The 81128-nt window shown below is 70.8% G+C and carries 77 protein-coding genes, 2 tRNA genes and 1 pseudogene (1 of these 80 running past the window's edge); 36 read left to right on the forward strand and 44 right to left on the reverse strand.

All coding sequences use genetic code 11. The features are described from left to right. The 5 genes from H0524_RS03050 to argS form a co-directional block, all read right to left on the reverse strand. On the reverse strand, positions 1-1472 hold the 5' end (the start) of the coding sequence (locus H0524_RS03050; RefSeq protein ID WP_180197291.1) for an efflux RND transporter permease subunit. It extends 1843 nt beyond the left edge of the window; only the first 1472 of its 3315 coding nucleotides appear in the window; its start codon is at positions 1470-1472; its stop codon lies off the left edge, out of view. Positions 1473-1635: 163 nt separating this feature from the next. Further along, positions 1636-2685: a threonine synthase gene (gene thrC, locus H0524_RS03055; RefSeq protein WP_180197292.1), complete on the reverse strand. Its 1050-nt coding sequence runs from the start codon at positions 2683-2685 to the stop codon at positions 1636-1638. A 30-nt stretch (positions 2686-2715) separates the two neighbouring features. Beyond that, positions 2716-4029, reverse strand: coding sequence for a homoserine dehydrogenase (locus H0524_RS03060; RefSeq protein ID WP_180197598.1), 1314 nt, complete (start codon positions 4027-4029; stop codon positions 2716-2718). 8 nt (positions 4030-4037) lie between these two features. Beyond that, on the reverse strand, positions 4038-5450 hold the full coding sequence (gene lysA / locus H0524_RS03065; protein ID WP_180197293.1) for a diaminopimelate decarboxylase: 1413 nt from the start codon (positions 5448-5450) through the stop codon (positions 4038-4040). Between the two features lie 54 nt (positions 5451-5504). Beyond that, complete coding sequence (gene argS, locus H0524_RS03070; RefSeq protein WP_180197294.1) at positions 5505-7169, reverse strand: arginine--tRNA ligase; 1665 nt, start codon at positions 7167-7169, stop codon at positions 5505-5507. Positions 7170-7269: 100 nt separating this feature from the next. Between argS and H0524_RS03075 the strand changes: the two genes are divergently transcribed. The 4 genes from H0524_RS03075 to H0524_RS03090 all read left to right on the forward strand — a co-directional run bounded on the left by H0524_RS03075 (position 7270) and on the right by H0524_RS03090 (position 9830). Beyond that, positions 7270-8091 carry a DUF3105 domain-containing protein gene (locus H0524_RS03075; RefSeq protein ID WP_180197295.1) on the forward strand — a complete coding sequence of 274 codons (822 nt, stop codon included), beginning with the start codon at positions 7270-7272 and terminating at the stop codon, positions 8089-8091. A gap of 13 nt (positions 8092-8104) precedes the next feature. Further along, entirely contained in the window at positions 8105-8770 is a 666-nt protein-coding gene (locus H0524_RS03080; protein ID WP_180197296.1) for a DUF305 domain-containing protein, read from the forward strand. A 200-nt stretch (positions 8771-8970) separates the two neighbouring features. After that, complete coding sequence (locus tag H0524_RS03085; protein ID WP_033774180.1) at positions 8971-9663, forward strand: winged helix-turn-helix domain-containing protein; 693 nt, start codon at positions 8971-8973, stop codon at positions 9661-9663. Between the two features lie 95 nt (positions 9664-9758). Further along, positions 9759-9830: transfer RNA gene (locus H0524_RS03090), tRNA-Arg, on the forward strand. A 205-nt stretch (positions 9831-10035) separates the two neighbouring features. Here the strand turns inward: H0524_RS03090 and H0524_RS03095 are convergent. Further along, positions 10036-10467 carry a hypothetical protein gene (locus H0524_RS03095; protein WP_255435757.1) on the reverse strand — a complete coding sequence of 144 codons (432 nt, stop codon included), beginning with the start codon at positions 10465-10467 and terminating at the stop codon, positions 10036-10038. 225 nt (positions 10468-10692) lie between these two features. On the opposite strand from H0524_RS03095, the gene H0524_RS24425 reads away from it, so the two are divergent. Then, positions 10693-11274: a hypothetical protein gene (locus tag H0524_RS24425; RefSeq protein WP_255435758.1), complete on the forward strand. Its 582-nt coding sequence runs from the start codon at positions 10693-10695 to the stop codon at positions 11272-11274. Positions 11275-11522: 248 nt separating this feature from the next. Then, positions 11523-12509 (forward strand): serine hydrolase, encoded by a 987-nt coding sequence (locus H0524_RS03105; RefSeq protein WP_180197297.1) that lies wholly within the window; start codon positions 11523-11525, stop codon positions 12507-12509. 67 nt (positions 12510-12576) lie between these two features. Here the strand turns inward: H0524_RS03105 and H0524_RS03110 are convergent, their stop codons facing one another. Then, positions 12577-13539 carry a YafY family protein gene (locus H0524_RS03110; RefSeq protein WP_180197298.1) on the reverse strand — a complete coding sequence of 321 codons (963 nt, stop codon included), beginning with the start codon at positions 13537-13539 and terminating at the stop codon, positions 12577-12579. 77 nt (positions 13540-13616) lie between these two features. Here H0524_RS03110 and H0524_RS03115 point away from each other — a divergent pair, with 77 nt between their 5' ends. Both H0524_RS03115 and H0524_RS03120 read left to right on the forward strand, forming a co-directional pair. Continuing rightward, positions 13617-14351, forward strand: coding sequence for an alpha/beta fold hydrolase (locus H0524_RS03115; RefSeq protein ID WP_180197299.1), 735 nt, complete (start codon positions 13617-13619; stop codon positions 14349-14351). Positions 14352-14510: 159 nt separating this feature from the next. Continuing rightward, the gene (locus tag H0524_RS03120) at positions 14511-15398 is read left to right on the forward strand and encodes a polysaccharide deacetylase (RefSeq protein ID WP_180197300.1); all 888 of its coding nucleotides are present in this window, start codon (positions 14511-14513) and stop codon (positions 15396-15398) included. Positions 15399-15471: 73 nt separating this feature from the next. Here H0524_RS03120 and H0524_RS03125 read toward each other — a convergent pair whose 3' ends face one another. Further along, positions 15472-16182 (reverse strand): hypothetical protein, encoded by a 711-nt coding sequence (locus H0524_RS03125; RefSeq protein ID WP_180197600.1) that lies wholly within the window; start codon positions 16180-16182, stop codon positions 15472-15474. Positions 16183-16350: 168 nt separating this feature from the next. Between H0524_RS03125 and H0524_RS03130 the strand changes: the two genes are divergently transcribed. Further along, positions 16351-16899, forward strand: coding sequence for a TetR/AcrR family transcriptional regulator (locus H0524_RS03130; protein ID WP_180197301.1), 549 nt, complete (start codon positions 16351-16353; stop codon positions 16897-16899). A 30-nt stretch (positions 16900-16929) separates the two neighbouring features. Further along, entirely contained in the window at positions 16930-19128 is a 2199-nt protein-coding gene (locus H0524_RS03135) for an MMPL family transporter (RefSeq protein WP_180197302.1), read from the forward strand. A gap of 95 nt (positions 19129-19223) precedes the next feature. Here H0524_RS03135 and H0524_RS03140 read toward each other — a convergent pair whose 3' ends face one another. The 3 genes from H0524_RS03140 to H0524_RS03150 form a co-directional block, all read right to left on the reverse strand. Further along, a complete protein-coding gene (locus H0524_RS03140; protein ID WP_180197303.1) occupies positions 19224-20480 on the reverse strand; it encodes an erythromycin esterase family protein in 1257 nt (418 codons plus the stop codon). A gap of 40 nt (positions 20481-20520) precedes the next feature. Continuing rightward, entirely contained in the window at positions 20521-21315 is a 795-nt protein-coding gene (erm, locus tag H0524_RS03145; RefSeq protein WP_180197304.1) for an ErmE/ErmH/ErmO/ErmR family 23S rRNA (adenine(2058)-N(6))-methyltransferase, read from the reverse strand. A 298-nt stretch (positions 21316-21613) separates the two neighbouring features. Beyond that, positions 21614-22519 carry a Gfo/Idh/MocA family protein gene (locus H0524_RS03150; protein ID WP_180197305.1) on the reverse strand — a complete coding sequence of 302 codons (906 nt, stop codon included), beginning with the start codon at positions 22517-22519 and terminating at the stop codon, positions 21614-21616. A gap of 105 nt (positions 22520-22624) precedes the next feature. Here H0524_RS03150 and H0524_RS03155 point away from each other — a divergent pair, with 105 nt between their 5' ends. Together H0524_RS03155 and H0524_RS03160 are read left to right on the forward strand one after the other, a co-directional pair. Continuing rightward, entirely contained in the window at positions 22625-23041 is a 417-nt protein-coding gene (locus H0524_RS03155) for a hypothetical protein (protein WP_180197306.1), read from the forward strand. After that, a complete protein-coding gene (locus tag H0524_RS03160) occupies positions 23034-23588 on the forward strand; it encodes a hypothetical protein (RefSeq protein ID WP_180197307.1) in 555 nt (184 codons plus the stop codon). Before H0524_RS03155 ends, H0524_RS03160 begins: the two co-directional genes overlap by 8 nt. Here H0524_RS03160 and fabG read toward each other — a convergent pair. Continuing rightward, on the reverse strand, positions 23561-24316 hold the full coding sequence (gene fabG / locus H0524_RS03165; protein ID WP_018726017.1) for a 3-oxoacyl-ACP reductase FabG: 756 nt from the start codon (positions 24314-24316) through the stop codon (positions 23561-23563). The genes H0524_RS03160 and fabG overlap by 28 nt on opposite strands. A 184-nt stretch (positions 24317-24500) precedes the next feature. After that, positions 24501-25955, reverse strand: coding sequence for a carbohydrate-binding protein (locus tag H0524_RS03170; RefSeq protein ID WP_026322473.1), 1455 nt, complete (start codon positions 25953-25955; stop codon positions 24501-24503). A gap of 139 nt (positions 25956-26094) precedes the next feature. Between H0524_RS03170 and H0524_RS03175 the strand changes: the two genes are divergently transcribed. The 3 genes from H0524_RS03175 (at position 26095) to rocD (ending at position 29712) form a co-directional block, all read left to right on the forward strand. Further along, positions 26095-27465: an FAD-dependent oxidoreductase gene (locus H0524_RS03175; protein WP_180197308.1), complete on the forward strand. Its 1371-nt coding sequence runs from the start codon at positions 26095-26097 to the stop codon at positions 27463-27465. Positions 27466-27687: 222 nt separating this feature from the next. Next, positions 27688-28497 (forward strand): dimethylargininase, encoded by an 810-nt coding sequence (gene ddaH, locus H0524_RS03180; protein WP_180197601.1) that lies wholly within the window; start codon positions 27688-27690, stop codon positions 28495-28497. Continuing rightward, the gene (gene rocD / locus H0524_RS03185) at positions 28498-29712 is read left to right on the forward strand and encodes an ornithine--oxo-acid transaminase (RefSeq protein ID WP_180197309.1); all 1215 of its coding nucleotides are present in this window, start codon (positions 28498-28500) and stop codon (positions 29710-29712) included. A gap of 58 nt (positions 29713-29770) precedes the next feature. On the opposite strand, the gene H0524_RS03190 is transcribed toward rocD, so the two are convergent. The 8 genes and pseudogenes from H0524_RS03190 to H0524_RS03225 all read right to left on the reverse strand — a co-directional run bounded on the left by H0524_RS03190 (position 29771) and on the right by H0524_RS03225 (position 38901). Beyond that, the gene (locus H0524_RS03190; protein ID WP_180197310.1) at positions 29771-30922 is read right to left on the reverse strand and encodes an FHA domain-containing protein; all 1152 of its coding nucleotides are present in this window, start codon (positions 30920-30922) and stop codon (positions 29771-29773) included. A 131-nt stretch (positions 30923-31053) separates the two neighbouring features. Then, entirely contained in the window at positions 31054-32097 is a 1044-nt protein-coding gene (locus tag H0524_RS03195; RefSeq protein ID WP_180197311.1) for an acyl-CoA desaturase, read from the reverse strand. 181 nt (positions 32098-32278) lie between these two features. Next, positions 32279-32593: pseudogene (gene cutA / locus H0524_RS03200) on the reverse strand (divalent-cation tolerance protein CutA); the annotation flags it as partial. Between the two features lie 89 nt (positions 32594-32682). After that, entirely contained in the window at positions 32683-33513 is an 831-nt protein-coding gene (locus H0524_RS03205; protein WP_026322475.1) for a patatin-like phospholipase family protein, read from the reverse strand. 84 nt (positions 33514-33597) lie between these two features. Beyond that, positions 33598-34740, reverse strand: coding sequence for a glycosyltransferase family 4 protein (locus H0524_RS03210; RefSeq protein ID WP_180197312.1), 1143 nt, complete (start codon positions 34738-34740; stop codon positions 33598-33600). A gap of 276 nt (positions 34741-35016) precedes the next feature. After that, positions 35017-36594, reverse strand: a complete 1578-nt coding sequence (locus H0524_RS03215) for a trypsin-like peptidase domain-containing protein (RefSeq protein WP_180197313.1) — start codon at positions 36592-36594, stop codon at positions 35017-35019. Positions 36595-36655: 61 nt separating this feature from the next. Then, positions 36656-38203, reverse strand: coding sequence for a cell wall metabolism sensor histidine kinase WalK (locus tag H0524_RS03220; protein WP_180197314.1), 1548 nt, complete (start codon positions 38201-38203; stop codon positions 36656-36658). Beyond that, positions 38200-38901, reverse strand: a complete 702-nt coding sequence (locus tag H0524_RS03225; RefSeq protein ID WP_018216830.1) for a response regulator transcription factor — start codon at positions 38899-38901, stop codon at positions 38200-38202. Before H0524_RS03225 ends, H0524_RS03220 begins: the two co-directional genes overlap by 4 nt. A gap of 101 nt (positions 38902-39002) precedes the next feature. Between H0524_RS03225 and H0524_RS03230 the strand changes: the two genes are divergently transcribed. The 7 genes from H0524_RS03230 (at position 39003) to H0524_RS03260 (ending at position 49233) form a co-directional block, all read left to right on the forward strand. Further along, positions 39003-39749, forward strand: a complete 747-nt coding sequence (locus tag H0524_RS03230) for a hypothetical protein (RefSeq protein WP_180197315.1) — start codon at positions 39003-39005, stop codon at positions 39747-39749. Between the two features lie 97 nt (positions 39750-39846). Beyond that, entirely contained in the window at positions 39847-40782 is a 936-nt protein-coding gene (locus tag H0524_RS03235) for an ATP-binding cassette domain-containing protein (RefSeq protein WP_180197316.1), read from the forward strand. Further along, entirely contained in the window at positions 40779-41603 is an 825-nt protein-coding gene (locus tag H0524_RS03240) for an ABC transporter permease subunit (RefSeq protein WP_180197317.1), read from the forward strand. Before H0524_RS03235 ends, H0524_RS03240 begins: the two co-directional genes overlap by 4 nt. Before the next feature lie 268 nt (positions 41604-41871). Beyond that, a complete protein-coding gene (locus H0524_RS03245; RefSeq protein WP_180197318.1) occupies positions 41872-45618 on the forward strand; it encodes a multifunctional oxoglutarate decarboxylase/oxoglutarate dehydrogenase thiamine pyrophosphate-binding subunit/dihydrolipoyllysine-residue succinyltransferase subunit in 3747 nt (1248 codons plus the stop codon). Between the two features lie 77 nt (positions 45619-45695). Beyond that, positions 45696-45875: a DUF6104 family protein gene (locus H0524_RS03250; RefSeq protein WP_033661887.1), complete on the forward strand. Its 180-nt coding sequence runs from the start codon at positions 45696-45698 to the stop codon at positions 45873-45875. Between the two features lie 170 nt (positions 45876-46045). Then, the gene (gene pta / locus H0524_RS03255) at positions 46046-48121 is read left to right on the forward strand and encodes a phosphate acetyltransferase (RefSeq protein ID WP_180197319.1); all 2076 of its coding nucleotides are present in this window, start codon (positions 46046-46048) and stop codon (positions 48119-48121) included. Further along, positions 48118-49233, forward strand: a complete 1116-nt coding sequence (locus tag H0524_RS03260) for an acetate/propionate family kinase (protein WP_180197320.1) — start codon at positions 48118-48120, stop codon at positions 49231-49233. The genes pta and H0524_RS03260 overlap by 4 nt, the downstream gene beginning before the upstream one ends. 6 nt (positions 49234-49239) lie before the next feature. On the opposite strand, the gene H0524_RS03265 is transcribed toward H0524_RS03260, so the two are convergent. The 3 genes from H0524_RS03265 to H0524_RS03275 all read right to left on the reverse strand — a co-directional run bounded on the left by H0524_RS03265 (position 49240) and on the right by H0524_RS03275 (position 52085). Beyond that, on the reverse strand, positions 49240-50202 hold the full coding sequence (locus H0524_RS03265) for a zinc-binding dehydrogenase (RefSeq protein WP_180197321.1): 963 nt from the start codon (positions 50200-50202) through the stop codon (positions 49240-49242). 163 nt (positions 50203-50365) lie between these two features. Beyond that, positions 50366-51541 (reverse strand): NADP-dependent malic enzyme, encoded by a 1176-nt coding sequence (locus tag H0524_RS03270; RefSeq protein WP_180197322.1) that lies wholly within the window; start codon positions 51539-51541, stop codon positions 50366-50368. A 142-nt stretch (positions 51542-51683) separates the two neighbouring features. Beyond that, a complete protein-coding gene (locus H0524_RS03275) occupies positions 51684-52085 on the reverse strand; it encodes a S24/S26 family peptidase (RefSeq protein ID WP_180197323.1) in 402 nt (133 codons plus the stop codon). A 24-nt stretch (positions 52086-52109) separates the two neighbouring features. On the opposite strand from H0524_RS03275, the gene sodN reads away from it, so the two are divergent. Together sodN and H0524_RS03285 are read left to right on the forward strand one after the other, a co-directional pair. Then, positions 52110-52514, forward strand: a complete 405-nt coding sequence (sodN, locus tag H0524_RS03280; protein WP_180197324.1) for a superoxide dismutase, Ni — start codon at positions 52110-52112, stop codon at positions 52512-52514. Positions 52515-52651: 137 nt separating this feature from the next. Next, entirely contained in the window at positions 52652-53053 is a 402-nt protein-coding gene (locus tag H0524_RS03285) for an anti-sigma regulatory factor (RefSeq protein ID WP_180197325.1), read from the forward strand. 56 nt (positions 53054-53109) lie between these two features. On the opposite strand, the gene H0524_RS03290 is transcribed toward H0524_RS03285, so the two are convergent. Further along, positions 53110-53499, reverse strand: coding sequence for a hypothetical protein (locus tag H0524_RS03290; RefSeq protein ID WP_180197326.1), 390 nt, complete (start codon positions 53497-53499; stop codon positions 53110-53112). A gap of 42 nt (positions 53500-53541) precedes the next feature. Between H0524_RS03290 and H0524_RS03295 the strand changes: the two genes are divergently transcribed. Further along, on the forward strand, positions 53542-54492 hold the full coding sequence (locus H0524_RS03295) for a diacylglycerol kinase family protein (protein WP_180197327.1): 951 nt from the start codon (positions 53542-53544) through the stop codon (positions 54490-54492). A gap of 424 nt (positions 54493-54916) precedes the next feature. Continuing rightward, entirely contained in the window at positions 54917-55174 is a 258-nt protein-coding gene (locus H0524_RS03300; protein ID WP_180197602.1) for a WhiB family transcriptional regulator, read from the forward strand. Between the two features lie 127 nt (positions 55175-55301). On the opposite strand, the gene H0524_RS03305 is transcribed toward H0524_RS03300, so the two are convergent. From H0524_RS03305 to H0524_RS03320, 4 genes are read right to left on the reverse strand one after another with little or no spacing between them, the layout of a single operon-like run. Continuing rightward, on the reverse strand, positions 55302-56063 hold the full coding sequence (locus H0524_RS03305) for a sirohydrochlorin chelatase (RefSeq protein WP_180197328.1): 762 nt from the start codon (positions 56061-56063) through the stop codon (positions 55302-55304). Next, on the reverse strand, positions 56045-56800 hold the full coding sequence (locus H0524_RS03310; protein ID WP_180197329.1) for a phosphoadenylyl-sulfate reductase: 756 nt from the start codon (positions 56798-56800) through the stop codon (positions 56045-56047). Before H0524_RS03310 ends, H0524_RS03305 begins: the two co-directional genes overlap by 19 nt. Next, positions 56797-56955 carry a hypothetical protein gene (locus tag H0524_RS03315; RefSeq protein WP_018222782.1) on the reverse strand — a complete coding sequence of 53 codons (159 nt, stop codon included), beginning with the start codon at positions 56953-56955 and terminating at the stop codon, positions 56797-56799. The genes H0524_RS03310 and H0524_RS03315 overlap by 4 nt, the downstream gene beginning before the upstream one ends. Beyond that, positions 56952-58676: a nitrite/sulfite reductase gene (locus H0524_RS03320; RefSeq protein ID WP_304610795.1), complete on the reverse strand. Its 1725-nt coding sequence runs from the start codon at positions 58674-58676 to the stop codon at positions 56952-56954. The genes H0524_RS03315 and H0524_RS03320 overlap by 4 nt, the downstream gene beginning before the upstream one ends. A 322-nt stretch (positions 58677-58998) precedes the next feature. Here H0524_RS03320 and H0524_RS03325 point away from each other — a divergent pair, with 322 nt between their 5' ends. Beyond that, positions 58999-60447 (forward strand): glycosyltransferase family 39 protein, encoded by a 1449-nt coding sequence (locus H0524_RS03325; protein WP_180197331.1) that lies wholly within the window; start codon positions 58999-59001, stop codon positions 60445-60447. A 22-nt stretch (positions 60448-60469) separates the two neighbouring features. Here H0524_RS03325 and H0524_RS03330 read toward each other — a convergent pair whose 3' ends face one another. Next, a complete protein-coding gene (locus H0524_RS03330; RefSeq protein ID WP_180197332.1) occupies positions 60470-61996 on the reverse strand; it encodes a sensor histidine kinase in 1527 nt (508 codons plus the stop codon). Positions 61997-62021: 25 nt separating this feature from the next. After that, a complete protein-coding gene (locus H0524_RS03335; protein WP_180197603.1) occupies positions 62022-63053 on the reverse strand; it encodes an SIS domain-containing protein in 1032 nt (343 codons plus the stop codon). A gap of 185 nt (positions 63054-63238) precedes the next feature. On the opposite strand from H0524_RS03335, the gene H0524_RS03340 reads away from it, so the two are divergent. After that, a complete protein-coding gene (locus H0524_RS03340) occupies positions 63239-65053 on the forward strand; it encodes a tetratricopeptide repeat protein (RefSeq protein WP_180197333.1) in 1815 nt (604 codons plus the stop codon). Positions 65054-65074: 21 nt separating this feature from the next. Here H0524_RS03340 and H0524_RS03345 read toward each other — a convergent pair whose 3' ends face one another. After that, positions 65075-66652, reverse strand: a complete 1578-nt coding sequence (locus tag H0524_RS03345; RefSeq protein ID WP_180197334.1) for an MDR family MFS transporter — start codon at positions 66650-66652, stop codon at positions 65075-65077. 109 nt (positions 66653-66761) lie between these two features. Between H0524_RS03345 and H0524_RS03350 the strand changes: the two genes are divergently transcribed. Next, a complete protein-coding gene (locus H0524_RS03350; protein ID WP_375371986.1) occupies positions 66762-67346 on the forward strand; it encodes a TetR/AcrR family transcriptional regulator in 585 nt (194 codons plus the stop codon). A 12-nt stretch (positions 67347-67358) separates the two neighbouring features. Here the strand turns inward: H0524_RS03350 and H0524_RS03355 are convergent, their stop codons facing one another. Both H0524_RS03355 and H0524_RS03360 read right to left on the reverse strand, forming a co-directional pair. Continuing rightward, entirely contained in the window at positions 67359-67862 is a 504-nt protein-coding gene (locus H0524_RS03355) for a GNAT family N-acetyltransferase (RefSeq protein ID WP_180197336.1), read from the reverse strand. After that, a complete protein-coding gene (locus H0524_RS03360) occupies positions 67859-68080 on the reverse strand; it encodes a biotin/lipoyl-binding carrier protein (protein WP_018216856.1) in 222 nt (73 codons plus the stop codon). The genes H0524_RS03355 and H0524_RS03360 overlap by 4 nt, the downstream gene beginning before the upstream one ends. A gap of 254 nt (positions 68081-68334) precedes the next feature. Here H0524_RS03360 and H0524_RS25545 point away from each other — a divergent pair, with 254 nt between their 5' ends. After that, a complete protein-coding gene (locus H0524_RS25545; protein WP_372492465.1) occupies positions 68335-68409 on the forward strand; it encodes a 50S ribosomal protein bL37 in 75 nt (24 codons plus the stop codon). 94 nt (positions 68410-68503) lie between these two features. On the opposite strand, the gene rsrA is transcribed toward H0524_RS25545, so the two are convergent. The 5 genes from rsrA to H0524_RS03385 form a co-directional block, all read right to left on the reverse strand. After that, the gene (gene rsrA, locus H0524_RS03365; protein WP_018726056.1) at positions 68504-68791 is read right to left on the reverse strand and encodes a mycothiol system anti-sigma-R factor; all 288 of its coding nucleotides are present in this window, start codon (positions 68789-68791) and stop codon (positions 68504-68506) included. 1 nt (position 68792) lies between these two features. Further along, positions 68793-69599 (reverse strand): sigma-70 family RNA polymerase sigma factor, encoded by an 807-nt coding sequence (locus H0524_RS03370; protein WP_180197337.1) that lies wholly within the window; start codon positions 69597-69599, stop codon positions 68793-68795. 207 nt (positions 69600-69806) lie between these two features. After that, positions 69807-70475, reverse strand: a complete 669-nt coding sequence (locus H0524_RS03375) for an alpha/beta family hydrolase (RefSeq protein WP_180197604.1) — start codon at positions 70473-70475, stop codon at positions 69807-69809. Positions 70476-70528: 53 nt separating this feature from the next. Beyond that, complete coding sequence (locus tag H0524_RS03380; RefSeq protein WP_026322483.1) at positions 70529-70918, reverse strand: WhiB family transcriptional regulator; 390 nt, start codon at positions 70916-70918, stop codon at positions 70529-70531. A 189-nt stretch (positions 70919-71107) separates the two neighbouring features. Next, positions 71108-71827: an SOS response-associated peptidase gene (locus H0524_RS03385; RefSeq protein WP_180197338.1), complete on the reverse strand. Its 720-nt coding sequence runs from the start codon at positions 71825-71827 to the stop codon at positions 71108-71110. A gap of 104 nt (positions 71828-71931) precedes the next feature. Here H0524_RS03385 and aroA point away from each other — a divergent pair, with 104 nt between their 5' ends. The 4 genes from aroA to H0524_RS03405 are packed head-to-tail and all read left to right on the forward strand — an operon-like array spanning position 71932 to position 76154. Beyond that, positions 71932-73233 (forward strand): 3-phosphoshikimate 1-carboxyvinyltransferase, encoded by a 1302-nt coding sequence (gene aroA, locus H0524_RS03390; RefSeq protein ID WP_180197339.1) that lies wholly within the window; start codon positions 71932-71934, stop codon positions 73231-73233. Continuing rightward, a complete protein-coding gene (gene rsgA, locus H0524_RS03395) occupies positions 73203-74327 on the forward strand; it encodes a ribosome small subunit-dependent GTPase A (RefSeq protein ID WP_218941313.1) in 1125 nt (374 codons plus the stop codon). Before aroA ends, rsgA begins: the two co-directional genes overlap by 31 nt. 25 nt (positions 74328-74352) lie before the next feature. Next, entirely contained in the window at positions 74353-75171 is an 819-nt protein-coding gene (hisN, locus tag H0524_RS03400) for a histidinol-phosphatase (protein ID WP_180197340.1), read from the forward strand. A gap of 59 nt (positions 75172-75230) precedes the next feature. Further along, positions 75231-76154, forward strand: coding sequence for a hypothetical protein (locus tag H0524_RS03405; RefSeq protein ID WP_180197606.1), 924 nt, complete (start codon positions 75231-75233; stop codon positions 76152-76154). Here the strand turns inward: H0524_RS03405 and H0524_RS03410 are convergent. After that, positions 76109-77311 carry a glycosyltransferase gene (locus H0524_RS03410; protein ID WP_180197341.1) on the reverse strand — a complete coding sequence of 401 codons (1203 nt, stop codon included), beginning with the start codon at positions 77309-77311 and terminating at the stop codon, positions 76109-76111. The two genes, H0524_RS03405 and H0524_RS03410, sit on opposite strands and share 46 nt — an antisense overlap. A 184-nt stretch (positions 77312-77495) precedes the next feature. Here H0524_RS03410 and H0524_RS03415 point away from each other — a divergent pair, with 184 nt between their 5' ends. Continuing rightward, positions 77496-78068, forward strand: a complete 573-nt coding sequence (locus H0524_RS03415) for a DUF5709 domain-containing protein (protein WP_180197342.1) — start codon at positions 77496-77498, stop codon at positions 78066-78068. 93 nt (positions 78069-78161) lie between these two features. After that, entirely contained in the window at positions 78162-78617 is a 456-nt protein-coding gene (locus tag H0524_RS03420; RefSeq protein WP_180197343.1) for an ATP-binding protein, read from the forward strand. 17 nt (positions 78618-78634) lie between these two features. Here H0524_RS03420 and H0524_RS03425 read toward each other — a convergent pair whose 3' ends face one another. From H0524_RS03425 to H0524_RS03440, 4 genes are all read right to left on the reverse strand, one after another. Next, positions 78635-79573, reverse strand: coding sequence for a ribose-phosphate pyrophosphokinase (locus H0524_RS03425; protein WP_180197344.1), 939 nt, complete (start codon positions 79571-79573; stop codon positions 78635-78637). A gap of 22 nt (positions 79574-79595) precedes the next feature. Continuing rightward, positions 79596-80429 (reverse strand): phosphoribosylaminoimidazolesuccinocarboxamide synthase, encoded by an 834-nt coding sequence (locus H0524_RS03430; RefSeq protein WP_180197345.1) that lies wholly within the window; start codon positions 80427-80429, stop codon positions 79596-79598. A gap of 133 nt (positions 80430-80562) precedes the next feature. Further along, positions 80563-80805 (reverse strand): hypothetical protein, encoded by a 243-nt coding sequence (locus H0524_RS03435; protein WP_180197346.1) that lies wholly within the window; start codon positions 80803-80805, stop codon positions 80563-80565. A gap of 76 nt (positions 80806-80881) precedes the next feature. Next, positions 80882-80955: transfer RNA gene (locus H0524_RS03440), tRNA-Met, on the reverse strand. Positions 80956-81128: the final 173 nt, after the last annotated feature.

Genomic DNA, 81128 nt, shown 5'->3' on the forward strand with positions numbered 1-81128 from the left:
GTCCGACCGGCCGGCTGGAGGAACCAGTACGCCAGCACCGGAATGAGGGTCAGTGACACCAGCAGGGAGGCGAGCAGCGCCACCGTGACGGTGATCGCGAATGGCGCGAAGAGCTGCCCGATGAATCCGCCGACCAGCGCGATCGGGGCGAATACGGCGACCGTGGTGAGGGTGGAGGCGGTCACCGCACCGGCCACCTCACGGACCGCGGTCCGGATGGCCTCCTGCTTGGACTCGCCGTACTCAAGATGCCGTTTGATGTTCTCCAGCACCACGATCGAGTCGTCGACGACGCGGCCGACGGCGATAGTCAACGCCCCGAGGGTGAGCAGATTGAGCGAGTAGTCACCGATCCAGAGCGCAATCAGCGCGACCAACACCGACAACGGGATGGAGACCGCGGTAACGACGGTGGAGCGCACCGAGAGCAGGAAGACCAGGATCACCAGGGCGGCCATCACGAGACCGATCAGCCCCTTGGTGGCGAGACCCTTGATCGACTTTTCGACGAAGGGGGCCTGGTCGAAGACGACGGTCAACTCGGCGCCGGCGGCGGTGCGCAGCTCCGCGAGCCGGTCCCGGATCTCCTGGGAGATCTGCACCGCGTTCCCGTCCGGCGTCGCGGTCACGGCGATACCCAGGCTGTCCTGGCCGTTGGTACGCGTGATCGCGGTGACCGGCGTGAGCCGCTCCTCGACCGTCGCCACGTCGCCGAGGCGCACCGGGTCAGCCGGCGCCACGGTGAGGATGACGTCGCGCAGCTCGTCGAGGGTGCCCAGCGGGGTGCCGACCTGCACCGGGAGCGTCCGTTGGCCGTCGACAACCGCGCCGGCCGGGATAGCGACGCCGTTGGCCTGCAGCGCCCCGGCGAAGGCGTCGGGCCGAATCCCAGCCTGCGTGAGCTTCTCCACATCTGCGGTAATCGCCAGCACCTCGTCGCGGGTGCCCGTCAGGTCGACCGCACGGACACCCTCGATCGCGGCCAGTTCCGGCAGGACCGTACTGCGCAGCTGCTCGCCGAGCGCACGCTGGTCGGCCCCGCCGGAGGCGGCGAGCACCACCGCCGGCAGGTCATCCGTGCCGCCGGCGATGACCTGCGGCTCAACCCCGTCCGGCAGCCCGGGCACCCGGTTGACCGCGCTCTGCAGCTGGTTTACCGCATCGTCCACGTCGGTACCGAACTCGTACTCAACCTGGATGGTCGCCGACCCCTCGCGCGAGGTCGAGGTGATCTTCTCCAGCCCGGTGACGCCCTGCAGGCTGTTCTCAATCGGCACGGTTACCTGCGACTCAACAGCCTCCGGACCGGCGCCGGGATGGGCCGCCACGATGAAGGCGGCCGGGAACTCCAGCGACGGTAGGAGTTGCTGCTTCAGCGACGGTACGGCGAACGCTCCGAACACCGTGGTGACCACCGCGACAAGGGCAATCAGCCCTCTATTGGCGAGACTGAATCTGGCGAGCAGCGACATCGGCTGGGCTCACTCCTGATGCGGGAATTGGGTGCGGGTGAGTCGAGTGTCCCGTACTGGTTCGGCACCGGTGCGACGGGGTTCACCAGTTTCGGCCCGCGAGTTCACTCGGCAACGCCCGCCGGCTCGTTCGCCGGCACCGCGGACGAGCCCGTCCCGGCCCTCAGGCCAGATCGAGCGAACGGGCCGCGGCCAGCGGGTCATTGGCGATGGTCACCGGCGCGGGGGCGGTCGAGATCGCCCACTCCGGGTCTTTCAGGCCATGACCGGTGACCGTGCAGACGACCGTGGAACCCGGCGGCACCGTACCCGCGGCGGCCTGCTGGAGCAGTCCCGCGACACTCGCGGCGCTGCCCAACTCGACGAAGACCCCGACATCGCGAGCGAGCAGCCGGTACGCGGTCAGGATCTCCCGGTCGGTGACCGCGGCGATCAGACCGCCCGAGGCATCCCGAGCATCCAGTGCTCTCGGCCAGCTCGCCGGATTGCCGATCCGGATTGCGGTGGCGATCGTGGCCGGTTCGCGCACCGCCTGGCCGGTGACGATCGGCGCCGCACCAGCGGCCTGGAAACCGTACAGTTTCGGGGTCCGGGTGATATTTCCGGCGGCCTGTTCCTCCGAGTAGCCGAGCCAGTAGGCGGAGATGTTCCCGGCGTTGCCGACCGGCATGCAGTGAATGTCTGGTGCCGCGCCAAGCGCCTCGACGATCTCGAAGGCGGCGGTCTTCTGGCCGTGTAGCCGGTCGATGTTCACCGAGTTCACCAGCGCGACCGGATAGTCCTGAGCGAGCTTGGCGGCCAACGACAGGCAGTCGTCGAAGTTGCCACTGACCTGGAGCAGTCGGGCACCGTGCACCAACGCCTGGGCGAGCTTGCCCAGCGCGATCTTTCCCTGTGGCACCAGCACCGCGCAGGTCAGGCCGGCTCGCGCCGCGTAGGCCGCGGCCGAGGCGCTGGTGTTACCGGTCGAGGCGCAGATAATCACCTTGTTGTCGGCCTCGACCGCCTTGGAGACCGCGACGGTCATTCCCCGGTCCTTGAAGGAGCCGGTCGGGTTGGCACCCTCGACCTTCAGAAAGACCTCGCACCCGGTCCGCGCCGACAGCACCGGTGCCGGCAGCAGTGGGGTGTTCCCCTCGTGCAGGGTGACGACCGGGGTGGTTGCCGTGACCGGCAGCCGCTCACGGTACGCGTCGATAAGACCCCGCCACATGTCGTCTCCTCCGCCTCCACCCGGACCGGGCTATGCGCTTCCCTCGACCCGCAGCACGCTGGCCACCGACCGGACCGCGTCCAGCCCGCGCAACGCCTGGACCGTCGCGGCGAGTGCGGCGTCCGGCGCGACATGGGTGACGATGACCAGGTCGGCATCCTCGTCCCGGCCGGCCACGCCGCTGCCCGCAGCGCCCTGCCGCACGGTGGCGATCGACACACCGTGCTCCGCGAACACGCCCGCCACCGCCGCCAGCACGCCGGGGCGGTCGGTCACGTCGAGGCTGATGTGGTACCGGGTCAGTGCCTCCCCCATCGGCCGTACCGCCAGGTCGGCGTAGGCGGACTCACTGGCCGCCCGGACCCCGGCGAGCCGGTTGCGGGAGACCGCCACCACGTCACCGAGCACCGCACTGGCGGTCGGCGCCCCGCCCGCACCCGGCCCGTAGAACATCAGCTGCCCCGCCGCCTCGGCCTCCACGAACACCGCGTTGAAGGCGTCACCCACGCTGGCGAGGGGATGGGAGAGCGGAATCATCGCCGGATGCACCCGTACGCTGACGGTCTCCCCGCCATCCGCGGCGGTGCCCCGGGCCGCGATGCAGAGCAGTTTGATGGTGCAGCCCATCGCCTTGGCACTGGCGACATCGGCGGCGGTGACCTCGGTGATGCCCTCCCGGTGCACATCCGCCGCACCGACCCGGGTGTGGAATGCCAGGGAGGCGAGGATCGCCGCCTTGGCCGCCGCGTCGAAACCCTCCACGTCGGCCGTCGGGTCAGCCTCGGCGTACCCCAGATCGGTCGCCTCGGCCAACGCCTCGGCGAAGCCGGCGCCGGTGGCGCCCATGGCGGAGAGGATGAAGTTGGTGGTGCCGTTCACGATGCCGGTCACCTGGGTGACCCGGTCCCCGTGCAGCGACTCCCGCAGCGGGCGCAGCAGGGGAATCGCGCCGGCCACCGCCGCCTCGTAGTAGAGGTCGCCCCCACCCTGCGCCGCCGCGTCGTGCAGCGTCCCGCCGTCCTCGGCGAGCAGCGCCTTGTTCGCGGTTACCACGCTCTTACCCGCCCGCAGCGCCTCCACCAGCCAACTCCGCGCCGGTTCGATGCCGCCGACGCACTCGACCACCACGTCGATGTCGTCCCGTTTGACCAGGTCGAACGGGTCAGCGGTGAAGACGGCCGGATCGACCGGCAGCTCCCCCCGGTCCCGGCCGATCCGCCGTACGGCGATGCCGGCGATCTCCAGCGGGGCACCGATCCGGGCGGCGAGATCGGCGGACTGCGAGTGCAGCAGCCGAACCACCTCGCTGCCGACCGTGCCACAGCCGAGCAGCGCCACGCGCACAGGTGATGTCATCCCACATCCAAAGCGAGCAGGTCCTCTTCGGTCTCCCGGCGGACGATCAGGCGAGCCCGACCGTCGCGCACCGCGACCACCGGGGGGCGCGGCACGTGGTTGTAGTTGCTGGCCATGCTCCGGCAGTACGCACCCGTGCCGGGCACGGCGACAAGATCTCCGGGCTGCACGTCTGCGGGCAGGAATTCATCCTTCACCACAATGTCCCCGGACTCACAGTGCTTTCCCACAACGCGGGCAAGCACCGGCTCGGCGACGCTCGCCCGGGACGCCAGGGTCGCCGAGTACGACGCGTCGTAGAGCGCGGCTCGGATGTTGTCGCTCATGCCGCCGTCAACACTCACAAAGCAACGACGCCCATCCGTCGCGTCGCCACCGGTTCCGACCGGCACCGACTTGACCGTGCCCACCTCGTAGAGCGTGAACATGGCCGGGCCGACGATCGCCCGGCCCGGCTCGATCGACAGGTGCGGCACCGCCAGCCGCTCGGCGGCACACTCCCCGTCAACGATTTTGCGTAGCCGCTTCGCCAGGTCGGCCGGCGTGGCCGGGTCGTCCTGCGAGGTGTACGCGATGCCGAAACCGCCGCCCAGGTCCAGCTCCGGCAACTGCACCCCCCGCGCGTCGCGGATCTGCGCCTGGAGCGCCAGCACCCGGCGGGCGGAGACCTCGAACCCGCTCGCATCGAAGATCTGCGACCCGATGTGCGAGTGCAGACCGCGCAGCTCCAGCACGTCCTCGTCGAGGATGCGCAGTGCGGCGGCGATCGCCGCGCCGTCCGCCAGCGAGAAGCCGAACTTCTGGTCCTCGTGCGCGGTGGCGATGAACTCGTGGGTGTGCGCCTCCACGCCGACGGTGACCCGCACCAGCACCCGCGGGCGGACGCCCCGCGCGCGGGCCAACGCGGTGAGCCGGTCGATCTCGTGGGATGAGTCGACGATGATCCGCCCCACCCCGACCTCCAACGCCCGGCTCAACTCGGCGGTCGACTTGTTGTTGCCGTGGAAGCCGATCCGCTCCGCCGGCATCCCGGCCGCCAGCGCGGTAGCCAACTCACCACCGCTGCACACGTCCAGGTACAGGCCCTCCTCGGCGACCATTCGGGCGACCGCCCGGCAGAGGAACGCCTTACCGGCGTAGTAGACATCCTCGGTCGGGAAAGCGGCACGGAAATCCCGGCAGCGGCTCCGCAGGTCCTCCTCGTCCAGGAGATACACCGCGGTGCCGAACTCGGCCGCGAGCTCCCGCACCGAGCAGCCCGCGATGGCGAGCGCACCATCCGCCGCCCGGCTGACGGTGCGCGGCCACAGCCCGGGCAGCAGGGCATTGACGTCCCGTGGGGCACGCAGCCACGCCGTCCCCTGGCTGCCGATCTCCCCATGCAGGGCACCGGCCTCGTGTGCACGCATTACCTATCGCTTCCCGACTGCGGGGCTCGCAAGCTCACTCCTCGCGCTCGCATGTCACATCCGCTCCGGGGCTGCGACGCCGAGCAACCGCAGGCCGTTGGCGATGACCACGCGGGTGGCGTCGTTGAGCCAGAGCCGGGCGCGGTGCAGGTCGGTGATCTCCTCGTCGCCCCGGGGCAGCACCCGGCAGTTGTCATAGAAACGGTGGTACGCCCCGGCCAGGTCCTCCAGGTACCGGGCGATCCGGTGCGGCTCCCGTAGCTCGGCGGCGGTGGCCACCACGGCGGGGAACTCGGCCAGCGCCTTCAACAGCTCGTTTTCCTTGTCATGGTCGAGCAGCTCGGGGTGGAAGTCCGCCGAGCCACCCCGGGCCAGCCCGACCTCCGCCGCATTGCGCCCGACATTCGCCGTACGCGCCGCCACGTACTGCACGTAGTAGACCGGGTTGTCGCGGCTGGCCCGGGTCCACAGCTCGATGTCGATGTCGATCGGGGAGTCGGTGGAGTAGCGCGCCAGGGCGTACCGGGCGGCGTCCACACCAACTGCGTCGACCAGGTCCTCCAGGCTCACCACGGTGCCGGCCCGCTTACTCATCCGCACCGGGGCCCCGTCGCGGACCAGGTTGACCATCTGCCCGATGAGGATCTCCAGGTTGCGGCTCGGGTCGTCGCCGAAGCAGGCGACCATCGCCTTCATCCGACCCAGGTAGCCGTGGTGATCCGCGCCGAGCATCAGCACGACCCGCTCGAAGCCGCGCTCCCGCTTGTCCAGGTAGTAGGCGCAGTCCGCGGCGAAGTACGTCCACTCGCCGTCGGACTTGCGCAGCACCCGGTCCTTGTCGTCGCCGAAGTCGGTGGTGCGCAGCCAGGTGGCGCCATCGGCTTCGAAGATGTGGCCCTGCTGCCGGAGCCGCGCCAGGGCGAGCTCCAATTCGCCCCGGTCGTGCAGGTCCTTCTCGTTGAAGTAGGTGTCGAACTCCACGCCGAAGTCACGCAGCGACGACTTGATCTCAGCGAACATCAGCTCGACGCCCTCGACCCGGAACACCTCCTGGGCGGCGGCGTCGTCGAGCGCCAGCACATCCGGCCGCCGGGACTGGACCTGCTGCGCGATCTCCGCGAGGTACGCGCCGGCGTACCCGTCCTCCGGCGCCGGCTCCCCCTTCGCAGCGGCCAGCAGGGAGCGGGCGAACCGGTCGATCTGCGAACCGGCGTCGTTGAAGTAGTACTCGGTGCCGACCGCGGCCCCGGTGGCGCGCAGCAACCGGCTCAACGCGTCACCGACCGCCGCCCACCGGACGCCGCCGATGTGCACCGGGCCGGTCGGATTGGCCGACACGAACTCGAGGTTGATCGACTGACCGGCGAGCCGGCCGCTGCGGCCGTACTCCGCGCCGGTCTCGACGATCACCTGGGCCAGCTGGCCCGCGGCGGCCGCGTCGAGGCGGATGTTCAGGAAGCCCGGACCGGCGATCTCCACCGACTTGACCCCCACGGCCCGGCCGAGCTGCTCGGCCAGCGCGGCGGCGAGCTCCCGCGGCGGGACCCCCACCTTCTTACTGAGCTGCAGGGCCAGCGTCGAGGCGTAGTCCCCGTGCTCGACGTTGCGGGGTCGCTCCACCGCGGTCTGCTCCGGGAGCGTGGAGCGGTCCAGGCCCCGCTCGGTGAAGACGGCGTGGGCTGCGGTGAGGACGACCTCGGCGAGTTCTGCGGGAGTCACCGAACCATGCTATCGGGGGTAGACTCAGTCCCCGCGGCGGCGACCCAGCATGTGACCCCGGCCCGCCACATCCCCCGACCGACCGACCTGACGAGGCACGATGAGCATCAGCACCCCGGGCGGCCCGGAGCGCCGCCCGACCGTTGCCAGCACCACGAAGAAGTCAGCCGGGGGCAGGCCGGCCAGCGGCAAGCCCGGATCCGGCAAGCCAGCGGGGGGCAGACCGGGGTCCGGTAAACCAGTGGGCAGCCAACGCGGCGGCAAGAAGCCACGCAAGCCGATCACTCCGGTCAAGGTAAGCCAGCAGCGCAACTGGGGGCCGATCGCCCTCTTCGTCGCCGTCGGCATACTCGCTGTCGCGATCGTCGGCTACGGCGGCTGGGCGGCATTCCAGGGCTCCAAGCCGTGGGACGAGCGGGCGAACGATATCGCCGACATCGTCAACTACCGCGAGCAGGACCCGGAACTGGTCGCGGGCGGCAACCACCAGCAGGGCTCGATCGAGTACTCCGTCCTACCCCCGGTCGCCGGCCCACACAACGACGCCTGGCAGAACTGCATGGGCGACATCTACGATGCCCCGATCGCCAGCGAGCACGCCGTGCACAGCCTGGAGCACGGCGCGGTGTGGATCACTTACCAACCTGACCTCGACGCCGGCCAGGTCGAGAAGCTGGCCGAGCGGGTACGCGGCAACGAGAAGCTCTTCCTCAGCCCGTACGACGGGCTGGACCAGCCGATCTCGCTCCAGGCCTGGGGCTACCAGCTCAAGGTCGACAACGCCGATGACGGTCGGATCGACGATTTCATCAAGACGCTGAGGGTCAATGCCTCCGTCGAGGGCCCCACCGCCCTCTGCGCCCAGGGCGTCACCGCCACCGGCACCACACCGCGGGACCTCGGCCCGCAGATGCCACAGTAATTAAGGAGCCGGGATGTCCGCCCGCACGACCCTCGAAGACAAGCCTGACGGGGCTCCGCCCGTCGACAGCGCCCGTCGACCCGCTGCCCAGTTCGGCACGGCGGTGGTGGCGATCGCCATCGTGATCGGCCTCCTGCTCGGCTACGCGGGCGGCCTACTCACCCCCGACCTCAGTCGACCGGGGGATACCTCCGCCGAGGCGGGCTTCGCGCGCGACATGACCACCCACCACGCCCAGGCGGTGGAGATGGGGTTGATCGCCTTCAAGCACGGCACGGACCGGGAGGTCCAGACGATCGGTAACGACATCGCCCTCGGCCAGCAGGGTGACATCGGCATCATGCAGGGCTGGCTGCGGTCCTGGGAGCTGGACCCGACCGGCTCGGAGCCCCGGATGGCGTGGCTGCCGGACGGCACCGAGATGATCCGCGACGGGCTGATGCCGGGGATGGCCACTGCGGAGCAGATGACCCAGCTCCGGGAGGCCCGGGGCACGGAGTTGGATGTCCTCTTCCTCGAGCTCATGATCACGCACCACATCGGTGGCATCCACATGGTTGACGCGCTGCTCGACCAGAGCGACGAGAAGGACGTGGTCCAGACCGCGCAGACGATGAAGAACACCCAGCAGACAGATCTGACCAACCTGCGCAACGCACTCGAGCGCATCAAGGGCTGACCGGGCGGACCGGGCCGTCCCGCGACCCGCACCACCACCGGGTGGTGCGGGTCGTTTGTCATGGTCAGAGAGGCACTCGGGCGACACTAGACGGTAAGTCCGATTCGAGAGGTTGCTCCCGCTTAGGGCGAATACATCTCAAAGAGAAGTTTCTCCGCACATATCGTGACCAGTTGTGATTCGGGCTCGTTGCGTAAGACGTGGGTGTTGCACTAAGAGACGCACGGCGTTCGGTCACCAGCTGGTGCCGGCGCCACACAATCGGCGGTGACGGGGCGGTGGCGGCCGTCCGTCGCGGAGTGCGGCAGAGCGAGCCAGGAGCGCTCAGCCGCGAACAGGAACTCGAGCTGATCGACACCTTGCGGGGCAGCTACCCCGACGCGTTCGGCTTGGAGGAGGGGCTCTGGACGCGACAGGGTCTGCACACCATCATCCAGAACCGGTTCGGGTTGCCGCTCGACCCCGGCGCCGTCGCGGCATACCTGCGGGCCTGGGGACTCGGCCCCCGGGAGCCACGCGAGCGTGCCTGCGGGCTCTGCGTCGGCGCGGTGGAGCGCTGGGTACGCACCGAGTACCCCGCGATCATCCGGGCCGCTCAGGAACACCTGGCCGACGTGCACTGGATCGGCCGGATCCGGCTCCGCGGCACGATGCCAGCGGCGGACATCATCTCCGCGGTCTCGTCTCGGGGACGGGTCCAATTCATGGTCACCACCCCGTCGGTGGACCCGCCGCTCCCCCGCGACTTCGTACTCCGACTCAGCGGAGCGGAGCAACGCACCGTCCACCTGATCGTGGACGGCTCGTGGCCCCGCAATGAGTGGCCACGTCGGCTACCCCGCCGCATCGCGCTACACCCGCTGCCCAGCTGCGGTCGCGCCGTCGCCGCGTGACCACCGGCCCGGCCGGATGCGGGCGGTTGGAGCGCATCCGTGCGTACCGATTCGGTGATCGCGGGAAGGGTTTGCTACTCTTCTCCGGTCGCTGAGCCCCCGTAGCTCAGGGGATAGAGCACCGCCCTCCGGAGGCGGGAGCGCAGGTTCGAATCCTGCCGGGGGCACGTAGAACATGGGAACGGGTTTGAGCGACAGGGGCGGACGCCAACGCGTCCGCCCCTTCTGTTTTGGTGTTCGGGCTGCCGCTGCCTCGAAACGACAGGGGCCTTGCCCGTGGCGTCGGCAGCACCGGGAGCTGAGGCACATGGCGGACCGGTTACCGTCTGTGAAACGCCCGGTCTGCGACAGCAGAGTAAGTCGCCAGAACGCCTACGGCAGGAACTCGCGGAAGTGCTCAGCCACCAAACTTGCCATGGTTTGAGCGTCACGGGATCCGTCGACTTCGATGCTGGGAATGTTCAGCCGCTTGGCGTTACGGACTGCGTCTTCGGCGATCAGCCGGTCGCGCGCGATCCGGTTCCGCTGGGCAAGTTGCGGGTCGCTCACGTTGAGCGGGAGGGCGCTGGCGCGTGTTAGCTCACGGAGCTGGTACCGCCGGAACTCCTCAGTGGGCACCGTGACGACCATGCGCTGGGTCGAGGACATGAGCGGCGCGACGAGTTCCGGACGAAGCCCCCACCCGTCAGCGATAATCGGGCGCGGCGACACGAGGGCGCGGAGGTCGTCCTGAACATACTCAAGCGTTCTACGAAGATCTTGAGAGCCTGATCGACGGCCTGCTCGACCGTCGATCGGATCCACATGTCCTCCGCGTCGGGCTCGGCGGAACTCTCGCCGCGGCGTAGTTGCTGAGCTTTCCGGCGGTCCAGATGGCCCCGAGCGTGCCGGCCGAGTTTCGTCGCCGAATCCGGAGGCGGTACCCGGGCGGTGGGTCGCAGGACTTGACGCGGCCCAGCCCACCGATTCGTCGGAGTGCAGGGGCAACGCGGCGTACGATGCCGCGCAAGGGCAGAGGGAGACATGCCGATGACGACCCAACAAACGCAGGGTCCCACGCCCGGCCACGCGCGTCGCCATGTGGGCGGTCTCCTTCTGGCTGCTGCTGTCGCCGTCGGTCTCGCGGTGGCCATCGGGGTGGTAACGGGCGACCCGGGGCCCGACCTGGGCCCGGTGCAGGCCGCATCCGTGGCGAACACCGATGCGGGGCCGGTCCGCTGTCCCGAGCAGTGGTACGAAACGGTACCGCCGTCCACCCCGTTCGCACCGGAGGTCATGGTCCCCACCGGGGCGACCGAGGTTCTGCTGTGCAGCTACCCCACGCTGGGGACAGAACCATGGAGCCTCGGCAGCACCAGGCGCAACACCAGCGACGTCACCGAGCTGACCGACTACGTCAACGGGCTGGCGATCTCATCCGAAGACGATGACGCCTGCCTGATGCACATCCCGTCTCTGCGGCGCAGCGTCGTGTTCGGCTACCCCGGACAGCGTGCGGTGACAATCCGTCTGGGCTGCCCCTTCTGGCGACGCGACGGCGGCACGTCCCGCTACGCCGGCGACCAGCGGAAGGTCCTCGCGTACTGGGGCCTGAGCTGGAACCAGCACTGAACACTTCCCGCGCCGACATGATCGCCCGCCGGGGCACCCGGAAAGCGGGGCCAGCGAGCTGCCACCTGGACGTCGACGTCGAGGCTCGGTGCCAGCGGGTGGCCGTCCCGCACGACTGACTCCTGGCTGCCGCAGTCAGCTGGGCGGGCCGGGCTGGATTTCCTCCCAACCGGGTCGCTCCAGAAGCGGAGGTTCCGCTATAACGAGCATGCTGTTCCGCTGGCCGACCTCGCCCCCTCGGAGTGTCCATGACGACGCAGTTGCGTGACCGTCTCGACCAGATACTCCAAGCTGGCCAGGTCGGCGGTCTGCACGCTGTCGCGGCGGTTCGCGGTGGTCAAACCGTGCTGGAGTACTACCGGGCCGGCGAAGATTTCGCCTGGGGCGACTCGCTGGGCGTCGTCGAGTTCGGGCCCGGGGTCCTGCACGACATCCGTTCTGTCACCAAAAGCGTGACCATCCTGTTGTACGGCATCGCGCTCGGCGAAGGACTGGTCCCGCCGCCAGCGGAGCCGCTCCTGCCGTGGTTCCCGCAGTACCCCGACCTGGCGGCAGACCCCCGGCGGGCCCGGCTCACCGTCGAGCACGCGCTGACAATGTCGTTGGGCATGGAGTGGCGCGAAGATCTCCCGTACGACAGCCCGGCCAACGCCGAGATCGCGATGGAGCTGGCGCCGGACCGATACCGGTACATCCTGGAGCGGCCGGTCGTCGAGCCACCCGGCACCGGATGGACCTACTGCGGCGGCGCCACGGCTCTGCTCGGCCGACTGATCGCCGACGGCACCGGGCAGTCGCTGCCGCAGTACGCGCAGGCCGTGCTGTTCGCGCCATTGGGCATCGACAGCTTCGAGTGGATGACCGGCGCGGACGGAGTGGCCTCCGCAGCGTCCGGGCTGCGACTCGCGCCGCAGGACCTGGCCCGGCTCGGTGAGCTGGTGCTGGCCGAGGGAGCGCGGGACGGTCAGCGGATCGTCCCCGCCGACTGGATCCGCACGATGCTCCAGCCGCGCCTGCACACCACCTGGGGCGGGCAGTACGGCTACCAGTGGTACATCGAATCCATCGAGGGCCATCGACTGGTGGCCGGCATGGGAAACGGCGGCCAGCGCCTGTTCGTCCTGCCCGAACTGGACCTCACCGTAGCCGTCACCGCCGGCAACTACGACGACCCCGACCAGTGGCGGACCCCGCTCACGGTGCTGGAACAGGTCATCCTTCCCGCGGTGGCTTGAGGCCCCACGACCGCCGGGCGATGCCGGCGGCAACACGACGCCGGTTGCGCCCGCCCGCTACGACAGCCTATTCGGCACCCCGGTCTGCGGCTGCCGTGAGCTGGTCAGCCAGGTCCCTCAGCGCCGGCCGCAACTCGTCGGGCCGGCGGATGGTGACGGGCCACTCCAGTGCGGCCAGCAGGCGGGCCATGCCGTCCAGGCGCTCGGCCCGCGCGTGCAACACGACACCGGCGGCATCCGCCGCAAGCGTCACGGCGGAGCGCGGCAGTCGGCGGGCGACCTCGTCCAGCGGTCCGTGGATGAGAACTTCGACGTCCCAGCGGTACGGAACACGAGCCAGCGCTGACGTCAGGTGGGTGACGGGGTCGAAGCCGTCCGGGACCGTGAAGGTTCGCGTACCAGTGGCAAGCGCAGCGATCCGGTCGATCCGGAAGGTTCTTGGGCTGTCGTACTGGTGGTCGCGTCCGACCACATACCAGCGGCCGCGATGGAAGACGACTCCGTACGGGTCGAGGTCGCGTTCGGTCTGCTCCTGTCGCCAGGACCGGTAGCTCATCCGGACGGCGGTGCGGGCGCGCGACGCCTGGGCCAGGGCCAGCAGCACACCCGTCTCGGGCGCCTGTGCGGTCACCGTGTTCGTCGTGAAGGAGAGGGTCTCCCGGATAGCGGCCAGCGGCTCCCGCAGGCCGCGCGGAAGAACCCGTTCGATCTTGGCCAGGGCACCCGAGTGCGCCGGCGTGGTCATGCTCATGCCCAGCCGCTCCGCGGCGAGCAGTCCCACGACAACGGCGAGGGCCTCGTCGTTGGTGAGGACCAGGGGCGGCATCCGATAGCCGCGGGCCAGGCAGTAGCCGCCGTGGCGGCCCCGTTCGGCCGCTACCGGGATCCCGAGATCGCGCAGGTGCGCGGCGTAGCGACGGACAGTGCGAACGTCGGTGCCGAGCCGGTCGGCCAGCTCCCGACCAGTAAGCCGCGGGTGCGACTGCAGGAGCTCCAGCAGGGTCAGGACACGGGTCAGTGGATGAGACATAGGTCACTTACCATATCCGGACGGAAGCTGTCCTGTATTGATCCTACTCTTACGACACCTCAAGTAAGGGAGATCACATGGCTACCTTCGTACTCGTTCCCGGCGCATGGCTCGGCGCATGGGCTTGGCAAGACACCGCCCAGGCGCTGGCTGGGCACGGGCACACGGCGCTTCCGCTGACGCTGACCGGTCTCGGCGAGTACGCCGGCCGGGGCACTCCGGCGACGAACCTGGAGACCCACATCGCCGACATAATCGACTTCGTCCAGCGAGGTGACCTGCACGACGTCACCCTGGTCGCCCACAGCTACGCCGGCGCTCCCGTCACCGGAGCAGCTGCACAACTCGATGCACGGCTTAAGCGGGTGGTGTACGTGGACAGCGCTCCGTTCGCCACCGGCATGTGCATGCTCGACCTCATGCCACCGGAGGCTGCCGACCAGTTGCGCCAGCAGGTCGCAGCGGATGGTGAGGGGTGGCGACTACCGATGCCCCCCTTTGCGGTCCTGGGGATGTCCAGCAGCCTCGACGGACTCGACCAGAACAAACGGGAGCTGCTGCGGGCCCGTGCCACCGCCCAACCATTCGGTACCTACGAGCAGCGGCTCGCCGGCCCGGCCGAACCCCGCCACGACGTCGACCGCGTCCTGGTCACGTGCAACGACTTCCGGGAGTTGTTGAACGCCGGGGTACCGGCCCTGGCGTCCCTGCACCAGCCGCCGTGGCGCCGGTTCGACCTGCACACGGGGCACTGGCCGATGTTGTCTGCCCCGGCTGAACTCGCCGGCGTCCTCGATCTGGCCGTCAGCTGACCGCGGAGCAATGGACGCACTCAGCCGGCGGCCCGCCGGGCACGAGCCCGTAGCGACGTGGGATCGGGCCAAAACACTCCACGCGGATGGAGCGCCGGGAAGAATCAAGGTCAAGAGCCTTGGTTACAAAGGGGAGGCGGACGGAAGGAACGGAACGTCATGCCGAAGGAAATTCTGTGCGCGTTCGGCGTCGATCTGGACGCGGTCGCGGGCTGGTTGGGTTCCTACGGTGGCGAGAACGCACCGGATGATATCTCCCGAGGTCTCTTTGCCGGTGAGGTCGCCGTACCGCGCATGCTAAAGCTGTTCCGGAAGTACGGCCTACGGAGCACGTGGTTTGTCCCCGGGCATTCCATCGAAACCTTCCCCGACCAGTGCCGACAACTGGTGGACGCCGGCCACGAGATGAGCATCCACGGTTACAGTCACGAGAACCCGTTGGCGATGAGCCGTACGCAGGAGGCCGCGGTCCTGGACCGGAGCATCGAGCTGGTCGAGGCCGTGAGCAAGCGGCACCCTACGGGATACGCCGCACCGTGGGGGGCACTCTCACCAGTCACGCATGAACTGTTGCTGGAACGAGGCATCAAGTACGACCGCACGTTCATGCACAACGACTTCCACCCCTACCGCCTTCGCGTCGGTGACACGTGGACCAAAATCGACTATTCCGCCCGGGCCAGCGAGTGGATGAAGCCGTTGGTACGCGGCACGGAAACTGATCTCATCGAGATCCCACCAAACTGGTATCTCGACGACCTACCGCCGATGATGTTCATCAAGGCCAACCCCAACAGCCATGGCTGGGTCAACCCGCGACACCTGGAGGAGATGTGGCGCGACCAGTTCGACTGGGTCTACCGGGAGCTGGACCATGCCATCTTCCCCATCAATCTCCACCCCGATGTCTCGGGGCATCCGCAGGTCCTGCTGATGCTCGAGCGGATTATCGACTACATCAACCAGCACGAGGGAATTCGATGGGTCACTTTCGATGAGATCGCCAACGACTTCGCGGTCCGCAATCCCCGCGACGGGAGCACGTGACACCTGCGGTGGGGAAACGGGGGTGCGGCATCCGGAAGGCACCGGACGTGCCTGCGGTCACCACGAACGGCATTCAGCCGGCGGCCCGCCGGGCACGGGCCCGGCGCTTCCCCTCCTGCATCGCCTGCACTCGAGCCACCGGGATGGTGCGCCCCTCGGCGATCAGGTCGGCCGGCAACCGTTGCGCCGGGGGCATCCCGTCCGCCCACGGGTCCGCCGCGGCGACCAGGGCGGGCGCGGTCTGAATCGTGAAATCGGCGGGCGTGACCGATGGCAGGAGGTCCCAGGGCACCGGGAACGACACCGGCACGCCGGGCCGTAGCCGCGGACTGTAGGCGGACACCACCGTCGCCCCACCAGCTCGGGTGGAGTCGATGAAGACCTTCCCACTCCGGTCCTCCCGGATGAAGGCGGTCGTCGCCAGGTCCGGTCGGTCGCCGCAGCGGGCGTACGAGATCTCGCGGCGCGACGCTGCCGCCCACACCCTCGTACGGGGAATCCAGTCCGGGGTGTACTTCGGCAGGTTCTTCTGCATGAACGGGGGCCGCCCGGGGCGTACCCGCATGACCGACAGCGGCCGTTCCCGCAGGTGCGGCAGGATTCGGTCGCGCACCACGTCCAGGTAGTTCACCAGGTCGCGCTTTGTCGCGCCCGCACCGTCGAACAGCGGCTGACTCAGGTTGGTCAGCGCGACCCCGTCCCGGGTCTCCTCGACCTTGCCCATCTGGTCACCCTGCCGACAGCCGAGGCGGTGGTCAACACACCAGGCCGCCAACGCGAACAAGTCGGCCAGCCACGGTCCGGCACCGGACGGCCACCGCCAGAGCATCGCCCAAAGTTCCCTCGACACGGCCAAACGGACCCACCTGGGTGTGGCGAACGCCACTGGATCCCCCATCAGTCGGCATCTGACCGATCGGTCAGGCATGCTGTTCGAGGAGGTGGGACCGACATGACACGGGCAGCGCCCGAGCGGCACGACGATATTCTCGCAGCGGCGGGGCGACGGTTTGCGCAATCCGGCTACCGGGGCACGTCGTTGCAGGACATCGCGGCAGACGTGGGCTGTTCGAAGGCGGCGGTGCTCTACCACTTCGCCGACAAGAGGGCCATTCTCGCCGAACTGGTAGCCGGGCCGATCGACCAGCTACGGGAGCTCGACGAGCGCATCGCCGCCGCGGGCAGCCCGGCGGAGGCGCAACGGGTCGCGGCCGAGGGCTACGTCGACCTGGCCGTCCAGTTCCGCCGCGAGACCGCGTTCCTCCGCGGTGAGTTCCCCGGCCTGTTCCAGCAACCCCCCTTCAGCCACCTACAACACATCCCGGATCGGCTCGTCCGCGCCTTTGCCGGACATTCCGACCGCCCGGCTGCCCGGGTCTCGGCGCTGGTGATCCTCGCCGGCATCGCCGAGACGTGCGGCGAATTCATCGATCTCCCCGAGGCGGAACTACGTCCGGCGCTGCTCGCGCTGGTCCGCCGGGCACTCGAACCGGTCAACTGACCCACCAATAACGACGGAGGACATCGACCCATGTCGACCCTGCTCTACCGGCTCGGCCGCGGCGCGATGCGCAGACGGCGCTTCGTCGCCGCGATCTGGCTAGTCGTGCTCGTCGGTCTCGGCCTGGCGGCCCTGAACCTACGCGGCCCGACGGCGAGCGACTTCAGCATGCCCGGCACCGAGTCGCAGCAGGCGCGGGATCTGCTCGATGAACAGTTCCCGGCGGCCAGCGGCGCCACCGGCACGATCGCGCTCAAAGCTCCACAGCCGGGCCTGCTCGGCACGCCGCAGGGCCAGGCGGTGGCCACCGAGGTCGCCCAGGAGGCCGCGACGCTGCCCGGCGTGCTCAGCGCGGTGGATCCACTCACGGCCCAGGCCATCAGCCCGGACGGCCAGTACGGGCTGATCCAGGTCCAGTTCGCCGAGGGCGCGGACAAGGTCACCGACGAGGAGCGGGAGGCGTACGAGCAGGTCGGCGCCGCGGCCAAGGCGCAGGGCTGGCAGGTGGCCCCCGGCGGTGAGGTGCTCAATGCCGAGCCGCAGGCCGGCTCCTCCGAGGTGATCGGCGTCGCCGTCGCGGCGATCGTCCTGGTCATCACCTTCGGCTCGCTGGTAGCGGCGGGAATGACCATGCTGAACGCGCTGATCGGGGTCGGCGTCGGCATGGCCGGTCTCTACGCGCTCAGCGGCACGGTCGAGTTGACCAGCACTGCCCCGATCCTCGCCCTGATGCTCGGTCTCGCGGTCGGCATCGACTACTCGCTCTTCATCACCTCCCGCTACCGACAGAACCTGCTCGAGGGGCTGCCGCCGGACGAGGCGGTCGGCCGGGCGGTCGGCACCGCCGGCTCGGCCGTGCTCTTCGCCGGCGCCACCGTGGTCATCGCGCTCTCCGGTCTGGCGGTGGTGAACATCCCGTTCCTGACCGTGATGGGTCTGGCCGCCGCCGGCACGGTCGTCGTCGCCGTGCTGGTCGCCCTCACCCTGCAGCCGGCGCTGCTCGGCTTCGCCGGCCGCCGGGTGCTCCGCCGCAAGCAACGGCACCAGTACCGGGCCACTCCGGCCGAGCCGAAGACGGACGCACCCGAGCCGGCCGAGGACCGCTCCACGTTCGGCTTCCGCTGGGCCCGGCTGGTCATCCGGTTCCGGGTGCCGGTGATCCTGGTCGCCCTGCTCGGGCTGGGCGCGCTCGCGCTGCCCACCTCCGACATGCGGCTGGCCCTCCCGGACCAGGGGACCGCACCGGTCGGCTCACCGGCCCGGGTCTCCAACGACCTGATCAGCGAGGGCTTCGGACCGGGCTTCACCGGTCGACTGGCGATCGTGGTGGCCGGGGACAGCCCGCAGGCGACGGCGGCAGCCGTACCCCAGGTCGCGGCCCTGGTTCAGGACACCAACAACGTCCTGGCCGTGACGCCACCGCAGCTGAGTCCGGACGGGCGGACCGCCCTGCTCGCGGTGATCCCGGAGACCGGGCCCACCGACCCGGCGACCGAGCAGGTGGTGGACGACATCCGCGGCTCGGTCGGCGGCATCCAGGGCGCCGACGTGCTGCTCACCGGGGTAACCGCGATCGGTATCGACGTCTCGGAGAAGCTCACCGACGCCCTGCCGATCTATCTACTCCTGGTCGTCGGGCTGTCGATCGTGCTGTTGATGCTGGTGTTCCGCTCGCTGCTGGTGCCGGTGAAGGCCGCGCTGGGCTTCCTGCTGACCGTGGCGGCCACCTTCGGACTCACCGTCGCGGTCTTCCAGCAGGGCCACCTCGCCGACCTGGTCGGTCTGGACACACCGGGGCCGCTGATCAGCTTCCTGCCGATCCTGCTCATCGGTATCCTCTTCGGACTGGCGATGGACTACGAGGTCTTCCTCGTCTCCCGGATGCGGGAGGACTTCGTCCACGGCGACACCGCCCGGCAGGCCACCATCAACGGGATGGGGCACGGTGCCCGGGTGGTCACCGCGGCCGCGCTCATCATGATCTCCGTCTTCGGTGGCTTCATCTTCATGGAGGACCCGGTCATCAAGTCGATGGGCTTCGCGCTGGCGGTCGGCGTCGCCATCGATGCGTTCGTGGTCCGGATGACGATCGTGCCGGCGGTCATGTCCCTGCTCGGCGACGCCGGCTGGTGGCTGCCGCGCTGGCTGAACCGGGTCCTGCCCAACGTGGACGTGGAGGGTGAGGGACTGCGGAACCACCTGGCGGAGCAGGAGCCCGCCCGCACCTGAGGTCGGCGAGGGACCCCTGCTCCGGTACGCGTGACGTGCCGGAGCAGGGGTCCCTCCCGTGGTACGTGGCCCCGGGCCTCCCCCTGGCGGGCCCGCTACACCCCGGCCGGGTACGTCTCCAACTCACCGCGGGTGCCCCGAGCGGGGAGTGGTTCCAGCGCGGTCGCCTCGTCACACCAGACGAACCCGTCGTACCGCTCCCCCAGCCGGGTCGGCTGATAGTTACCCCAGGACTCGAACGAGGGGTTGTAGACCACCCCGATCGCCCGGTGGTCCAGCGGCTCGGTCACCCAGCCGGGCTGGTCGGCGCCGCCGAAGACCAGCACCGCCTGTTCCGGTAGCAGCTCGTGTAGCCGCCGTTCCACCGATCCCTCCCGGGCCGGCGGAACGTTCATCCTCTCGGCGGGCGAGCCCCACTGCGGGGCGGCGACCACCGTGCCCCGATGGCTACCGAACCCGACCAGGACGACCTCGTCCCGGCCGTGCCGCTCCCGGGCCAGCTGGCCGAGGCTCACCATGCCGTCGGCGACCATGTCGGTTGCCCGCGCGTCCCCGACGTGGGTGTTGTGGGCCCACACCACCCCACGTGCCCCCGGGCCGTAGCGCTCCAGCAGCCGGTCCAGCGTGTCGGCCATGTGGTTGTCCCGGATGTTCCACGACTCCGGTCCACCGCCGATCATGGCCCGGTAGTACCGCTCCGCGCCGGAGACGACCTCCGCGTTCTGCCAGGCCGAGAAGGCGCCCGCACCGTCGGTCGCCGCGTGTTCGCGAATCCGCGCCAGTAGGCAGACCACCTCGTCCTCACAGCGCGCGGAGACGAACCGGCTCGCTGTGCCGTACTCCTCGATCCGCCGTCCGTACGGCTCGAAGCACCGGTAGGCGTCCTGCGCGGCGTCCAGCGCCCCCGGCGCCTCCTCCCCCAGGTAGTCGAAGATGGCCTGCATCGACTCCCACAGGCTGTAGACGTCCAGTCCGTGGAAACCGACCCGTTCCGGCTCGGGCCGCTGCCCGTTCCACTCCCGCAGCCAGCGGCAGAAGCGGGCCACCTCCGCGTTCGCCCACATCCAGGTGGGCCACCGTTCGAACCGTTCGAGGGCGGCCTGCGGCTCGACGGCGGCATCGGGGGCGGCCGTGACCGAGCGGTGTACCCGGTCGCAGTCCGGCCAGTCCCCCTCCACCGCGACGAACGAGAAGCCGCCCTCGGCGATCAGCCGCCGGGTCAGCTCCCCGCGCAGCCGGTAGTAGTCGTGGCTGCCGTGGGTCGCCTCCCCGAGCAGCACGATCCGAGCGTCCCGGGCGCGCTCCAGCAACGGGTCGAAATCACTCGGGGCGCCGAGCCGCCGCACCAGCATGCCGGGCGGCTACCCTGCCCACCGGGTGGGCAAACATGCGCTAAGCCCCCAGCAGGCGGAACAGGACCAGCCACTGCTCCGGCCAGACCTGACCGACCGGGGTCGCCGGATCGAGTCGGGTCGCTCGCAGCGCCGCGGCCAGCCGCGCCCGCGGGTGGTGGCGGGCCAGCGACGCCGCGAGCGAGCCGCCGACGCCGTCGAAGCCCAACTCCACCATCCGGCGGTACGCGGGCAGCGCCGCCACCGGCAGCAGCGGCTCCCGGCGGCGCTCGACCCGCAGGATGCCGGCGTCCACCCGCGGGACCGGACGGAACGCCGTCCGGGGCACCCGCCCGGCCAGCCGCCAGCTGAACTCCGGCCAGCTGCGCACGGTCAACCGCGTCCACCACCCGTAGTCACCGCTGCGCTTGCGGGCGTACTCGAGTTGGGTGAGGAGGGTGGCCGCGCGCAGGCCCGGCGCGGCCAGGCACCAGCGGACCACGGCGGAGGTGAGCGACCACGGAATGTTGCCGACCACGTCGAAGGGTGACCGCGGCGCCGGGGCGGTCAGGAAGTCGGCCTGCCGACAGGTCACAGTGGGCAGATCCGCGCAGCTTCGGAGCAGCTCGGCGGCGGCGACCGGGTCCACCTCGTAGGCGATGAGGCGACGGCTGCGGGCGGCGAGCAGCCGGGTCAGCTGGCCACGCCCGGCACCCACCTCCAGCAGGAGGCGGTCCGGGTCGGGCCGGGCCGCCCGGGTCAGCCGGCTGATCGCGGCCGGGTCAACGAGAAAGTTCTGGGAGAGTACGCGACGGGACCGGTCGCGTTCGGTTGCTCGGGTACGGCGGGGCGCCATGGATCGTCGTCCTGTCTGTCGCCCGGTGGCGACGCTGGACAGGCAGCCGGAATCGGGGCCTGTCCGGGTGGGTCGGGACTCGGACGGCCCTCGGCGCTGGCGCGCGGTGCGCGGTGGGTCAGGCGCGGCGGGCGCCGGCCGGGGCCGGACGCCGAACGCGCGGGCGGGCCACCAACAGCGGCCCGTGGGCAGCCGGTGCGGCAGCCCACTCAGTCAGGGGGTACGCGAACATGGCCCGGACTGTAGTCGCCCCGGTCGCCGCACACGACAGGTTTTCGCCGTACCGGCGCTAGTGCGGCTACGCGGGCACCTCAACGGTGCGGGCCTCGGCGCGGGCCGTCTCCGCCGCCGCCAGGATGGCCACCACGTCACGACCGAACCGGACGTCGAGGCGGTGATCCCGGGTCCCCGAGTCGATCTCCGCCAGGAGCTGGTCGATCGCCGTCCCGAACGCCCCGGCCAGGGTGCCGTTGCCGTGGGGAGCAGCCTCGATGCCGCTCTCGCCGTAGAAGACGACGTCCTGACGGACCACTCCGCTGGGAGCGTCCAGGGTGAGCGACAGCCTGCTGGTGGCGCCGTTGTCGTGGTTGAGCAGCAGGTGTACCAGCCCTCGGGGGCCGTTCATCGCCGCGACCCGGGTGACCCGCCCCATGACCGGCAGGATCAGGGACAGCGCGTGCGGACCGATGTCCCAGAGCCCGCCGTGCTCACGCCGCCAGGTGGAGCCCGCGTACGGGCTGCCCGGCTGGAAGATCGAGCTGAAGAGGGTCGCCTCGGCGTGCTGCCAGCCGCCGTCCGCGGCGGTGGCGGCGAGGAAGTTGGTGACGTTCTGGTGATAGCGCTGGGTGAAGAAAACCAGCGAGGCGACGTCGGCGGCCCGGGCCGTGGCGACCAGGCGGTCGGCCTCGGCAAGGGTCAACGCGAGCGGCTTGTCGAGCAGCAGGTGCCGCCCCGCGGCGGCGGCCCGGGTCGCCAGCTCGACCTGCACATCAGGTGGCAGGGCGATCGCCACGGCGTCGCAGGCCTCAATCAGCGCGTCGGCGTCGTCGAACGCCGGCACGCCGTACCGCTCGGCGAGTGCGGCGGCCTTCGCCGGATCCCGCCCCCAGACACCGACCAACTCGGTACGGGGATGGGCGGCCAGGCCCGCTCCGTGCGCCTCGCCCGCCCAGTGCCCGGTACCGAACAACCCAAACCGCACCACGAACCTCCAACCAGTCGGCGCCGCGACCCACCGCGGTGTCGCAGACAACGCTATCCGGCGGGGCAGGGACGCCACCGGCAGGTGTACTACCCGGATTAGTAGAGTGTGCCGGTGACCGACGCGAGCGCGACCACCAGCGCTGCCGGCGATCTTCCAGTCGACGGGCTCCTCGCCGCCGTCCCGATCGCGCTCTCCCTCCTCGTCGCGGGTTGGGCCCTCGTGGCGACCCTGCGGCACCGCGCCCCGGACCGGGCACAGTTCGCCGGCCTGGCAGTGCTGGAAGCGGCGCTGCTCGTGCTCACCGTCGTCACCCTGGTCGCCCTCGGTGGGGGCCAGCGGCCGGATGAGCCGGGATCCTTCTTCGGCTACCTGGCCACCCTGGTCTGCCTACCCCCGCTGGCCTGGGTGCTGGCCCGAATGGAACCCACCCGGTGGGGGTCGGCCATCGTCTGCACGATCTGCCTGGTCACCCCGGTGGTTCTGGTCCGACTCCAACAGACCTGGACGGTGCTCGGTGGCTGACCCGCAACCCACCGAGCGCCCGGGACCTGCCGAGCGTCCGCCCGCCGGGCGCCCGCAACCCGCCGGGCGCCCGCCCGCCGATCGGACCCGGACCAATTCCGGCCCCGGTCGCCTCCTGATCGCGGTCTACCTGCTCTTCGCCATCGCCGCCACCAGCCGGGCCGGCCTCCAGATCGCCACCCGGTTCGAGGCGGCGCCGATGGCGTACCTCCTCTCCGCCTTCGCCGCCGCGGTCTACATCGTGGCGGCGGTGGGGCTGGGCCGGGCCGGTCGCACCGGCCGCCTGATCGCACTGGCCTGCTGCACGGTCGAATTGGTCGGGGTGGTGGGTGTCGGCGCGGTCAGCCAGGCCCGGCCGGAGTTGTTCCCGGACGAGACGGTCTGGTCCGGCTTCGGCAGCGGGTACGGCTACATCCCGCTGGTGCTGCCGGTGCTCGGGCTGCTCTGGCTCTGGCGTACCCGCCACGACCTCGACCTGGCCGCGGCCAGCCGGCCGAGGCCGTCCCGGGTCGCGCCGGATCAGTCCTTCGGTCCGCCGGCGACGTAGAGGACCTGCCCGGAGAGGAAGGACGCGCCCGCACTGGCCAGGAACGAGATGGTGTGCGCGATGTCCTCCGGGCGGCCCACCCGGCGGACCGGGATCTCCGCCTCCGCGTGTTTCTGCAGCGCCTCGAAGTCGACCTTCATGCGGGCGGCGGTCGCCGCGGTCATGTCGGTGACGATGAAGCCCGGAGCGACGGCGTTGACCGTCACCCCGAACGGGCCCAACTCGATCGCGAGGGTCTTCGTGAAGCCCTGCAGACCGGCCTTGGCCGCGGCGTAGTTCGCCTGCCCCCGGTTACCGAGCGCGGAGGTGCTGGAGAGGTTGACGATCCGGCCCCACCGCTGCTCGACCATGTGCTGCTGGGTGGCCTGACTGAACAGGAAGGCACCCCGCAGGTGCACGCCCAGCACCGTGTCCCAGTCCGCGTCGGACATCTTGAACAGCAGATTGTCCCGCAGCACACCGGCGTTGTTCACCAGGACGGTGGGTGCGCCGAGATCGGCGGCGACCCGCTCGACGGCCGCCTCCACCTGGGCCCGGTCCGACACGTCCGCACCGACGCCGAGCGCCCGACCACCCGCCTCGGCGATGGCGGCGACGGTCGCACCGGTCGCGGACTCGTCGATGTCCACCACCGCTACGGCCAACCCGTCGGCGGCCAACCGCCGGGCGGTGGCCGCTCCGATGCCCCGCGCCGCGCCGGTCACGATCGCGACCCGCTGCTCCGACATGCTACCTCCCAGTAACGTCGATCGATCCGAGGAGCTTAGCCCACTCGAGTCGACTCGTTGCCCGCCCAGGACGCGGTCGCCGCTCGGGTGCGCGACCGGCTGCCCACGGCGCTGCCGAGGGGGAGCAGCCGGCGAGCGGCCCTGGTTGACACCGGCGGGAAGCCGACCAGGGCCGCTCGCACCGCTAGCGGCGGAAGGTGAACCAGTTGACGTTGACGAAGTCGTTCGGCTGGCCGCTGGTGAAGGTCAGGTAGACCGTGTGGCGACCGGTGGGGCCGGCGACGTTGCCGGGCACCGAACGCCAGCTCTGCCAGCCGCCGGTGCTGCCGATCGCGAAGCTGCCGATCGGCGGGCTGGTCGGGCTGTCCAGGCGCACCTCGACCAACCCGCTCACCCCACCACCGGCGCCGGAGGCGACCCGGGCGACGAAGTCCCGTGGCGGGCTGGCGCCGAACTCGACGTTGTCGTACCGGGCCCAGTCACCGTTGCGCAGGTAGCCGATGTTCTCCCCGCCCTCGGTGGCGCCCTCCACCTGAACGCCGTACTGGCCGTCGAACGACTCGGCCTCGATCGTCGCGTACGCGTCCCGCGCCCCACCCGGCGGTGGGGTGGTCGGTGGCGCGGTGGTGGGCGGGGCGGTGGTCGGTGGCGCGGTGGTGGGCGGGGCGGTGCCGGCGCCCCGGCTGTAGACCGCGACGTAGTCCACAAGCATCGGCCGACCCGGCACCGTGGCGGCGGTCGGGGTGGTCCCCCCGGCGACACCGTTCGGGAAGGCGCCACCCATCGCCACGTTGAGCAGCAGGAAGTAGCCGTCGTGACTGGTCATCTGCGACCAGGCCGGCTCACCGACCCGGGTCTGCGTCACCGTGTGGTATTGCTCGCCGTCGACGTACCAGCGCAGTTCCTGCGGGCTGACCGAGGCGTCCCACTCGAACCGGTAGGTGTGGAACGCCGACTGACAGGTGGCTCCCGGGCAGGTTCGGGCGGCACCGATGCCGTTGAACTCGTCGCACGGCCCGCCCGGCGCATAGCCGCAGTGCAGCACGCCCCACACCGAGTTGATCCCGTTGACGTTCTCCATCACGTCGAACTCGCCGACGCTCGGCCAGTTCTGGAAGTTGCCCCGGTACGGCGACCCGAGTGCCCAGAACGCCGGCCAGTAGCCGGCCGCCGGAGCCCCGGTCACATTCGGCACCTGGAGCCGGCCCTCGATCGCGAGGACGCCGCCGGCCGGCGGCTTGAAGTCGGTCCGTACGGTCTCGATCCGGGCCGAGGTCCACCCGCCGGCCGAGTCGCGCAGGGGGGTGATTCGTAGGTTGCCCGCACCATCGTGACTGAGGTTGGCGGTGCTGTCGGTGTACGTCTGGATCTCGCCGGTGCCCCAGTTGGGCGGGCCGCCGGGGTAGCTGGTGCCGAGATCGATGATCCAGTTGGCCGAGGAGGGCAGGGTGCCGGCGGCGCCGTCGAAGTCGTCGCTCCAGACCAGGCTCCAGCCGGGGGCGGGCGTGGGCACGGCGGCGCTCGCGGTGACCGCGACACCGGCCAGGGCGGTGGTGGTGAGGGCAGTGAACAGCGCCAACGCCAGTCGCTTCCGGCGTCTCGCGGGCAGGGCGGCAGGCGCCCCGGGTGGGGTGTCCATGAACGTGCCTCTCTGGGGGACGGGTCGAGAGAGCGCTCTCTCCGAGTTGTACGTGCCCGCCACGTAGTTGTCAATGTCGATCTCTTCCACCTCCGCTCAGCACCCCCGGACCCGGGTCGATCCGTGACAGGATGAGCTGGTGGCAGAACGGTTGATCGTCATCGGCGGCGATGCCGCCGGGATGGCGGCGGCGTCCCAGGCCCGCCGCCGCCGCGGCCCGGACGACCTCGAGATCATCGCCTTCGAGCGGGGCCAGTTCACGTCCTACTCGGCCTGCGGCATCCCGTACTGGATCAGCGGCCTGGTGCCGCAACGCGACCAACTGGTCGCCCGCGATCCGACGACCTTCCGCGAGCGGTTCAACATCGGAGTCCGGCTACGGCACGAGGTCACCGCGGTCGACCTCGACCGGCGCGAGGTGGTCGCCCGGGACCTGGCCAACGGCGGCGAGGTTCGGGAGCGATTCGACACCCTGGTCTACGCCACCGGCGCCCACCCACTGCGGCCCGACTGGGCGCGCACCGGGGTGAAGGGCGTCTTCGGCGTGCAGACCCTCGACGACGGCGCCGCCCTCCGGGACTGGCTGGACACCGATCCGCGACCCCGCCAGGCGGTCGTGGTCGGCGGGGGCTACATCGGAGTCGAGATGGCCGAGGCGCTGATTCAGCGTGGACTGGAGGTCACCCTGGTCGAGAAGGCCAGTCAGCCGATGTCGACCGTGGACCCGGACATGGCCAAGCTGGTCAATGACGCCATGCACGGAGTGGGGGTGCAGATCCGCACCGGCCTGGAGGTGACCGGCCTACAGGAGCGAGACGGGCGGGTCTGCACGGTGCTCACCTCCGACGGACCGATCCCCGCCGACCTGGTCGTACTCGGCCTCGGTGTCCGCCCCAACGTCGCGCTCGCCGAGGCCGCCGGGCTGCCGGTCGGGCCCAGCGGGGCGCTGCGGGTGGACCGGCGCATGCGGGTACCCGGAGTTGACGACGTATGGGCCGCCGGTGACTGCGTGGAGTGCCTGCACCGGGTCAGCGGAATGCCCGTACACATCCCGCTGGGCACGCACGCCAACAAGCAGGGCCGGGTCGCCGGCGTCAACATCGGTGGCGGGTACGCGACCTTCCCCGGGGTGATCGGCACCGCGGTGATCAAGGTCTGCGACCTGGAGGTCGGCCGCACCGGGCTCCGGGAGCAGGACGCCGCGGCAGCGGGTTTCGAGTTCGTCTCGGTGATCACCGAGTCCACCAACCGCGCCGGCTACTTCCCCGGCTCCCGCCCGATGACCGTCAAACTCATCGCCGAACGGCCCACCGGGCGGCTCCTCGGCGCCCAGATCGTGGGTTGGTCGGAGGCGGCGAAGCGGATCGACGCCCTGGCCGTGGCGCTCTGGAACGGCATGACGGTGGATGACATGACCGCCCTGGACCTCGGGTACGCCCCGCCGTACTCCCCGGTCTGGGATCCGGTGCTGATCGCCGCGCGGAAGGCCGTCGACGCCCTCGGACGGTGACGCCGGTCCACCTCCCCGTCCGGCCGGAGCAGTCGGGGCTCCTCCGGAGGCGCACCTGCAATGAAACGCTGCTGACGAGGCGTCACACGCAATGATCCGACGGCCAAAGCAACTTCCTACGGTGGATCCCGCAGGCCGGCGCCGCATACCGTGGAGCAACGGCGCCAGCCCACGGGCCACGGTGGCCAGGGCGCGCCCGACCCTGGGAGCAGGACAATGCCGATGGACGCCACCCGCCAGCGCTTCCTCATGTGCCGGCCGACATACTTCGCCGTCGACTACGCGATCAATCCGTGGATGGATCCGACCGCGCCGGTCGACGTCGACCTGGCGAACCGGCAGTGGGAACAGCTACGCCAGACCTACCGGGACCTCGGCCACACCGTCGAGGAGATCACCCCGCTGCCGGGCCTACCCGACATGGTCTTCGCCGCCAACGGCGGCACGGTCCTCGGCGGCCGGGCCATGGCGGTGCAGTTCCGGGACCCGCAGCGCGCCGACGAGGCGCCCGCCTACCGTGCCTGGTTCGACGCCGCCGGCCTCGAGGTGCACGACCCGAAGCACGTCAACGAGGGAGAAGGCGACATCCTGCTCGCCGGTGGCTACCTCCTCGCCGGCACCGGGTTCCGGACCGCGCACCCCGCCCACGCGCAGCTGCAGGAGGTCTTCGGCTACCCGGTCCTCACCATGCAGCTGGTGGACCCCCGCTTCTACCACCTGGACACCGCGTTGACCGTGCTGGACGAGCACACCATCGCCTACCTCCCCGAGGCCTTCTCCCCCGGCAGCCAGGCGGTACTGCGCCGGCTCTTCCCGGACGCCGTACTCGCCAGCATGGCCGACGCCGCGGTCCTGGGCCTCAACGCGGTCAGCGACGGCCAGCACGTCGTCCTGCCGGCGCAGGCCACCGGCTTGGCGGCGCAGCTGCGGGAGCGGGGCTACCAGACGATCGGGATCGACCTGTCCGAGCTGCGTAAGGCCGGCGGGGGCCCGAAGTGCTGCACGTTGCGACTCCGGCAGGGAGGCGAGTAGATGATCAAAAACGAGGTACGGACACCCGCGGCCGTACGCGACGCACAACGGTGGACAGCGCACAACTACCATCCGCTACCGGTGGTCATCTCCTCGGCCGAGGGTGCCTGGGTGACCGACGTGGACGGCCGCCGCTACCTGGACTGCCTGGCCGGCTACTCGGCGCTCAACTTCGGGCACCGCCACCCGCGGCTGGTCGAAGCCGCCCACGCCCAGCTGGACCGGCTCACCCTGACCAGCCGCGCCTTCATCCACGACCAGTTCGCCGACTTCTGTCGGGAGCTGTCCCAGCTCTGCGGCAAAGAGCTGGTGCTGCCGATGAACACCGGGGCCGAGGCCGTCGAGACCGGCATCAAGGTGGCCCGCAAATGGGGCTACCGGGTCAAGGGGGTCGCGGCGGAGCAGGCGAACATTGTGGTGGCCGAGGGCAACTTCCACGGTCGTACCACCACCATCGTCAGCTTCTCCACCGACGAGGACGCCCGCGCCGACTTCGGGCCGTACACGCCGGGCTTCCGCATCGTCGCCTACGGCGACCTGGCGGCGCTGAGCGCCGCCATCGACGAGAACACCGTCGCGGTGCTGCTCGAACCGATCCAGGGCGAGCAGGGGGTGATCGTGCCGCCGACCGGCTACCTGCCGGGCGTACGACGGGTCTGCACCGACCGGAACGTGCTCCTGATCGCCGACGAGATCCAGTCCGGCCTCGGCCGCACCGGCACCACGTTCGCCTGCGAGCACGACGCTGTGGTGCCGGACATGTACCTGCTCGGTAAGGCTCTCGGTGGCGGCATCGTGCCGGTCTCGGCCGTCGCGGCGGATGCCGACGTGCTCGGCGTGCTCCAACCGGGCCAGCACGGTTCCACCTTCGGTGGGAACCCGCTCGCCGCCGCGGTCGCCACCGAGGTTGTCCGGCTCCTGGCCACCGGCGAGTTCCAGCGCCGCTCCGCCGCGCTCGGCGCCCGGCTACACGCCGGGCTTCAGGCGCTGGTCGGCAAGGGCCTGCTCGCGGTCCGGGGCCGCGGGCTCTGGGCCGGCCTGGACATCGACCCGGCCCTGATGAGCGGGCGGGAGGCGAGCGAACGGCTGATGCGCCGCGGCGTCCTCGCCAAGGACACCCACGGCTCCACCCTCCGCCTGGCCCCGCCCCTGGTCATCACCGAGGACGAGACCGACCACGCGGTGGCACAGCTCGCCGCGATCCTCACCGAATAGCCCGCGTACCGCGGCGGGGGTGCCGGGCCGGGTGACCCGGCACCCCCGCCGGGGCCGGTCAACGCGGCAGGCGCATCGCCATCGTCGGCGCCTCGGCCATCACCGAGGTCGGGGTGTACGGCGCGCCAGCCGGCAGTTCGTCCGGGCGCCCGACCTGCACGCCCGGGTACAGCTCCACCATCTCCCCCTCGGCCAGCACCCGAGACTGCTGCGGCGCCAGCGGGACCCGCTCCGCCTCCACCATCGACCCGTTCGGCCGGATCCCCGAGCCGTTGGTACTCACGTCGGTGACGACGATCTCGCCGACCCGCAACTCCAGTCGCAGGTGGCTGCGGCTGATCCACCGGCGGGCCTCATCGTTGAGCCACTGACCGAGAATGATCCCGCCGTCAGCCTCCGGAGCCCGCCCGACCAGCACCGGTTCGGAGTCGGTGAGCACGAACCGACGCCGGATCAGGCCACCGACCCGGACCGCCAACACCGCCGACCGCGGACGCGGACCCGCGTCGCTGAGCCGAGCGCCGTGCCGGGGGCAGGTCGGCACTCCCCCGCGCAGGCTGGGCGGCGGCTGCGTCACCGGGCTGCGATCGCTGACCGCGGCCAGATCGGCGAAGGCCCCACCCCCACCGCCCTGGCCGAAGAGCGCGCACGGGGACTCGGGGCAGCGCCAGTGCCGCGCCAACAGGTTGGCGCCGGCCACGGACCGTTCCCCGGCGGAGAGGGCGTCCCCGCCCCCGACGTGCGCGACGAAGGTCGGCCCACTCTGGGCGGGGACCGGGGCGACCACCCGGCCGGGCTGGTCGGCCACCCAGGGGTAGCTGCCCCGCAACCCGTCGAACCGGGCCCGGCTCAGCACCGGAAGCCCGAGCAGGTCGGCGACCTCCAGCATTCGACCACCGGGATTGTCCAGCACCTCCACCAGGCCGTCATCGGCCCAGCGCCGCACCACCATCCGCTCGTTCGAGGTCAGGTCGGCGTCCGAGAGCACGCCCCGGTGCACCACCGCGTAGACCGGGACGCTGTCCTCCTCCAGGTGACGCGCCAGGGCGTCAATCACCATGCCGAGGCGGAGCAGACTGGCCGGCCGACCACCGTCAATATCCTGGTACCGAATCACCTCGGCCAGGTCGAGCACCGCGCGGGTCAGCCAGGGGTCGGTGGACACCCGGCCCTCAATGGCGTCGAGCACCTTACTGATCTCGAATCTCATCGGATCTCCCCCACGAGGGTCGCCCTCCGCCCGGTGCGCACGGCTGCCACGAGCCGACCCTACCGGCACCGCTGGTAGGGAGCTGACCAGCGGTGTCGACGCCAGCTCGCCACCGCTGGAGCGCTACTCGCTCAGCGCAACGGTCGGCCAACCGCGTGCAGGTGCGCGAGCGCCTGCCGGTACGACTCCACCAGTCCCACCTCGACGTACGGGACGCCCCGCTGCGCACAGTAGGCCCGGACGATCGGTTGGGCCCGGCGCAGGTTGCCGCGCGGCATGCTCGGAAACAGGTGGTGTTCGATCTGCTGGTTCAACCCACCCAACGCGACATCGACAAACCGACCACCTCGTACGTTCCGTGCGGTGATCACCTGCTTCCGCAGGAAGTCCAGCCGGTCACCGGTGGTCGGCATCGGCATGCCCTTGTGATTCGGAGCGAACGCGCACCCCATGTACAGCCCCCACAGCCCCTGGTGCACCACCGCGAAGACCAACGCCTTCCCCGGTGACATCACCAGCAGCAGGCCACCAGCGTAGAGGACAGTGTGCGCGGCGAGCAGGAACGCCTCCGCAACCCGGTGCCGCATCGGCGTCTGGAACCGCCCGTCCGGCCCCCGCCCAACGATGGCTCGCAGGCTCGACAGATGCAGGTTCAGCCCTTCCAGCAACAGCATCGGGAAGAAGAGGAACGCCTGCCGGCGAGCCAGCCACCGAGCGAACCCCCGGGTTGCCCGGGCCTGCTCCACCGACCAGACCAACGCGCCCGCCCCCACGTCCGGGTCCTCGTCGGCGTGGTTGGGGTTGGCGTGGTGCCGATTGTGCTTCTCCACCCACCACCCGTAGCTGAGCCCGACCGCCAGGTTCCCGGCGAACAGACCGACCAGTTCGCTCGGCCCGCGCCGCCGGAACATCTGTCGGTGCCCGGCGTCGTGGCCGAGGAAGGCCACCTGGGTGCTGGCCACCGCCATCAGCACCGCGACCGCGGCTTGTCCCCAGGAGTCGCCGACGAGGATGACCAGCGCCCAGGCCGCGCCGAAAAACGCGCTGGTTGCCGCGATCCGCACCGCATACCAGCCGGGCCGGCGCTCCAGAAGTCCCGCCGCCCGAATCCGCCGGGACAACTCGGCGTAGTCACTGCCCCGTACCGGCGGATCCGACACCAGCTGCCGCATCATCGCCCACCCCCTCCTCGACTCCGGCCGGGCCGGTCAGCTCGACCATCGACACCGAGTCTGCCGAGGGCAGTTGCGCCGAGTAAGCCGGTACGCCCCCGACTGGAGGTGGGATTACGCCCCCGGCCGACGGTGGTGGTACGCCCCCGGCCGACGGTGGGGTACGCCCTACCGGGGCGGGCCACGGACGGGTTTGCTCGTGGACCCAGGCGGCGTAGTCGGGGTTGCTCTCCATCCGGTTCACCAGGATCTCCGGTACGTCGTAGGGGTGGTTGGCCCGGATCTGCTCGACCAGCGCGCCGACCCGACCCGGGGCGGTCTTGAACTGCACGGACCATTCGGAGTTGGTCTCGACGCGCTGTTGCCACCAGTACGTGCTGTCCACCTGGCCGCCCACCTGCGCGCAGGCCGCCAGGTGATCGGCCACCGCCGCGTCCGCGAGCCCCGCCGCGACCGCGCGCTCGTCCACCACCGTCGTCACCACACAGATCTCCTCCACCCGGTCACCCTACGTGGACCGGCACAGAACAGACGTGCGTCACGATCCACGCGACCGCGTCCCGCACCGCCACCGGGGTGGTGGTGGCGTCAGCGGTCCAACTGGGCCAGGTAGTGCCGCGAGGCCGTGTAGGCCCGACTGATCCGCCGCCCCACCGCCGCCGTGTCCCGGTACGCCCACGGCGAGTCCTCCCGGGGCTGTATTCCTCCGGTCGGCAGCACATGCACCTGAACCCCGTCGGGCACGGCGGCCAACTCGCGGGCAAACCGGTGCCGGCGGGCGATCTCGAGCGCGACCTGGGCGATCTCCCAGGGCCGCCGTGGTGGGCTGAGCTCGCGTTCGATTCGCCCCACCTGCAGCACGAAGATCCGGGTGGCGCCAGCCGCCACCGCCTCGCCGATCGGGATCGAGTTGACCACACCGCCGTCGATGTAGTGCTGGCCGTCGATCTGGGCTGGGGGGAGAAGACCCGGCACGGAGGCGCTGGCGAGGACGGCCGGCACCACCGGCCCGGTGTCGAACCAGTGCTCGGCGGCCCGCTCGATGTTCGCCGCGCAGCAGCGGAAGGGCACCCGCAGGTCCGCGAAGGTGGTGTCGGCGCCGAGTTCCCGCTCCAACAGTTTGCGCAGTGGCCGCGGCGAGTGCAGATGGGTACGCGCGGCGAACCGGCGTAGCTGCCGGGCCACCGAGTCGCCGTACACCTCGCTCGCCTCGGGGGAGGCCCAGAGCCGGACCAGCCGGTCGGTGACCGTAGTGGACGGATCGGCGGCCACCAGCACCCCGTTGACCGCACCAATCGATGTGCCGAACACCAGGTCGGGCCGAATATTGGCGCGGAACAGAGCGCGCAGCATGCCGACCTCGACCGCACCGAGAACGCCGCCGCCTCCGAGCACGAACGCCACCGGACCCCCAGCCATAGCTGCCATCCTGGCATGGGCTGCGCCGCCGCCCCCGCGGCCCGTCACCCGCCGCCCCCGCGCGGACTGATCCGGCCGCCGCCCTCAGCGGAACGTGGTGGGGGCGGGTTCGCGCGCGGGGACCACCGCCGCGACGAACCGCTGCAGCACCGTCTCGTAGCCGTCAACCAGCCGGGCGATGGAGAAGTTCTCCGCCACGTGCGCGACGCAGACCGCCGGGTCCAGGCCGCCCACATTCCGCAGCGCCCCCGGCAACTCGTCGCCGCTCTCGCAGATCAGACCGGTGCGGCCCGGCACGATCAACTCCGACACGGCACCTCGACGGAGCGCCACCACCGGCGTCCCGGTGGCCATCGCCTCCAGCATGACGACGCCGAACGGCTCCTCCCACTGGATTGGCAGCACCAGGCAGCGGGCGTCGAGGAGCAGGCGGAATGAGTCCCGCCGGTCGGCGTCGAGGATAACGGTGACATCGTCGCCCAGCATCGGCCGGACCACCTCGTCGAAGTAACGACGTTCGGCCGGTTCGTTGCACTTGCCGGCGAGGATCAGTGGCAGGCCGGCCGCTCGGCAGGCACGGATGGCGAGATCGGGTCCCTTGTCCGGACTGAACCGGGCCAGCCAGAGCACCGGCCCCCGACCCGGAGTCAGCTTGTGCGGGATTTCTTCGATGTCCAGCCCGTTGTGCACGGTGCCGACCCAGGGCAGCCGCGGGTTGAGCCGCCGTTGGGCGTGGGAGATGGCCACCAGACCGACGCCCCGGTCGATATCCCCGAGTACGGTGCCGTACTCCCCGACCGGGTTGCCGTGCACGGTGGCGACGGTGGGCACGGACCGGCGTCCGGCCAACAGGGGTCCGATCGTGGTGTGGTCGTGGACCACGTCGAAGTGTTCCGGAGTGACGAACTGATTCACCTGAACGAGGTGGGCCAGCTCCGGCAGCGCCTCACCCATCCGGTGAAACTTCAGCTCGGCGTCGGTCGAGACGTAACGGGCGGTGGTCCCGCTCTGCTCGCCCGTCCCGAAGAGGGTCACCAGGTGGCCCCGGGCGGTCAGCCCGTCCACCAGGCCAGCGACGACGTGCTCCAGGCCGCCGTAGCCGGCCGGCGGCACCGACAGCCACGGCGGGACCACCATCGCGATCCGTAGTGGCCGCCCGGCCACGCTGCCGTCCTCGCGGTTGCGCGCCACGAGTCCCCCTCCGGGGCCGCTGGTGGACACCGCCATGCCCGCCCCCAGCACGGCTGCCAGTCGGGGGCGATTTCCCGGTTGCCACCCGACTAAACCGGACAAGCCGGGCGCACCCCCACCGCTCCGGCCGGCCCTGGTTCGCCCGCCGACACGCCGAAAGCCGAGGTGACGGTGGTTCACCCGCTCCGGGGTGAACCACCGTCACCAAAGGACGCGGCGGGTGGTGGAGCCAACCCCCTTGGCTCCACCACCCGCCGCAGGAGGGAGGAGGAAAGTCCCGATCACAGTGACGCCCTGGGTGGGCATCACTTCTTAGGACGCTTCGGCGAGCGTCACGGTTGCCGTCGCTTCAACATTGTTTCGCTTGTAGGTCACATCCACCCGGTCGCCCACCTTCCCGGCCTGGACCACGGCGACCAGATCTTCGGAGTCGCTGATCACCTTCTCGCCGAACCGGGTGATGACGTCGCCTTGCTGGAAACCCGCCCGCTCGGCAGCGCTGCCGGGGAGGACCTCGGCCACCAGGGCGCCGCCGCCCTCGGCTGCGGTGACGCTGACACCGAGGGTGGGGTGGCTGACCTTCTCGCCCCGTTGCAGCTTCTCGGCGACGTCCCCGGCCTTGTTGCTGGGGATGGCGAAGCCGACCCCGATGTTGCCGGTGCTGCCCTGGCCGCTGGTGGCGATCGCGGTGTTGATCCCGATCACCTCACCTCGGGTGTTGACCAGCGCCCCACCGGAGTTGCCCGGGTTGATCGGCGCATCGGTCTGCAACAGCCCCGAGATCGAGGTGACTCCCGCCGCCGGGTCCTGCTCCGAACCGCCGGCCTGGATGGTGCGGTCCCGCGCGCTGAGGATGCCGGCGGTCACCGACCCCTGCAGACCCAGTGGACTACCGAGGGCGAGGACCTGATCGCCGACCTGCATCGCGTCGCTGTCGCCGAACTCCGCCGGCGTCAGGTCGCTGACCCCGGCGGCCTTGACCACCGCCAGGTCGGTCTTGGGATCGGTGCCTTTGATCTGCGCCGACACCGTCTCGCCGTCAGCGAAGGTAACCAGCACGGTGCCGCCACTGGCGGTGGCGATCACGTGGTTGTTGGTCAGCACGTATCCGTCGGCGGTGAGGATCACGCCCGAGCCCCCGCCAGTGTCGGTGCCGATCGACACCACGCTGGGCTGCACCGCGGCGGCGATCCGCGGCAGGTCGGCGCTGTCGATGATCGGGGCCGCAGAGTAGGTGCGCGTGACGCCGGAGCCGTCACTCAGGGCGAGTGCGAGTGCACCGCCGGCGACACCGGAGCCGAACATCAGGGCGAGCACCGCGACGCCCGCACCGATGAACTTCGCGACCCGGCTGCCCGGATTCGGAGCGGTTCGCGGTGCCAACCACGGTGGTGTGGGCTGCCCGGTCAGCTGCGCTGGTTGACCCGGGTAGAACGGGGCTCCGTACCCGCCCGGCTGCCCCCCGCTCCACGCGGTGGACTGCGGCCCGTACCAGGGAACGCCGGGGTGTTGTGGCGAGTAGCCGGGTGGATAGGGGTGCCCGCCGGGCGGCCCGGTGACGGGCGCGGCGCCGAGCCGGGGGGCGAGCGGCACCGCGGGGTCGGGCGACGGCGGGGTGTCCGGGGCCGAAGGCGGGGTGTCCGGGGCCGGGGACGGCAACACCTCCGTACGGTCGGCCGACAGCGGGGTGTCCGGGGCCGGGGACGGCAACACCTCCGTACGGTCGGCCGGGGCGTCGGCGGGCAGCGCGACGCCACGGTCCGCACCGGGGGTAGCGGCCGAAGAGTCGGACTGGGTGCCCTCGAGGCGGGACAGATCGACAGTGGGGTGCGGCGCCTCGGCCTCCCCGGGGGTCTGCCGACGCTGCGGGTCGGACTCGTAGTCGGTCATGGAACCACCTTCTCCGCTACCACTTCGATCAGCCTGAAACCCAGCTGTGGATTGGCTGAAATTACACCTCGTCACCGGTCGGTGCCGGCGCCAGGGGCAGCCGGACCCGGAACGTCGCGCCTCCGCCCGGAGTCTGCGCCACCTCCACCGTGCCCTGGTGGGCGGCGACCAGCGCGGCGACGATCGCCAGCCCCAGCCCGGTCCCGGTGTTGCCACCGGCCCGGCGGGTCCGGGCCGCGTCCACCCGGTAGAAGCGCTCGAACACCCGCTCGGCCTGCTCACCGGAGAGCCCCGGCCCGGTGTCGGCGACCTCCACCACCGCCAGCGCACCGGGCTCGGACCGCAGCCGTAGCGTCACCGACGCCCCTGGTGGGGTATGCGTCAGGGCGTTGGTCATCAGGTTGCCGATCACCTGCCGCAGTCGCGCGTCGTCGCCGTACACCACCAGCGGCCCGGAGCCCGCGACGATGTCCAGGTCGATCTGCCGGTCCGGGGCCACCGCCCGGGCCGCCGCCACCGCGTCGGCGGCCAGCACCGGCAGCTCCACCGGGGCCGGCTGCAGCGGACGCTCCCGGTCCAGCCGGGCGAGCAGCAGCAGATCCTCCACCAGCAGCCCCATCCGGGCCGCCTCGTCCTCGATCCGACGCAGCAGGTCGCCGGTCTGCTCAGGATCCCGCGCAGCGCCCTGCCGGTACAGCTCGGCGAAGCCCCGGATGGTGGTCAGTGGGGTACGCAGTTCGTGCGAGGCGTCCGCGACGAACTGCCGCATCCGCTCCTCAGAGCTCCGAGCGCGGGACTCGGACGCCTGCGCGTGCGCGGCGGCGTCCCGAGCTGTCGCTTCGGCAGCGCGGGCGGCGGTCTCCGAGGTGGCTCGGGCGGCGAAGGCCGCCTCGATCTGGGCGAGCATCATGTTGAGCGCCCGGGACAGCCGCCCCAGCTCCGAGGTCGGCTGCGGGTTACCCGCCTCGGGGTCCGGCACCCGGCGGGTCAGGTCGCCGCCGGCGATCGCGGCGGCGGTCTGCTCGATCTCGTCGAGGGGCTTCAGGCTGGCGCGGACGATGCCCGCGCCGATCGAGGCGAGCAGGAGCAACACCGATGTGCCCACCAGCAGGTCGATCCAGACCAGCTGCTTGACGGCCTGATCCACCTCGGTCAGGTGCTGCCCGACGGCCAGCCACTCTCCGGTCGGCAGCTCCGTGTAGAGCATTCGCCAGTGCACATCGTTGCCCTCCGCGCGGACGGTGAACGGCTCACCGGCCAGGCGCCGAAACCCCGCGGCGTCCGCCGGCGCCGGGGGCAGGTCTCGCTCCTCGAACCGGTTCGAGTCGTACATCCCGGCGCCCAACCCAGCTCTGGGGCTCGTCACAATGATCAAGTAATCCGTCGGAATGCCGTTCGCTGCGAGCCAAGGCCCGCCGGATTCGAAGTTTCCGGTCGTGAACTTCAGCTCCTCGTCCACCTGGTTGATCAGGTGGCTCCGGAGGAAGACCGTGGTCAACGTGCTGATCACCAGGAGCGCGACCGCCACCAGGCTGAGGACCGCGGCGATCAGCTTGACCCGGAGCGGGATCCGGCGCAGTCCGGCCTTCGCCTGCGAAACGGCGTTCACGCTGCCGGCTTGCGGAGCACGTACCCGACCCCGCGGAGAGTGTGGATCAACCGGGGCTGGGTGTTGTCGACCTTGCGCCGAAGATACGAGATGTACGACTCGACGATGTTGTCGTCGCCCCGGAAGTCGTAGTTCCAGACGTGATCGAGGATCTGCGCCTTGGAGAGCACCCGGTTGGCGTTCAGCATCAGGTACCGCAGCAGCTTGAACTCCGTCGGGGAGAGCTGCACCCGCTGCCCCGCCCGGTGCACCTCGTGGGCCTCCTCGTCGAGTTCGAGGTCGGCGAAGGTGAGCCGGGCCGGGGCCTGCTCACCGCTGGCGCTGCGGCGCAGTACCGCCCGGATCCGGGCGGTCAACTCCTCCAGGCTGAACGGCTTGGTCACGTAGTCGTCGCCACCCAGGGTCAGGCCGCGGATCTTGTCGTCGGTGGCGTCCCGCGCGGTCAGGAAGACGACCGGAGTGCGGGTGCCCCCCTCGCGCAACAACCGGATGACCTCGAACCCGTCCAGGTCCGGCAGCATGATGTCCAGCACGACCAGATCGGGGCGGTGCGTCTTCGCCGTGCTCAACGCGGCGCTACCGCTGGTCGCGGTCGCCACGTCGAAACCAGCGAAGCGCAGGCTCGCGGAGAGCAACTCGAGAATGTTCGGGTCGTCCTCGACGACGAGCAGTCGGGCCTCGGTCTGGGTAGCCGCCATGCAGCCATCATCCGCGCCCCGGCTGCGACGCGCCTGGGTGGTTCCTGAAAGAACTCTGTGAACGGAGGAGCCGGCCGCCCCTGGGCAGCTGCGGCAGGGCCATGGGAGGCTGCCCGGCGGACCGGCGACCGGGCCGGCGCCGACCGGAGGAGGACAGCGTGATCATCGACTCGCGGCACAACGGCCCGCCGGGCTCGGGAAACGGCGGGTGGAGCGCGGGCACGTTCGCGGTGGCCGCCCAGAACGCTCCGCTACCGACGCCCGGCGGTCGGCACCCCCGACCCGACCCGGATCCGGTGCAGGTGACCCTGCGCCGGCCGCCGCCGCTGGAGACGCCGTTGACCCTCGACGCGGGCGAGGTCCGCGATCCGGCCGGCCACCTCATCGCCGAGATCGCGACGGTTGCCGCCTTCGACCCGGTGGCGGAACCGGTGGATCTGGCGACCGCCCGGGCCGCCGCAGCCGACTACCCCGGGCTGGTCAACCACCCGTTTCCCAGCTGCTATGTGTGCGGCCCGGAGCGCGCCGACGGGCTGCGGATCTTCCCCGGCCCGCTCTCCGCCGGGCGCACCGCCGCCCCGTTCCGGGTGCCGGCGGGAGCAGACGTGGTCACCACGTGGGCGGCGCTGGACTGTCCCGGGGGCTGGTCGGTGATCGCCCCCGGCCGGCCGTACCTGCTGGGCCGGATCTCCGCGGTCGTGCTGGCCGCGCCGCGCCCTGGCGACGAGTGCGTGGTCACCGGGGTGCTGACCCGCGCCCAGGGCCGCAAAGCCGAGGTGCACAGCAGCTTGTTCGCCCCGGACGGCAACCTTCTGGGCTACGCCCGCGCCACCTGGATCGCGGGGTAGCCGACCGGCATCTGTCCGGGCAGAATCCCAGGCCGCGGTGAGTTTGCACCGCGCGGTCAAACTGGCCACGGTGATCCCGACACAACCTGGGAGAAGAATGACGGACGGACGGTCGAGCCCCGACACCACCGGCGAGATCCTGGTCTCCGGGCTGACAAAGATCTACGGCAGTGTTCGCGCGGTCAACGGCCTCTCCTTCCGGGTGGAGCCGGGGCGGGTCACCGGGTTCCTGGGCCCGAACGGTGCCGGCAAGACCACCACCCTGCGCATGCTGCTGAGCCTGGTCACCCCGACGGCTGGCCACGCCACCATCGGCGGGCGGCGGTATGCCGCCCTGACCGACCCGCTGCGGCACGTCGGCGCGGTGCTGGAGGCGTCCAGCGCGCACAAGGGGCGCACCGGCATCAACCACCTGCGGATGATCTGCACCGCCGCCGGGCTGCCCCGCTCCCGGGCTGACGAGGTGCTGGCCCAGGTCGGTCTGGCGCCGGCGGCCCGGCGCAGGTTCAAGGGCTACTCGCTGGGCATGAAGCAGCGCCTGGGCATCGCCGCGGCGATGCTCGGCGACCCCCGGGTGCTGATTCTGGACGAGCCGGCCAACGGGCTCGACCCGGAGGGCATCCGGTGGATGCGCGGCTTCCTGAAGAGCCTGGCCGCCGAGGGGCGCACCGTGCTGGTCTCCAGCCACCTGCTGTCAGAGATGCAGCTCCTGGCGGACGATGTCGTCATCATCGCCGCGGGCCAACTGGTCCGGCAGGGCCCGGTGGATCGGGTCATCGGCTCGATGGCGCAGACCGCCCGGGTCCGGGTGCGCACCCCGCAGGCCGAGACACTGCGCGCCGCGCTGGAGCGGGCGTCGGCGACGGTGGAGGTGGACGACCAGGGAGCGCTGCTGGTCGTCGGCGCGGACGGGCCGACGGTCGGCCGGGCCGCCCTGGCCGCCGGCGTGGAACTACACGAGCTCACCACCGAACGCCCCGACCTGGAGGGCGTCTTCCTGGAGCTGACGGCCGGAAGGGCAGGCATCCGATGAGCAACCTGATCCGCGCCGAGCTGTTCAAGGTCCGCACGACCAAGACGTGGTGGATCATGGCTCTGATCTACCTGCCGCTGTGGGGCATCACGTTGCTTTTCAACTGGGGGCAGACCGAGCTGGTCGCCCGGGACCGGTTCGGCGACGTGCCGGCGGAACAGGCCGAGGCGGTGAGGGCGGTGTCCCAGCCGGATGCGCTGGCGGCCAACCTCTACACGAACGGCCAGTTCCTCGCCCTGCTGATGGTGATGCTGCTCGGCATCATCGTGGTAACCGGTGAGTTCTTCCACCAGACCGTGACCACCACCTTCCTGACCACTCCGCGGCGCAGCGCGGTCGTCCTGGCCAAGCTCGCCGCGACGGCCTGCCTGGCGCTGATTTTCTGGCTGGGGACGACCGGCGCGAACCTGCTCGCCGGGACGGCGATCCTGGAGCAGGTCGGGGTGGGCGCCCAGTGGGGCGGCGCCGTCTGGGAGGCCGTTGCGCTCAACGGGCTGGCCTACCTGCTCTGGGCGTTCTTCGGGGTCGGCCTGGGGACGCTCATCCGCAGCCAGATCGGCGCCACCGTCACCGGGATTCTGCTGTATCTCGGGGGCACGATCGGGGCGCTGACCGTGCTCGCCATGGCGGCCATCAAATTCGGCGACTGGGTCAACAACCTGCAACTACTGGTGCCGTCGCTGGCCTCCGCACTCATGATCACCGGGGTCGACATCCCGGGGGAGCCGCCGCGCTGGGCCGGAGCCGCCGTACTGATCGGTTATGGGCTGGTCTCCGGGCTGATCGGCATCCTCATCATGCGTCGGCGGGACATCTCCTGACGGAATCCATCAGGTGGACGGCGTACCTGCTCTTCGGGCAGGTACGCCGTCCGCAGCCAACGGGCTGCTCGGGCCGGGTTACCAGGAGCTGACGGGAGACACCGCGACTGGCAGACTTCTGGCATTTTCTGTGAAACCCCCCACGGAGCCGAGTCGGCAACTCCTATCGGTTTGGTACGGCGTAGCCTGGAACCTGACTCGTGTGTCCGGGGGCCCCCGGCGTTCGGCGTAACCCACAAAACTTGCGTGAAAGAGGCGATTACCGGCCGTGTCGACCCAGCAGACCTCGCAGGAGAACCCACTGGCGGGTTTCGGCCCGAACGAGTGGATCGTCGAAGAGATGTACCAGCGGTTCCTCACCGACCCCACCAGCGTCGACCCGGCCTGGCACGACTTCTTCGCCGACTACCGGCCCGCCCCGGGCGCGGGAGAGACGCGGGATGGCGAACCGGCCGCGAAGCCGGAGCCCGACGGCCGGTCGGCGTCCTCGGCCACCCCGCCCGCTGCCACCCCGGAGCGCAAATCCGAGTCGACCCGGGCCGCCCCCAGCAGGCCCGCTCCCAGCAAGCCCGCTCCCAGCAAGCCCGCCGCGAAGCCGGCTGCCGCGAAGCCGGCCGCCACGCCCGCCCCCACGAAGCCGGCCGCCACGCCCACCTCGTCCGGCCCGCAGACCGCACCGCTACGCGGGGTCGCCGCCAAGATCGTCCAGAACATGGACGCCTCGTTGAGCGTGCCGACCGCGACCAGCGTGCGCGCCGTCCCGGCCAAGCTGCTGGTGGACAACCGCATCGTGATCAACAACCATCTCGCCCGGGGCCGCGGCGGGAAGGTCAGCTTCACCCACCTGGTCGGGTACGCGCTGGTCCGCGCGCTGGCGATGCACCCGGAGATGAACAACTCCTTCGCCGTCGTGGACGGCAAACCGACGCTGGTCCGCCCCGAGCACATCAACCTCGGAATCGCGATCGACCTGGTCAAGCCGGACGGCAGCCGCAACCTGGTGGTGCCCTCCATCAAGGCCTGCGAGCAGCTGGACTTCCGGCAGTTCTGGCAGGCGTACGAGGACGTGGTCCGACGGGCTCGGAAGAACGAGCTGACCATGGAGGACTACGGCGGCACCACCATCTCGCTGACCAACCCCGGCGGCATCGGCACCGTGCACTCGATGCCACGGCTCATGACCGGCCAGAGCGCGATCATCGGGGTCGGCGCAATGGAGTACCCGGCGCCCTACCAGGGCATGAGCGAGGGCACCCTCGCCGAGTTGGCGGTCAGCAAGGTCATCACCCTGACCAGCACCTACGACCACCGGATCATCCAGGGCGCGCAGTCCGGCGAGTTCCTCAAGGTGATGCACGAGGTACTCCTCGGCGAGCACGGCTTCTACGACGAGATCTTCACCTCGCTCCGCATCCCGTACGAGCCGGTGCGCTGGATGCGCGACGTCGCGATCGACGGCGAGGGGCAGATCAACAAGACTGCCCGGGTCCACGAGCTGATCCACGCCTACCGGGTGCGGGGCCATCTGATGGCCGACACCGACCCGCTGGAGTTCAAGATCCGCAAGCACCCGGACCTGGACGTCCTTCAGCACGGGCTCACCCTCTGGGATCTGGACCGCCAGTTCCCGGTGAACGGATTCGCCAATCGGCAGCGGATGAAGTTGCGCAGTGTCCTCGGCGTACTCCGGGACACCTACTGCCGCCGGGTCGGCATCGAGTACATGCACATCCAGGACCCGGAGGAGCGGCGCTGGATCCAGCAGCGGGTCGAGCGCAAGTACGAGAAGCCGGCGGTCAACGAGCAGAAGCACGTCCTCAACCGGCTGAACGCCGCGGAGGCCTTCGAAACCTTCCTGCAGACCAAGTACGTCGGCCAGAAGCGCTTCTCGTTGGAGGGGGGCGAGTCGCTGATTCCGCTGCTCGGCGAGGTGTTGGAGGCCTCCGCCGAAGGTGGGCTGGACGAGGTCGTCATCGGCATGGCGCACCGGGGCCGGCTGAACGTGTTGGCCAACATCGTCGGCAAGCCGTACGAGAAGATCTTCTCCGAGTTCGAGGGACACCTGGACCCGCGCTCCACGCAGGGCTCCGGCGACGTGAAGTACCACCTCGGGCAGAACGGCAAGTTCACCACCCCGGACGGCAAGAACTCGGTCAAGGTCTCGGTGGTGGCGAACCCGTCGCACCTGGAGGCCGTTGACCCGGTGCTGGAGGGCATCGTCCGGGCCAAGCAGGACCGGATCGACCTCAAGCTGGAGGGCTACACCGTACTGCCGCTGGCGGTGCACGGGGATGCGGCCTTCGCCGGCCAGGGAGTCGTCGCCGAGACGCTGAACCTGTCCCAGCTCCGCGGCTACCGCACCGGCGGCACGGTGCACGTGGTGGTCAACAACCAGGTCGGCTTCACCACCGCACCGGAGTACAGCCGCTCCAGCCTCTACAGCACCGATGTGGCCCGGATGATCCAGGCGCCGATCTTCCACGTCAACGGTGACGACCCGGAGGCCGTGGTGCGGGTCGCCCAGCTGGCCTTCGAGTACCGGCAGACGTTCAACAAGGATGTCGTCATCGACCTGGTCTGCTACCGGCGCCGCGGGCACAACGAGGGCGACGACCCGTCGATGTCGAACCCGGAGATGTACCGGATCATCGACTCGAAGCGATCGGTTCGCAAGCTCTACACCGAGGAACTGATCGGGCGGGGCGACATCACCGTGGAGGACGCGGAGGAGCTGCTGCGCGACTACCAGGCGCAGCTGGAGCGGGTCTTCAAGGCCACCCGGGACGCCGCCACCGCACCCCGTCAGCTCAGCCGCCCGCAGCGCAAGGACGAGCCCGAGCCACCGGTGGAGACCGCCACCGATGCCGATGTGATCCGGACGATCGGCGACGCACACCTCAACCTGCCGGAGGGCTTCACCCCGCACAAGCGGATCCAGCAGCTGCTCGACCGGCGGGCCAAGATGGCCAGCGAGGGCAACATTGACTGGGGCTTCGGCGAGATCATCGCCTTCGGCGCGTTGCTGCACGACGGGGTCACCATCCGGCTCGCCGGGCAGGACTCCCGCCGCGGCACGTTCGTGCAGCGGCACGCCTCCGTCGTTGACGCCGAGACCGGCGACGACCACCTGCCCCTGGCGGCACTCACCGTCGGCGGTGAGCGGTCCCGGTTCTTCGTGCACGACTCGCTCCTGTCCGAGTACGCGGCGATGGGCTTCGAGTACGGCTACTCGGTGGAGAACGTCAACGCGCTGGTCTGCTGGGAGGCCCAGTTCGGTGACTTCGTCAACGGCGCCCAGTCGGTGATCGACGAGTTCATCTCCTCCGGCGAGGTGAAGTGGGGTCAACGCTCCGCGGTCACGCTGCTGTTGCCGCACGGCCACGAGGGCCAGGGCCCGGACCACACCTCCGGCCGCCCGGAACGGTTCCTCCAGCTCTGCGCCGAGGACAACATGCGGGTGGCGATCCCGACGACGCCGGCGAACTACTTCCACCTGCTGCGTCGCCAGGCCCTGTCGCCGAAGCGCAAGCCCCTCATCGTCTTCACGCCGAAGTCCCTGCTGCGGCACCGGCTCTGCGTCTCGCAGGTCGAGGACTTCACCAACGGCACCTTCCAGCCGGTGCTGCCCGACGGGGGTGCCCCCGCCCCGGAGCAGGTGCAGCGGGTGTTGCTCTGCTCAGGCAAGGTCTACTACGACCTGTTCCAGGCCCGGCAGGATCGCGGTATCACCGACACTGCGATCATCCGGGTCGAGCAGCTCTACCCGATGCCGATCGAGGAGATTCGGGCCGCGCTCGCGGCATACCCGAACGCGGTGGACTTCGCCTGGGTCCAGGAGGAGCCGGCCAACCAGGGCGCCTGGTCGTTCGTCGCGCTCAACATGCTGGAGCACCTGGACGGGGTACGGCTGCGCCGCATCTCCCGCCCAGCGGCGGCCGCCCCGGCGGTCGGCTCGGCCAAGATGCACGACGTCGAGCTCTCCGCCCTGCTCGACGCCGCACTCCCCCGCCCGTAGGCACCACCCCACCCGTACCTGTGGGGGGCCGGGACAACCGTCCCGGCCCCCCCCTTCACGACGTGACCGAGGAACGCATGTACTTCACCGACCGAGGGATCGAGGAACTGACCGAGCGCCGCGGCGACGAGCAGGTCAGCATCGAGTGGCTCGCCGAGCGCCTACGCGACTTCGTCGACCAGAACCCCGACTTCGAGACCCCGATCGAGCGCTTCGCCACCTACCTGGCTCGGCTGGACGACGAGGACGACGAGTAGGGCCGCAAGCTCTCCCGAGAGCCGCGCCACAACTCCCCAGGAAACGGCACGATTCCCCGGGAACGGCACGAAACTCCCCCGAGGAATCGTGGGCAGGACGAAGACCCGGGTCCCCCGGGCCGGATGACCGGGCCGAAGGACCCGGGCGGACAGCCCACTGAGCTCCTAGAGTGGATCTCGTGGCCCGGAGTGTGTATCTGACCAGCGTGAGTTCCGGTGGCGGCAAGTCCACCGTCGCCCTGGGACTGGCGGAACTGTTGTCCCGACAGGTTGGCCGAGTCGGAATCTTCCGACCGTTGGTCCGAGGCCACCAGCCGGACCCGATCCTCGCCCTACTGAGCGAACGGTATCGGGTCGACCTGCCGATCGAGGACCTCACCGGCACCACCTACACCGAGGCCACCGGGATGGTCGCCGAAGGCCGGCGGGAACAGCTCGTCTCCCGCATCGTCGAGCGGTACCGCGCGGTCGAGCGGCAGTTCCCGGCAGTGGTCGTGGTGGGCAGCGACTTCGCCGACGACGGCGACGGCGCCGGCCCCCGGGAACTGGCCTTCAATGCCCGGCTCGCGACCGAGTTCGGCAGCGTCGTGGTCCCCGTGGTGGACGGGTACGAGCAGGAGACCGCCACCATCGCGGCGGCGGCCCGGGGGGCGTACCACGACCTGGCGGACCTCGGCGCGACGGTGCTGGCGGTCGTCGCGAACCGGGTGACCGGTCCGCTCACCCTGCCCGAGCTGCCGGTGCCCGCGTACCTGATCCCCGAGGTGCCCAGCGTGTCGGCGCCGACCGTTGCCGAGGTGGCGACGGCGCTCGGCGCCACCCAGCTCGGCGGGGACGATGCCACCCTCAGCCGCGACGTACTCGACTACGTCGTCGGCGCGGCCCACGTGCCCACGCTGCTCGACCACCTGACCGAAGGCGCCCTGGTGATCATGCCGGGGGATCGGGACGATCTCCTGGTCGCCACCAACGCCGCGCACGTCGCGGGACAGGTCGCGCTCTCCGGGCTGGTCCTCACCCTCGGTGAAACGCCCGATCCGCGCACCATGCGGCTGGTCGAGCGGCTACGGCCGGGCCTCGCCGTGCTTGCCGTGCCCAGCGACAGCTACGACACGGTGGCCGCCTGCAACCGGATCGAGGGCCGGCTCAGCGCCAGCAACCCGCGCAAGGTGGAGGCCGCGCTGGGCGCCTTCGAACGCTGCGTGGACACCGACGACCTGTCCCGCCGACTGCGGGTCACCCGGTCGCAGCGGGTCACCCCGCTGATGTTCGAGTACGACCTGATCGACCGGGCCCGGGCACAGCGCCGGCATGTGGTGCTGCCGGAGGGGAACGAGGAGCGGATCCTGCGGGCAGCAGAAATCCTGCTACGCCGGGATGTGGCCGAGCTGACCCTGCTCGGCCGGCCCGACGATATCGCCCGGCGGACCCGGGAGCTGGGCGTCGACATCGCCGGCGCACGGGTGATCGATCCATTCACCAGCGAGTGGCGCGACGAGTTCGCCGACGGGTACGCCCGGCTCCGCGCCCACCGGGGCATCACCCCGGACCTCGCCCACGACATCGTGCCCCAGCCGAACTACTTCGGCACGATGATGGTGTGGGCCGGGTACGCCGACGGCATGGTCTCAGGCGCCACCCACACCACCGCCGCCACCATCCGCCCCGCCTTCGAGATCATCCGCAACCTGCCCGGCGTCTCCATCGCCTCCAGTGTCTTCTTCATGCTGCTCGCCGACCGGGTACTCGTCTACGGCGACTGCGCGGTCAATCCCGACCCGGACGCCGCGCAACTCGCCGACATCGCGATCTCGTCCGCCGACACCGCCGTCCGGTTCGGCATCGAGCCGCGGGTGGCGATGCTGTCGTACTCGACCGGCAGCTCGGGCGCCGGCGCCGACGTGGAGAAGGTCGCGGAGGCCACCCAACGGGTTCGGGAGCGCCGACCGGATCTGCTGGTCGAGGGGCCGATCCAGTACGACGCGGCGATCGACCCGACGGTCGCGGCGACGAAGCTGCCCGGCAGCACGGTCGCCGGGCGGGCGACGGTTTTCGTCTTCCCGGACCTGAACACGGGCAACAACACGTACAAGGCGGTGCAGCGGTCTGCCCGGGCGGTCGCGGTCGGGCCGGTCATGCAGGGGCTCCGCCGGCCGGTGAACGACCTTTCCCGGGGTGCGACCGTCCCGGACATCGTCAACACGGTGGCGATCACCGCGATCCAGGCCGGGGAGGCAGGCAAATGAGCCGGGTGCTGGTACTCAACTCTGGGTCGTCGTCGGTCAAGTGGCGGCTCTACGACGGCGACGACGTCCTGGACCGGGGCGCCGTCGCGCGGATCGGTGAACCCGGGGGCGGGCCGGCGGACCACGGCACCGCCATCCGGGGGATCCTCACCGAACTCGACCTGACCGGGCTCGCCGCCGTTGGCCACCGGGTGGTGCACGGTGGCCGCCGCTTCGGCGAGCCGGTCCTGATCGACGACGCGGTGCTCACCGCGATCCGAGAGTTGGTGCCACTCGCCCCGTTACACAACCCGGCCAACCTGGCCGGCATCGAGGTCGCCCGGGCGGCGCTGCCCGGTGTCCCCCAGGTCGCCGTCTTCGACACCGCCTTCCACACCACGCTGCCCGAGTCCGCCGCCACGTACGCGATCGACCGGGCGACAGCCGACCGGTACGGTATCCGGCGGTACGGCTTCCACGGCACCTCCCACGCGTACGTCTCCCGGCGTACGGCGGAGTTGCTGGGTCGTCCGTACGCCGACACCAACACCATCACCCTGCACCTGGGCAATGGCGCGAGCGCCGCCGCGGTGGCCGGCGGGCGCAGCGTGGCCACCTCGATGGGGATGTCCCCGCTCGAGGGGCTGGTCATGGGCACCCGGAGCGGCGACCTGGACCCAGCGGTGATCTTTCACCTGCGGCGGGAGGGCGGGCTGGGCGTCGACGAGATCGACGACCTGCTCAACCACCGCAGCGGCCTGTACGGGCTCACCGGCGACAATGACATGCGCGAGGTGCTCGCCCGCCGGGCGGACGGCGACCCGGCCGCCCGGCTCGCCTTCGACGTGTACTGCCGCCGGATCACCAGCTACGTCGGGGCGTACTACGCGCTGCTCGGCCGGGTCGACGCGGTGACCTTCACCGCCGGCGTCGGCGAGCACACCGCCGAACTCCGCACGGTGGCCCTGGCCGGACTGGAGCGCCTCGGGATCGCGGTCGATCCGGAGCGCAACGCCGGCAGTGGCGACCGGGTCATCTCGCCGGACGGGAGCGAGGTGGCGGTCTTCGTCATCGGCACCGACGAGGAGCGGGAGATCGCCCGTTCCGCCCGGGAGGTGGCGGGCCGACGCTGACGTCGCTCAGGCGGTGTGGTCGACGACCACCTTGCCGAAGACGTCGCCGGAGTGCAGGCGGGCGAAGGCCTCCTCGACCGCGGTGAACGGCACCACCCGGTCCACCACCGGGCGCAGCCCCCGCTCGGCGCAGAAGGCCAGCAGCGCGGCCAGCTCGTCCGGGGTGCCCATGGAGGTGCCGAGGATCTCCAGCTGCATGGCGAAGACCCGGCGCAGGTTGACGGTGGGTTCGTGTCCGGCGGTAGCGCCGGAGACCACGATCCGGGCCATCGGCGCGGCTGACTTCAGCGAGTGGTCGAAGGTCGCGGCACCGACTGTCTCGATCACCAGGTCCACCCGCTCCGGCAGCCGGGCGCCCGGTTCGACGGCGATGGCGCCGAGCGCCGCGACCCGCTCCCGCTTGGCGGCGTCCCGGCTGGTCGCGTAGACCCGCTTCCCCATCGCGGCGGCGAGCGCGACGGCTGCGGTGGCCACGCCTCCTCCCGCCCCCTGCACCAGCACGGCGGCGGCCTCGTCCACCCGGCCCCGGGTGGTGAGCATCCGCCACGCGGTCAGCCAGGCGGTGGGCAGGCAGGCGGCATCGGTCGCCGCCAGGCCCGCCGGCAGCGGCAGCAGATTCGCCCGGGGTACGGCGACCCGTTCGGCCAGCGTGCCCGGGAAGTGCTCGGAGAGGATCGAGATCCGGCGGGGGTCGCTCGGGGTGGGGAGCACCGGGTAGACAACCACCGGGTTGCCGTCCGGGCCAACGCCGGCCCCGTCGCAGCCCAGGATCATCGGCAGCTGCTCCGCGCGTAGTCCGACGCCGCGCAGCGACCAGAGATCGTGGTGATTGAGCGAGCTGGCGGTGACCTGGATGGTCACCCAGTCGTCGCCGTGGTGGGCGGGTTCCGGCCGCTCGCCCACGGTGAGCGCGGCGAGCGGGTTGGCGTCGTCGAAGCGGGAGGCGAAGGCGGCACGCATGATCGGCACGGTAACAACCCGGGCGGGCGACCAGAAGGCCCATTGGCGTGTGCGAGGCCACACGTCGGGGCTACGCCGTCGCGCCGCACGGATCCCGCGCCGCACGAACCGCGCGCCATACGAACCCCGCGCCGCACGGATCCCGCGCCGCACGGATCCCGCGCCGCCGCGGCTACCGGGTTACGCCTCCGCGCCGTGCGGCCTCCGCGACCGCCTCGGCCACCGCGGGGGCGACCCGCGGGTCGAGTGGTGACGGGACGATCGCCTCGGGTGTGAGCGAGTCGGCCACCACCCCGGCAATCGCGTCCGCCGCTGCCACCTTCATGCCATCGGTGACCCGGGTGGCCCGGGCGTCCAGCGCGCCGCGGAAGACACCGGGGAAGGCGAGCACATTGTTGATCTGGTTGGGGTGGTCGCTTCGACCGGTGGCGACCACCGCGACGTGCCGGGCGGCCACCTCCGGCTGCACCTCCGGGGTGGGGTTGGCCAGCGCGAAGACGATCCCGCCCGGAGCCATGCCGGCCACCGCCGCCTCGGGGATCTGGCCACCGGAGACCCCGATCAGCACGTCGGCGCCGCGCAGCGCCTCGGCCACGTCGCCCCGCCGGCCGTCACCGTTGGTCAACTCCGCCAGCTCGGCCTTGGCACTGGTGAGACCTTCGCGGTGCGGTCCGATGATGCCCCGGGAGTCACAGACCACCACCTGGTCCGGGTTGACTCCGCCGGCGACGAGCATCTTGGTCACCGCCACTCCGGCGGCACCCGCGCCACTGATCGCCACCCGAAGATCGCCGAGCTTTCGGCTGAGCAGCACCGCCGCATTGCGGAGCGCGGCGAGCACGACGATCGCGGTGCCGTGTTGGTCATCGTGGAAGACCGGGATGTCCAGCGCCCCGTCGAGGCGCCGCTCGACCTCGAAGCAGCGCGGCGCGCTGATGTCCTCCAGGTTGATGCCGCCGAAGGAGGGGGCGAGGGCCCGTACCGCCGCCACGATCTCGTCCACGTCCTGCGTGTTCAGACAGATCGGCACCGCGTCCACCCCACCGAACTGCTTGAAGAGCACGGCCTTGCCCTCCATGACCGGCAGCGCGGCGCGTGGGCCGATGTTGCCGAGCCCCAGCACGGCGGAGCCGTCGGTGACGACCGCGACCGTGTGCCCGACCCAGGTGTAGTCATCAGCGTGCCGCGGGTCGGCGGCGATGGCCGCACAGACCCGGGCCACCCCTGGGGTGTACGCCAGGGAGAGGTCTTCCCGGCTGTGCAGCGGGACGGTCGAGGCGACGGCCAGCTTCCCGCCCTGATGCAGTCGGAAGACCGGGTCCGCGGGGTCCACAGTGGACGATGACATTGGTGACTCCAGGATCTGTCGATACAGCTGGACCGGCCGGTCCGGGCGCGAGGTGGGCGCTGACCGGCGGCGCGAGGCATGGGGGTCACCCGGGACACCTGCCGAGCATAGTGTGACGCACGCCGCCCGGATGTGAGTAGGGTCATACTCCACGGCGGCGCAGCAGCCGAGGCCGCGGCCAGTAGCGCGCCACCACCCGCCCCCAGATGTCCGCCCCACCGTACGCCCGTGAGTCGTCAGTGATCAACGGGTTGTCGCCCGTGAGCCACCAGCCCTCCGCGGTCGGACTGACCGCCCGCTTGACCACCAGCAGGTCGGGGCGACTCCGAAAGACCGCGACCACCACGTCACCGGCCCGGACACCCCGTTCCCCACGGCGCACCAGTACCGCGTCGCCGTGCCGCAGGGTCGGCGCCATCGAGGGGCCCGTCACCAGGACGGCGGAGAGCGCCCACCGGGCACCCGGCGCCGGGCACGGCGGGGACGGGGGCATGCCGTTCACCTCCACCGGGTACGGCCTCCAAGTAATGTCGTGCTCGATCATCGCAAACTTCCCAGGAGGCTCCTGATGCGACTTCCACGCATCCTCACCCCCCGAGTGACCGCCAGCGCCCACTGCGACCTGCCCTGCGGCGTCTACGACCCGGCACAGGCCCGGATCGAGGCCGAGTCGGTGAAAATGATCTGCGAGAAGTACCAGGCCAACACCGACCCGGAGTTCCGCACCCGGGCCATCCTGATCAAGGAGCAGCGGGCCGAGCTGGTGAAGCACCACCTGTGGGTGCTGTGGACCGACTACTTCAAGCCGGCTCACTTCGAGAAGTACTCGCACCTGCACCAGCTCTTCAACGAGGCCACCAAGCTGGCCGGCGCGGCCGGCGCCAAGGGCGCGACCGACCCGGCGAAGGCCGACGAGTTGCTGCAGAAGATCGACGAGATCTCGAAGATCTTCTGGGAGACCAAGAAGGCGTAGGTGAAGGCCCGGCGACGGCCGGCGCGTCCGCGGAGGCGCCGGCCGTCGCCGTGGTGGCTGCGTCGGGGTACCGGGTAGAGTTTCCGGGCGGGCCGCCATCCCCGATCCGGGTAACGGGCGTCCCGGGGGGATGACGCGTGACTCCGACGACCAGCCAATCCGCCAGCGATGACGTGGTGCACCTGACCGTGCCCGCGGACGGCGGCTACCTGAGCGTGCTCCGCACAGCCACGGCCGGGCTCGCGGCCCGGCTGCAGTTCGCCCTCGACGAGATCGAGGATCTCCGGATCGCGGTCGACGAGGCGTGCGCCATGCTGCTTTCGATCGCCACCCAGCACGCCGAGTTGGAGTGCCGGTTCTCCGTAACCGACGATGCCCTCGCCGTTGACGTCACGGTGCCAACCTCCCGCGGTGCGCGGCTGCCGGCCGAGTCCTCCTTTGCCTGGAAGGTGCTCACCGCACTGACCACCTCGGCCGCCGCTACCACTGACAACGACCGCGCAACCATCTCCCTGCTGACCCGTCGCGTCGCCGGCTAGGTCGCGCCGCACCCGCCAGGACCGACGGCTGCCAGCGCCCGCACTCGAAAACGCCCTTACTCGAAGCCGAGGGCACGGGTCGTCGGGGTACTGAGCAGCAGGGCGGTGACGCCGAGGCCCAACGCCATCAGTGGCCCGCCGAGCCAACCAAGCCCGCCCTGGATCATGAACCATCCGATCGGCAACAGCATGAGCTGAAGCACGATCGCCGGAGCTCGGGCGCCCGCCCGACACCGGGCGAGCGCGCCGCCCAGCGCCCAGAGCACGGCTGCCGCACCAGCGGCGAACACCGTCAACAGCAGCGCCGATGCCAGGTCAACGCTGGGCGCCGTGAGGTTTGCCCAGAGCAGCCAGCCAACGATCAGACCGACGGCGCCCGCCTCACCACGCAGCGTCAGGACGGCCCACCGGAGCGGGCCGGGTATCTGGTTGGAGGCGATCGTCACGCGACCACGATACCGATGCCGCCACGCGGTACAGTGCCGCCCATGCGGGCCGTCCTGGTGGTCAACCCCAAGGCCACCACCACCAGCGAGCGCAGCCGGGATGTCCTGGTCCGGGCGCTACGCAGTGAAGTCGACCTGTCGGTGCGCTACACCCGACACCGGGGGCACGCCACAACCCTGGCCCGCCAGGCGGCCGAGGAGGGCGTCGACCTGGTCGTCACGCTCGGTGGCGACGGCACGGTCAACGAGGTCGTCAACGGGCTGATGTCCGCGCTGCCGACGGCGGGGCCGACCGGGAGAGCACCGGCCGAGCAGTTGCCCGCCCTGGCAACCGTGCCGGGCGGTTCGACGAACGTCTTCGCCCGCGCTCTCGGCCTACCCCGGGAGTGGCCGGACAGCACCAGCATGATCCTGGAAGGGCTGCGGCTGAACCGGCACCGCACCATCGGCCTGGGTCGGGCGGATGAGCGTTACTTCACCTTCTGCGCCGGCTTCGGAGTTGACGCCGCGGTGATCCACCGGGTGGAACGGTCCCGTCGGCGCGGAGAGGTCTCCACGCCCAGTCTGTACTTCCGATCAACCCTTGCCCAGTACTTCCTCGCCTCGGACCGCCGGCACCCCGCTATCGCCCTCCAGCGGCCGGACCAACCCACCGAGGAGCAGCTCGCCACAGTGATCGTCCAGAACACCGCACCCTGGACGTACCTCGGCGACCGGGAGGTGAACCCAAATCCGGAGGCGTCGTTCGACCTCGGCCTGGACGCTTTCGCACTGCGGCAGCTCCGAGTGACCAGCACAACACGGACGATCACTCAATTCTTCGGCCGAACACCGGGTCCGCGCGGCAAACAGGTACTCCGCCTCCACGATCTGACCGAGTTCACCTTGATCGCCCGTCACCCACAGGCGTTCCAGCTCGACGGTGAGTACCTGGGCGAGTGCGAAAAAGTCGAATTCACCGCCGCACCCGCAGCAGTACGAGTAATCTGCTAGCCCTCGGGTACTCCCCTCGGTTGAGCCAGCCCGTCCGATGACGATTGGCGCCACGTTGGGGTGAGTGACGGAAATGTCAGCGAAATCAGTGCCGCCGTACTATATTGATCCCCGACTGTGGTACTCCGAGTATCCGGAGCCTCGGGCAAATCAGGACAACTGGTTGTGGGCTTGCTCACCGCGTGAAGTTTTCCGGAGCGTCACCCTTGACATCGCGAGCGTTCGTGAAAGTATTCACAAGCGACTTGAGTTTCCGGGACGTCACTTGGATTCGCTCAGCAGAATGAGCGGATCCAGTAGGTCGACGGAGCCAACAGCCTGCTCACGCACTGCCAGCAAGCCGGGCGCGAACCGTTACGGCCGGCGCTGCGGATGCATATAGCAAGCCATCTGCCACCCATCCAGAATGAGGAGTGTTGCCGCCATGGACTGGCGTCACCATGCTATCTGCCGCGACGAGGACCCCGAGCTGTTCTTCCCGATCGGGACGTCCGGTCCGGCCCTCCTGCAGGTGGAGCAGGCCAAAGCCGTCTGCCGGCGCTGCCCGGTGACGGACCAGTGCCTGCAGTGGGCCCTCGAATCCGGCCAGGACGCAGGCGTCTGGGGCGGGATGAGCGAGGAGGAGCGGCGCGCCGTCAAGCGTCGCGGCGGCCTCCGGGTGCTGCGCGCTCACACCGCCTGACCACCAGCCGAAAGCGGAACGCCCCGGTCGGCTCGACCACCGGGGTGTTTCGCTGCCCGGCCGGTGTCAACCGAGACCCCGCTACCACCGAGACCCCGCCACCAGCGCGGTGACACCACAACAGGGCCTAGTCCGACACCGCGTCAACCCGACGAAGGACCAGGTCAACCAACTCGGGAGCATCGGCGAGCGGAGCCGCCACCGCCACCGCACCGGCCTGCCGGGCCGAGACGGTCACCGCGTCATGGAACAACCCGGGCGCCAGAAAGTACGCGGCCACCGCCACCCGTCGTGCGCCCCGTACGCGCAGGCGGGTCACCGCCACGCCAGCGGCGGGCGGGGCAGCCGAGGCATAGGAAACCCGGGTCGGAACGGCCAGGTCCGCCCGCAGCGATGCCGCCACCCGCCCCACCGAGGCGCGCGAGACCGGATCCCGGGTACCCGCAGCGGCCAGCACCAGCCCGTCGTAGCCCCCCGGCTCGGCCTCGGCCAGCCGACGGCACAGCCCGGCCAGCAACGCCGGATCGGCCCCCCGGACGGCGGGACCGAGCACGTCGGTCACCCGTACCACCAGCTCGGGAACCGTCTGACGGACCGCCGCAACGGCCGCCGGGATGTCCACCCGCCGGTGATACGCGGCGGTCAGCAGCAGCGGCACCAGCACCACCCGGGGGAAACCAGCACCAGCCAACTCCCGTAACGCCTCCGTGGGGCCGGGCCGGGTGTGGTCCAGCCAGCTCGGCACCACCCGTCGGCCAGGCCGAGCGGCGGACACCGCCGCAGCCAGCGCCCGCGTCGCCGCAGCGGCCCGCGGGTCCCGACTGCCATGCGCGACCAGGAGCACCGGGTCTCCGTCGCCCCCGGTCCCGCTCAACCGTGCAGGCCGCACTCGGCCTTCTCGAACATCGCCCACCGGCCAGCCCGCGGATCCTCCCCAGCCTTCGTCCGTCCGGTACAGGGCCAGCAGCCGACCGAGCTGTAGGACCGGCCGAACAGCTCGTTGACCGGCACATCCCAACGGGAGATGTACCGCTCCACATCGGCCTGCGTCCACGCCACGATCGGGTTGATCTTCACCTTGCCCCGCCCCGCGTCGAAGGTCACCACCGGGGTGTTCGCCCGGGACGGCGACTCGTCCCGGCGCAGCCCCGCGGCCCACGCGTCGTACCCCACCAGGGCCCGCTCCAGCGACTCCACCTTGCGCAGCTGGCAGCAGTCATCCGGGGAGCGGTGGAACAGCCGCGGCCCGTACTCGCCGTCCTGCTGGCCGACGGTCAGCCGGGGTCGGATCGAACGGACGTTCACCGGCATCGTGCGGGCGACCTGGTCCCGAACCTTGAGCGTCTCCGGGAAGTGCAGCCCGGTGTCCAGGAAGACCACGTCGACGCCGGGTGCGACCCGAGAGAACAGGTGGACGAGCACCGCGTCGGCCATCGAACTGGTGACACAGAGCCGGTCCCCGAACGTCTCGACCGCCCACCGGGCCACCTCCAGCGCGGGGGCACCCGCCAGGTCCCGGCCGGCCTCCTCCGCCAAGGTGCGCAGCTCCCGCCGGTTCGGTTCGGCGGGGGCCGGTTCACCGGCCCCGACCAGGCCGAGATCGGCCGCCCAACGCAGACCACTCACCGGAGCACCGCCTTCGCCAACAGGCCGTGCAGCCGTACGGTGAAGACCCGGGCGCAGGCGTGGCACTCCCAACCGCCGTGCCCCGCCTCGTTCGGCCGCAGGTCCTCCTCCCCGCAGTACGGGCAGTACAGCGGGGCGGAACGGGTGTCACTCATCGCAGCTCCCCCTCGTCCGCCCGGATCGCCCAGCTGGCGAACGTCTCGCCGTCGGTACGGCCAGCCAGGTAGCGCCGAGCCAGCTGCTCCACGTACTCCGGAAGCTCCGCCGCCGTGACCTTCAGGCCCCGCGGCTTGCGGCCGAACCCCGCGGCCCGGTCCTGCGCCATGCCCAGACCACCGCCGAGATGCACCTGGAAGCCCTCCACCTGGCGGCCGTCCGCGCCGACCATCAGCTGGCCGCGGAGGCCGATGTCGGCGACCTGGGTACGGGCGCACGCGTTCGGGCAGCCGTTGAGGTGGATGGTGATGTCGGCGTCGAAGTCCCGCAGCCGCTCCTCCAGCCGCGCCACCAACTCCGCGCCCCGCGCCTTGGTCTCGACGATGGCCAGCTTGCAGAACTCGAGGCCGGTGCAGGCCATGGCGCCCCGCCGCCACGCCGATGGCCGAGCCGACAGGCCGATCTCACCCAGGGCCTCGACCAGGGACTCCGTCCGGTCCGGCGGCACGTCCAGCACCAACAGCTTCTGGTACGGGGTCAGCCGGACGCGATCGCTGCCGTGCGCCTCGGCCACGTCGGCGAGCCGGGTGAGCTGGCTACCCGAGACCCGGCCGACCGTCGCAGCGGCCCCCACGTAGTTACGCCCGTCGCGCTGCTCGTGCACCCCAATGTGGTCGATCTGTTGCGCCGGCAGCTCGGCCGACGGTCCGTCCAGCAGGGCCCGGCCCAGATACTCCTGCTCCAGCACCTCCCGAAACTTTGCCACCCCCCAGTCGGCGACCAGGAACTTCAGCCGGGCCCGGTGGCGCAGCCGCCGGTACCCGTAGTCGCGGAAGATGCCCACCACCCCCGCCCAGACGTCCGGCACCTCGTGCAGCGGCACCCAGACACCCAGCCGCTGGGCGAGCATCGGGTTCGTGGAGAGGCCGCCACCGACCCAGAGATCGAAGCCGGGTCCGTGGTCGGGGTGTACCACCCCGAGGAGGGCGATGTCATTCGTCTCGTACGGCGTGTCCACCAGCCAGGAGATCGAGGACTTGAACTTGCGGGGCAGGTTGGCGTACTGCTTGTCGCCGACGTAGCGGCGGACGATCTCGTCGATCGCCGGCGTCGGATCGATCACCTCGTCCCGGGCCACGCCGGCGACCGGGCTACCGAGCACGATCCGGGGGCAGTCCCCGCAGGCCTCGGTGGTCTGCAGGCCGACCGACTCCAGTCGGCGCCAGATCTCCGGCATGTCCTCGACCCGGATCCAGTGGTACTGGATGTTCTGCCGGTCGGTGAGGTCGGCGGTGTCGCGGGCGAACTCGCGGGAGATCTCGGCCACCACCCGGAGCTGGGCCACGGAGAGCTGCCCGCCGTCGATCCGCACCCGGAGCATGAAGAACTCGTCCTCAAGCTCGTGCGGCTCCAGCACGGCGGTACGCCCACCGTCGATGCCGGCCTTGCGTTGCGTGTACAGCCCCCACCAACGGAACCGACCCCGCAGATCCTGTGGGTCGATCGAGGCGAAGCCCTGGTGGGCGTAGATGTTCTCGATCCGGGCCCGGACGTTGAGTGGGTCGTCGTCCTTCTTGATCCGCTCGTTGGCGTTGAGCGGCTCGTGGTGACCGAGGGCCCACTGGCCCTCCCCGCGGGGGCGGCGGGGGGCCCGGGCCGATTGGGGCGTCAAATCCCCGGGCCGGGCCGGGTTGCGCAGCGCCATCGTGGCGTCCTCCATTGTCTGCGGTGCCTCGTGGCCGTAGCGCCGAGCGCGGTGGCCGGCCCCGGCACGACGGTTGGGCTGGGGCGGAGCAGCCGGCGCAGAGTGCCCGAGACAGCTGGGTCGGGCGTCGTCAGTGGGCCGGACAGATCGCGCTGCGCATGCGGCCGAAGTCGACGTGGCGACGGGCCACGAAGTAGCGAACGACGGCGGCAGCCATGACATTATGCTGCCACGACGTCACCGGAGCAGCCAAGGTTCGGGTGCGGCATCCCACATCACGGTCGGCGGTGTTCCGGTCCGGCCCCGGTCGGCCCGGCGCTGTGCGAGGCTCAGCGGCATGGGCACGCGAACCGTGCCGCAGCTGCCGGTGTGGCTGCCGCCGGCGCTGCTGACGCTCGCGGTCACCCTCACCGACGTGGCCGGGGCACAGCTCTGGCGAGATGAGTTGGCGACGTGGAGCGCCGCCACCCGCCCGCTCGGCGACCTGGTCCGGCTCGCCGGCACGATCGACGCCGCTACCGGGCCGTACTACCTACTGATGCACCTCTGGGTGGCCGGAGCGGGCGATTCGGTGGCCGCCCTGCGGCTGCCGGCCGTACTCGCCATGACCGCCACCGCGGCCCTGACCGCACTCCTCGGCGCCCGGCTGTACGGTCGGCCGGCCGGACTGCTCGCCGGCCTCCTCTTCGCGGTTCTTCCCAGCACCTCCCGGTACGGGCAGGAGGCCCGCCCGTACGCGCTGGCCACCGCCCTCGCGGTCCTGGCGACGCTGCTGCTGGTCACCGCCGTGAACTCGCGGGCGACGGGACAACCGGCCCGTCGTCGGCTCCGCTGGGCCGGGTACGCCGCGGCGCTGGCCGCGCTGGGCCTGACCCACCTGGTCGCCCTCACCCTGCTCCCGGCGCACGCGGTGGCGGTGCTCGCCGCCGGGCGCCGGCACCCCGACCGGCACCTCGTCGGGTCCTGGCTGCTGGCGCTCGTTCCTGTGGTGCTGGTGGCCGGTCCGCTGCTCTGGGTCGCCCACGGCCAGCACGCCCGCCAACTCGACTGGGTGGACCCGGCCCGCCCCGCCGATCTCGCCACGCTGGCCGGCGGGGTGACGCAGAGCGGGATGGTCGGCGGCCTGCTGGTCGGGCTCGCCGCACTCGGCGCCGCAGCGCTGGGGCGGTCGGCACTGCTGCCCGGGTTGGCCGTGCTCCTGCCGGTGCTGCTGGTCTTCGCCGTCGGCGCGGTTGTCCCACTCTGGGTACCCCGATACCTGGTCTTCGTGGTGCCGTTCGGCTGTCTGCTGGCGGGTGTCGCGCTGGCCCGGGTGCCGTTGCTACCGGCGCTGACCGTCGTGGCCCTGGCCGGGGCGCTCGGCCTGCCGGCCCAGGCGGCGCTCCGGCGGACCCACGAGTGGCCCCGTTCGGCGCCGGTCGACTACGCCGGGGCGGCCCAGATCGTGGCGGCTGGTCAGCGCCCCACCGACGCGGTCGTCTACTCACCCCGGGAGGGCTGGCTCTTCCTCGACCTGGGCCTGGCCTACCACCTGGGCGACCACCGTCCCCAGGACGTGCTGCTCACCGCCAGCGGGGCCCGCCGGGGTGGCCTGTGGGCGGCCGAGTGCGCCCGCCCGGCCCGGTGCCTGGCCGACGCGGACCGGGTCTGGCTGGTCCTGGCCGGTCGGCACCACGACCCGCTGGCCGCCGTACCCGGCCCGAAGGGGACGGCGCTACGCGACGGGCGGATGGTCGAGCAGGTCTGGCACCCCCCTGGCCTGACCGTCGCCCTGGTACGCCGTTAGCCGGCGCCGATCTCCCGGGTGGTCACAGCCGGTTGAGGGGCAGGACGAGCAGCGCCTCGGTGCCTCCGCTGGCGCTCGTCCGCAGTTCGATCGTGCCGCGCAGCTCCCCGGTGACCAGCGCCCGGACGATCTGCAGGCCGAGGCTGCCGCCGCGCTCGGCGTCGAAGCCCGGCGGCAGCCCAGCACCGTTGTCGGCCACCGACACATGCAGGATCTTGCGAAACCGGTGCGTCGAGACCACCACCTCGGGGGAGAAGCCGGCGGCTCCGGACTGCTCACCAGCCTCGTCGTCGGCGGGGAACCCGTGCTCGACGGCGTTCAGCAGGAGCTCGTTGAGGACCATCACCAGCGACGTGGCGAGTTCGGCGGTGAGCACTCCGAAGCTGCCCTGACGGCGCATCCGGACGGTCGACTCGGTCGCTGCCACCTCGGTCGCCGCGCTCGCCACCCGGTCCACGATCCCGTCGAACTCGACCACCTCATCGTTGGACATGGAGAGCGTCTCGTGTACCAGCGCGATCGAGGCGACCCGGCGCACCGACTCCTCCAGCGCGATCCGCGCCTCCGGCATGGCTACCCGGCGGGCCTGCAGCCGCAACAGGGCGGCGACCGTCTGGAGGTTGTTCTTCACCCGGTGATGGATCTCCCGAATGGTGGCGTCCTTGGTCATCAACGCCCGGTCCCGACGCCGGACCTCGGTGACATCGCGGACCAGCACCAGCGCGCCGATCGGCACTCCGGCGGGGATCAGCGGCAGCGCCCGGGTCAGCATGGTCGCCCCGCGCGCGTTGATCTCACGGCGGGGCGGCGCCTCGCCCCGCAGCGCGGCAAGCGCCGCGTTGGCCGCGTCGGTCCCCTCCAACGGGTCGTCGGCGAGGCGCCGGTGCAGCGCCGCGAGGTCCTCCCCCACCAGGTCCGAGGCGTAGCCGACCCGCCGGTACGCCGACTGCGCGTTCGGGCTCGAATACGTCACCCTGCCGCCCGCGTCCAGCCGGACCAACCCGTCGCCGACCCGGGGAGCCGAGGTGGTCTCCCCCGGGTGCCGGGGCGGCGGGAAGGTGCCGTCGGCGAGCATCTGCGCCAGGTCGTCCGCCGTGGTCAGGTAGTTCAGCTCCAGCTGGCTGGGGGTCCGGGCGGTCGACAGGTTGGTGTCCCGGCCGACCACGGCGATCACCTCGGCCTGCTCACCGTCGCCGGTCCGCAGCCGTACCGGGATCGCCTCGTGCCGCGCGGGCACGTCCCCGTACCAGACCGGATCGCCCTCCCGCCAGATCCGGCCTCGCCGGTAGGCGACCTCCAGGTGGTCCACCTCCGGCCCACCGGTGATCCGACCTACCTGATCATGCTGGTATGCGGTGGGCGCGGTGGTCGGTCGAACCTGGGCCACGCAGAGGAACGTTCCGTCCTCGCCCACCGGCACCCAGAGCAGCAGGTCGGCGAAGGACATGTCAGAGAGCAACTGCCAGTCGCCCGCGATCCGGTGCAGGTGGTCGATGTCAGCGGGACGCAGCTGGGTGTGCTCGTCGGCGAGGTCGCGCAGCGTGGACACGCCGCCCAGCCTGCCACGCCGGGGCTTACATCGTCGCGGTGACCTTCTTCAGGCCCCGGGGCGCGTCCGGGTCCTCGCCCCGGGCCAACGCGAGCGACAGGGCCAGCCGCTGCAGCGGCAGGATGTCCAGCAGCGGCGCGTACCGCTCGTCAACCTCGGGAACGGCGATCCGCGTCGTGGTGGGCACCTCCGCCGAGCCGACCACCACCACATCGGCGCGGCGCTCGCCGAGCCGTGGCAGCACCTCCCCCATCGCCTGACCGCCGGGGCCGGAGCCAACCACCGCGAGCACCGGCACGTCCGGATCGGTCATGGCGAGCGGACCGTGCAGCAGATCGGCACCGGAGAAGGCGAGCGTCGGTAGGTACGAGGTTTCCATCAGCTTCAGCGCGGCCTCGCGCGCGGTCGGGTACGCGTACCCCCGGCCGGTCGTGACCAGCTGCGCGGCGAAGCGGTAGCGGGGGGCGAGCTGGGCCGGCGTCGGATCGGCGAGGGTACGCGCGGCGAGTTCGGGCAGCGTGTTGAGGGCGGTCTGTTCGGCGGCCGGCAGCACGCCGTCGCCGGCCCGGATGCCCTCCACCAGCATGAGCAGGGCGAGCAGCTCAGCCGTGTACGTCTTGGTGGCGGCCACGGCCCGTTCGTGCCCGGCGGCGATGTCCACGCTCAGCTCCGCCGCCCGGGCCAGCGGTGAGTCGGGCGCATTGGTGACCGCGAGGGTGAGCGCGCCGGAGTTCCGGGCGGCCTGCAGCACCGCGGTGAGGTCCGGGGAGCCGCCGCTCTGGCTCACCCCGACCACGAGCGCGGCGGAGAGGTCCGGCTGGGCGCCGTACGCGGTGATGGAGCTGGGTGAGGCGAGCCCGGCGGGCAGACCCAACCGGATCTCGGTCAGGTAGGTGCCGTAGAGCGCGGCGTGGTCTGAGGTGCCGCGGGCGGTGAACACCACGTGCCGCGGTCGGTGCGCGGCGATGGCGGCGGCGACCCGGGCGATCGGCCCGGCGTGCTCGGCGGAGAGCAGGCGGGCGTACGCCGCCGGCTGCTCGTCAATGTCGGCGGCCATGCCGGCCCCTGGACGCGTCACAGAAACTCCTCCTGGTGCGCGATTCCCGCGCGCTTTTGTTCAGTCTTGCACTTTTCAGCGCCAAAGCGCAACACAACGAACAGCAACCCGCGACCATCGCTAAAAATCCTCACTATCACCTACGCTGACCGACCGGAGCGCATACCACCACGGCGGGAGAAAAGGTGTCCCCGGACAAGCGAGACCTGCCGGCGGCGGAAGAACTGATCCTGGCCCGACTAGCCCTCACCGAGGGCGATCTGGCGCACGCCGCCGCCCACATCGCGGGGGCGCTGGCGCAGGCGCCGACCCTCCCCGAGGCCCACGAGCTACTCGCCCGGCTCGCTGCCGTTTCTGGCAACGGACTCGACCTCTTTCCCCTGCACCAGAACGTCTTCGTCGGGACCGTCGTCGCCCGGGCCCACCTACTCGCCGCCGCCGGCCGGCCCGCCGAGGGATTGGACCTGCTCGCTGCGGCCACGGGCTACGCGCCGGCCGAGCCGTGGGCGGAGGTGCCCTGGGTGACCGCGCCCGACCTGGCCGAACGCCTCGGGCCCGAGCGCACCGCCCAGATTCTCATGCAGATCTGCGCCGCGACCGCCGACCCGGTTCCCCGAGCCGGTCGAGCCGCCCTCGCTCCATACCTCGCCCTGGCCCGCAACGCGGTGACCGCCCACCACGGGCACGCGCTGCTGTTCGGGGCCGCCTCCGCACTGGCCCGCCGGCTCGGCGAGGTAGCGCTCGCCGTCCGGTGGGCCTCCCAGGGGTTACGCACCACGCCATCGAAGATCGGCGAGGTATGGCTCGGGTACGCCTATCGAAGCGCGGGGCGGATCCCAGAAGCCCTCGCGGCGCTGGAACGTGCCGTTGCGCACGACCCCGATGACCTGGCCGTCTATGCCGACATCGCCGGCACCCTCGGTGACCACGGACGGCTGGACGAAGCCCTGGACTGGATCAACCGGGCCCTCGCCCGGGACCCGACGTTCGACTGCGCGGTGCACACCGCCCAGCGGCTGCGCTTCCGGCGCGACGGCGATGTCGCCCACCTGGTCGCCCTGGCGGATTTCATCCGGGAGCACCCCGAGGATTCCCACGAGCACACCGACCTCGCCGAATCCTGCGCCGGCCAACCCTGGCTCGGGCAGATCACGCCGGCCGCCGGCCCCGCCGTTGACGCGCTCCGGGCCAACCATGCCGGCGGTCAGCTGGGAGCCACCGTCCGGCTCGGGTCGCCGGTGCCGCCCAGCGCCCTACATACCCTCACCCGGGCCGCACCCGGCCTGCGCGTCCAGCTGACACAGGGTCCGGGACCGGACCCCCGGGAGCCCCGCCGAGCGGTGGACTGGCGCCTGTGGCGGCACGACGGCACACCCGCCATCGAAGCCCCCTCGCCACTGGCCGCGGACCACCTCCGGCAGTTCGTGCATCCGGCGTGGCCCCACCCACCGGCGGCGTACGACGCCGGCGTGGCCCTGGCCACCCTGGACCTGACCGACCTGCTCGGTCTGCTGGCCCACCCGCCGGCGACCCCGCCGACCATGCTGGGCCGGGTCCTCGACGAGCAGGACCCGTCCCTCTGGGTCCGCAGCGTTCAGGTGTGGGCCTGCCTCGGGCTGCTGCACCACCGCACCGACGAGCCGTGGCCGACCTCCACCCGCCGGTCGGTCCTGCTGGACCTGGCCTGGGGCGTCGAGGACTGGGCCACCGAAGCCGCACTCTTCGCCCTGGTCACCGTCGCCTGGGTCGACCCGACGGTCCGCCCCGAGGTCGCCGCGGTGGTCGCCGAACGACTCGCCGATGCGGTGGAGGTGACGCGAACCCGCCCGGTCCCGATCGCCCGGTCCCTGGCGCACCTGGCCCTGGCCACCCCGGACCTGGACCCGGAGTCCCGAGCGCTGGCCCAGACCCTGGCCGGTGGCCGGCTACCAACGCCAGCACCGCCCGGACGGCTTCGCCGCCTCTGGCGCGGCCTGACGACGATCTTCCGCCGCCGCTGACCACGTCGGCCCGAGGCCGGGTCAGCGGTGGGTGTCCGGGCGCTGGCGCTCCGCCTCGCCGGCCGGCACCGGGATGTTCTCGGTACGCAGCGGAATCTCCCTGATGAGCCAGGCGAGCATCGGTACGACGACGGTGAACAGCAGGGCCCACAGGAACACGTGCGAGATCGCGTCGGCGAGGTTACCGAGGACCAGTTCCCGGACCGTCTCCGGTAGCTCCCGAAGCGTCGCGAGGTCCATCGCCGCCCCGGCCTCACCGCCACCGAACATCCCGCCGGCGGGGGAGCTGGCCAACCGGCTGGCGAAGACGGCCCCGAAGAGCGAGATGCCGAATGAGCCGCCGATCGACCGGAAGAAGGTCGCCGCGCCGCTGGCCGCACCCAGATCGCGGTGATCAACGCTGTTCTGCGCAATCAGCATCGTCGTCTGCATGAGAAAGCCCATGCCGACGCCGAGCACGAGTAGGTAGAGCGAGGACTCCGCCACCTCGGTCTGCGCGTCGAGCCGCGTCAGCAGGACCATGCCGACACTCATCACCACACCGCCGATGATCGGGAAGACCCGGTACCGACCGGTCCTGGTGATCGTCCGCCCCACCACCAACGAGACCACCAGCATGCCGAACATCAGCGGCAGCAGCAGCAACCCGGATTCGGTGGCTGAGGCGCCCTGCACGGTCTGCTGGTAGAGCGGCAGAAAGCTCATCGCCCCGTACATCGCGAAGCCGAGCAGGAAGCCGATCACCGAGATCAGCGCGAAGTTGCGGTTGGCGAAGAGGGACAGCGGCAGGACCGGCTCAGCCGCCCGCCGCTCGACGACCACGAAGGCGGCGAGCGACGCCACCGCGAGAACGCACAGGCCAACGATCTGTGGCGAACGCCAGGCGTACTCGTTGCCACCCCAGGTGGTGATCAGCACGATCGCGGTGATCCCGGCCGCGAGCAGCGCGGCACCGAGCCAGTCGATTCGGTGCGCGGTGCGGTGCCGGGGCAGCCGCAGGGTGGCGACGAGCAGTACCAGCGCGGCCCCGCCGAGGGGCAGGTTGACATAGAAGGCCCAGCGCCAGGAGAGATGGTCGGTGATGAAGCCGCCGACCAGCGGGCCGGCAACCAGGGCGATGGCCATGATCCCGGCGATCATCCCCTGGTAGCGGCCCCGCTCGCGGGGCGGCACCAGATCGCCAATGATCGCCAACACACCGACCATCAGGCCACCCGCACCGAGGCCCTGCACCGCGCGGAAGGCGATCAGCTCCGTCATCCCGTCATCCGGCCCGCCGAGCAGGTCGGAGCCCGCCATGCCGCAGAGCGCGGACCCGACCAGGAAGATGACCACCGAGGTGAGGAAGATCGGCTTCCGGCCGAAGAGGTCACCGAGCTTGCCCCAGATCGGCGTGGAGACGGTGGTCCCGAGGACATAGGCGGTTACGACCCAGGTGAAGTGGTCCAGCCCGCCGAACTCACCCACGATCCTCGGCAGGGCGGTGCTGACGATCATGTTGTCCAACATCGCCAGCATCATGGCGATCATCAGGCCGAAGAGCACGACCCGGATATTCGGTCGCCTCAGTGCCGGGGCTGCCTGGGTTGCCTGGGTCATACGTCGTTCCCCTCGGGGTGGTGAGCTTACTTGCCGACCGGCTAGCCAGCTTACTAGCCGTACGGTAAGTTGGGGTGCCGACGACAGTCAAGCGGGTCAGGTGATGACAGTGCGGGAGAGCACCAGCAGCACACGGGAACGGATCAAGACCGTCGCCCTGGAGCTCTTCACCGAGCAGGGCTACGAGAAGACCTCGCTCCGCGAGATCGCCGAACGGCTCGATGTGACGAAGGCCGCGCTCTACTACCACTTCAAGAGCAAAGACGAGATCGTCAACAGCTTCGTCGAGGACCGCCTCGATCAACTGGACGACCTCGTCGCCTGGGCCAAGGCGCAACCCGCCACGTTGACCACCCGACGGAGCATCATCGGTCGGTACGCGGACACCATGTGCGCCGGGCAACACTCGTCGGTGATGCGCTTCTTCGAGCAGAACCAGACCGCGCTACGGAGTCTCACCGCCGGCCAGCGGATCCGGGAGCGGATGCTCCAGCTGGCCGACCTGCTCTGCGGCGACGACTCCTCCCCCGAGGCCCAACTCCGGGCCACCCTCGCGCTCTTCTCCGTACACAGCAGTTGGTTCGGGGTACGGGCGCCCGGCCTGACCGACCAGGAGCGACGGGAGGTCGCCCTGAAGGTGGCCGACGAACTCATCACCGCCATCGGCCCACCCCCGGCCGACGACCCCCGCTAACCCCACGCCAGCTCAGGCGGGAAGCGAGAGCCGCATTCCGCGCAGGAGCACATCGGCCACCGGCGACCAGTCCAACTCCGGTGCCCGAATGAACCCCCGCCGCAGATAGAGCCGCTGCGCCGAGGCGGCGAGGCCATCCCGAATGCAGATCACCAGCGCGGAGCAGCCCAACTCGGTCGCCCGCGCCACGCACGCCTCCACCAGAGCCGCGCCAACCCCCCGCCCCTGCGCTGCCGGGTCCACGGCGAGCATCCGGAACTCTGCCTCACCGGCTCCGGAGAGCTCGGCAAAACGCGTACCGGGCAGCACGAAGAGGACCGAACCGAGTACGGCGTCGGTGCCGGCGTCCACGGCAACCAGCACCTCACCGTGCTCCACCCGAGCCGGGACGTCGGCGAGCACCGCCGCGTACCCGTGCTCCCCCTTGAGCTGTCCGTCCGCCTCGTAGGCGGCGACGGTCAGCCGGGCGACCGCGGCATGGTCGGCCGGCGCGACGGGACGGACCCGGACAATCAACCGATCACCGCGATCAGGTCGCCGTCCTGCACCACGTCCCCCTCGTTGACCGCCAGCTCCTGCACGACACCGTCGGACTCGCTGACGACCGGGATCTCCATCTTCATCGACTCCAGGATCACCAGCGTGTCCCCCTCGGACACGGTGTCCCCGGCCGACGCGACGACCTTCCAGACGTTCGCCACCATCTCGGCGCGGATCTCCTCAGCCATCTCCACAGCCCTTTCTCTCGCGACCGTCCTGCCGACGTATCCAATCATGAGCCAGGCCAAGGCGGGTGGCCACGCCAAGACCCGATCCACCGCCAGAACCGCCCGAGCACGCTTCCAAGAAGCAGCGCGCACCCCTCGCCGGAGCGACGCCGCAGGCCGGGCCCGCCGGCCGGCGGCAGCAGCACTAGGGTCGGACGCGTCCGGTTTCCCGTCACGGCGGTCATGCTGCCGCGACGCCCACGAACCACGAGGAGGTCACCATGGCCAAGAGGGCCCGGAAGAAGAAAGCCCGTAAGAAGGGCGCGGCCAACCACGGCAAGCGCCCCAACTCCTGAACCACCACCGCGACCAGGCCCAGCCGGCTCGGCCAGCGGGGACAACGGTGGCCCGGACCGAGGTCGGTCCGGGCCACCGCGGTGTCACCCGCGGTCAGTCAGCCAACTCGCGCGACTCGCTACCGCCGAAGACCACGAGTTCGGCGAGCTTGCTGCGGAGCCGCTCACGAAGCTGGTCCGGAGCAGTCTCGTTACCGCAGCAACGGGCCACGAGCGCCTGGACCTCCTGCTCGATACCGTATTCGCGCAGGCACGGCCCGCACTCGTCGAGATGGTGTCGGATCAGCTTCCGCCGTTCCTCGGCACACTCCAGGTCCAGGTACAGATAGACCTCCGCCAACACCTCGCGGCAGTCCGTCTCGTGCGGCTCTCCACAGCTCACGTCACACCCCCCGGCCGGTCGAGCCCTTGGCCGACGACGCGGAGCTGAAGCCCCGCTCCGCCGCGTACTGCTCCAGCAGCTTGCGCAGATTACGACGGCCGCGGTGCAGGCGTGACATCACCGTGCCGATCGGCGTACCCATAATCTCGGCAACCTCCTTGTAGGAGAAGCCCTCGACGTCGGTGAGGTAGACCGCCAGCCGGAACTCCTCGGGTAGCTGCTGGAGGGCCTGCTTGATGTCGCTGTCCGGCAACCGATCCAGCGCCTCCGTCTCCGCGGAGCGCAGCCCGCTGGAGGTGTGCGACTCGGCCTCGGCAAGCTGCCAGTCGGTGATCTCGTCGGTCGGCGCCTGAATCGGCTGCCGCTGCCGTCGCCGGTAGGAGTTGATATAGGTATTGGTCAGGATTCGATACAGCCAGGCCTTCAGGTTGGTGCCCTGCTCGAACTGGTGAAAGGCCGCGTACGCCTTCAGATACGTCTCCTGGACCAGGTCCTCGGCATCTGCCGGGTTGCGGGTCATCCGTAGGCCGGCTGCGTAGAGCTGGTCAACGAAGGGCATCGCATCCCGCTCGAAGCGGGCCCTGCGCTCGTCCGTCTTCTCGGTGGTCAACCGCACATCCCCTCGCGTCGGCTGTTTCCCCGCCGAGGATACGTGTACCCGCTCGACGACAGATTCACTTCCGCCCAGGTGCCCGACCGGGACCCGGGCTACCGATGCCACGGCGGGCCAGCTCGGCCCCTCCAACACCCGGTGTAGCCGCCGCGTGTCCCGATCGCCCAACTCCCCGGCCTGCGTCTCGACCGGCATCGGCCACCCCCCTCGTCGGAAAAGTCGTCCGCGGGGTGTAACGCGGGTCGGCGGGGCGGGAATTCCAGCCATCGGCCCCCTTTCCTGGTCCCGGCCCGACCTCGGCGGGGACCGGAACTGGGACCAGGAAGGGCCCGGGAGGACCGGCGCCGCCGCCGGGCTGAGGCGGGCGGCACCATCCAGAGCAACGAGAGTCTCGCACCGCGGTCACGCCTCATCGGTGCGGTCAGACGATGCGGCCCGACGCAACCACCGATCCGGGGGGCGGGTCCAGCCACCGGCGCGCAGCCAGTCGAGGACGACCGCCGCCGTGCCCAGCGGATCCTTGCGCAGCTCATGCCGCTCCCCCGGCCGGGTGACGACGCGCACCGTCGACACCGCGGCCGCCGGTATCCCGAACGGATCCCGGTCGCCGTTCACCACCACCGTTGGCACGCTGGCCGGCAACTCGGCGGCGCGAGACCGCTCCGGTCGGCCCGGTGGGTGCAACGGAAACGCCAGCGCCACCACGCCGGCTGCCCCCACCGCGTCGGCGGTACGGCAGGCCACTCGGGCACCACTGGAGCGGCCGCCCACCACCAGCGGAACTTTGGGACACCGCGCCCGAAGCACGGACAACACCGCCGCCCAGGCCGCGTCGAGCTGCCGCGCGGGCGCGGGCGCGCGGCGGCCCGCGAGCCGGTAGGGCTGAGTCACCCGGGCAACGACCAGACCGGCGGCCAGCGCGGCGTCCCGCAGCGCGAGCAGGTCCGGCGCATCCACCCCGCCGCCCGCCCCATGCCCGAGCACCAGCAGTGCGGACGGCGAACCGACCGGCCGGTCGAGGTCCACCCCGGCCGGCCCGTGCGGGGTGTTGATCTCCTCGGTCGGCGACACACCACCATTCTGACCGTCGCTACGCTGCTCCGGCCACGCGGCCGCGCCGACCCTCAACTGCCGAGCGGCACCGGGGTCAGCCGCCGGCCCCGGACCAGCGGCCGGGCAGCGTCCGTTAGTGCGGGCTGGCCGTCGCCGCGCCAGGCGACGAGCATGGCCCGGCGTTCGCGCGGGGTGGTGCCACCCCACACGCCGTAGCAGTCGCCGACCTCCAGCGCCCAGGCGAGACAAGCCCCCTGGACATCGCAGGTGTGACAGAGTGCGATAGCGGCGTCCGCCGGCTCGTTGGGCGCCGGAAAGAAAGTTTCCGGATCAACGCTCTGACACAGACCTCTGGTGCGCCAGGCTTCGTCTCGCTGACGCTCGTGCAGTGCCCGCAACAGGCGCGTGTCACGTCGTGCCGCAGCAACCTCGTGTGGACGGGGCAGTCGTGCCCTGGTCATCCACCCACCTCCCCCGTGGGACCGGAAATTTAGGGCGTGACTCGCCGCATGCGAATCGATGCCCACCACCGGCGATCTGGTGTATCGCACTTTTTGAAGTCGATACAAGGGGTAGCGGGAAAAAGTTAAATTTACCAGGAAAGTTTTACTCTTAAAACCGACAAATCACCTGACCCCTGAGCGGATACGTCAGAAAAGTGTCTCCTCTCCGAGCCCGCTGCCACGCCGGTGCGGCGCCGACGCGGTGACCCGTTCGACAAGGCCCGGGCCGTCGTTTCGGACATTGCCGACCGCCGGCCCAACCGGACGAATCTCCAGCCCGGCCAGCCACGTCAGCGACGGCGGGGCGAGCAGGTCCACCGGCCGGTCCGTGGGCCCCAGCCAGGCGCCCCACCGCTCGGTGGGCAACAACAGCGGCATCCGGTCATGCACATCGGCCAGGTCACCGCGGGCGGGGGTGGTCACGATGCCGCAGGTGAGCAACGGACCGTCGGGGCCCTCCCACACCGACCAGATGCCGGCGAAGACAACCACCGAGCCATCCCGGGGAGTCAGGTAGTACGCCTGCTTGCCACCCGGGTGACGGACCCACTCGTACCAACCGTCCGCCGGCAGCAGACAACGGTGGCGGGCGAAGGCACGGGCGTACGCCCGACTGGTGGCCACCGTCTCAGCCCGAGCATTGATCATGCGGGCAGCGCCGGCCGGGGAGCGCGACCACGCCGGGACAAAGCCCCAGCGCCCCAGGGAGAGTGTCCGCTGGCCGGCCGCGGTGGCCTGAACCAACGGCACCGGATCGGTGGGGGCGACGTTGTAGGCTGCGCTGAGCCGACCGTCCGTTTCGTCGTACGACTCGAACATCGCGCTCAGGTCCCCCGCGGACCGGGTCGTCGCGTATCTCCCGCACACACCGGACACGCTAGCGCCCCCACCGGTCGTCTGCCGTCCCACGGACCGAGCAACAACCGGGGGTAGCCGTCAGTAACGGTTGGTGAAGACGGCAGAATGTAACCGTGGGACATCTGACCGCTACCCGGCCGCTGCGGCCGTGGACCGCGCCGACCGCCTCGGATCCGGTCTCGACGGCGCTGCGCCTACCCGGCTCCAAGTCACTGACCGCGCGTGCCCTGGTGCTCAGCGGCCTGGCTACCGGCCCATCGACGCTCGCCCGGCCCCTACGGGCCAGGGACACCGAGTTGATGGCCAACGGATTACGGGCGATGGGTGCGCACGTCTCGATCAGCGACGACGAACGCTGGCTGGTCCGGCCGCACCCGCTGGCCGGACCGGCACACATCGATGTCGGCCTCGCCGGCACGGTGATGCGCTTCCTGCCCCCGGTGGCCGGCCTCGCCGACGGTCGAATCACCCTCGACGGCGACCCACAGGCCCGCCAACGTCCGCTCGGACCGCTCCTGGACGCGCTGCGCCACCTCGGCGTCCGGATCACCTCGCCGGCCTCCGGGAGTCTGCCGCTGACCGTGCTCGGTGCCGGCAACATTCGCGGCGGCGAGGTCGTGATCGACGCCAGCGCCTCCAGCCAGCTCGTCTCCGGGCTGCTACTGGCGGCTCCCCGCTTCGACCGAGGTGTGGTCGTTCGACACGTCGGCCCACCGGTGCCCTCCGCGCCCCACCTCCGGATGACGGTGCAGATGCTGCGAGCCGCCGGTGCCGCCATCGACGACACCACCCCCGATGTCTGGACGGTCGAACCGGGCCCACTGACCGGCCGGGGCTGGGAGATCGAACCGGACCTCTCCGGTGCGGTCCCCTTCTTCGCCGCCGCGCTGGTCACCGGCGGAGAGGTAACCGTGACCGGCTGGCCGGGCGGCAGCGTCCAGCCAGTCGAACGGCTCCGCGGGCTGTTACAGGGGATGGGGGGCGAAGTATCCCTCTCCACCGCCGGGCTGACCGTGCGGGGCACCGGCAACGTGCACGGCCTGACTGCCGACCTGTCCGACGTGAGTGAGCTGACCCCGGCGTTGACCGCGCTGGCGATGCTCGCCGACTCCCCCTCCCGGTTTACCGGCATCGCCCACATCCGGGGGCACGAGACCGATCGGATCTCGGCGCTCGCCCGCGAGTTCACCGCGCTCGGCGCCGACCTCACCGAATCCCAGGACGGGCTGGCGATCCGACCCCGGCCGCTTCGCGGCGGAGTGTTCGAGACCTATCACGACCATCGGATGGCGCACGCCGCCGCGATCGCCGGGCTGGCCGTGCCCGGCATCGAGCTGAGCGACGTTTCCTGCACCTCGAAGACGATGCCGGAATTCCCGGCGCTATGGTCGGCGATGGTAACCGGCAAGAGCTGAGGGGAGCTGTCCTGGCGACGAGGCGGCGGGAGTACGACGAGGACGACGTCCGGATTCGGCCCGGCAGATCCTCACGCCCGCGTACCCGAAAGCGTCCGCGCCACGCGGACGCGGTCGAGGGGTTCGTCATCGCCGTGGACCGCGGCCGCTACACCTGCGTGCTGGCGAACGCCGACCCGAAGCAGGCACCGGTGACCGCGATGCGGGCCCGGGAGTTGGGTCGCAAGTCCGTCGTGGTGGGCGACCGGGTCGGGCTGGTCGGCGACACGTCCGGCACACCCGGGGCGCTGGCCCGGATCGTACGCATCGCCGACCGCAGTTCGGTGCTGCGACGTACCGCCGAGGATGACGCGACCACCGCCGAAGGGCGACTGGAACGGGTCGTCGTCGCCAACGCCGACCAGCTCGTGATCGTCAGCGCACTGGCCGATCCGCCGCCCCGGACCGGCTTCATCGACCGGTGCCTGGTGGCCGCGTACGACGCCGGCATCGAGCCGCTGCTCTGCCTCACCAAGGCCGACCTCGCCGGACCGGAGGAGGTGCTCGGGTACTACGCCGAGTTGGCGCTGCCCTCCGTCCTGATCTGCCCCGAGGCGACCCTGGATGCGCTACGCGGCCTCCTGGCCGGACGGATCTCGGTACTGGTGGGGCACTCCGGGGTCGGCAAGTCGACGCTGGTCAACCGCCTGGTTCCCGCGGCCACCCGGGCAGTCGGCCAGGTCAGCGCGATCGGTCGGGGCCGGCACACGTCAACCAGTGTGGTGGCGCTCCGGCTGCCGCCGGTCGCCGACGCCGCCGAGGGCTGGATCATCGACACCCCGGGAATCCGCAGCTTCGGGTTGGCCCACGTCTCCGCCGAGAGCCTCCTGCACGGCTTCCCCGACCTCACCGAGGGGGCGGCCGACTGCCCGGCGAACTGCCCACACACCGCCGGTACGCCGCGCTGCGGGCTGAGCGCCCGGGTCGGCGCCGGCCAGGCCGACCCGCGCCGGCTGGCCTCGTACCGACGGCTCCTCGCCTCCCGCACGGGTGAGAACGAGCCACGCACCAAGCCCAGTTCCCGAGACCCGAGTAGCCCGTCGGCGGAGAGTTGACCAGACCGGCACTACTGTTCCCTGGATGAAGGGTTACGCCGCCGACATCGCCCTCGCCCATCGCCTCGCGGACGCCGCCGACGTGGTCTCCACCGCCCGGTTTCGCGCCGTGGACCTGCGGGTGGACACGAAGCCGGATCTCACCCCGGTCTCCGACGCCGACACCGCGGTCGAACAGGAGATTCGGGCTCTGCTCGGCGCCGAGCGCCCCCACGACGGCCTACTCGGTGAGGAGTACGGCGAGCAGTCCGCCGCCCGCCCGGGCGGGCGGCAGTGGGTGATCGACCCGATCGACGGGACGAAGAACTTCGTTCGCGGCGTACCGGTGTGGGCCACGCTCATCGCCCTACTCGAGGGGGACCAACCGGTCGCCGGCCTGGTCTCCGCACCGGCCCTGGGGCGGCGCTGGTGGGGGGCGCTCGGCGCGGGGGCGTACGCGGGGCCGGACCAGGCGTCCGGCGCGCCGATCCAGGTATCGGCGGTGGCCGAGCTGACCGATGCCAGCTTCTGCTACTCCTCGCTCGACGGCTGGGAGGAGCGCGGACGGCTGCCGGCGGTCCTCCAGATCATGCGGGACGCGTGGCGCAGCCGGGCGTACGGCGACTTCTACGGTTACATGCTGCTGGCCGAGGGCGCGCTGGACATCATGGTGGAGCCCGAGCTGTCGCTGTGGGACATCGCCGCGCTGGTACCGATCGTGACCGAGGCGGGCGGCGCCTTCACCGACCTGACCGGCCAGCCTGCCCCGGGGGCCGCCGCCCCCGGCGGGATCAGCGCGGTCGCCACGAACGGTCCACTGCACACCGACGTCCTCGCCCGCCTGGGGCTGGCACCTGCGCGCTGATCTCGGTCAGCCTCTATCCTCGCGCTGTGGTTTCCTCCGGTTGGTGCTTCCTCGCGGCAATGATCATCGCGTACGGGATCGCCAACCTACTCCAGTCGGTCGCGGCGGCCCGGACCACCGTGCACCACTCGTTCGACCCGGGGTTGCTGCTGCGACTGGCCGGGCACCGCACCTACCTGCTCGGTCTGGGCTGCCAGGTCGGCGGTTTCGTGCTGGCCTTCCTGGCGCGACGGGACCTGCCACTCTTCCTGGTGCAGGCCAGCATGGCGGCGGGGCTCGGCGTGACCGCCCTGCTCGGGGTACTCCTGCTGAGGTGGCGACTACCCAGGGCGGAGGTCGTTCTGCTGGTACTGCTCGTCGCCGGGATCGCCGGGCTGGTGCTCTCGGCCCGGCCGGCACCCTCACGGCAGCTCGGCACCGCCGGCCTGGTAGCCCTGGCGGCCACCCTGGGCGTGATCGCCCTCCTGGGCCTCTTCGCGGTACGGCTGCACGGCGCGCCCGGATCGGTCGCGCTCGGCTCCCTCGCCGGCCTGGCCTTCTCCGCCGCGGCGGTGGCGGCCCGGCCACTTGCCTCAACCCACTCGGCGGAGGAGTTCCTCGGCAATCCGCTGTTCTACCTGCTGGTGGCCCACTCGGTCATCGGCCAGCTGCTACTCGGCCTGGCGATGCAACGCGGGTCGACCACGGCAGCCGTGGCCGCGATGGACGCGGCCGGTGCAGTGCCGGCAGCTGTCATCGGGCTGCTGCTGCTCGGCGACCAGATCTGGCCGGGACGGGAGTGGCTGGCCACAGCCGGCTTCCTGGTCACCCTCGCCGCCGTGCTGGGGCTGACCCGGTACGCGGAGCCGCAGCACCAGCACGCCGCGACCGGTAGGCGGGAACAGGTCGTGGTCAGCGTTGGCCGGGCCAGCTCGGCGCCGTCGGGGCGGCTGAGCGCTCAGGCGGCCTCAACCGGGGCGCGCCAACGGACCACCCGCTCGTAGAGCCGCTCCAGGGCAGCGCCGGTCCGCTCCCACGTGTAGCTACACCGCACCCGGTCCACGGCGGCGTGCCCGTACGCGAACCGCCCGGCGCTGTCGGCCATCAGCTGACGCAGCGTCACCCCCAACCCTCGTACATCACCCGGCGGAACCAGCCGTCCGGTGACCTCGTCCACGACGGCGTCGGCGACCCCACCCGTCGCGTACCCGACGACCGGCACGCCGCAGGCCATCGCCTCCAACGACACCCGACCGGCCGACAGGTAGCCCGACGTACAGGCCACCACGTCCGCCGAGCGGTACCAGGTGGCCAGTTGCTCGTGCGGCACCGCCCCCACCAGAGTCACCTGGTCGGCCACCCCGTTGCGTTCGGCCAGTTCCAGGAGCTGGCGCGCCTCGGCGTGCCCGGCGAGCCGCTCGCCCGGCGGGCCGCCGACGATCACCAGTTCCGCGTCGCCGATCATTCGGATCACCCGGATCAGATCCTCCTGGCCATGGCCGGGGTCGAGGGTCGTCACGGAGAGGATCCGTGGTCGCGCCTCGCGCGGCGCCGCCTCCCCGTCCGGGTGGAACAGCTCCGCGTCCACTCCCGGTGGGACCAGCGCCACGGAGGCACGTTGCAGACCCATCCGGGCCAGCTCGTCCACCTCGTCGTTGGACTGAGCCACCGCGATGTCCACCACGCGAATGAGTGCCCGCTCCAACGGAATTCGCTCCGGTGGCGCACCGTAGCGCGTACCGAGGCGGCGCAGCTGTTCGAACCCGAGCGAGTGGAACGTCTGCACGATCGGGATGTCGGTCTCACGAACGGCGTTCGCGGCGGCGAGCCCACCGAGCCAGTAGTGCCCGTGCACCAGCTCCGGCACCCAGTCGTCCGCCCACCGACCGGTCAGCCAACGGCCGTACTCGGCGACGTAGCCAACCAACTCGCCGGTGGGCGCCGCAGCGGCGGGACCGACCGGAACCCGCTCGACCAGGTAGCCGTCCGCCGTCGCGGTCGCCGCCTGGTCCGGGGCGTCGTGGCGCTCGTAGAGCCGGACGTCGTGCCCCCGCCCGGCGAGTTCGGCGGCGACCCGGGCGATGTGCTGATGGGTCCCGACAGACCGGCCGCCGGCAGCCCGGGACGGGTCGGCGTGCGCGCAGACGAGACCGACGCGCATGGTCACCTCCAGGCATCGTCACAGTGGCAGGGTCCTTCCGGTCAGAGGGTCCCATTACCCCGGGGCTGGGGAGCCGAAACCTGGCAGATCGGCGGTGGAGCGCCACCAGCACCAGCACCCACGGACTGGCAACAGCGGCCGGAGCGACGGTTATGAGACGTGGGGCAGCGGGTAGAGCACCGGCATGCGCGACGACGAGTACCCGACTCCGGTGTCCGACCCGGAGGCGATGGGCCTGCCCGACACCGCCGACGACGACTCGACGGCGAAGGACAATGTCCGGACTGGGCGGGAGGCGGACGGCCCGGACCCGGCTCAGCTGCCCGGAGACCGGATGCCGGTCGCAGTCGACCGGTTCGGGACCACCGCCGACGAACAGCTCGACGGCGAGTCGTTGGATGCCAAACTCGGCCGGGAGCGGTACGAGCGGCCGGCGGATGATCCGTTGGCCGGCCCGGTGGACCCGGACATCGCCGCCGAGGCGAACAGCCCAGAGCAGGCTGCCCAAGCCCAGCTCGACGCGGACGTGTTCGAACCGGGGCCCTCCTCCGATCCGAACTCCCCGGTCTCCCTCTACGATCACGGCCTGCTCGGTAGCGGGGCCGACACCCAGGTGGGTCGGCTGGTTGAGCCGGACGAGGGCGTCCATCCCGACCAGGAGACCGACTCGGTCGCGTACGACGCGGGTTCGGCGGGAGGCGGTGCGAGTGCGGAGGAACTGGCGGTCCACGAGACCCGCCCGCCGCCGGCGGTCTAACCCTCGGCGGTCGGCCTTCGATCCGGGTAGCGGCCCTGGCGTACGGTGAAAATTGCCACTATTCCGCACCGTGACCCCCTGCCGGGAAGGGCCATGACGAACGCAGACCCGGACCTACCGCGCACGGCTGCGCCTCCGGAACCCTGCCTGTTGATCGCCACCACCTTCGACCAGGGAGAGGTGACCCAGCTCCGGCACGCGGCCGCCGCGGGCGCGCACGCGGCGGGCCTACGCGGCCAGCGGCTCAACGACTTCGTGTTGGCGCTCAACGAGCTGACCACCAACGCGGTTCGCCACGGCGGCGGCCGCGGGTCGCTACGGATGTGGCGGCAGGCCGGGAGCCTGGTCTGCGAGGTCTCCGATCATGGGCATGGAGTCAGCAGCCGGCTACTCGGAGACCACCGCCGCCCGGCCCCGGAATCGGTCGGTGGCTGGGGGCTCTGGCTGGCCCGCGAGCTGAGCGACACCATGGATGTGGCGTCCGGCCGGGCCGGCACGGTCGTCCGCATCACGACCCTCCTGCCGATCCCACACGCCACCCCCGACTAGCTGGGGGCGGGGGCGGTTCAGCCGAAGAGCGCGCTCACCGACTCGCCGTTGTGAATCCGGCGCATCGCCTCAGCCAATGCAGGGGCCACCGACAGTACGGTCAGCTTGGGGACCCGCTTCTCGGTGGGGATGGGAACCGTGTTGGTGCAGACGATCTCCCGCACCTCCTCCTGCTCGCACAACCGCTGCACGGCTCCGTCCACGAGGAGGCCGTGGGTGCAGGCCAGCCGGATCGAGCGGACCCCCAACTCACGCAGATGGCCCATCAGCTCGACCACCGTGCTGCCCTTGACGATCTCGTCGTCCACCACGATCACGTCTCGGCCCTGGACCTCGCCGATGATCGTGCTGATCTCCACCCGGTCGCCCCCGAAGCGCTGCTTGGCACCGGCGGCGACGGGCGTGCCCAGCTGCCGGGCGAAGACCGCCGCCTCCTTGACGTAGCCCAGATCGGGCGAGACCACCACGGTGTTGCTCAGGTCATGCGACTGGAAGTGGGCGGCTAGTTCGCGTAACGCGTGCAGGTGATCGACCGGGATGCCGAAGAAGCCGTAGACCTGCGGCGAGTGCAGGGTCATCGTGAGCACCCGATCGGCACCGGCCGCGGTGAGCAGGTCCGCGACCAACCGGCCACCGATCGAGATGCGCGGCGCGTCCTTCTTGTCGGAGCGGGCGTACGCGTAGTGCGGTAGCACCACGCTGATCCGACCGGCGGAGGCTCCCCGGGCCGCGTTGACCATGAACAGCAGCTCGACCAGGTGCTCCTGCACCGGTGGGACCAGTGGCTGGATCAGAAAGACGTCCCGTTCCCGGCAGTTGGCCTGTAACTGCACTTCCAGGCAGTCGTTGGCGAACCGGGACACCCGAGTTGGGTACAGGGGCACCCCCAGGTGGGTGCAGATCTCCGCACCGAGCTCAGGATGGGCGCTTCCACTGAAAACGGCGAGCTGGCGCACAGCTACCGATTCTACGACCCGATCAGCTCCAGCGCTGGCCGGTGAGTTTCTCGTAGACATCGACGTAGCGGGCCCGGGTGGCGGCAACGACCTCACCTGGCACCTCCGGCGCCGGGCTCTGCTTGTCCCACCCGCTCCTGGTGGCCCAATCCCGCACATACTGCTTGTCGTACGAGAACTGGGCGCGCCCCGGCTGGTACGACTCGGCCGGCCAGAACCGGGACGAGTCCGAGGTCAGCAGCTCGTCGCCGACCGTCAGCGTGCCATCGGCGGCCCAACCCAACTCGATCTTGGTATCGGCGATCAGAATTCCCCGGTCGGCGGCGAGTTCGGCTCCCCGTCGGTACACGTCCAGGGTGAGCTGGCGCAGTCGCTCGGCGGTCTCCGCGCCAACCTTGTCCACCACCTCACCGAAGGTCATCGGCTGGTCGTGCTCTCCTACCGGCGCCTTGGTGGAGGGGGTGAAGATCGGCTCCGGCAGGGCGGCCGCCTCGACCATTCCGCGCGGCAGTTCGATCCCGGAGACCGCTCCGGTGCGCTGGTACTCGGCGAAGCCGCCACCGACCAGATAGCCCCGGGCGACGCACTCCACCGGAACCATCTCCAGTCGCCGGCACCGAATCGCCCGGCCGGCGAACTCCGGCGGCACGTCGGTCGCCGACAGCACGTGGTTCGGCACCAGCTCGGCGAGCTGGTCGAACCACCACAGCGAGAGCGCCGTGAGAAGTTTGCCCTTCTCCGGGATCGGCGTCGGCAGCACGACGTCGTAGACAGAGACGCGGTCCGAGGCGACCAGGATCAGGTCGTCGCCGTCAGCGTAGACATCCCGGACCTTGCCCGAGTGCAGAAGTTCCACGCAAGCTAGTACATCACGCGGCCCAGATCGGCCCGCGCCGGCAGAGCACGGTCCGGATGACTGACCGAAACGCGCGCCGGGAGCCCGCAGCCGACGGTGGACTCAACGCCGGGAGCCGCAGCCGCCGGTCGACTCAGCGCCGGGGGCCGCGCCGGCCACGGAGGACCCGCAGGGCGAGCAACACGATCACGACGACCACGACCAGGCAACAGAAGAACCCGAGGAAGCCGAAGCCCCCGCGGCGGCGCCGGGCGGCCTCGACCACCAACTCGCCCGGGCCACTGGCCGCCCAGGCCGCCACCGGGACAAAAACCGCCAGTACCACCGCACCGAAGACCGTGCTGAGCCGGCTCCACCACTTCGCGAATGCAGACATGACCCCATCCTGGCCGAACCGTGCAAGCCGGGTACGACGAAGGCCCTGGAGGAAACCTCCAGGGCCTTCTAACAAGTAGCGGGGACAGGATTTGAACCTGCGACCTCTGGGTTATGAGCCCAGCGAGCTACCGAGCTGCTCCACCCCGCGTCGGCTTCACTACTCTACCCCATCAGATCCGACCATGATCCGCCCGTTACCTTATTGATCGTCCCCAGCCGGGGACCCGGGGATACGGGTGGTGGTGGTCGGCTCGGGACGTCCCGCCGGACCGGTCCACCAATGCGCGAAAGCCCCGGAGGATTCCTCCGGGGCTTTCTAAC

Origin of the sequence: Salinispora sp. H7-4 (assembly GCF_013416675.1) — a bacterium.
GTDB lineage: Bacteria > Actinomycetota > Actinomycetes > Mycobacteriales > Micromonosporaceae > Micromonospora > Micromonospora vitiensis.

What these genes read in the sequence shown, in the direction of transcription:
- H0524_RS03435 (WP_180197346.1), bottom strand. Translation starts at nt 80,805, where the DNA reads ATGTCTGCATTCGCGAAGTGGTGGAGCCGGCTCAGCACGGTCTTCGGT.
- H0524_RS03320 (WP_304610795.1), bottom strand. Translation starts at nt 58,676, where the DNA reads ATGGAGGACGCCACGATGGCGCTGCGCAACCCGGCCCGGCCCGGGGAT.
- rocD (WP_180197309.1), top strand. Translation starts at nt 28,498, where the DNA reads ATGATCAAAAACGAGGTACGGACACCCGCGGCCGTACGCGACGCACAA.
- H0524_RS03250 (WP_033661887.1), top strand. Translation starts at nt 45,696, where the DNA reads ATGTACTTCACCGACCGAGGGATCGAGGAACTGACCGAGCGCCGCGGC.
- H0524_RS03325 (WP_180197331.1), top strand. Translation starts at nt 58,999, where the DNA reads ATGGGCACGCGAACCGTGCCGCAGCTGCCGGTGTGGCTGCCGCCGGCG.
- H0524_RS03370 (WP_180197337.1), bottom strand. Translation starts at nt 69,599, where the DNA reads ATGCCGGTCGAGACGCAGGCCGGGGAGTTGGGCGATCGGGACACGCGG.
- H0524_RS03105 (WP_180197297.1), top strand. Translation starts at nt 11,523, where the DNA reads ATGACGACGCAGTTGCGTGACCGTCTCGACCAGATACTCCAAGCTGGC.
- H0524_RS03270 (WP_180197322.1), bottom strand. Translation starts at nt 51,541, where the DNA reads ATGTCATCGTCCACTGTGGACCCCGCGGACCCGGTCTTCCGACTGCAT.
- H0524_RS03300 (WP_180197602.1), top strand. Translation starts at nt 54,917, where the DNA reads ATGGACTGGCGTCACCATGCTATCTGCCGCGACGAGGACCCCGAGCTG.
- H0524_RS03380 (WP_026322483.1), bottom strand. Translation starts at nt 70,918, where the DNA reads ATGACCAGGGCACGACTGCCCCGTCCACACGAGGTTGCTGCGGCACGA.
- H0524_RS03190 (WP_180197310.1), bottom strand. Translation starts at nt 30,922, where the DNA reads ATGAGATTCGAGATCAGTAAGGTGCTCGACGCCATTGAGGGCCGGGTG.
- H0524_RS03240 (WP_180197317.1), top strand. Translation starts at nt 40,779, where the DNA reads ATGAGCAACCTGATCCGCGCCGAGCTGTTCAAGGTCCGCACGACCAAG.
- rsgA (WP_218941313.1), top strand. Translation starts at nt 73,203, where the DNA reads ATGGTCGGCGATGGTAACCGGCAAGAGCTGAGGGGAGCTGTCCTGGCG.
- ddaH (WP_180197601.1), top strand. Translation starts at nt 27,688, where the DNA reads ATGGACGCCACCCGCCAGCGCTTCCTCATGTGCCGGCCGACATACTTC.
- sodN (WP_180197324.1), top strand. Translation starts at nt 52,110, where the DNA reads ATGCGACTTCCACGCATCCTCACCCCCCGAGTGACCGCCAGCGCCCAC.
- H0524_RS03215 (WP_180197313.1), bottom strand. Translation starts at nt 36,594, where the DNA reads ATGACCGACTACGAGTCCGACCCGCAGCGTCGGCAGACCCCCGGGGAG.
- H0524_RS03260 (WP_180197320.1), top strand. Translation starts at nt 48,118, where the DNA reads ATGAGCCGGGTGCTGGTACTCAACTCTGGGTCGTCGTCGGTCAAGTGG.
- H0524_RS03195 (WP_180197311.1), bottom strand. Translation starts at nt 32,097, where the DNA reads ATGATGCGGCAGCTGGTGTCGGATCCGCCGGTACGGGGCAGTGACTAC.
- H0524_RS03295 (WP_180197327.1), top strand. Translation starts at nt 53,542, where the DNA reads ATGCGGGCCGTCCTGGTGGTCAACCCCAAGGCCACCACCACCAGCGAG.
- H0524_RS03235 (WP_180197316.1), top strand. Translation starts at nt 39,847, where the DNA reads ATGACGGACGGACGGTCGAGCCCCGACACCACCGGCGAGATCCTGGTC.
- H0524_RS03275 (WP_180197323.1), bottom strand. Translation starts at nt 52,085, where the DNA reads ATGATCGAGCACGACATTACTTGGAGGCCGTACCCGGTGGAGGTGAAC.
- H0524_RS03420 (WP_180197343.1), top strand. Translation starts at nt 78,162, where the DNA reads ATGACGAACGCAGACCCGGACCTACCGCGCACGGCTGCGCCTCCGGAA.
- fabG (WP_018726017.1), bottom strand. Translation starts at nt 24,316, where the DNA reads ATGTCGGAGCAGCGGGTCGCGATCGTGACCGGCGCGGCGCGGGGCATC.
- H0524_RS24425 (WP_255435758.1), top strand. Translation starts at nt 10,693, where the DNA reads ATGACGACCCAACAAACGCAGGGTCCCACGCCCGGCCACGCGCGTCGC.
- lysA (WP_180197293.1), bottom strand. Translation starts at nt 5,450, where the DNA reads ATGCGTGCACACGAGGCCGGTGCCCTGCATGGGGAGATCGGCAGCCAG.
- hisN (WP_180197340.1), top strand. Translation starts at nt 74,353, where the DNA reads ATGAAGGGTTACGCCGCCGACATCGCCCTCGCCCATCGCCTCGCGGAC.
- H0524_RS03130 (WP_180197301.1), top strand. Translation starts at nt 16,351, where the DNA reads ATGACACGGGCAGCGCCCGAGCGGCACGACGATATTCTCGCAGCGGCG.
- H0524_RS03170 (WP_026322473.1), bottom strand. Translation starts at nt 25,955, where the DNA reads ATGGACACCCCACCCGGGGCGCCTGCCGCCCTGCCCGCGAGACGCCGG.
- H0524_RS03210 (WP_180197312.1), bottom strand. Translation starts at nt 34,740, where the DNA reads ATGGCGGTGTCCACCAGCGGCCCCGGAGGGGGACTCGTGGCGCGCAAC.
- H0524_RS03315 (WP_018222782.1), bottom strand. Translation starts at nt 56,955, where the DNA reads ATGAGTGACACCCGTTCCGCCCCGCTGTACTGCCCGTACTGCGGGGAG.
- H0524_RS03225 (WP_018216830.1), bottom strand. Translation starts at nt 38,901, where the DNA reads ATGGCGGCTACCCAGACCGAGGCCCGACTGCTCGTCGTCGAGGACGAC.
- H0524_RS03115 (WP_180197299.1), top strand. Translation starts at nt 13,617, where the DNA reads ATGGCTACCTTCGTACTCGTTCCCGGCGCATGGCTCGGCGCATGGGCT.
- thrC (WP_180197292.1), bottom strand. Translation starts at nt 2,685, where the DNA reads ATGTGGCGGGGTCTTATCGACGCGTACCGTGAGCGGCTGCCGGTCACG.
- H0524_RS03415 (WP_180197342.1), top strand. Translation starts at nt 77,496, where the DNA reads ATGCGCGACGACGAGTACCCGACTCCGGTGTCCGACCCGGAGGCGATG.
- erm (WP_180197304.1), bottom strand. Translation starts at nt 21,315, where the DNA reads ATGGCGCCCCGCCGTACCCGAGCAACCGAACGCGACCGGTCCCGTCGC.
- H0524_RS03080 (WP_180197296.1), top strand. Translation starts at nt 8,105, where the DNA reads ATGTCCGCCCGCACGACCCTCGAAGACAAGCCTGACGGGGCTCCGCCC.
- H0524_RS03110 (WP_180197298.1), bottom strand. Translation starts at nt 13,539, where the DNA reads ATGTCTCATCCACTGACCCGTGTCCTGACCCTGCTGGAGCTCCTGCAG.
- H0524_RS03135 (WP_180197302.1), top strand. Translation starts at nt 16,930, where the DNA reads ATGTCGACCCTGCTCTACCGGCTCGGCCGCGGCGCGATGCGCAGACGG.
- H0524_RS03345 (WP_180197334.1), bottom strand. Translation starts at nt 66,652, where the DNA reads ATGACCCAGGCAACCCAGGCAGCCCCGGCACTGAGGCGACCGAATATC.
- H0524_RS03120 (WP_180197300.1), top strand. Translation starts at nt 14,511, where the DNA reads ATGCCGAAGGAAATTCTGTGCGCGTTCGGCGTCGATCTGGACGCGGTC.
- H0524_RS03405 (WP_180197606.1), top strand. Translation starts at nt 75,231, where the DNA reads ATGATCATCGCGTACGGGATCGCCAACCTACTCCAGTCGGTCGCGGCG.
- H0524_RS03205 (WP_026322475.1), bottom strand. Translation starts at nt 33,513, where the DNA reads ATGGCTGGGGGTCCGGTGGCGTTCGTGCTCGGAGGCGGCGGCGTTCTC.
- H0524_RS03230 (WP_180197315.1), top strand. Translation starts at nt 39,003, where the DNA reads ATGGGAGGCTGCCCGGCGGACCGGCGACCGGGCCGGCGCCGACCGGAG.
- H0524_RS03140 (WP_180197303.1), bottom strand. Translation starts at nt 20,480, where the DNA reads ATGCTGGTGCGGCGGCTCGGCGCCCCGAGTGATTTCGACCCGTTGCTG.
- H0524_RS03075 (WP_180197295.1), top strand. Translation starts at nt 7,270, where the DNA reads ATGAGCATCAGCACCCCGGGCGGCCCGGAGCGCCGCCCGACCGTTGCC.
- H0524_RS03335 (WP_180197603.1), bottom strand. Translation starts at nt 63,053, where the DNA reads ATGGCCGCCGACATTGACGAGCAGCCGGCGGCGTACGCCCGCCTGCTC.
- H0524_RS03410 (WP_180197341.1), bottom strand. Translation starts at nt 77,311, where the DNA reads ATGCGCGTCGGTCTCGTCTGCGCGCACGCCGACCCGTCCCGGGCTGCC.